The organism is Amycolatopsis kentuckyensis, assembly GCF_041679295.1.
Lineage (GTDB): Bacteria > Actinomycetota > Actinomycetes > Mycobacteriales > Pseudonocardiaceae > Amycolatopsis > Amycolatopsis kentuckyensis_A.
Window position 1 is genome coordinate 56,720 of record NZ_JBGDMD010000010.1, and the last position, 113,203, is coordinate 169,922.

General features: G+C 71.1%; 110 protein-coding genes, 1 tRNA gene and 1 riboswitch (2 of these 112 cut by a window edge). Of the genes, 80 read left to right on the forward strand and 31 right to left on the reverse strand.

Translation table 11 applies throughout. The features are described 5' to 3' along the window. Positions 1-2,023, reverse strand: the 5' portion of a protein-coding gene (locus ACERZO_RS36575) for a HelD family protein (protein WP_372670470.1). It extends 92 nt beyond the left edge of the window; 2,023 of the gene's 2,115 nt are visible here — the first part of the coding sequence; its start codon is at positions 2,021-2,023; the stop codon falls past the left edge of the window. A gap of 123 nt (positions 2,024-2,146) precedes the next feature. Here ACERZO_RS36575 and rsmD point away from each other — a divergent pair, with 123 nt between their 5' ends. From rsmD to ACERZO_RS36635, 12 genes are all read left to right on the forward strand, one after another. After that, complete coding sequence (rsmD, locus tag ACERZO_RS36580; RefSeq protein ID WP_372670471.1) at positions 2,147-2,707, forward strand: 16S rRNA (guanine(966)-N(2))-methyltransferase RsmD; 561 nt, start codon at positions 2,147-2,149, stop codon at positions 2,705-2,707. 43 nt (positions 2,708-2,750) lie between these two features. Further along, the gene (gene coaD / locus ACERZO_RS36585) at positions 2,751-3,236 is read left to right on the forward strand and encodes a pantetheine-phosphate adenylyltransferase (protein WP_372670472.1); all 486 of its coding nucleotides are present in this window, start codon (positions 2,751-2,753) and stop codon (positions 3,234-3,236) included. A gap of 94 nt (positions 3,237-3,330) precedes the next feature. Continuing rightward, positions 3,331-4,032: a ribonuclease domain-containing protein gene (locus tag ACERZO_RS36590; RefSeq protein ID WP_372670473.1), complete on the forward strand. Its 702-nt coding sequence runs from the start codon at positions 3,331-3,333 to the stop codon at positions 4,030-4,032. 65 nt (positions 4,033-4,097) lie between these two features. Then, the gene (locus ACERZO_RS36595) at positions 4,098-4,601 is read left to right on the forward strand and encodes a SigE family RNA polymerase sigma factor (protein WP_372670474.1); all 504 of its coding nucleotides are present in this window, start codon (positions 4,098-4,100) and stop codon (positions 4,599-4,601) included. After that, entirely contained in the window at positions 4,598-5,275 is a 678-nt protein-coding gene (locus tag ACERZO_RS36600; protein WP_372670475.1) for a hypothetical protein, read from the forward strand. The genes ACERZO_RS36595 and ACERZO_RS36600 overlap by 4 nt, the downstream gene beginning before the upstream one ends. Before the next feature lie 113 nt (positions 5,276-5,388). Beyond that, a complete protein-coding gene (locus ACERZO_RS36605) occupies positions 5,389-6,117 on the forward strand; it encodes a DivIVA domain-containing protein (protein ID WP_372670476.1) in 729 nt (242 codons plus the stop codon). A gap of 1,012 nt (positions 6,118-7,129) precedes the next feature. Beyond that, entirely contained in the window at positions 7,130-7,717 is a 588-nt protein-coding gene (locus tag ACERZO_RS36610) for a YceD family protein (protein ID WP_372670477.1), read from the forward strand. An 89-nt stretch (positions 7,718-7,806) separates the two neighbouring features. Beyond that, on the forward strand, positions 7,807-7,989 hold the full coding sequence (gene rpmF, locus ACERZO_RS36615) for a 50S ribosomal protein L32 (RefSeq protein ID WP_013223689.1): 183 nt from the start codon (positions 7,807-7,809) through the stop codon (positions 7,987-7,989). 13 nt (positions 7,990-8,002) lie between these two features. Next, on the forward strand, positions 8,003-8,752 hold the full coding sequence (gene rnc, locus ACERZO_RS36620) for a ribonuclease III (RefSeq protein WP_372670478.1): 750 nt from the start codon (positions 8,003-8,005) through the stop codon (positions 8,750-8,752). 89 nt (positions 8,753-8,841) lie between these two features. Beyond that, a complete protein-coding gene (locus ACERZO_RS36625) occupies positions 8,842-10,197 on the forward strand; it encodes a chondroitinase-B domain-containing protein (protein WP_372670479.1) in 1,356 nt (451 codons plus the stop codon). Positions 10,198-10,228: 31 nt separating this feature from the next. Beyond that, positions 10,229-11,098, forward strand: a complete 870-nt coding sequence (gene mutM / locus ACERZO_RS36630; RefSeq protein ID WP_372670480.1) for a bifunctional DNA-formamidopyrimidine glycosylase/DNA-(apurinic or apyrimidinic site) lyase — start codon at positions 10,229-10,231, stop codon at positions 11,096-11,098. 58 nt (positions 11,099-11,156) lie between these two features. Continuing rightward, the gene (locus tag ACERZO_RS36635; RefSeq protein WP_372670481.1) at positions 11,157-11,591 is read left to right on the forward strand and encodes a helix-turn-helix domain-containing protein; all 435 of its coding nucleotides are present in this window, start codon (positions 11,157-11,159) and stop codon (positions 11,589-11,591) included. 210 nt (positions 11,592-11,801) lie between these two features. On the opposite strand, the gene ACERZO_RS36640 is transcribed toward ACERZO_RS36635, so the two are convergent. Beyond that, positions 11,802-11,936 (reverse strand): hypothetical protein, encoded by a 135-nt coding sequence (locus ACERZO_RS36640; protein ID WP_372670482.1) that lies wholly within the window; start codon positions 11,934-11,936, stop codon positions 11,802-11,804. Between the two features lie 149 nt (positions 11,937-12,085). Between ACERZO_RS36640 and ACERZO_RS36645 the strand changes: the two genes are divergently transcribed. Together ACERZO_RS36645 and ACERZO_RS36650 are read left to right on the forward strand one after the other, a co-directional pair. Then, positions 12,086-12,616, forward strand: a complete 531-nt coding sequence (locus tag ACERZO_RS36645; RefSeq protein ID WP_372670896.1) for a hypothetical protein — start codon at positions 12,086-12,088, stop codon at positions 12,614-12,616. Continuing rightward, positions 12,613-13,773: an MAB_1171c family putative transporter gene (locus tag ACERZO_RS36650; protein ID WP_372670483.1), complete on the forward strand. Its 1,161-nt coding sequence runs from the start codon at positions 12,613-12,615 to the stop codon at positions 13,771-13,773. The genes ACERZO_RS36645 and ACERZO_RS36650 overlap by 4 nt, the downstream gene beginning before the upstream one ends. 15 nt (positions 13,774-13,788) lie before the next feature. Here ACERZO_RS36650 and ACERZO_RS36655 read toward each other — a convergent pair whose 3' ends face one another. After that, entirely contained in the window at positions 13,789-14,691 is a 903-nt protein-coding gene (locus ACERZO_RS36655; protein WP_372670484.1) for an SMP-30/gluconolactonase/LRE family protein, read from the reverse strand. A gap of 62 nt (positions 14,692-14,753) precedes the next feature. On the opposite strand from ACERZO_RS36655, the gene ACERZO_RS36660 reads away from it, so the two are divergent. The 4 genes from ACERZO_RS36660 to ACERZO_RS36675 all read left to right on the forward strand — a co-directional run bounded on the left by ACERZO_RS36660 (position 14,754) and on the right by ACERZO_RS36675 (position 17,972). After that, positions 14,754-15,200 carry an Lrp/AsnC family transcriptional regulator gene (locus tag ACERZO_RS36660; RefSeq protein WP_372670485.1) on the forward strand — a complete coding sequence of 149 codons (447 nt, stop codon included), beginning with the start codon at positions 14,754-14,756 and terminating at the stop codon, positions 15,198-15,200. A gap of 86 nt (positions 15,201-15,286) precedes the next feature. Then, a complete protein-coding gene (locus tag ACERZO_RS36665; RefSeq protein WP_372670486.1) occupies positions 15,287-15,610 on the forward strand; it encodes a PadR family transcriptional regulator in 324 nt (107 codons plus the stop codon). Next, positions 15,607-16,848, forward strand: coding sequence for a DUF1700 domain-containing protein (locus ACERZO_RS36670; protein ID WP_372670487.1), 1,242 nt, complete (start codon positions 15,607-15,609; stop codon positions 16,846-16,848). The genes ACERZO_RS36665 and ACERZO_RS36670 overlap by 4 nt, the downstream gene beginning before the upstream one ends. A 218-nt stretch (positions 16,849-17,066) precedes the next feature. Then, positions 17,067-17,972, forward strand: a complete 906-nt coding sequence (locus ACERZO_RS36675; RefSeq protein ID WP_372670897.1) for an alpha/beta fold hydrolase — start codon at positions 17,067-17,069, stop codon at positions 17,970-17,972. A 235-nt stretch (positions 17,973-18,207) separates the two neighbouring features. On the opposite strand, the gene ACERZO_RS36680 is transcribed toward ACERZO_RS36675, so the two are convergent. Beyond that, a complete protein-coding gene (locus ACERZO_RS36680) occupies positions 18,208-18,732 on the reverse strand; it encodes a general stress protein (RefSeq protein ID WP_372670488.1) in 525 nt (174 codons plus the stop codon). A 253-nt stretch (positions 18,733-18,985) separates the two neighbouring features. Here ACERZO_RS36680 and ACERZO_RS36685 point away from each other — a divergent pair, with 253 nt between their 5' ends. From ACERZO_RS36685 to ACERZO_RS36700, 4 genes are read left to right on the forward strand one after another with little or no spacing between them, the layout of a single operon-like run. After that, positions 18,986-20,332, forward strand: coding sequence for a glutamine synthetase family protein (locus ACERZO_RS36685; protein ID WP_372670898.1), 1,347 nt, complete (start codon positions 18,986-18,988; stop codon positions 20,330-20,332). Then, positions 20,313-21,023 (forward strand): gamma-glutamyl-gamma-aminobutyrate hydrolase family protein, encoded by a 711-nt coding sequence (locus ACERZO_RS36690; protein ID WP_372670489.1) that lies wholly within the window; start codon positions 20,313-20,315, stop codon positions 21,021-21,023. The genes ACERZO_RS36685 and ACERZO_RS36690 overlap by 20 nt, the downstream gene beginning before the upstream one ends. Further along, positions 21,020-22,387 (forward strand): aldehyde dehydrogenase family protein, encoded by a 1,368-nt coding sequence (locus ACERZO_RS36695; RefSeq protein WP_372670490.1) that lies wholly within the window; start codon positions 21,020-21,022, stop codon positions 22,385-22,387. Before ACERZO_RS36690 ends, ACERZO_RS36695 begins: the two co-directional genes overlap by 4 nt. Next, the gene (locus tag ACERZO_RS36700) at positions 22,387-23,154 is read left to right on the forward strand and encodes a 3-oxoacyl-ACP reductase (RefSeq protein ID WP_372670491.1); all 768 of its coding nucleotides are present in this window, start codon (positions 22,387-22,389) and stop codon (positions 23,152-23,154) included. Before ACERZO_RS36695 ends, ACERZO_RS36700 begins: the two co-directional genes overlap by 1 nt. Here ACERZO_RS36700 and ACERZO_RS36705 read toward each other — a convergent pair. Beyond that, positions 23,151-23,348, reverse strand: a complete 198-nt coding sequence (locus ACERZO_RS36705; protein ID WP_372670492.1) for a hypothetical protein — start codon at positions 23,346-23,348, stop codon at positions 23,151-23,153. The two genes, ACERZO_RS36700 and ACERZO_RS36705, sit on opposite strands and share 4 nt — an antisense overlap. Before the next feature lie 72 nt (positions 23,349-23,420). On the opposite strand from ACERZO_RS36705, the gene ACERZO_RS36710 reads away from it, so the two are divergent. The 7 genes from ACERZO_RS36710 to ACERZO_RS36740 all read left to right on the forward strand — a co-directional run bounded on the left by ACERZO_RS36710 (position 23,421) and on the right by ACERZO_RS36740 (position 33,063). Next, complete coding sequence (locus tag ACERZO_RS36710; protein WP_372670493.1) at positions 23,421-24,713, forward strand: helix-turn-helix domain-containing protein; 1,293 nt, start codon at positions 23,421-23,423, stop codon at positions 24,711-24,713. A 147-nt stretch (positions 24,714-24,860) separates the two neighbouring features. Continuing rightward, a riboswitch (glycine riboswitch) is annotated at positions 24,861-24,954 on the forward strand. A gap of 136 nt (positions 24,955-25,090) precedes the next feature. Then, positions 25,091-27,922: an aminomethyl-transferring glycine dehydrogenase gene (gcvP, locus tag ACERZO_RS36715; RefSeq protein ID WP_444843244.1), complete on the forward strand. Its 2,832-nt coding sequence runs from the start codon at positions 25,091-25,093 to the stop codon at positions 27,920-27,922. A 4-nt stretch (positions 27,923-27,926) separates the two neighbouring features. After that, the gene (gcvT, locus tag ACERZO_RS36720; protein ID WP_372670495.1) at positions 27,927-29,018 is read left to right on the forward strand and encodes a glycine cleavage system aminomethyltransferase GcvT; all 1,092 of its coding nucleotides are present in this window, start codon (positions 27,927-27,929) and stop codon (positions 29,016-29,018) included. Between the two features lie 13 nt (positions 29,019-29,031). Next, positions 29,032-29,409 (forward strand): glycine cleavage system protein GcvH, encoded by a 378-nt coding sequence (gcvH, locus tag ACERZO_RS36725; RefSeq protein WP_372670496.1) that lies wholly within the window; start codon positions 29,032-29,034, stop codon positions 29,407-29,409. Further along, positions 29,409-30,683, forward strand: coding sequence for a serine hydroxymethyltransferase (gene glyA / locus ACERZO_RS36730; RefSeq protein ID WP_372670497.1), 1,275 nt, complete (start codon positions 29,409-29,411; stop codon positions 30,681-30,683). The genes gcvH and glyA overlap by 1 nt, the downstream gene beginning before the upstream one ends. After that, positions 30,680-31,681: a lipoyl synthase gene (gene lipA, locus ACERZO_RS36735; RefSeq protein WP_372670498.1), complete on the forward strand. Its 1,002-nt coding sequence runs from the start codon at positions 30,680-30,682 to the stop codon at positions 31,679-31,681. The genes glyA and lipA overlap by 4 nt, the downstream gene beginning before the upstream one ends. A gap of 14 nt (positions 31,682-31,695) precedes the next feature. Next, positions 31,696-33,063: an L-serine ammonia-lyase gene (locus ACERZO_RS36740; protein WP_372670499.1), complete on the forward strand. Its 1,368-nt coding sequence runs from the start codon at positions 31,696-31,698 to the stop codon at positions 33,061-33,063. A 34-nt stretch (positions 33,064-33,097) separates the two neighbouring features. On the opposite strand, the gene ACERZO_RS36745 is transcribed toward ACERZO_RS36740, so the two are convergent. Continuing rightward, the gene (locus ACERZO_RS36745) at positions 33,098-33,328 is read right to left on the reverse strand and encodes a hypothetical protein (protein ID WP_372670500.1); all 231 of its coding nucleotides are present in this window, start codon (positions 33,326-33,328) and stop codon (positions 33,098-33,100) included. A gap of 113 nt (positions 33,329-33,441) precedes the next feature. Here ACERZO_RS36745 and ACERZO_RS36750 point away from each other — a divergent pair, with 113 nt between their 5' ends. Next, positions 33,442-34,161 carry a FadR/GntR family transcriptional regulator gene (locus ACERZO_RS36750; protein WP_372670501.1) on the forward strand — a complete coding sequence of 240 codons (720 nt, stop codon included), beginning with the start codon at positions 33,442-33,444 and terminating at the stop codon, positions 34,159-34,161. 86 nt (positions 34,162-34,247) lie between these two features. Further along, positions 34,248-36,161 (forward strand): transglycosylase domain-containing protein, encoded by a 1,914-nt coding sequence (locus tag ACERZO_RS36755; protein ID WP_372670502.1) that lies wholly within the window; start codon positions 34,248-34,250, stop codon positions 36,159-36,161. On the opposite strand, the gene ACERZO_RS36760 is transcribed toward ACERZO_RS36755, so the two are convergent. Further along, a complete protein-coding gene (locus tag ACERZO_RS36760) occupies positions 36,162-36,818 on the reverse strand; it encodes an O-methyltransferase (protein WP_372670503.1) in 657 nt (218 codons plus the stop codon). Between the two features lie 68 nt (positions 36,819-36,886). Between ACERZO_RS36760 and ACERZO_RS36765 the strand changes: the two genes are divergently transcribed. After that, complete coding sequence (locus ACERZO_RS36765; RefSeq protein WP_372670504.1) at positions 36,887-38,209, forward strand: aminotransferase-like domain-containing protein; 1,323 nt, start codon at positions 36,887-36,889, stop codon at positions 38,207-38,209. A 94-nt stretch (positions 38,210-38,303) separates the two neighbouring features. Beyond that, positions 38,304-39,428: an FAD-dependent oxidoreductase gene (locus ACERZO_RS36770; protein WP_372670505.1), complete on the forward strand. Its 1,125-nt coding sequence runs from the start codon at positions 38,304-38,306 to the stop codon at positions 39,426-39,428. On the opposite strand, the gene ACERZO_RS36775 is transcribed toward ACERZO_RS36770, so the two are convergent. The 3 genes from ACERZO_RS36775 to ACERZO_RS36785 all read right to left on the reverse strand — a co-directional run bounded on the left by ACERZO_RS36775 (position 39,425) and on the right by ACERZO_RS36785 (position 43,865). Beyond that, positions 39,425-41,206 carry a hypothetical protein gene (locus tag ACERZO_RS36775; protein ID WP_372670506.1) on the reverse strand — a complete coding sequence of 594 codons (1,782 nt, stop codon included), beginning with the start codon at positions 41,204-41,206 and terminating at the stop codon, positions 39,425-39,427. The two genes, ACERZO_RS36770 and ACERZO_RS36775, sit on opposite strands and share 4 nt — an antisense overlap. A 428-nt stretch (positions 41,207-41,634) precedes the next feature. Beyond that, a complete protein-coding gene (locus ACERZO_RS36780; RefSeq protein ID WP_372670507.1) occupies positions 41,635-43,602 on the reverse strand; it encodes an SDR family oxidoreductase in 1,968 nt (655 codons plus the stop codon). A gap of 59 nt (positions 43,603-43,661) precedes the next feature. Next, positions 43,662-43,865 carry a hypothetical protein gene (locus tag ACERZO_RS36785; protein ID WP_372670508.1) on the reverse strand — a complete coding sequence of 68 codons (204 nt, stop codon included), beginning with the start codon at positions 43,863-43,865 and terminating at the stop codon, positions 43,662-43,664. 206 nt (positions 43,866-44,071) lie between these two features. On the opposite strand from ACERZO_RS36785, the gene ACERZO_RS36790 reads away from it, so the two are divergent. Further along, entirely contained in the window at positions 44,072-45,295 is a 1,224-nt protein-coding gene (locus ACERZO_RS36790) for an NAD(P)/FAD-dependent oxidoreductase (protein WP_372670509.1), read from the forward strand. Here ACERZO_RS36790 and ACERZO_RS36795 read toward each other — a convergent pair. After that, positions 45,264-46,007, reverse strand: coding sequence for a MerR family transcriptional regulator (locus ACERZO_RS36795; protein ID WP_372670510.1), 744 nt, complete (start codon positions 46,005-46,007; stop codon positions 45,264-45,266). The genes ACERZO_RS36790 and ACERZO_RS36795 overlap by 32 nt on opposite strands. Before the next feature lie 46 nt (positions 46,008-46,053). Here ACERZO_RS36795 and ACERZO_RS36800 point away from each other — a divergent pair, with 46 nt between their 5' ends. Beyond that, complete coding sequence (locus tag ACERZO_RS36800; RefSeq protein ID WP_372670511.1) at positions 46,054-46,317, forward strand: hypothetical protein; 264 nt, start codon at positions 46,054-46,056, stop codon at positions 46,315-46,317. Here ACERZO_RS36800 and ACERZO_RS36805 read toward each other — a convergent pair. After that, positions 46,307-47,503: a multidrug effflux MFS transporter gene (locus ACERZO_RS36805; RefSeq protein WP_372670512.1), complete on the reverse strand. Its 1,197-nt coding sequence runs from the start codon at positions 47,501-47,503 to the stop codon at positions 46,307-46,309. The genes ACERZO_RS36800 and ACERZO_RS36805 overlap by 11 nt on opposite strands. 205 nt (positions 47,504-47,708) lie before the next feature. Between ACERZO_RS36805 and ACERZO_RS36810 the strand changes: the two genes are divergently transcribed. From ACERZO_RS36810 to ACERZO_RS36835, 6 genes are read left to right on the forward strand one after another with little or no spacing between them, the layout of a single operon-like run. Next, positions 47,709-48,560, forward strand: a complete 852-nt coding sequence (locus tag ACERZO_RS36810; RefSeq protein ID WP_372670513.1) for a fumarylacetoacetate hydrolase family protein — start codon at positions 47,709-47,711, stop codon at positions 48,558-48,560. A 2-nt stretch (positions 48,561-48,562) separates the two neighbouring features. Then, positions 48,563-49,867: an enolase C-terminal domain-like protein gene (locus ACERZO_RS36815; RefSeq protein ID WP_372670514.1), complete on the forward strand. Its 1,305-nt coding sequence runs from the start codon at positions 48,563-48,565 to the stop codon at positions 49,865-49,867. Further along, on the forward strand, positions 49,860-50,606 hold the full coding sequence (locus ACERZO_RS36820; RefSeq protein WP_372670515.1) for an SDR family NAD(P)-dependent oxidoreductase: 747 nt from the start codon (positions 49,860-49,862) through the stop codon (positions 50,604-50,606). Before ACERZO_RS36815 ends, ACERZO_RS36820 begins: the two co-directional genes overlap by 8 nt. Before the next feature lie 48 nt (positions 50,607-50,654). Continuing rightward, positions 50,655-51,686, forward strand: coding sequence for a sugar ABC transporter substrate-binding protein (locus tag ACERZO_RS36825; RefSeq protein WP_372670899.1), 1,032 nt, complete (start codon positions 50,655-50,657; stop codon positions 51,684-51,686). Then, positions 51,683-53,206 carry a sugar ABC transporter ATP-binding protein gene (locus ACERZO_RS36830; RefSeq protein WP_372670516.1) on the forward strand — a complete coding sequence of 508 codons (1,524 nt, stop codon included), beginning with the start codon at positions 51,683-51,685 and terminating at the stop codon, positions 53,204-53,206. Before ACERZO_RS36825 ends, ACERZO_RS36830 begins: the two co-directional genes overlap by 4 nt. Beyond that, positions 53,203-54,216, forward strand: a complete 1,014-nt coding sequence (locus tag ACERZO_RS36835; RefSeq protein WP_372670517.1) for an ABC transporter permease — start codon at positions 53,203-53,205, stop codon at positions 54,214-54,216. The genes ACERZO_RS36830 and ACERZO_RS36835 overlap by 4 nt, the downstream gene beginning before the upstream one ends. A gap of 28 nt (positions 54,217-54,244) precedes the next feature. Here ACERZO_RS36835 and ACERZO_RS36840 read toward each other — a convergent pair whose 3' ends face one another. Beyond that, complete coding sequence (locus ACERZO_RS36840) at positions 54,245-54,976, reverse strand: FadR/GntR family transcriptional regulator (protein WP_364450769.1); 732 nt, start codon at positions 54,974-54,976, stop codon at positions 54,245-54,247. An 80-nt stretch (positions 54,977-55,056) separates the two neighbouring features. Here ACERZO_RS36840 and ACERZO_RS36845 point away from each other — a divergent pair, with 80 nt between their 5' ends. The 3 genes from ACERZO_RS36845 to ACERZO_RS36855 are packed head-to-tail and all read left to right on the forward strand — an operon-like array spanning position 55,057 to position 57,217. Then, positions 55,057-55,395, forward strand: a complete 339-nt coding sequence (locus tag ACERZO_RS36845) for an L-rhamnose mutarotase (RefSeq protein WP_372670518.1) — start codon at positions 55,057-55,059, stop codon at positions 55,393-55,395. A gap of 5 nt (positions 55,396-55,400) precedes the next feature. Next, on the forward strand, positions 55,401-56,369 hold the full coding sequence (locus ACERZO_RS36850; protein WP_372670519.1) for an aldo/keto reductase: 969 nt from the start codon (positions 55,401-55,403) through the stop codon (positions 56,367-56,369). Further along, positions 56,366-57,217: an amidohydrolase family protein gene (locus tag ACERZO_RS36855; protein ID WP_372670520.1), complete on the forward strand. Its 852-nt coding sequence runs from the start codon at positions 56,366-56,368 to the stop codon at positions 57,215-57,217. The genes ACERZO_RS36850 and ACERZO_RS36855 overlap by 4 nt, the downstream gene beginning before the upstream one ends. A gap of 43 nt (positions 57,218-57,260) precedes the next feature. On the opposite strand, the gene shbA is transcribed toward ACERZO_RS36855, so the two are convergent. The 4 genes from shbA to ACERZO_RS36875 form a co-directional block, all read right to left on the reverse strand. Beyond that, a complete protein-coding gene (shbA, locus tag ACERZO_RS36860) occupies positions 57,261-57,917 on the reverse strand; it encodes an RNA polymerase sigma factor ShbA (protein WP_372670521.1) in 657 nt (218 codons plus the stop codon). Positions 57,918-58,171: 254 nt separating this feature from the next. Further along, positions 58,172-58,468 (reverse strand): DUF202 domain-containing protein, encoded by a 297-nt coding sequence (locus ACERZO_RS36865; protein ID WP_372670522.1) that lies wholly within the window; start codon positions 58,466-58,468, stop codon positions 58,172-58,174. A gap of 430 nt (positions 58,469-58,898) precedes the next feature. Beyond that, on the reverse strand, positions 58,899-59,252 hold the full coding sequence (locus ACERZO_RS36870; protein ID WP_372670523.1) for a YidH family protein: 354 nt from the start codon (positions 59,250-59,252) through the stop codon (positions 58,899-58,901). Positions 59,253-59,263: 11 nt separating this feature from the next. After that, the gene (locus tag ACERZO_RS36875) at positions 59,264-59,743 is read right to left on the reverse strand and encodes a GtrA family protein (RefSeq protein WP_372670524.1); all 480 of its coding nucleotides are present in this window, start codon (positions 59,741-59,743) and stop codon (positions 59,264-59,266) included. A gap of 151 nt (positions 59,744-59,894) precedes the next feature. Between ACERZO_RS36875 and ACERZO_RS36880 the strand changes: the two genes are divergently transcribed. Together ACERZO_RS36880 and ACERZO_RS36885 are read left to right on the forward strand one after the other, a co-directional pair. Further along, positions 59,895-60,305, forward strand: a complete 411-nt coding sequence (locus ACERZO_RS36880; protein WP_372670525.1) for a hypothetical protein — start codon at positions 59,895-59,897, stop codon at positions 60,303-60,305. 83 nt (positions 60,306-60,388) lie between these two features. Then, positions 60,389-60,682, forward strand: a complete 294-nt coding sequence (locus ACERZO_RS36885) for an iron-sulfur cluster biosynthesis family protein (RefSeq protein ID WP_372670526.1) — start codon at positions 60,389-60,391, stop codon at positions 60,680-60,682. A gap of 116 nt (positions 60,683-60,798) precedes the next feature. Here ACERZO_RS36885 and ACERZO_RS36890 read toward each other — a convergent pair whose 3' ends face one another. The 4 genes from ACERZO_RS36890 to ACERZO_RS36905 all read right to left on the reverse strand — a co-directional run bounded on the left by ACERZO_RS36890 (position 60,799) and on the right by ACERZO_RS36905 (position 65,958). Then, positions 60,799-61,914: a glycerate kinase gene (locus ACERZO_RS36890; protein ID WP_372670527.1), complete on the reverse strand. Its 1,116-nt coding sequence runs from the start codon at positions 61,912-61,914 to the stop codon at positions 60,799-60,801. Further along, on the reverse strand, positions 61,911-62,855 hold the full coding sequence (locus ACERZO_RS36895) for a 2-hydroxyacid dehydrogenase (RefSeq protein ID WP_372670528.1): 945 nt from the start codon (positions 62,853-62,855) through the stop codon (positions 61,911-61,913). The genes ACERZO_RS36890 and ACERZO_RS36895 overlap by 4 nt, the downstream gene beginning before the upstream one ends. Before the next feature lie 30 nt (positions 62,856-62,885). Continuing rightward, entirely contained in the window at positions 62,886-63,773 is an 888-nt protein-coding gene (locus ACERZO_RS36900) for an SGNH/GDSL hydrolase family protein (protein WP_372670529.1), read from the reverse strand. Between the two features lie 106 nt (positions 63,774-63,879). Continuing rightward, positions 63,880-65,958, reverse strand: a complete 2,079-nt coding sequence (locus ACERZO_RS36905; protein WP_372670530.1) for an alpha-galactosidase — start codon at positions 65,956-65,958, stop codon at positions 63,880-63,882. 76 nt (positions 65,959-66,034) lie between these two features. Between ACERZO_RS36905 and ACERZO_RS36910 the strand changes: the two genes are divergently transcribed. From ACERZO_RS36910 to ACERZO_RS37040, 27 genes are all read left to right on the forward strand, one after another. Further along, complete coding sequence (locus ACERZO_RS36910) at positions 66,035-67,225, forward strand: ROK family protein (RefSeq protein WP_372670531.1); 1,191 nt, start codon at positions 66,035-66,037, stop codon at positions 67,223-67,225. Between the two features lie 18 nt (positions 67,226-67,243). After that, positions 67,244-68,512 carry an ABC transporter substrate-binding protein gene (locus tag ACERZO_RS36915; protein WP_372670532.1) on the forward strand — a complete coding sequence of 423 codons (1,269 nt, stop codon included), beginning with the start codon at positions 67,244-67,246 and terminating at the stop codon, positions 68,510-68,512. Next, positions 68,509-69,459, forward strand: coding sequence for a carbohydrate ABC transporter permease (locus ACERZO_RS36920; RefSeq protein ID WP_372670533.1), 951 nt, complete (start codon positions 68,509-68,511; stop codon positions 69,457-69,459). The genes ACERZO_RS36915 and ACERZO_RS36920 overlap by 4 nt, the downstream gene beginning before the upstream one ends. Next, complete coding sequence (locus ACERZO_RS36925; protein ID WP_372670534.1) at positions 69,459-70,292, forward strand: carbohydrate ABC transporter permease; 834 nt, start codon at positions 69,459-69,461, stop codon at positions 70,290-70,292. The genes ACERZO_RS36920 and ACERZO_RS36925 overlap by 1 nt, the downstream gene beginning before the upstream one ends. Before the next feature lie 23 nt (positions 70,293-70,315). Then, positions 70,316-71,617 carry a glycoside hydrolase family 27 protein gene (locus ACERZO_RS36930; protein ID WP_372670535.1) on the forward strand — a complete coding sequence of 434 codons (1,302 nt, stop codon included), beginning with the start codon at positions 70,316-70,318 and terminating at the stop codon, positions 71,615-71,617. Between the two features lie 167 nt (positions 71,618-71,784). Next, on the forward strand, positions 71,785-72,594 hold the full coding sequence (locus ACERZO_RS36935; protein ID WP_372670536.1) for a CoA transferase subunit A: 810 nt from the start codon (positions 71,785-71,787) through the stop codon (positions 72,592-72,594). Positions 72,595-72,772: 178 nt separating this feature from the next. Then, positions 72,773-73,498, forward strand: a complete 726-nt coding sequence (locus ACERZO_RS36940) for a CoA-transferase subunit beta (RefSeq protein ID WP_372670900.1) — start codon at positions 72,773-72,775, stop codon at positions 73,496-73,498. Between the two features lie 402 nt (positions 73,499-73,900). Then, positions 73,901-75,082, forward strand: a complete 1,182-nt coding sequence (locus ACERZO_RS36945; protein WP_372670537.1) for a thiolase family protein — start codon at positions 73,901-73,903, stop codon at positions 75,080-75,082. An 11-nt stretch (positions 75,083-75,093) separates the two neighbouring features. After that, positions 75,094-75,831, forward strand: coding sequence for a protocatechuate 3,4-dioxygenase subunit beta (pcaH, locus tag ACERZO_RS36950; protein ID WP_372670538.1), 738 nt, complete (start codon positions 75,094-75,096; stop codon positions 75,829-75,831). Next, a complete protein-coding gene (gene pcaG, locus ACERZO_RS36955; RefSeq protein ID WP_372670539.1) occupies positions 75,828-76,382 on the forward strand; it encodes a protocatechuate 3,4-dioxygenase subunit alpha in 555 nt (184 codons plus the stop codon). The genes pcaH and pcaG overlap by 4 nt, the downstream gene beginning before the upstream one ends. Continuing rightward, the gene (gene pcaD, locus ACERZO_RS36960) at positions 76,379-77,173 is read left to right on the forward strand and encodes a 3-oxoadipate enol-lactonase (RefSeq protein ID WP_372670540.1); all 795 of its coding nucleotides are present in this window, start codon (positions 76,379-76,381) and stop codon (positions 77,171-77,173) included. Before pcaG ends, pcaD begins: the two co-directional genes overlap by 4 nt. Next, positions 77,170-77,571 carry a 4-carboxymuconolactone decarboxylase gene (gene pcaC / locus ACERZO_RS36965; RefSeq protein ID WP_372670541.1) on the forward strand — a complete coding sequence of 134 codons (402 nt, stop codon included), beginning with the start codon at positions 77,170-77,172 and terminating at the stop codon, positions 77,569-77,571. The genes pcaD and pcaC overlap by 4 nt, the downstream gene beginning before the upstream one ends. 9 nt (positions 77,572-77,580) lie before the next feature. Further along, positions 77,581-78,417, forward strand: coding sequence for an IclR family transcriptional regulator domain-containing protein (locus ACERZO_RS36970; RefSeq protein WP_372670542.1), 837 nt, complete (start codon positions 77,581-77,583; stop codon positions 78,415-78,417). A gap of 118 nt (positions 78,418-78,535) precedes the next feature. Further along, on the forward strand, positions 78,536-79,123 hold the full coding sequence (locus ACERZO_RS36975; protein ID WP_372670543.1) for a nucleotidyltransferase family protein: 588 nt from the start codon (positions 78,536-78,538) through the stop codon (positions 79,121-79,123). Between the two features lie 26 nt (positions 79,124-79,149). After that, on the forward strand, positions 79,150-80,019 hold the full coding sequence (locus ACERZO_RS36980; RefSeq protein ID WP_372670544.1) for an AAA family ATPase: 870 nt from the start codon (positions 79,150-79,152) through the stop codon (positions 80,017-80,019). Between the two features lie 256 nt (positions 80,020-80,275). Further along, a tRNA-Arg gene (locus ACERZO_RS36985) sits at positions 80,276-80,352 on the forward strand. Between the two features lie 390 nt (positions 80,353-80,742). Next, entirely contained in the window at positions 80,743-81,855 is a 1,113-nt protein-coding gene (locus tag ACERZO_RS36990) for a vWA domain-containing protein (RefSeq protein ID WP_372670545.1), read from the forward strand. Beyond that, positions 81,848-82,960, forward strand: a complete 1,113-nt coding sequence (locus ACERZO_RS36995; protein ID WP_372670546.1) for an XdhC family protein — start codon at positions 81,848-81,850, stop codon at positions 82,958-82,960. Before ACERZO_RS36990 ends, ACERZO_RS36995 begins: the two co-directional genes overlap by 8 nt. A gap of 205 nt (positions 82,961-83,165) precedes the next feature. Further along, positions 83,166-83,690, forward strand: coding sequence for a (2Fe-2S)-binding protein (locus ACERZO_RS37000; RefSeq protein WP_372670547.1), 525 nt, complete (start codon positions 83,166-83,168; stop codon positions 83,688-83,690). Then, positions 83,690-86,131 (forward strand): xanthine dehydrogenase family protein molybdopterin-binding subunit, encoded by a 2,442-nt coding sequence (locus ACERZO_RS37005; protein ID WP_372670548.1) that lies wholly within the window; start codon positions 83,690-83,692, stop codon positions 86,129-86,131. Before ACERZO_RS37000 ends, ACERZO_RS37005 begins: the two co-directional genes overlap by 1 nt. Beyond that, positions 86,128-86,982 carry an FAD binding domain-containing protein gene (locus ACERZO_RS37010; protein WP_372670549.1) on the forward strand — a complete coding sequence of 285 codons (855 nt, stop codon included), beginning with the start codon at positions 86,128-86,130 and terminating at the stop codon, positions 86,980-86,982. The genes ACERZO_RS37005 and ACERZO_RS37010 overlap by 4 nt, the downstream gene beginning before the upstream one ends. Before the next feature lie 78 nt (positions 86,983-87,060). Next, positions 87,061-87,813, forward strand: a complete 753-nt coding sequence (locus tag ACERZO_RS37015) for an SRPBCC family protein (protein ID WP_372670550.1) — start codon at positions 87,061-87,063, stop codon at positions 87,811-87,813. 549 nt (positions 87,814-88,362) lie between these two features. Beyond that, complete coding sequence (locus ACERZO_RS37020; RefSeq protein WP_372670901.1) at positions 88,363-89,589, forward strand: GGDEF domain-containing protein; 1,227 nt, start codon at positions 88,363-88,365, stop codon at positions 89,587-89,589. A gap of 491 nt (positions 89,590-90,080) precedes the next feature. After that, positions 90,081-91,148: an NAD(P)-binding domain-containing protein gene (locus tag ACERZO_RS37025; protein ID WP_372670551.1), complete on the forward strand. Its 1,068-nt coding sequence runs from the start codon at positions 90,081-90,083 to the stop codon at positions 91,146-91,148. 403 nt (positions 91,149-91,551) lie between these two features. Further along, on the forward strand, positions 91,552-93,153 hold the full coding sequence (locus tag ACERZO_RS37030) for a discoidin domain-containing protein (protein WP_372670552.1): 1,602 nt from the start codon (positions 91,552-91,554) through the stop codon (positions 93,151-93,153). 10 nt (positions 93,154-93,163) lie between these two features. Beyond that, entirely contained in the window at positions 93,164-94,393 is a 1,230-nt protein-coding gene (locus ACERZO_RS37035) for an MFS transporter (protein WP_372670553.1), read from the forward strand. Continuing rightward, positions 94,390-95,319, forward strand: a complete 930-nt coding sequence (locus ACERZO_RS37040; RefSeq protein WP_372670554.1) for a hypothetical protein — start codon at positions 94,390-94,392, stop codon at positions 95,317-95,319. The genes ACERZO_RS37035 and ACERZO_RS37040 overlap by 4 nt, the downstream gene beginning before the upstream one ends. On the opposite strand, the gene ACERZO_RS37045 is transcribed toward ACERZO_RS37040, so the two are convergent. Beyond that, positions 95,309-95,881 (reverse strand): TetR/AcrR family transcriptional regulator, encoded by a 573-nt coding sequence (locus tag ACERZO_RS37045; protein ID WP_372670555.1) that lies wholly within the window; start codon positions 95,879-95,881, stop codon positions 95,309-95,311. The two genes, ACERZO_RS37040 and ACERZO_RS37045, sit on opposite strands and share 11 nt — an antisense overlap. Before the next feature lie 79 nt (positions 95,882-95,960). Between ACERZO_RS37045 and ACERZO_RS37050 the strand changes: the two genes are divergently transcribed. After that, entirely contained in the window at positions 95,961-97,337 is a 1,377-nt protein-coding gene (locus tag ACERZO_RS37050) for a cytochrome P450 (RefSeq protein ID WP_372670556.1), read from the forward strand. Between the two features lie 62 nt (positions 97,338-97,399). On the opposite strand, the gene iolD is transcribed toward ACERZO_RS37050, so the two are convergent. Genes iolD through ACERZO_RS37085 form a run of 7 tightly spaced genes read right to left on the reverse strand, consistent with a single transcriptional unit; the run spans position 97,400 to position 104,770 of the window. Next, positions 97,400-99,235, reverse strand: a complete 1,836-nt coding sequence (gene iolD, locus ACERZO_RS37055) for a 3D-(3,5/4)-trihydroxycyclohexane-1,2-dione acylhydrolase (decyclizing) (protein ID WP_372670557.1) — start codon at positions 99,233-99,235, stop codon at positions 97,400-97,402. After that, the gene (gene iolB, locus ACERZO_RS37060) at positions 99,232-100,122 is read right to left on the reverse strand and encodes a 5-deoxy-glucuronate isomerase (protein WP_372670558.1); all 891 of its coding nucleotides are present in this window, start codon (positions 100,120-100,122) and stop codon (positions 99,232-99,234) included. The genes iolD and iolB overlap by 4 nt, the downstream gene beginning before the upstream one ends. Further along, the gene (gene iolC / locus ACERZO_RS37065; RefSeq protein ID WP_372670559.1) at positions 100,119-101,060 is read right to left on the reverse strand and encodes a 5-dehydro-2-deoxygluconokinase; all 942 of its coding nucleotides are present in this window, start codon (positions 101,058-101,060) and stop codon (positions 100,119-100,121) included. Before iolC ends, iolB begins: the two co-directional genes overlap by 4 nt. Beyond that, entirely contained in the window at positions 101,057-101,836 is a 780-nt protein-coding gene (locus ACERZO_RS37070; RefSeq protein ID WP_372670560.1) for an ATP-binding cassette domain-containing protein, read from the reverse strand. The genes iolC and ACERZO_RS37070 overlap by 4 nt, the downstream gene beginning before the upstream one ends. Further along, complete coding sequence (locus tag ACERZO_RS37075; protein WP_372670561.1) at positions 101,833-102,876, reverse strand: ABC transporter permease; 1,044 nt, start codon at positions 102,874-102,876, stop codon at positions 101,833-101,835. Before ACERZO_RS37075 ends, ACERZO_RS37070 begins: the two co-directional genes overlap by 4 nt. Further along, a complete protein-coding gene (locus ACERZO_RS37080) occupies positions 102,873-103,868 on the reverse strand; it encodes a sugar ABC transporter substrate-binding protein (protein WP_372670562.1) in 996 nt (331 codons plus the stop codon). Before ACERZO_RS37080 ends, ACERZO_RS37075 begins: the two co-directional genes overlap by 4 nt. 23 nt (positions 103,869-103,891) lie before the next feature. Next, the gene (locus ACERZO_RS37085; RefSeq protein WP_372670563.1) at positions 103,892-104,770 is read right to left on the reverse strand and encodes a TIM barrel protein; all 879 of its coding nucleotides are present in this window, start codon (positions 104,768-104,770) and stop codon (positions 103,892-103,894) included. A gap of 114 nt (positions 104,771-104,884) precedes the next feature. Between ACERZO_RS37085 and ACERZO_RS37090 the strand changes: the two genes are divergently transcribed. The 3 genes from ACERZO_RS37090 to ACERZO_RS37100 are packed head-to-tail and all read left to right on the forward strand — an operon-like array spanning position 104,885 to position 107,369. Beyond that, positions 104,885-105,904 carry a LacI family DNA-binding transcriptional regulator gene (locus ACERZO_RS37090; protein ID WP_372670564.1) on the forward strand — a complete coding sequence of 340 codons (1,020 nt, stop codon included), beginning with the start codon at positions 104,885-104,887 and terminating at the stop codon, positions 105,902-105,904. Continuing rightward, on the forward strand, positions 105,901-106,899 hold the full coding sequence (locus ACERZO_RS37095; protein ID WP_372670565.1) for a Gfo/Idh/MocA family protein: 999 nt from the start codon (positions 105,901-105,903) through the stop codon (positions 106,897-106,899). The genes ACERZO_RS37090 and ACERZO_RS37095 overlap by 4 nt, the downstream gene beginning before the upstream one ends. Beyond that, the gene (locus ACERZO_RS37100; RefSeq protein ID WP_372670566.1) at positions 106,842-107,369 is read left to right on the forward strand and encodes a GNAT family N-acetyltransferase; all 528 of its coding nucleotides are present in this window, start codon (positions 106,842-106,844) and stop codon (positions 107,367-107,369) included. The genes ACERZO_RS37095 and ACERZO_RS37100 overlap by 58 nt, the downstream gene beginning before the upstream one ends. Here ACERZO_RS37100 and ACERZO_RS37105 read toward each other — a convergent pair. Together ACERZO_RS37105 and asnB are read right to left on the reverse strand one after the other, a co-directional pair. After that, positions 107,355-107,657, reverse strand: coding sequence for a hypothetical protein (locus tag ACERZO_RS37105; RefSeq protein ID WP_372670567.1), 303 nt, complete (start codon positions 107,655-107,657; stop codon positions 107,355-107,357). The two genes, ACERZO_RS37100 and ACERZO_RS37105, sit on opposite strands and share 15 nt — an antisense overlap. A gap of 34 nt (positions 107,658-107,691) precedes the next feature. Then, positions 107,692-109,533, reverse strand: a complete 1,842-nt coding sequence (gene asnB, locus ACERZO_RS37110) for an asparagine synthase (glutamine-hydrolyzing) (RefSeq protein ID WP_372670568.1) — start codon at positions 109,531-109,533, stop codon at positions 107,692-107,694. 402 nt (positions 109,534-109,935) lie between these two features. On the opposite strand from asnB, the gene kdpF reads away from it, so the two are divergent. The 3 genes in view from kdpF to kdpB are tightly spaced (each overlapping or abutting the next) and all read left to right on the forward strand, a layout consistent with a single transcriptional unit that may run on beyond the window. Then, positions 109,936-110,037, forward strand: a complete 102-nt coding sequence (gene kdpF / locus ACERZO_RS37115; protein WP_155545259.1) for a K(+)-transporting ATPase subunit F — start codon at positions 109,936-109,938, stop codon at positions 110,035-110,037. Beyond that, positions 110,037-111,698, forward strand: coding sequence for a potassium-transporting ATPase subunit KdpA (gene kdpA, locus ACERZO_RS37120; protein WP_372670569.1), 1,662 nt, complete (start codon positions 110,037-110,039; stop codon positions 111,696-111,698). Before kdpF ends, kdpA begins: the two co-directional genes overlap by 1 nt. Further along, positions 111,695-113,203, forward strand: partial view of a potassium-transporting ATPase subunit KdpB gene (gene kdpB, locus ACERZO_RS37125; protein WP_372670570.1) — the 5' portion only. It continues 543 nt past the right edge of the window; only the first 1,509 of its 2,052 coding nucleotides appear in the window; its start codon is at positions 111,695-111,697; its stop codon lies off the right edge, out of view. The genes kdpA and kdpB overlap by 4 nt, the downstream gene beginning before the upstream one ends.

The window sequence follows — 113,203 nt, forward strand, 5'->3', positions numbered from 1 at the left end:
TCGTCGACTCGACGATCAGGTCGTTCGGCTCCACGAGCACCACCGCGTCGTATTCCAGGCCCTTCGAATCGAGACTGCCGACGACCTTGAGCCGCTCGTCCGCCTGACCCGACACCCAGCCCGCGACCTCCGGCACCCGGTCCATCGCCGTGATGACGCCGACCGTGCCCTCGACCGCGCCCAGCAGCTCCTTCACCGCCGCCTGCGTCGCCGCCGCCAGGCCCGCCGCCTCGACCGGGCGGACCTCCGGCTCGACGCCCGTCTTGCGCACGGCCACCGGCAGCTCGCCCGCCTCCGCGTGGCCGGCCACCACCTTGGCCGCGAGGTCGAAGATCTCCGCCGAGTTCCGGTAGTTCGTCCGCAGCGTGAAGCGCCGCCGGGCCGTCTTGACGCCGAACGCCTGGTCACGCGCGGAAGCCGCCTCCGCCGGGTCCGGCCACGAGCTCTGCACCGGGTCGCCGACGACGGTCCAGCTCGCGTACTTGCCGCGCCGCCCGACCATCCGCCACTGCATCGGCGACAGGTCCTGCGACTCGTCGACGACGACGTGCGAGTACTCGTCGTAGTGCTCCGGGCGCGTCGGCGCCCCGCCGGAGCGCTCCGGCTCGACCTCGAGCACCTGGCGGCGCTTGCGCTTCGGCGGCGGCCCGATCAGCACGCGCAGCTCGTCGAGCAGCGCGACGTCCGCGATCGACCAGCCCCGCGAACGGTCCGCGAGGTCCGCCGCGAGCAGCGAGATCTCCTGCCGGTTCAGGACGCCCTTCGCGACCGACGCCAGCCGCTTCTCCTCGCCCAGCCACTTGAGGATCTGCGCCGGGTAGAGCACCGGCCACCACACGACCAGGAACCGGTGGAAGTCGATCCGCTCGCCGAGGTCGGTGATCAGCTCCGCGCGGTCGATCTGCTTCCCGTCGGCCTTCGCGTACTCCTCGGCCTTCGCCGCCAGCGCGTCGAGCAGCAGCTCCGCCGCCCGGATCCGCGACCGGTTCGGCGGCGCGCCCTGCGTGTGGGCCTTCCGGCGCACCTTCTCCAGCTCCCGCGCGGTCAGCTTGAGGACCTCGCCGCGGTAGACGATCCGCATCTCCTCCGGCGCGCCCGGCGGCGTGTCGCGCAGCGCCCGCAGCAGGATCTTGCGCATCCGCAGCGAGCCCTTGATCGCGGCCAGCGGCGCCGCGTCCTGCCGGGCCGCCTCCAGGCCGTCGAGGACCTCGCCGAGCGCGCGCAGTTCGACGTTCGTCTCACCCATCGAGGGGAGGACGCGCGAGATGTAGCTGGTGAACACGCCCGACGGCCCGATCACGAGCACGCCCGCCCCGCCCAGCTGACGTCGGTAGCGGTACAGCAGGTAGGCCGCGCGGTGCAGCGCGACGGCGGTCTTGCCGGTGCCCGGGCCGCCGGTGATCTCGGTGACCCCGCGCCACGGCGCCCGGATGACCTCGTCCTGCTCCTTCTGGATGGTGGCGACGATGTCGCGCATCTTCTCGCCGCGCGAGCGCCCCAGCGCGGCCATCAGCGCGCCTTCGCCGACGATCTGCATGTCCTCGGGGACGGCGTCGGCGATCAGGACGTCGTCGTCGACGTCGAGGACGTTCTGGCCCGAGCAGCGGATCACGCGCCGCCGCACGACGTCCATCGGCTCCTCGGCGGTGGCCTGGTAGAACGCGGCCGCGGCCGGCGCGCGCCAGTCCGTGACGAGGTTGTCGAACTCGGCGTCGCGGATGCCGAGCCGCCCGACGTAGGTGCGTTCGCCCTCGCGGTCGTCGAGGCGGCCGAAGACGAGCCCTTCGTACTCGGCGTCGAGCGACTGGAGCGTCTGGTTCGCGTGGTAGACCATCATGTCGCGCTCGAACAGCATCGACGCCTGCTCGAAGATCGCCTCGCGCTGCGCGCCCTGGCCGATCTCGTAGCCCTTCGTGCGCATCGCCTCGGCTTGGGTGCGCAGTTCGTCCAGACGGGTGTACACGCGATCGACGTGGGCTTGTTCGATGGCGATCTCGGCCCGTCTGACCCGAGGTTCCGACACGCATGGCTCCTTGACAGCTCTGGATCGCCTCCGAGGGCGAAGAACGACTCTACGCGTTGGCTCCGGCGGGCACACCGATGTCCCGGTTCTGAGTGCCGCGCGTCATCGGCTCACAATCAAGGGGTGACCAGGATCGTGGCCGGGACGGCGGGCGGGCGGCGGCTGAAGGTGCCGCCCAAGGGCACGCGGCCGACGTCGGAGCGCGTGCGGGAAGCCCTGTTCAACGCCCTCGAGACGGCGGGGGAGATCGACGGCGCCCACGTGCTCGACCTCTACGCCGGCTCCGGCGCGCTCGGCCTCGAAGCGCTCTCCCGCGGCGCGGCGGACGCCCTGTTCGTGGAGGCCGACCGGCGCGCGGTGGACGTCCTGCGCGGCAACGTCGCGGCGCTGGGCCTGGGCGGCACGATCCGGGCCGGGCAGGTCGAGACGGTCGTCGCGGCGCCGGCCCCGTCTTCGTACGACCTGGTCCTGGCGGACCCGCCGTACGCCGTCGACGCGGCCGCGCTGGGCAAGGTGCTGGCCTCGCTGGCCGCGGGCGGCTGGCTCGGGTCGTCGGCGCTGGTGGTGATCGAACGCGCCGCGCGCGACGGCGAGCCGGACTGGCCGCCGGGCTTCGAAGCGACGCGCGCGAAGAAGTACGGCGACACCGCGGTCTTCTGGGCCGAATACACGCCTGTGGCGTGAGCCACGCGGCGGAGACCGGGTGCGGCACGGTAGCGTCCGCGCCATGCGGCGTGCGGTCTGTCCCGGTTCCTACGACCCGGCCACCAACGGCCACCTCGACATCATCGAACGCGCGAGCGTGCTGTTCGACGAGGTCGTCGTCGCGGTCGGGGTGAACAAGAGCAAGAAGGGCCTCTTCGAGGTCGAAGAGCGCCTGGAGATGCTGCGCGAGATCACCGCGAAGCTGCCGAACGTGCGCGTCGACTCGTGGGAGGGCCTGCTGGTCGACTACTGCCGCGAGAACGACATCGCGGCGGTCGCCAAGGGCCTGCGCTCGGTCAGCGACTTCGACTACGAGCTGCAGATGGCCCAGATGAACCGCGAGCTGACCGGCGTCGAGACGCTGCTGATGGCGAACAACCCGGCGTACGGGTTCGTGTCCAGCTCGCTGGTGAAGGAGGTCGCGGCCCTCGGCGGCGACATCGAGCACCTCGTGCCGGCCGTGGTCTACGAGCGCCTTTCGGAGAAGTTCCCGAAGCTCGGGCGCTGACCGGCCCCCTACGTTCGTCGGGACTTGCGGCCGTTGCGGCCCGAGTTCACGTTCTCGTCTCCCGACGATCATTCGATCGAGTTACGGTCCGAAAATGACCAACAACCGATCACGCCTGGTCGCGGTCCTCTTCGCGCTCCTGGCCACGTTGTCCATGGGGGTCACCGCCGCCGAAGCGGTGACGAACTCACCCGCGGTCGCCGCGCAGAACGCGTGCGGCAACCTCTCCGGGTTCTCGCACACGACGCTCTCAGCCCTGCCCGCCGAGGCGACGACGACGTACAACCTGATCCAGAAGGGCGGCCCCTTCCCGTACCCGCAGAACGACGGCGTCGTCTTCGACAACCGCGAAGGCATCCTCCCGTCCTGCGCGTCGGGCTACTACCACGAGTACACGGTGCCGACGCCCGGCTCGAGCAACCGCGGCACGCGCCGCATCGTGACCGGCTCGGGCGGCGAGTACTTCTACACCGGCGACCACTACGCGACGTTCAAGGTCATCGACATCTCCGGCGGCGGCACGACACACGCCTGCGGCGACCTGTCCGGGCTGACCAAGATCGGCTACTCGCAGCTCTCGTCGGCCGCCCGCACGGTGGTCGACAACGTCCGCGGCGGGGCGACCAGCAGCACGACGTACGAGAACCGCGAAGGCGTCCTCCCGGCCTGCGCGTCCGGCTACTACAAGCTCTTCACCGTCGGCACGAACGACCGCGTGATCTCCGGCAAGGCGGGCGAGCTGGCCTACACGCCCGACCACTACGTGACGTTCAAGCGGATCGACCTGAATTCCTGAGTCCCGTGCAACGCACCGCGCCCCCTCGTCCGTGAGGTACACCGGGACCAGGACGAGGAGGCGCGATGCGGGCAGCGGACGAGACGGACTTCCGCGAGTTCGCCCGTGCCCGGGCGGTCGCGCTGAGACGGACGGCCTACCTGCTGTGCGGCGATTGGCACCTGGCGGAGGACCTCGTCCAGAACGCGCTGCTGAAGCTGTACCGGGTCTGGCCGAAGATCACCCGGCGCGGACCGGTCGACAACTACGCCCGGCAGGTCCTGCTGCGTTGCTGGCTCGACGAGTCCCGGCGGCCGTGGCGCCGCCGCGAACGCCGTGACGGCGTCGTGCCGGACCAGCCTTCCTCCGCATCCGAGACCGGGATCTCCGGTCCGCTCCTGCGCGCCCTCGCCGAAGTCCCGCCGAAGCAGCGCGCGGCCGTCGTCCTCCGCTACTGCGCCGACCTGCCGGCGGCGGAGGTCGCGGAAGTGCTGCGCTGCTCGGAAGGGACCGTCCGGAGCCAGGCGGCCCGCGGGCTCGAGACCCTCCGGGGCGTGCTCGAGCACAGCGCGGAGAGGAGCGCGGGATGAACGACCTCGAAACCCGCCTGCGCGAGGTGGACATTGCGGAACCACCGCTGGGCTTCGACCCCGACGAGGTCGCCGATCGCGCGGCCCGGCACGTCCGGCGACGGTCCGCCGCGGTGGTCTTCGCCGCCGTCGCGGTCTTCGCGGCCGCGTTGTCCCTGTTCCCGTCGCAAGAGCCGGTGGTGCCCGCGGGCGCACCGGCGCCGCCGTCGGTGGCCGAGCAGTCCCGGATCCGGCAGGCGCTCCACGAGGCGGTCACGCGGGCGCTGCCCGGCGTCCACGACCTGACCTTGGGCCGGTCACCGGCCGACAGCATCGGGCCGGACCGGATGGGAGTGACGGCCGAGTTCGTCGACGCGAGCGGACGGCCGGGCAACTTCCAGCTGGTCGTGCGCGGGGCGTCGGCCGCGCACGAGGTCGTCCCGCGCGACCGGCTCTGCTCCGCGTCCGGCGTGGATTCGCACTGCGTCCGGCTCCCGCAGCCCGGCGGCGGCCTCCTCGTGCTGTCCGAACTCGTCTACCAGGACGAGAACGGCCAACCGGTGCGGGTGGGCAACACCGGGTTCCTGTACCACCCCGACGGCTCGACGGTGCTCGTGATCGGCGGCCTCGGCTACCCGCTGACCGAGGAGCAGCTCACGCGGCTGATCACCGACCCGGCGTTCGTGCTGCCGTAGGGGGAGCCGGCACCGGGCGTGGTCCAGGGGGACACGCCCGGTGCCGGTGGCGTTCACCGGTTCGGCCGCGGAAACGGGCAGACTGGTCCCAGCGACAGGGGATTGGAGTTGCCGTGTACCGGGTTTTCGAGGCGCTCGACGAGCTCGTCACCATCGTCGAGGAGGCGCGCGGCGTCCCGATGACGTCCAGCTGCGTGGTGCCCCGCGGCGACGTGCTCGAACTCCTCGACGACGTCCGCGACGCGCTCCCCGCGGAGGTCGACGACGCCCAGGACGTCCTCGACAAGCGCGACGACCTGATCCACGCCGCCCGCAAGGAGGCGGGGGAGACGGTCGCGGGGGCGAACGCCGAGGCCGAGCGCGCGATCGCGGAGGCGACGGACGAGGCGGAGCGCATCCTGGCCGACGCGCGGGCGCGGGCCGAGCAGATGCTCGCCGACGCGCACGACCAGGCCGACCGCACGGTGGCGGCGGGCCAGGCGGAGTACCAGAACCTCACGGACCGCTCCCGGGCGGAGTCCGAGCGCATGATCCAGGCCGGCCGCGACGCGTACGACCGAGCGATCGAGGACGGCCGCGCCGAGCAGGCGCGGATGGTGGCCCAGACGGAGGTCGTCCAGGCGGCCCACGCGGAGTCGGCCCGCATCGTGGACGAAGCCCACGCGGAGGCCGACCGCCAGCGCGCGGACTGCGACGCGTACGTGGACGGGAAGCTGGCGGAGTTCTCGGAACTGCTGGCGACGACGCTGCGGACGGTCGATTCGGGACGCAACCACCTGCGGTCGCCGGCGAACCTGCCGAGTTCGGGCGGGCGGCCGACGCTGTACGACTACCAGGTGTGACGAGCCTCTCAGCCCGCGTGCTGTGCGTCTGACCGCCTGCCCGGGTTCGAGCGTCGTGAATGTCGCATTCGGGGCGTCGGAGACACCCGGCCCGGACCCGCCACCGCCGGCGCGAGCGTTCTTCCTCACCGCGTTGTCCCCAGGGTGGGCCGGTTGTGGACAACCGGCCCGCGGCGGTGCCTTTCCCGGCTTTTCGTCGGCCGGCGCCGGTAGACTGGCCCAGGGACGCCCCCCTGGGAGTGGTGGGGTCCCGGCAAAGTCGGGCGGGGTGATGCTCCGCCCGGCACCATCGCCCGCGGGGCGCTGGGCCGAAGAGGCGCTTCGGCGGGATGCCGAGTTTCGGTGGTCATGAACGACTCGTTCATGCCAACTGCCACCTGAACGACTGCCCACCGTCTCGCCTCGCCCCAAAGGCCGACGCGAAAGGCGAGAGGCCCCGAGAACGTGCACCGACGAGAACCCAGACTCCCCCGCACCCCGATCCGAAGCCAGAACACGGCCGGCCGTAGTCACCATGACAGCTTCGGGGTGCCGGAAGGCGCTTTGACAGAACAGCTGCCCCCACCCCACCTCACGCGACCCGAATGCACGTCCCCAAGCCCCGCCCCAAACGCCATGAATGACCCATTCACGTCACCTGACGCCAAGGCTCCACCAGCCGGGCGGGGCGATGCTCCGCCCGGCACCACCGCCCGCGGAACGCCGGACCGAATAGGCGCTTCGGCAGGATGCCGAGCGTCGATGGTCATCAACGACTCGTTCATCGCATCCGGCGAGATGAAAGACTCGTTCATGACGTCACCGGCCGCCGGACCGGCCGCACCGATCCGACTTTGCCGGCCTCCCCTCCACGCACAAACGTCTTGAATGAGTCATTCAGGACCTCCTAGGTCCTGAATGACTCATTCAAGACCCGCCGGCCCGCGCCCGCCTCCGCGCCGCCCAGCTCAAGCCGCCCAGCTCAAGCCGCCCAGCTCAAAAGGGGTGGCGACCAGTGCGTACCCTGGACTGGATGTCCGAGAACAAGACCCCCCAGCTCGACGACCGCAGCCCCTGGGTGATCGACACCCGTGAGCTCGGCCGTCACGCCGGCCTCAGCCGCGCCCTCACGCGCAGCGTGCCGGTGGAGACGCCGCTCGGCGTCCCCGATGTCATCACCATCGAAGCCGGCTCCGAGCTGGAACTCGACCTGCTCCTCGAGTCCGTCGTCGAAGGCGTCCTCGTCAGCGGCACCGCGAAGGCCACGGCCAAGGGCACCTGCGCCCGCTGCCTCGACCCCCTCACCGAAGAGGTCGAGGTCGAGGTCCAGGAGCTGTTCGCCTACCCGGGCTCGGCCACCGAGGAGACCACCGAGGAGGACGAGATCCCCCGGCTGGTCGACGACCGGATCGACCTCGAATCCATCGTGCGCGACGCGATCGTGCTGGCCCTCCCGCTGGCGCCGCTGTGCACCGAAGACTGCGCCGGGCTCTGCACGGAGTGCGGCGTCAAGTGGGCCGATCTCGAGCCCGGACACGGGCATGAGAAGATAGACCCTCGGTGGGCCGCACTGGTCGAGCGCTTCGACGAGAACGCGGGCGAAAAGCCCGGGCCCAGCTGAAGAAGCAAACCTGACGAGCGCCCCAGCTCGATCCGGTGAGAAAGTTCGCTCGCACGACCGCGAGCAGACCGTCTTAAGGAGATCTACTCGTGGCCGTCCCGAAGCGGAAGATGTCGCGATCCAACACGCGCTCCCGCCGCAGCCAGTGGAAGGCGGCTCCGGTGCAGCTGGTGCCCTGCTCCAACCGCGCCTGCAAGCAGCCGAAGCTCCAGCACATCGCGTGCCCGTCGTGCGGCCAGCACAACGGTCGCCAGGTCGTCGAGCCCGCCTGATCGGGTAGCCGACATGGGGGGCAAGACGCCCGGGGGACCACCCGCCGATCCGGCGCCGTTGCTCGAAGCGCTCGGGGTCACACTCGACCCCGAGCTGCTCCGGCTGTCGCTGACCCACCGTTCGTACGCGTACGAAAACGGGGGTCTGCCGCCGAACGAGCGGCTCGAGTTCCTCGGTGACGCGGTGCTCGGCCTGGTCGTCACCGACCACCTCTACACCACGCACCCCGACCTGCCCGAAGGTCAGCTCGCGAAGCTCCGCGCCAGCGTCGTCAACATGCACGCGCTGGCGCGGGTCGCCCGCGGGCTCGGCGAGGGCGGGCTCGGGGCGCACCTGCTGCTCGGCAAGGGCGAAGAGCTCACCGGCGGCCGGGACAAGGCGAGCATCCTCGCCGACGGGCTGGAGGCGGTCATCGGTGCCGTCTACCTCGAGCACGGCATCGAGATCGCGCGCAAGCTCGTGCACCACCTCTTCGACGGCCTGCTCGCCGAAGCGCCGCTGCGCGGTGCCGGTCTCGACTGGAAGACCAGCCTGCAGGAGCTGACGGCGTCGGCCGGCCTCGGCGTGCCCGAGTACAAGGTCGAGGACACCGGGCCGGACCACCGCAAGGAGTTCACGGCCACGGTGCTCGTCGCCGGCCGTCCCCTCGGCCACGGCACCGGTTCGACGAAGAAGGAAGCCGAGCAGAAGGCCGCCGAGACGGCGTGGCGCTCGCTGTCCGCCGAGCTCGAGGCCGAGAAGAAAGACGACGCGGAGTCCTGATCACCGGGAACCTCCGTTGACGATTTCCCGAACCGCTCAGTAGCGTGTGGCGATCCGCCGCGCTCGTACTGACTGAGAGGTTTGGCGGAATGCGTCTGTTCTTCGTCCCCTTGCTCGCGGCGGCGCTCATCGTCGTGCCCGGATCGGTGGCTTCGGCCGCGCAGATCCGCGTCACGTCGCTTTCGGCGCTGCAGTCCGCCATGGACAAAGCGAACCCCGGCGACACGATCGTGCTCGCCGACGGCTCCTACTCCGCGGGCTCGACGCTCTCGATCAAGCGGTCCGGCACGAGCGCCGCGCCGGTGACCGTCGCCGCGGAGCACACCGGCCAGGCCACGATCACCGGCTCGAAGACGTTCGCCTTCGCGAGCGGCGTCTCGAACGTCGTGCTGCGGGGGTTCAAGTTCCGGGGCAGCGCGAAGCTGAGCGTCCCGGCCGGAGCGCCGGGCAACCGCTTGACCCGCAACGACTTCCAGCTCACGACCGACGGCAACTGGGTGACGGTCAGCGGCGACGACACCGTCGTCGACCGCAACGTCTTCCAGAACCGCACCACCCAGGGCGTGTTCCTGCAGATCCTCGGGCCGTCCGGCGCGATGGCCAAGCACGTCCACGTGCACCACAACTACTTCTACAACCACCAGTTCAGCGGCTCGAACGGCGGCGAGTCGATCCGGCTGGGCCTCAGCGACCACCAGTCGTACACGGCCAACGCGCTGATCGAGAACAACCTGTTCGAGAAGGCGGACGGCGACAGCGAGGCGATCTCCGTCAAGTCGTCGGACAACGTGGTGCGCTACAACACGATCCGCGACAGCAGGGGCTACATCGTGCTGCGCCACGGCAACCGCAGCACCGTCGAGGGCAATGTCCTCTTCGGTTCGGGGATCCGCTTCCACGGCAACGACCACAAGATCGTCAACAATTACGTGGCGAATTCCGGCGACCGCGCGATCGTGTTCGGGTCCGGCGACGAAGCCGACAGCGGGCCGACGAGCAAGCTGCACGACCGCCCGGACCGCGTCACGGTCGCGTACAACACGGTGCTCGGCAGCAACAGCGTGATCGACGGCGACGGCGGCGACTTCAAGCCGAAGGACTGCGTGGTCGCGGACAACATCGTCAAGGGCACGTCGGGAACGCTCGTGACGTTGCCGAGCGGGTCGACAGTCAAGTACGAAGGCAACATCACGTTCGGCGGCACCGCCGGGATCCCGTCGCGGTCGGTGGACCCGAAGCTGGTCAAGGACGCCGCCGGGCTGTACCGGCTGGCTTCCGGCAGCCCGGCGATCGACGCCGGGGTGGGGTCGTACCCGTTCGCGGCGAAGGACTTCGACCTGCAGGCCCGCAGCGGTGCGTACGACGTCGGCGCGGACGAGTACTTCGCGTCCGGCACGACCCGCGTCCCGCTGACGAAGGCCGACGTCGGACCGTCCGCGCCGTAAAACTGTCAGACCCCCCGGGCACAATGGTCGTATGCCCGAACTCCCCGAGGTCGAAGTCGTCCGCCTCGGCCTGCAGACGCACGTCGCGGGCCGGACCATCCGCGAGGCGGAGGTCCTGCACCCGCGCGCCATCCGCCGGCACGCGCTCGGCGCGGAGGACTTCACGAAGCGGCTGATCGGCAGCCGCGTCGAGGCGGCGCGGCGCCGCGGCAAGTACCTGTGGCTCGAGCTGTCCGACAAGGAGGCGCTGCTGGCGCACCTCGGGATGAGCGGGCAGATGCTCGTCCAGCCCGAGGGCGCGCCGGACGAGAAGCACCTGCGGGTGCGGCTGCGCTTCGCCGACGACGGGCCGGAGCTGCGGTTCGTCGACCAGCGGACGTTCGGCGGCCTGGCGCTCGACGACGTCCACGACGTCGGCGACGACGTGCTGCTCCCGGACACGATCGCGCACATCGCGCGCGACCCGATGGACCCGGCGTTCGACCTGGACACTGCGGTGCGCGCGCTGCGGTCGCGGCGCACGGAGGTCAAGCGGGCGCTGCTGGACCAGACGCTGGTGTCGGGCATCGGCAACATCTACGCGGACGAAGCGCTGTGGCGCGCGCGCCTGCACTGGGCCCGGTCGACGGAGAAGCTGACGGTCGCGAAGGGGCGCGAGCTGCTGTCGGCGGCGTCGGACGTGATGAACGCGGCCCTGGGCGCGGGCGGCACGTCGTTCGACGCGCTGTACGTGAACGTGAACGGGCAATCGGGGTACTTCGACCGGTCGCTGGACGCGTACGGCCAGGAGGGGATGCCCTGCCACCGCTGCGGCACGGCGATCCGGCGGGAGCCGTTCATGAACCGGTCGTCGTTCTCGTGCCCGCGGTGCCAGCCGCGGCCGCGCGCAAACTTGCGTTGATAAATGGTGTTCAGCTTTCAGCTAGGATGAATGTGCCTGGTAGCTGAGGGAGTGCATCGTGGTCAAGGAGCCCGGAAAGTCGACGCTGGCCGACAAGATCGACCGGCTGTTCCACGTGGTCCGCAGGCCCGATCGGGAGCCGTACAGCAACGAAGAGGTCGCGAAGGCGTGCCGCGAGGCAACGGGCGAGAGCTTCTCGACGACGTACTTGTGGCAGCTGCGCACGGGCCGCCGCGACAACCCGACGAAGCGTCATTTGGAGGCGCTGGCCCAGTTCTTCGGAGTCCCTCCGGCATACTTCTTCGACGACGAGCAGAGCACGAAGATCGCGGAAGAGCTGGCCTTGCTGGGAGCGCTGAGAGACGCGGGGGTCCGGGATCTGGCGCTGAGAGCGGTGACGCTGTCGTCGGACGGGTTGGACACGATCAGCGACATGATCGACGCGATAGCCCGGAGGGAGGCAGGCCGCGGCGCACCGAAGAGGGAGGGCTGAGGTGACGGCAGTGGCCAGGCCCGGCCGACAGCCGGGGGTTCGGGTGGCTCGCCGGCCAAGCGCCGACTCGCCTCCGAACCAGCGCCGCCGCCCAGGCGGCCGCCGGCCGAGCGCCGCCGTGAGCCATCAGCCGGGCTCCGGGTTCTGCCGCCGGACCAGCGCCGGATCGGTCAGCGGCTCGGGCCGCCGGCCGAGCGCCGCCGTGAGCCATCAGCCGGGCTCCGGGTTCTGCTGCCGGACCAGCGCCGGATCGGCCAGCGTCTCCGGCCGCCTGCTGGGCGCCGACTTGCGGGCGAGCGAGCGCCGCCAACCAATCGCTGCCCCGAGCCGCCGCCCGCGAGCCATCCCGCTACCTCGGCCGAAACTCGCGTCTGCGATCTTCCTCCCCTCGCGTATCCCCGCCGCCACCTTCGCGTTGAACCGGCCGAGGCCGTGGGGGCGCGGCATGAGGGAGGGCTGACGTGACGCAACCTTCGCGGCGCGCGGGGCGCGCTCTGTGGAAGCGGGCTCGGGAAGTCGCCGATTCCGTTGCCCTTCCCGAACCCTTCGATGCCGAGGCCTTCGTCGCAAGCCTCGCCGCGAACCGGCGGCGTCCGATCGAGCTCATGCCCGTCAGCGCTCCCGAAGGCGCTCCCTGCGGGCTGCTCATGAGCACCGAACGCGCCGACTACATCCTCTACCCCACCAACACCACCGCCCTGCACCGGCGGCACATCCTGCTCCACGAGGTCGGCCACCTGCTCTGCGGTCACACCGGCCCCGACGGTGGCGCGGACGGCGTCGCCATCGACGCCGCCGCCGGGCGGCAGCTCATGCCGAACCTTTCGCCCGAACTCGTCCGGCGCGTGCTCGGCCGCACCACCTACACCGAGGTCGAAGAACGCGAAGCCGAGCTCGTCGCGAGCCTGCTCGCGCAACGCGCCGTGCGGCCCGAAGAGCCGCGGGAACTCGCCGCCGACGTCCCGGACGGCGTGCGGCGCTTCGACTCCCTCTTCGGCGGCCGGTCCCGCCGCCGGGCGCCGTGATCGAGACCCTCGCCTACTACCTCTGCCTGGTCGGCTTCGCCGGGTTCGGCTACAAGCTCGTCGAGGCGCGCCACAGCCAGCCGGTGCGCACCATGTGGTTGCTCGCCGGCTTCGGGATCTGCATCGCCACCGGCATCGTCGTGCTGACGCCCGCGATGGCCGCCCTCGCCGGACCCGGCCCGGTCGCCGAGTGGGTGCTGAGCCTGGCCGGCGACGAGCTCAAGCTGGGCGCGATCGGGTTCGCCGTCGCGTTCACGCAGTCCGTGTGGCGCGGCGAAGGCGCCCGCCTCACCCCGCACGCGCTGTTCACCGGCGCCACCATGGTGCTGCTCGCCGTCTGCTTCGTGCTCTCCGAGCCGCAACGCGTCGGCGACGACACGGTCTTCTCCGCCGACGGCCTGCCCTTCGCCCTGGCGGACAAAGTCGTTTTCCTGGTCTACAGCCTGATCAGCCTCGGCCTGCTGATCGCCGTCTTCGCCCGCAGCGCGTGGCACGCCGAGCCCGGTCCGCTGCGCACCGGGCTGTGGCTGCTGCTGGTCGGCGTGGTGGCGGCGTTCGCGTGGACGTTCTGGGACGTCGACGACGTCCGCCGGCTCGCCCAGACCGCGCGGATCGGCGCGCGCGAAGACCTGCCGTCATCGGTGCTCGCCGCCGCGACGATCGGGTTCGTCGCCGCCGGCGCGACGCTCTCCGCGTGGTCGCCGGCGGTGTCGTCGGTGATCGGCCGGGTGCGGGCGTACCGCGCGTACCGCCGCATCGAGCCACTGTGGACGGCGTTGCGCACGGCGGTGCCCGGCATCGCGCTCGACCCGGGCCGCGAGCTGGCGGGTGGCGCCGAATTCGCGTTGTACCGCCGGGTGATCGAGATCCGCGACGGCCATCTGGCGCTCCGGGCCCACTTCGACCCGGAGCTCCCGGCCCGCGCGGAGACGGCCGCCCGCCGCGCGGGAGTCCGCGAAGCCGACCTCGCCGCGACGGTCGAGGCGGTGACGCTGGCCGCGGCGATCGAGGCGGGCCGCGAGGGCCGCCGCTTCGAGACGGCGCGACGCGAGCCCGGCGACCTGCGGGAAGCGGACGCGGACGTCGAAGCCGAAGCGGCCTGGCTCGTCCGCGTCAGCCGGGCCTGGCAGCGGGTCGTGAGTGGGAAACAGGGTTAGCACACTGTTTCTCACTCACGACGGGTAACGCGCCCCGTTGACCGTCACCCGCAGCGTGTAGACCGAGCTCGACGCCGTGATGAACAGCTCGTTGCCCCTCGCTCCGCCGAACGTGAAGTTGGCGCAGATCTCCGGCACCCGCAGCTTGCCGATCAGCGTGCCGTCCGCGGCGAAGCAGTGCAGGCCGTCGTGGGCCGCCGCCCAGACCTGGCCTTCGCTGTCCACGCGGACGCCGTCGAACACGCCGTCGTCGCACGTCCCGAAGATCTCGCCACCCGAGAGCTTTCCGCCGGAACCCACGCCGAACACCCGGATGTGGCTCGGCTGCCGCCGGGTGTCCACTATGTACAGCAGCGACTCGTCGGCCGAGAACGCCAGCCCGTTCGGCCGTGAGAAGTCGTCCGCGACGATCCGCACGTCGCCCGACGGGTCGATGCGGTACACGTGGCACGCGCCGATCTCACTCTCCGCCCGGTACCCCTCGTAGTCGCTGTCGATGCCGTAACTCGGGTCGGTGAACCAGATCGACCCGTCCGAGTGCTCGACGACGTCGTTCGGGCTGTTGAACCGCTTCCCCTCGAACTCCGCCGCCAGCACGGTGATCGAGCCGTCGTGCTCGGTGCGCGTGACGCGGCGAGTGCCCTGCTCGCAGCTGATCAGCCGTCCGTGGCGGTCGACAGTGTGCCCGTTCGAGTACTGCGACGGCTGCCGGAAGACGCCGACCCGGCCGGTCGTCTCGTCCCAGCGCAGCGTCCGGTCGTTCGGGATGTCGCTGAACACGAGGTAGCGCCCGGCCGGGAAGTACGCCGGCCCCTCGGTCCAGCGGCAGCCGGTGTGCAGGCGCTGCATCCACTCGTCACCGTTGACGCGCGCGAAGCGCTCGTCGAGCACCTCGAAGTCCGTCTTGACCAGATCCATCCACTCACCCCTAATGAGATTCTGCGAACAGCATGGATCGCCGAACCTGGTATGGTCAAGTAGTGGACGAAGTGGATCGCATGCTGCTCGCCGAACTCCAGCAGGACGCGACGCAGGCCTACGCCGCGCTCGGCAAGGCGGTCGGCCTTTCCGCCGGTGCGGCCCACGAGCGGGTCCGGAAGCTGCGCGAGCAGGGCGTGATCCGCCGGACCACTGTGGACGTCGATCCTGCTGCGGTCGGCCGCGGCGTCGCGGCGTACGTCCTCGTCGAGGCGAACGCCTGGATGGGGGACGAGCCGGTGCGCGCGGCGCTCGACGCGCTGCCCGAGGTGGTGGAGGCGCACGTCATCGCCGGACCGGCGTCGCTGCTGGTCAAGGTGCGCACGCCGACGACCGAGCAGCTCCAGGCGTCGCTGCGCCGGCTCTTCGCGATCGACGGCGTCACCGGTACGCAGACGATCGTGGTCCTCGAATCCTTCTTCGAACGCCCGGTGGACCCCACCGCCTGAAGCTGCCGACACGCCGTTCGGCCCTCCGCCGTGCGCACTACTGTGCAATGCGTGGTACCTTTCCAAGCGTAAGACTGGAGGGTGCAGTGGAGATCAGTCAGCTGCTCAAAGGGGTGCTCGATCTCGCCGTGCTCGCGGTGCTCCGCGAGGAAGACGGCTACGGGTACGACGTCCTGCGAAGACTCAGGAGCGCCGGCCTGGACGAGGTGGGGGACGCGTCGGTGTACGGGACGTTGCGCAGGCTCTACAAAGCCGGCCTGCTCACCTCGTACGTGGTGCCCAGCGAAGAGGGGCCGCACCGCAAGTACTACAGCCTGAACGAGCCGGGCCGGGTCCGCCTCGCGGAGTCGGGCAAGACCTGGCAGAGCTTCGCATCGACGATGAACGTGCTTTTGGGAGAGGCAGCATGAGCGAGAAGCCGACCGCCGTGCGGGTGTATCTGGCGCGGGTCCGCACCGCGCTCGCCGACCTGCCCGCGAGCGAGATCGAAGAAATCCTCGAGGACGTCCGCCCGCACCTGGCGGAGCTCGAAGCCGAGCTGGGGGAGGGTGCCCGCGTCGAGGCCCTGATCGAACGGCTCGGCACGCCCGAAAGCTACGCCGCCGAGTTGCGCGCGTCCGGTGGGTACCCGGCGCCGGCCGAAGGGGCGACGCAGGTGCTCGCCACCGCGAAGAGCCCGAGTCTCGCGAAGCCGCGCATCGCGTTCTGGGGCCTGGTGCTCAGTGCCCTCGCGCTCGCGCTGTTCGCGTTCGCCGCCGCTGTGCGCGTCGACCCGGACGGGCTGCTCGGCGCCGTGCTCTTCCTGCCCGTGTTCCTCATCAGCCTCTTCCTGCTGCTGCGCGGCGGGGTCGAGCCGGTGCTGGCGCTGCCGGAAGTGGTGTGGGTGCGCCAGGCGCTCGCCAAGGGGCGCGAGCAGGAGGACTCCGGGAAGGCGATCAGCTACCTCGCGTCGCTGAAGCCGGCGTGGTGGATCGTGTGCGCCGTCGTGCTGGTCGCGTTCGGGCTGCTGCTCATGCTGCGGTCGCGCAGTGCGGTGCTGCTGCTGCCGTTCCTGCTCGTCGCGGGCGGCGCGGCCGTGTGGGCGGGCCCGCGGTTGCGCGGTGACCGGCGGCTGCTGTGGGTCGCGGTGCCGATCTCGGCGTTCGTCATCGGCGGCATCCTGGGCGGCTTCGGCGCGGCGGTGGACCTCATCTCGCACCGGAACTCCTACTCGAGCTCGCCGTCGTACTACCCGTCGTCGTCCGACCGGTACGGCAACGAGCAGCTGACCTACGGCGGCAGCGAGGTGGAGAACGTCTACGCGTTCGACGCCGAGGGCAAGCCGCTCACGGAGGTCTACCTCTACGACGAGGAGGGCCGCCCGCTGACGCTGACCCGCTACGGCTGCGAGCGCTCGAGCGGGACCAAGGAGAAGATCGGGGCGGACAACCGGTTCCCGCGGCCGCGGGTCGAGCAGGGCGTGACCGACGACCAGGGCAACTACAACGGCTACAACGGGTACCGCTCGGCCTGTCGCGAGGACGCTGGGGTGCCGTTCAGCGCGGCGATCCCGAAGGTGACGGCCCCGCCGACGACCTCGGCTCCGACGACGTCCGCCACGGCGACGCCGACGCCGACTCCGCCTCCGGCGACGACACCGACGCGGTAGAGCTTTCAGGAGCGGAGGTCGGGGCCGCTCCTGATGCGACGAAGGCCGCCTCCGGAACACCGGGGGCGGCCTTCGGCCTGTTCACCCGATCCCAACGTGGGCGAAACGTCTCGCGAACGCGGGCGTGCTGAGCTGGGTTCGTGCCACTCACGGAGGTCGGGGCGGACACCTTCGCCCCGCGCACACGGGTCGTCCACGGATACGAGCGCGCCTACCGGATGGCGGGGCGCGGGCCGGCCCTGCTGTTCCTGCACGGGATCGGCGACGACTCGGCGACGTGGCTGGAGCTGCTGGCGTCGCTGTCGGCCGACCACACGGTGATCGCGCCCGACCTGCTCGGCCACGGCGCTTCGGCCAAGCCGCGCGCGGACTACTCCGTCGCGGCGTACGCGTGCGGCATGCGCGACCTGCTGACCACCCTCGACGTCGACCGGGTGACCGTGGTCGGGCACTCGCTCGGCGGCGGTGTGGCGATGCAGTTCGCCTACCAGTTCCCGGAACGCTGCGAACGGCTCGTCCTGGTCGGCTCGGGCGGCGTCGGGGCGAGCGTGCACCCGCTGCTGCGGCTGGCCGCGGCGCCAGGTGCCGGGCTGGTGCTGCCGCTGCTGGGCAGCCGGCCGGCGCTGACGGCGCTGCGCGGGTTCGCCGAGCTGCTGCGGGTGTCCGAAGGGCTGGGGCTGGGCCCGGACCTCGATTACGTGCTGACTCGCTACGTCCGGCTGCTCGAGCCGAGCACACGTTCGGCGTTCCTGCGCACCCTGCGTTCGGTCGTCGACTGGCGCGGCCAGGTGGTCAACATGCTCGACCGCTGCTACCTGACCGAGGGGATCCCGACCCTGCTGGTGTGGGGTACCGACGACCGGGTGATCCCGAGCGGCCACGCGCTGCGCGCGCACCGGGCGATGCCGGGCAGCAGGCTGGTGCTCTTCGAAGGCGCGGGCCACTTCCCGCACCGGTCCGACCCGAAGCGGTTCCTGGAGATCCTGCGCGAATTCCTGGCGCAGGCGCCGCCGGCGACCTACGACCGCGGCCGCTGGGGCGACCTGCTGCGCGCGGGCCGGCCGGCGGGTTCGCCCGACCCGGCGGAGGCCGGCGACGTGCCGGCGGTTTCCTCGGGGACGTGAGCAGCCCCCGTTTTCCACGCTACCGGCGGGCACCGACAGTTCCGGGCGCCGAGGTCGGCGGTGTGGACGACTTGGGCGCCGGCTCGGCATTGTGGACAACCCGGGGCGCGTTCGCCGAGGGCGCCGGGAATTGTCGGCCCTCTCCGGTAGCGTGGAAAACGGGGGACCCCCTCAGGCCCGGAAGCGACGAAGGCCGCCTCCGGAACACCGGGGGCGGCCTTCGATCTTCAGCGGGTCAGTGGCCGAAAGCGCTGCGCGCGGCGAGGTCCGCCAGCAGCGCACGGCCCTTCTCGGCGTTGCGCGGCTGGGAAAGGACGTCGTAGCGGCGGGCGACCAGCTGGCTCTGCGAGATGAACCCGCGCTTGTTGCGGTTCACCGCGTAGCCCAGCGCGCCGAAGAGCAGGTTGAACCCGAGACCGGCGACCAGGCCGATCACGATCGGGACCAGGCCCGCGCCCGGGTTCAGCAGGCTGAGCACCAGGCCGAGGAACAGGCCGAACATCGCGCCGGAGGTCGCCGCGCTGCCCAGCACCTTGCCCCAGGACATCTTGCCGGCGACGCGCTCGACGAGCATCGGCTCCACGCCCACGATCGTGACGTCGGTGACCGGGAAGTCCGTGCCCGCGAGGTGGTCGACCGCGCGCTGCGCCTGCTCGTAGGACTCGTAGGAACCGATCGGCCAGCCGGTGGGCATGGTGGGCAGCTGCGGCCGCGCCTGCTGCTGTCCGATCGCGTTCTGCTGCGTGAATGCTGTGGTCATCGATCTCACCTCTCCTGCCCCGTTCAACGTGGGAGTACCCGGAATTCCTCCCGCCGGGACGAATTCACAGACTCTTCTCAGCCGGGCAAACCGCGCATACCGTCGGCGGCCGTGGCGCCGGTCGAGCCCCTCCAGTCAATGGGTCAAGAAAATACCTTTGTTCCGGTTGACCGCGCCGACGCGACCGGGTAGGAAGGAGCCGCAAAGGATTCGCATCAAACCTTTGGGGCGGCTGATGGCACGCAGGCGAGGCATGCTCACCCTCGACGAGCTCCGGGCGCGGGTGGACGCGGGCACGATCGACACCGTGCTCGTCGCGATCACGGACATGCAGGGCAGGCTCCAGGGCAAGCGCTGCTCGGCGGAGTACTTCCTGGACGAGGTCGTCGGCCACGCCACCGAGGCCTGCAACTACCTCCTGGCCGTGGACGTCGACATGAACACCGTCGACGGCTACGCGCTCTCCTCCTGGGACAGCGGCTACGGCGACTTCGTGCTGCGTCCCGATCTCGAGACGCTGCGCGAAATCCCGTGGCACGAAAGCACCGCGCTGGTCCTCGCCGACGTCGAGCGCGTCGAAGGCGGTCCCGTTCCGATGTCGCCGCGGCAGATCCTGCGCCGGCAGCTCGACCGGCTCGCCGAGCGGGGCCTCGCCGCCTACGTCGGCACCGAACTCGAGTTCATCGTCTTCGACGACACCTACGAAGCCGCGTGGGACAAGCGCTACCACGGGCTCAAGCCCGCCAACCAGTACAACGTCGACTACTCGATGCTCGGCACCGCGCGCCTCGAGCCGCTGCTGCGCCGCATCCGCAACGACATGGCCGGCGCCGGGCTCTACCCGGAGTCCGCCAAGGGCGAGTGCAACCCCGGGCAGCAGGAGATCGCCTTCCGCTACACCGACGCGCTCAGCACTTGCGACAACCACAGCGTCTACAAGAACGGCGCCAAGGAAATCGCCGCGCAGGAGGGCAAGAGCCTCACCTTCATGGCGAAGTACAACGAGCGCGAAGGCAACTCCTGCCACATCCACATCAGCCTGCGCTCCACCGAAGGCCGGGCCGTCCTGTCGGGCGACCACGACCACGGCTTCTCGACGCTCATGGAGCAGTTCCTCGCCGGCCAGCTCGCCGCGCTGCACGAGCTGACCTACTTCTTCGCGCCGAACATCAACTCCTACAAGCGGTTCGTGCCCGGCAGCTTCGCGCCGACCGTGATCGCCTGGGGCACCGACAACCGGACGTGCGCGCTGCGCGTCGTCGGGCACGGCGAGTCGCTGCGCGTCGAAAACCGCGTGCCGGGCGGGGACGTCAACCCGTACCTCGCCGTCGCCGCGCTCATCGCCGCCGGCCTGCACGGCATCGAGAACGAGCTGGAACTGGAAGAACCCTTCACCGGCAACGCCTACCACTCCGACCGCGGCACCGTGCCGACGACGCTGCCCGAAGCCGCCGAGGCCCTCGCGGGGAGCGACCTGGCGCGGGAGGCGTTCGGCGACGACGTCGTCGACCACTACCTGAACGCGGCGAAGATCGAGATCGACGCCTACAACGCCGCCGTCACCGACTGGGAGCTCGTCCGTGGCTTCGAGCGACTCTAAGCCCGTCATCGGCCTCACCGGCTACCTCGAACCCGCGAAGTTCCTGGTGTGGGAAACCGAAGCCGTGCTGCTGCACCGGGTCTACGTCGACTGCGTCGTCGCGGCCGGCGGCATCCCGGTGCTGCTCCCGCCGGTGTCCGACGCCCACGACCGGCTGGTGTCCACTGTGGACGGCCTGGTGCTCACCGGCGGCGCCGACGTCGAACCGGAGCGCTACGGCCAGGAGCCGCATCCCGCGACCTACACGCGGCCGGAGCGGGACGCGTTCGAGTTCGGCCTGTTCGCGGCCGCGCGCAAGGCAGGCAAGCCGGTGCTCGGCGTGTGCCGCGGCCTGCAGGTGATGAGCGTCGCCCTCGGCGGCACGCTCACCCAGCACCTGCCGGAGGCGACGGAGTCCACCGAGCACCAGCCCGCGCCGGCGACGTTCGGCCGGGGGACCGTCACCCTGGCCGAAGGCAGCCGCGCGGCGGCGATCCTGGGACCGGAGACCAAGACCCTCTGCTACCACCACCAGGCGATCGACCGGCTCGGCGCCGGCCTGGAACCGGTCGGCTGGGCCGCCGACGGCACGATCGAGGCCGCGGAAATCCCGGGTGAGTTCGCCCTGGGCGTCCAGTGGCACCCCGAGCAGGACAGCGACGACGTCCGGCTGTTCCAGGCTCTCGTCGACGCGAGCAAGGAGACCCGATGACCACCAGTTTCGACGTCCGGAACCCGGCCACCGAGGAGGTGGTGCGGACCGTCCCCCTGACCAGCGCCGAGGAGACCGACGCGGCGATCGCTCGCGCGCAGGCGGCGTTCCCGGCGTGGCGCGACGTCACCCCCGGCGACCGCGCGCGGCTCCTGCGCCGCTTCGCCGACGCCGTCGAGGCCGACATCGAGAACCTCGCGCGGCTCGAGGTCGAGAACTCCGGGCACACCATCGGCAACGCGCGCTGGGAAGCCGGCAACGTCCGCGACGTCCTCAACTACTACTCCGCGGCCCCGGAACGCCTGATCGGCAAGCAGATCCCGGTGCCGGGCGGCGTCAACGTCACCTTCCAGGAGCCCCTGGGCGTGGTCGGCGTGATCGTGCCGTGGAACTTCCCGATGCCGATCGCCGGCTGGGGCTTCGCGCCCGCGCTCGCCGCTGGCAACACCGTCGTCCTCAAGCCCGCCGAGCTGACGCCGCTGACCGCGATCCGGCTGGCCGAGCTGGCGCGCGAGGCGGGCATCCCGGAGGACGTCTTCCAGGTGCTGCCCGGCAAGGGATCCGTTGTCGGGCAACGGTTCGTCGAGCACCCGGGCGTGCGCAAGGTCGTCTTCACCGGCTCCACCGAGGTCGGCAAGCAGATCATGGCCGGCTGCTCGGCCCAGGTGAAACGCGTGACGCTGGAGCTGGGCGGCAAGAACGCGAACATCGTCTTCGCCGACTCCGACCTGGAGAAGGCCGCCGCGACCGCGCCCTACGGTGTCTTCGACAACGCCGGCCAGGACTGCTGCGCGCGGTCGCTGATCCTGGTGCAGGCGAGCGCGTACGACCGCTTCATGGAACTCCTGGAGCCCGCGGTACACGGCGTCGTCGTCGGCGACCCCGGCGACGAGAAGACCGAGATGGGGCCGCTGATCTCGGCCGCGCACCGGGAAAAGGTGGCGTCGTACGTGCCGGACGACGCGCCCGTCGCGTTCCGCGGCAGCGCGCCCGCCGGTCCCGGCTACTGGTTCCCGCCGACCGTCCTCACCCCGCCCGACCTGCGGCACCCCGCCGTGGCGGAGGAGGTGTTCGGCCCGGTCGTCGCCGTCGTGCCGTTCGCGGAGGAGGCCGACGCGATCCGGATGGCCAACGCGACCGAGTACGGCCTGTCCGGGTCGATCTGGACCCGCGACGCCGGCCGCGCGTTCCGCGTGGCGCGCGGCGTCGAAGCCGGCAACCTGTCGGTGAACTCGCACTCTTCGGTGCGCTACTGGACGCCGTTCGGCGGGTTCAAGCAGTCCGGCCTCGGCCGCGAGCTGGGCCCCGACGCCGCGGCGGCGTTCACCGAAACCAAAAACGTCTTTCTCAGCACGGAGGAGTAATGGTCCAGCGTTTCGAAGGCCGCGTCGCGGTCATCACCGGCGGCGCGAGCGGCATCGGGCTCGCGTCGGCCCGCCGCCTGGCGAGCGAAGGCGCGAAGGTCGTCATCGCGGACCTGACCCCGGCCGAGGGCAAGGCGGTCGCCGACGAGATCGGCGGCGCGTTCATCCAGACCGACGTCACCGACGCCGAACAGGTCGAGAACCTGTTCCACAGCACGGTCGAGCAGTTCGGCTCGGTCGACGTGGCGTTCAACAACGCGGGCATCTCCCCGCCCGAGGACGACTCCATCCTGACCACCGGCATCGACGCCTGGGAGCGGGTGCAGCGCGTCAACCTGACGTCGGTGTACCACTGCTGCAAGGCCGTCCTGCCGCACATGCAGCGGCAGGGACGCGGTTCCATCATCAACACGGCGTCGTTCGTCGCGGTGATGGGCGCGGCGACGTCGCAGATCTCCTACACCGCGTCCAAGGGCGGGGTGCTCGCGATGAGCCGCGAGCTGGGCGTGCAGTTCGCGCGGGAGAACATCCGCGTCAACGCGCTGTGCCCGGGGCCGGTGAACACGCCGCTGTTGAAGGAGCTGTTCGCGAAGGACCCGGAACGCGCGGCGCGGCGGCTGGTGCACGTGCCGGTCGGCCGGTTCGCCGAGCCGTCGGAGATCGCGGCCGCGGTGGCGTTCCTGGCCAGCGACGACGCCAGCTTCATCACGGCGTCCCAGTTCCTGGTCGACGGCGGCATCTCCGGCGCGTACGTCACCCCGCTCTAACGCTTGGTCGGTTTTTTGACGCCGTAGACCTCCCGCAGGTAGTTCCAGGCGGCGTTGAGCTTCTTGCGCTCCTCGGAGACGAGCTTTTCGCGACGGCGAAGCACGCGGACGGCGATCTCGGAGGCGAGGAAGGCACCGGCGGCGAAGGTCAGCACGCCGACGATGAGCGTGAGGGCGATGATGGTGGTGGTCATGGTGACCAGCGTCGACGCCGGATGGGCGATTCGTCCCTGCGCAAAGCTAGCGGGTTTCGTTAGCTTTGTGAGGTGACGCACTGGCGCGCCGACGAGTGGGCGGAAGCGGTCCGGACCGGCATCCGCGCGAGGGGCCTCTCCCTGGACGAGGCCGCGAGACGCATCGGCGTTCCGACGTCCACCCTGCGCAGCTGGATCGAACACCGGCACGCGCCGAAGGTGACCGTCTTCGACCACTGGGCGCAGCTCGCCGAGGTCACCGGGCTGGGGGAGGCCGAGCTGCTGCGCGTCGCCGGCGTGCTGCCGGACTCGCTCGCCAGCCCGGTGCACGTCGCCCAGGCGGCGAAGTCGCTGCGGGAGGGCATCGACCAGGCCGGGCAGTTCCTCCGGCAGGCCACCGCGCTCGTCTACTCCTCGCCCGGCACGCAGGTGGCCAACGCGATCGCGGCGTCGCCGATCGACTGGGAGATGCGGATCCGCTCCGCCACCCGCGGCGACGAGGTCCGCGTCACCTACCACCACTACGTCGGGATCGTGCCGCCGCGGGACTTCCCGCACGACGACGCCGAGGTCCGCCGCATCATCGAGCACGAGATCCTCGGCGAGCTGTGGCGGCCGCTCGGGCTCTACTGGCGGGTCGCCGAGGTGCACGACTGGCACGAGCCGCCGCGGCTGGTCATCCAGGTGCCCGAGCAGGAGGCGACGCGCCCGCCCGCGCCGTCGCCGGTGGTCACCGCGCCGCCGGTCGTCGTGCTGTCGCCGATCTGGGGGTACGGCGAGCTGCTGGCGTCGCTGGTCGCCGACGGGCTCGGGTTCGGCAACGTCGACTTCCGCTACTTCGGCCTCCCGGACGCGATGGCCGACCGTGTCCGCATCACCGCCCGCGAGCTGGCCGAACCGGCGCCGCGGCTGGTGCACTCGGTGCCACCGATCATGCTGCTGCACGGGCTGGCCGTGCCGGACCTGACCGGCCGCCTCCCGGTCGTCGTCCGCTACGGCCCCCGGATGCGGGCCCGCGCGTCGCGGATCTACCGGTCGGCGCTGCTCGAGGCGGGGTTCGAAGACCCGCTGGAGGGAGCGCGGGCGATCGAGGCGGCAATCTCGGTCCCGCCGGGCTGCGCGTACTTCGAGGTGACGCTCGCCGACGAGGACGTCTTCGACGGCGACCACCCCTCGCTGGACCGGCTCAACGACACCGTGGCGTGGCTCGCCGAGCAGATCGTCGAGCAGGTGCTGCTGGGTGCCGGGCACCCGCCGGTGCCGGTCGGCGGGCCGCTCAAACGCCTGGTCCTGCCCTCGGGGAGAGTCCGCCGCCCGCCGGTTTTGGCCGGCCAGGTGGTCCGCCGGGTCGCCGAAACGACGTGAATGACTCATTCCTGTCGTCTGGTGACAGGAATGAGTCATTCACGTCGTCGAGGGCCGGTCGAGGATCACTGTGGCGTTGCCCGGGTGAAGTAGACGGACCTCGAACCCGGCAGGTACCGTGACCGTCACAACTGCAGATCGGGCCGTAGAGCCGAGGCGGGAGAGCCCCCACGAAGCCGGTGGGGCACCGAAGGAGCAAACTCCCCAGAATCTCTCAGGTACCTGTTACCGCTTCGCGCGAGGCCACTCTGGAAAGCAGGCGCACCCGCGCCTCACCCAAGGTGAAAGCCGTGTCTCCCACGGTGAAACTCTCAGGTGCCATGACAGAGGGGGAGTTCCCAGCGCACCGTTGTGTGCCCAGGCCCGAGGAGCTCCCCATCACTTCAACGCAGTTCGACGCCCGCCACATCGGCCCGTCCGAGGCCGAACGCGCGAAGATGCTGGCCGAGTGCGGCTACGGCAGCCTGGACGCCCTCGTCGGCGCCGCCGTCCCGACCGCGATCCGCGCGACGAAGGAACTCACCCTCCCGCCCGCCGCGTCCGAAGAGGACGCCACCGCGGAGCTGCGCGCCCTCGCCGCGCGCAACCGGCCGATGACGCAGATGATCGGCCTCGGCTACTCCGACACCGTGACGCCCGGCGTGATCCGCCGCAACGTCCTCGAGAACCCGGCCTGGTACACCGCGTACACGCCCTACCAGCCGGAAATCTCGCAGGGCCGGCTCGAAGCGCTGCTCAACTTCCAGACGATGGTCGCCGACCTGACCGGCCTGGCCACCGCGAACGCGTCGCTGCTGGACGAGTCGACCGCCGTCGCCGAGGCCGTCACGCTGATGCGCCGCGCCTCGAAGTCCAAGTCCAACAAGGTCGTCCTGGACGCCGAGTGCCTGCCGCAGACGATCGCCGTCGTGCGCACCCGCGTCGAGGCGCTGGGCATCGAGGTCGAGGTCCGCGACCTGCTCACCGGGCTGCCCGAGGACTTCTTCGGCGTCGTCGTCCAGTACCCCGGCGCGTCCGGTGTGCTGCGCGGCCGCGGCTTCTACCAGGCGATCTCCGAGTCGGCGAAGGCCGCGGGCGCGCTGTTCACCGTCGCCGCCGACCTCCTCGCACTCACCCTGATCACCGCGCCCGGCGACTTCGGCGCCGACGTCGCCGCGGGCTCGACCCAGCGCTTCGGCGTCCCGCTCGGCTACGGCGGCCCGCACGCCGGGTACATGTCCGTCCGTGCCGGCCTCGAGCGCTCGCTGCCCGGGCGCCTGGTCGGCGTCTCGGTCGACGTCGACGGCAACTCCGCCTACCGCCTCGCGCTGCAGACGCGTGAGCAGCACATCCGCCGTGAGAAGGCGACGTCGAACATCTGCACCGCGCAGGTCCTGCCGGCCGTGCTGGCCGCGATGTACGCGGTCTACCACGGTCCGGACGGCCTGAAGAAGATCGCCCAGCGCGTCCACGGCCTCGCCGCGGGCTTCGCCGAGGCCCTGCGTCAGAACGACGTCGAGGTCGTGCACGAGTCCTTCTTCGACACGGTCGTCGCGCGCGTCCCGGGCCGGGCCGCCGAGGTCCACGCGGCCGCCCGTGAGGCCGGGATCAACCTCGGTCACGTCGACGCCGACCACGTCCGCGTCGCGTTCGACGAGGTCAGCACGCCCGCGATCACCGCGAAGGTGCTCAACGCGTTCAAGGTCGACGCGGACGTCAACGACGGCGTCGCGCTGCCGAACGGCCTGGCCCGCGAGAGCGGCTTCATGGGCCACGAGGTCTTCGGCACGCACCGCTCCGAGACGGCGATGCTGCGTTACCTGCGCAAGCTGTCCGACCTGGACTACGCGCTCGACCGCGGCATGATCCCGCTCGGCTCCTGCACGATGAAGCTCAACGCCACCACCGAGATGGAGCCGATCAGCTGGCGCGAGTTCGCCGGCATCCACCCGTTCGCCCCGGCCGAAGACGCCGAGGGCTACCACGTCCTCGTGGCGCAGCTGGCGGAGTGGCTGGCGGAGGTCACCGGCTACGACAAGGTGTCGCTGCAGCCGAACGCGGGCAGCCAGGGCGAGCTCGCCGGCCTCCTCGCGATCCGCGCGTACCACCGCGCCAACGGCGACGAGGCTCGTGACGTCTGCCTGATCCCGTCGTCCGCGCACGGCACAAACGCCGCTTCCGCGGTGCTCGCCGGGATGCGCGTGGTCGTCGTCAAGTGCACCGACGAGGGCAACGTCGACCTGGCCGACCTGCGGTCCAAGGTGGACGCCCACAAGGACACCCTCGCCGCGATCATGGTCACCTACCCGTCGACGCACGGCGTGTACGAGCACGACATCGACGAGCTCGCGAAGATCGTCCACGACGGCGGCGGCCAGGTCTACGTCGACGGCGCGAACCTCAACGCGCTGCTCGGCCTGGCCAAGCCGGGCGAGTTCGGCGGCGACGTCTCGCACCTGAACCTGCACAAGACCTTCTGCATCCCGCACGGCGGTGGCGGCCCCGGCGTCGGCCCGGTCGCGGTGCGCGCGCACCTCGCGCCGTACCTGCCGAACCACCCGCTGCTCGACGCCGCCGGTCCCGAGACCGGCGTCGGCCCGATCAGCGGCGCGCCGTACGGCTCGGCGTCGATCCTGCCGATCTCCTGGGCCTACGTCCGGATGATGGGCGCGCCCGGCCTGACCGCGGCCACGAAGGTCGCCGTGCTCGCCGCCAACTACGTCGCTTCGCGCCTGGCGCCGCACTACCCGGTGCTCTACACGGGCCAGGACGGCCTGGTCGCGCACGAGTGCATCCTCGACCTGCGCCAGATCACCAAGGAGACCGGCGTGACGGTCGACGACGTCGCCAAGCGGCTCATCGACTACGGCTTCCACGCGCCGACCATGTCGTTCCCGGTCGCCGGCACGCTGATGGTCGAGCCGACCGAGTCCGAGGACCTGGGCGAGATCGACCGGTTCTGCGACGCGATGATCGCCATCCGCGCCGAGATCGACGAGGTCGCCAACGGCAAGTGGAGCGCCGAGGAGTCGCCGCTGCGGGGTGCCCCGCACACCGCGGAGACGCTGGTCGGCGAGTGGGACAAGGCCTACGACCGCGAGCTGGCCGTGTACCCGGCGGGTGTTTCGCGGAAGAACAAGTACTGGCCCCCGGTGCGTCGCATCGACGGGGCCCGCGGCGACCGTAACCTCGTGTGCTCCTGCCCGCCCCTCAACGCTTACGAAGGCTGAACCCGTGTCTCGCGAAACCTCTCTGCACGGAGTCCACAAGGGACTCGGTGCGTTGTTCACCGACTTCGCCGGCTGGTCCATGCCGGTCCGCTACGCCAGTGAACTGGCCGAGCACAAGGCCGTCCGCGAGGCGGCCGGGCTGTTCGACCTGTCGCACATGGCCGAAATCCACGTCACCGGCAAGCAGGCGGCCGACGTCCTGGACTTCGCGCTGGTCGGCAACCTCACCGGGGTCAAGCCGGGCCGGGCGCGGTACACGATGATCTGCAACGCCGACGGCGGCGTCCTGGACGACCTGGTCGTCTACCGCCTGGCCGACGAGCACTACCTGGTCGTCGCGAACGCGGGCAACGCGCAGGTCGTCGCGGATGCGCTGGCCGAGCGGGTCGCGGGCTTCGATGCGGTGGTCGACGACAAGTCCGAGACCACCGCGCTGATCGCGGTCCAAGGCCCGAACGCCGCGGCGATCCTGGGTTCGGTCACCGACGCCGACCTGGACGCGCTGAAGTACTACGCCAGCGTCCCGGCGTCGGTGAAGGGCCACGACGTCCTGCTCGCCCGCACCGGCTACACCGGCGAGGATGGCTTCGAGCTGTTCGTCGACGCCGACGAGGCGCCGGCGCTGTGGCGCCTGCTGCTGGAGGCCGGCGAGCCGCACGGCCTGGTCCCGGCGGGCCTCGCCTGCCGCGACACGCTGCGGCTGGAAGCCGGGATGCCGTTGTACGGCAACGAGCTCACCGTCGAGCAGAGCCCGTTCGAGGCCGGGCTCGGGCGGGTGGTCAAGTTCGAGAAGCCGGGTGACTTCGTCGGCCGCGCCGCCCTCGAAGAGCGGTCGAAGCAGGACGTCCCGCGCGTGCGTGTCGGGCTCAAAGGCGCCGGTCGGCGCGCCCCGCGTCACGGCTACAAGCTGCTGGTGGACGGCACCGAGGTCGGCGAGGTCACCAGTGGCGCGCTGTCGCCCACGCTGGGTTACCCGATCGCCATGGCGTACGTCGATCGGGCGTACGCCGAGCCCGGCACCGAGCTCTCCGTCGACATCCGGGGCAGGATCGAGCCCGTCGAGGTCGTCGCCCTGCCCTTCTACTCCCGCGCGTAAGGACTGTTGAACCGTGAGCATCCCCGAGAACCTGCAGTACACGAAGGAACACGAGTGGCTGAAGGTCGAGGACGGCGTCGCCACCGTCGGCATCACCGCCTTCGCCGCCGAGTCGCTCGGTGACATCGTGTTCGTCCAGCTGCCCGACGCGGGCTCGACGATCACCGCCGGCGAGGTGTTCGGCGAGGTCGAGTCGACCAAGTCGGTCAGCGAGCTGTACGCGCCGGTCTCCGGCGAGGTCGTCGAGGTGAACGGCACCACATCGGACACCCCCGAGGTCATCAACTCCGACCCGTACACCGAAGGATGGCTCCTGAAGGTGCGTCTGACCGGGGACGTGCCGGACCTGCTCGACGCCGCCGCGTACGCCGCGCACACCCAGGAGAACTGATGACGACCTTCGACGCGCACCTGTCCGAAGTCGACCCCGAGGTCGCCGCGGCCGTCGCGGCCGAGCTCACCCGCCAGCAGTCGACCCTGGAGATGATCGCCTCCGAGAACTTCGCCCCGGTGGGCGTGCTCGAGGCGCAGGGCTCGGTGCTGACCAACAAGTACGCCGAGGGCTACCCGGGCCGCCGCTACTACGGCGGCTGCGAGCACGTCGACGTCGTCGAGCAGCTCGCCATCGACCGCGCGAAGGCCCTCTTCGGCGCCGAGCACGCCAACGTCCAGCCGCACTCGGGCGCCCAGGCCAACGCGGCCGCGATGTTCGCGGTGCTCAAGCCGGGCGACACGATCCTCGGCCTCGACCTGGCGCACGGCGGTCACCTGACGCACGGGATGAAGATCAACTTCTCGGGCAAGCTGTACAACGTCGTCGCCTACCACGTCGACAAGGAGACCGGGATCGTCGACCTCGCGGAGATCGAGCGTCTGGCCGTCGAGCACCAGCCGAAGCTGATCATCGCCGGCTGGTCCGCCTACCCGCGTCAGCTCGACTTCGCCGAGTTCCGCCGCATCGCAGACCTCGTCGGCGCTCGCCTGATGGTCGACATGGCGCACTTCGCCGGGCTGGTCGCGGCCGGGCTGCACCCGTCGCCGGTGCCGCACGCCGACATCGTCACCACGACCACGCACAAGACCCTCGGCGGCCCGCGCGGCGGCCTGATCCTGTCGCGCGAGGAACTGGCGAAGAAGATCAACTCGGCCGTGTTCCCCGGTCAGCAGGGCGGCCCGCTGGAGCACGTCATCGCGGCCAAGGCCGTCGCGCTGAAGATCGCGGCGAGCGACGAGTTCCGCGAGCGTCAGGAGCGGACCCTCGAAGGCTCGCGAATCCTGGCGTCGCGCTTGTCGCAGGACGACTGCGCTTCGGCGGGGGTCCGGGTGCTGACCGGCGGCACCGACGTCCACCTGGTGCTCGTCGACCTCGTCCAGTCCACTCTGGACGGTCAGCAGGCCGAGGACCGGCTGCACGAAGTCGGCATCACGGTGAACCGCAACGCCGTCCCGTTCGACCCGCGCCCGCCGATGATCACGTCCGGCCTGCGCATCGGCACGCCGGCGCTGGCCACCCGCGGGTTCCAGGCCGAGGACTTCACCGAGGTCGCCGACGTCATCGCCGAGGCCCTCAAACCGGACTTCGACGACGCCCTGCGGTCCAAGCTGCGCGACCGCGTCGAGACGCTGGCCAAGAAGCACCCGCTGTACGCGGACCTTTCGCGATGAGCGCGTCGCCCGAGGGCCGGAAGCTGCTGCGTCTGGAAGTCCGCAACAGTGAGACGCCGATCGAGAAGAAGCCGTCGTGGATCAAGACGCGGGTGAGGATGGGGCCGGAGTTCACCGAACTCAAGGGTCTTGTGCGTCGCGAGGGTTTGCACACGGTGTGTGAAGAGGCCGGTTGTCCCAATATCTATGAGTGCTGGGAAGACCGCGAGGCCACGTTCCTCATCGGCGGGGATCAGTGCACCCGTCGGTGTGACTTCTGCCAGATCGACACCGGTAAGCCGGCCGAGCTGGACCGTACTGAGCCGCGGAAGGTCGCGGAGTCGGTGCAGGCGATGGGGTTGCGGTATTCGACGGTCACCGGTGTTGCGCGTGATGACCTTCCCGATGGTGGGGCTTGGCTGTACGCGGAGACCGTTCGTCAGATCCACGACTTGAACCCCGGTACGGGTGTTGAGCTGTTGATTCCGGACTTCAACGCTGACCCTGAGCAGCTGGCCGAGGTGTTCGGGTCGCGTCCGGAAGTCCTTGCCCACAACGTGGAGACGGTGCCGCGGATCTTCAAGCGCATTCGCCCCGGATTCCGGTATGCGCGGTCGCTGGAGGTCATCACGAAGGCGCGTGAGGCCGGGCTGGTGACGAAGTCGAACTTGATCCTGGGCATGGGTGAGACCCCGGACGAGGTGGCGCCGGCGATGCAGGATTTGGTTGATGCGGGGTGCGAGATCCTGACGATCACGCAGTACCTGCGTCCGTCGCCGCGGCATCATCCGGTGGATCGGTGGGTGAAGCCGGAGGAGTTCGTCGAGCACTCGAAGGCTGCGGAGGCGATGGGTTTCGCGGGGGTGATGGCGGGTCCGCTGGTGCGGTCGTCGTACCGCGCGGGACGGCTCTACGCCCAGACCAAGGGTTACCGTGGAGAGGAGCTGCCGGAAAACCTGCAGCACCTCGCCGACCAGGGCCCGGCCGCGCAAGAAGCCAGCTCCCTGCTGGCGCGATAGGAAGGGGCGGATCAATGGCGATCAGCGTCTTCGACCTGTTTTCCATCGGCATCGGCCCGTCGAGCTCCCACACCGTCGGGCCGATGCGGGCGGCACGGACCTTTGTGGACGGACTCAGCGACGACCTCGCCTCGGTGTCCCGCGTCCAGGCCGAGCTGTTCGGCTCGCTGGGCGCGACCGGGTTCGGGCACGGCAGCGACAAAGCCGTCCTGCTCGGGCTTTCCGGCTCGCGGCCGGAGGAGATCGACACCGACACGGTGCCCGCGCGCATCGCGGCGATCCGTGAGTCCGGACGGCTGCTGCTGGCCGGCACGCACGAGATCGCGTTCGACGAGGACACCGACCTCACCATGCACCGGCGCAAGTCGTTGCCGGCCCACCCGAACGGCATGGTGTTCCGCGCGTTCGACGCGTCGGGCTCGCTGGTGCGCGAACGCACGTACTACTCGGTCGGCGGCGGGTTCGTCCGCGACGAGTCGTACGAGACGGACACGGTGTTCGTCGAGGACTCGACCCCGGTGCCGTACCCGTTCCGCACCGGCGCGGATCTGCTGGGCCACTGCGCGGCCACCGGGAAGCCGATCAGCGAAATCATGCTGGCGAACGAGCTTTCCTGGCGTACCGCTGAGGAGGTGCGGTCCGGGCTGCTGGCCATCTGGGCGGTCATGGCGGAGTGCGTCCGCAACGGCTGCACCCACGAAGGTGTCCTGCCGGGCGGGCTGAAGGTGCCGCGGCGCGCGCGTTCGCTGCACGAGAAGCTCCTGGCCGAAGACGGCGCGGACGACCCGTTGTACGCGATGGACTGGGTGAGCCTGTACGCATTGGCGGTCAACGAGGAGAACGCGGCGGGCGGACGCGTGGTGACGGCCCCGACCAACGGCGCGGCGGGCATCATCCCGGCGGTGCTCCACTACTACCAGCGGTTCATCCGGCACTCGACCGACGACGGAATCGTGACGTTCCTGCTGACGGCGGGCGCGATCGGCTCGATCCTCAAGCAGACGGGCTCGATCTCGGGCGCGGAAGTCGGCTGCCAGGGTGAAGTGGGGTCGGCGTCGGCGATGGCGGCGGCGGGCCTCACAGAGGTCCTCGGCGGCTCGCCGGCCCAGGTGGAGAACGCGGCGGAGATCGGGGTGGAGCACCACCTCGGGCTCACGTGCGACCCGGTCGGCGGCCTGGTCCAGATCCCGTGCATCGAGCGCAACGCGGTGGGAGCGTCGAAGGCGATCCACGCGGCCCGGATGGCGATGCGCGGCGACGGAAGCCACGTGGTGACGCTGGACAAGGCGATCAAGACGATGCGCGAGACGGGCGCGGACATGAGCGTGAAGTACAAGGAAACCGCCCGCGGCGGCTTGGCGGTCAACGTCATCGAGTGCTGAGGCCGACACCTTCACGTGAAAGTGCCGGCGCGGCTCAGTTGCGCCGGTCCTCCGGCTCCACCGCCAGCCGCAGGCCGACCTCCACCAAGCGCCAGCCCAGCTGCTGTTTCCGCGTTCCCGGGCTGCGGCTCGGGGCCGCCCGGCCCGGAGGCCGGTTGCGGACGCCGTGGCGCAGCTCGTCCTCTCGCTCGTGGACCAGGTCCTCCGCCATCAGGAAGTGCACCGGATCGCCCCCTGCGTCGATGTTCGGTGTCGGTGGTGCCATCGTCGCCGACCGTGGCCGTCCGGTTCCACTGGTTTTCCGCACCGCGAACACAGTGTGACCGCCGCGAGAGCCCGAAGCCACTCCGATCATGCCCAGCGGCCTAAACTCTCAGGATGGAACCGACCTCGGTGGCGAATGCCGGTGAAGCGCTGTTCCGGCCGGTCCGCGCGGGCAACGCCTTCGAGGAGACCGTCGAACGGCTGCTGCAGGCCATCCGCCTCGGCGTGGTCGGCGCGGGGGAGCGGCTGCCGTCGGAACGCGAGCTCGCCGAACGTCTCGGGGTCAGCCGCGTCACGCTCCGCGAAGCCATCCGCGCCCTCTCCGACGCCGGTTACGTCGAGTCACGGCGGGGGCGCTACGGCGGCACGTTCGTGAACGACACCCTGCCCGGGCCGCCCGCCCCCGACGGCAAGATCGACGCCGTCGGCCTGGAGGACGCGTTGTGCCTCCGGTACGTCCTCGAGACCGGCGCCGCGGAGATGGCGGCCGCCCGGTCGCTGAGCCCGGCCGACCGCCGTCACCTCACCGGCACCCTGGCCGAAGCCGCCGGCGCGGACCTCGACGACTACCGCCGCAAGGATTCCCGCCTGCACCTGGCGATCGCGGAGGTGACGGCGTCCGGCTCCCTGACCACGGCGATGGCCGACGCCCGCACCCGCGTCAACCAGCTGCTCGACCGCATCCCGCTGCTCCCGCCCAACCTCGAGCACTCGAACGCCCAGCACGAGGCGATCGTCGACGCGATCCTGGCCGGCGACGCCCCGGCCGCCCGCCAGGCGATGGCCGAGCACATCGAAGGCACGGCGTCCCTGCTGCGCGCCTTCCTGTCCTGACGACACCGAACCCGTCTTCACAGAATTCGAACAACTCTCGGTAGTTCTCCACAGAACCTCCTCACTCGTTCGGCCGTCATCCATTCGTGACCTTGGCGATCGAGGAACCAGAGGAAGAAGCCGCGAAGCCGGACACCCCGCGCCGTCGCCGATGGCGGCGCTTCCGGCGGATCGCCTACTGGACCGTGGGCACGCTCGTCGGCGGTCCGCTGATCGCCTTCTGGGTCGCCTACCTCGTGCTCGACGTCCGCAGCCCGCAAGAGGTCCTCGCCGGGCTCGACAAGACCGTCGTGCTCACCTACTCCGACGGCTCGGAGCTGCTCAAGGTCGTCCCCGCCGACGGTGACCGCACCTTCGTGCCCTACCCGCAGGTGCCCGCGAAGCTGCGCGACGCCATCATCGCCACCGAGGACCCGACCTTCTGGGACAACCAGGGCTTCGACCCGACCGGCATCGGCCGCGCGTTCCTCACCGGCGTCGGCGGCGGGTCCGGGATCACCCAGCAGTACATCAAGAAGTCCACCGGCGACGACGACGCCACCCTCGGCCGCAAGTTCGCCGAGCTCGTGCTGGCCACGAAGATCACCCAGGAGCAGAGCAAAGAGCAGATCTTCGAAAGCTACGTCAACATCATCTCCTTCGGCCGCGGCACGTTCGGCCCCGCCGCGGCGATGAACGCCTACTTCGGCAAGAAGCTCGACGACTCGATGACGTGGAGCGAAGCCGCTTTCCTCGCCGGGATGATCCAATCGCCGTCGGTGCACGACCCGGCCGCGTCCGGCGACGCGCACGCCGCCCGGCGCTGGCAGTACGTGCACGACAAGCTCGTGGACCGCGGGTACGTGAAGCCGGGCGAACCCATGGCCTACCCCGGCGCCGAGATCCAGTCGCCGTCCGAGACCCGCGCCGGGCGCCTCACCTACGACCAGTTCCACGTCAAGCAGCAGGTCCTCGCCGAACTGGAAGAAGACGGTTTCCCGCTCGGCCGGCTGCAGCAGGGAAACATGACAGTCGAGACGACGCTGGACCGCGGCCTGCAGGACGCCGCGAAGAAGACGTTGCAGGACAGGCTGAAGGGCGAGCCGAAGGAGTTCCGCGGCGCGCTGGTGTCCGTCGACCCGAAGACCGGCGCCGTCCGCGCCTACCAGGGCGGCGACCAGGGCGTCCGCGACTACGCGAGCACCCCGCACGCGGCCGGCTCGGCGTTCCACCCGTTCACGCTCGCCGCGGCACTGCGCCGCGGCTACGGTCCGGACGTGCCGGTCCCGGCGCCCGCGGAACAGGAGTTCCTCGGCGAGAAGTTCAAGTACCCGGACCTCTGCGACCCCGTGTGCACGCCGCGCACCGCGATGCAGCTGCACGCCCGGAGCCCGTTCATCGCGCTGGCGAAGAAACTCGGGCCGGACGCGCTGAGCGAGACCGCCCGGCAGGCCGGCATCCCCGAAACCGTCGACGGCACGCCGACGATGCGGGAGAAGGACGGTTTCCTCATCGGCCCGGGCATCGCGATCGGCCGGTACCCGCTGCGGCCGCTCGACATGGCGGGCGCCTACGCGACGTTCGCCGCGGACGGCCGCCGCACCACGCCGCACCTGGTGGCGAAGGTGCGCGACGAGAGCGGCGCGGTCGTCTGGGAGCACACCGACACCGCGCGGCCCGCGTTCGACGACGACGGCGCCGAGAGCCGCCGCATCGCCCGGGACGTCACCGGCGTCCTGACCGACGGCAGCGGGGTCGCGCTGCGCACCGGCGAGGCCGAGCACGGCAACGGGCAGGGCAACCAGGACGCCTGGGCCGTCGGCTACACCCCGCAGCTGGCGACGGCGGTGTGGGTCGGCTCCGACGACGAGCGCAAGCTGAAGGACGCGAACGGGGTGAAGCTCATCGGCGACGTCGTCCCGGCCGACGTCTGGCGCGCGTACACGGCGGCGGCCACGGCCGGGCAGCAGGCCCGGCCGGTCGCCGGGAGCCCGCCGCCGGTGGTGCGGCCGCCGCGCTGATCAGCGGACCAGCGCGAGCACGAACCCGTCGTGCCCCTTGGCGCCGACGGTCTGCACGGCGGTCGCGTCCAGCCGCGGCTCGGCGGCGAGGACTTCGAACATCTCCCGCGCGCCCAGGACGTTCGGGTCGGTGCTCTCGGCGTCGGCCACCCCGCCCTGGCGGACGACGTTGTCGACGACGATCGTCGTCCCCGGCCGCGACAGCTCCAGCGACGCGCGCACGTAGTTCGCGAGGTTGCTCTTGTCGGCGTCGACGAAGATGAAGTCGAACGGCCCGGTCAGCGTCGGCAGCGTGTCGAGCGCGGCGCCGACGCGGATGTCGACGACGTCCTCGCCGAAGCCCGCGCGCGCCAGGTTCGCCCGCGCGACTTCGGCGTGCCGCGGCTCGTATTCGCAGGTCACCAGCTTGCCGCCGGGCGGCAGCGCGCGGGCCAGCCAGATCGTGCTGTACCCGCCGAGCGTGCCGATCTCCAGGATTGAACGGGCGCCGGCTTGGCGCGCCAGCAGGTTCAGCAGCTTCCCCTGGTTGGGCGCGACGGCGATCTGCGGCAGCCCGGCGGCGGCCGAGCCGGAAAGCGCCGCGTCGAGCACGGGGTCGGCCGGGAGCAGCGCCCCGGTGAGGTAGTCGTCGACTTCGGCCCAGGTCTTGTCGGTCATGGCACCTCCACCGCCAACCTAGCGGGCTGGGATCATGCTGAGGAGTGCTCGAAGGCGGGAAGGTGGACATGGACGACTACCGCGTCGTCGCGGATGCCCTGGCCGCCGACATCGAAGCCGGCCGGCTGCGGCCGGGGGACCGCCTCCCGCCGCAGCGCCGGTTCGCGCGGCAGCGGGGGATCGCCGGCTCCACCGCCGCCCGCGTCTACGGCGAGCTCGTGCGACGCGGCCTGGCCGTCGGCGAGGTCGGCCGCGGCACCTTCGTGCGGGCCGCGAAACCGCCGCCCGAACCCGCGCTCGCCGAACCCGGGGACGCGCGGGTCGACCTCGAACTCAACTTCGCCGTCCTGCCCGAAGAGTCCGCGAAGCTCGCCCAGGCCCTGCGACCGCTCCTGCGCGACGACGTCCTCACCGCCGCCCTGCACCCGATCGGCGCCGCGGGCACGCCGGCCGCCCGGCAGGCCGCCGCCACGCTGCTCACCCGCGGCGACTGGCGGCCGGACCCGGCGACCGTGCTCTTCACCGGCAGCGGGCGGCAGGCCATCGCGGCCGCCGTCGCCGCGTTCGTGCCGGTGGGTGCGCGGCTCGCCGTCGAATCCCTGACCTACCCGGTGGTGAAGGGCCTCGCCGCCCGCCTCGGCGTCGAGCTGGTACCGATCGAGACCGACGAGCATGGGCTGGTCCCGGCCGCGCTGGCCGCGGCCGAGCCGGTCCGCGCGCTGTACGTCCAGCCGACGCTGCACAACCCGCTCGGCACGACCATGCCCGCGCGCCGCCGCGAGGAACTCGCGGACGTCGTGCAACGCCTGGACCTGCCGGTGATCGAGGACGGCATCTACACGTTCCTGCGCGACGACGTCCGGCCGTTCGCCGCGTACGCGCCGGAGCGGACCGTGTTCGTCGACAGCCTTTCCAAGCGCGTCGCCCCGGGCCTGACGGCGGGGTTCCTCGTGACGCCACCGGCGTGGACTGCCCGGCTGGCGTCGTCGGTGCGGTCGGGTGCGTGGGCCGCGTCGCGCTTCGCCGTCGAAGCGGCGACGCAGTGGATCATGACCGGCACCCTCGCCGAAGTCGAAGCCGCGAAACGCCGGGACGCCGCCGCCCGGGCCGTGGTGGTTCAGGAGAAGCTGCCCGGCCTGCGCGGCGACGCCGCGTCCTACCACCGCTGGTGGGAGCTGCCGGAGCGGTGGCGGGCGGACACGTTCGTCGCGGCGGCCGCCCGGCGCGGCATCGCGCTGCTGCCCGCCGCGGCGTTCGCGGTCCTGCCGGGCCACGCGCCGAACGCCGTGCGCATCGCCGTGTCCGCCCCGCCGGTCGCGACCCTGGAAGCCGCCCTCGACGTCCTGGCGACCCTGGTCAGCGGCAGTCCCGACGACCTGCTGGCCGACTGACAGCGGGTGCCAGCGGCGTGCCAGTGCGGTGTGCGGCCCGCACCAGGGCGTCGCGCCACTCTTCGGTCATCGAGAACGAACCGAAGGAGCACCCATGACCGTCACGATCGTCGGCGCCGGCCTCGGCGGCCTCACCCTGGCCCGGGTCCTGCACGTCCACGGCGTCCCCGTCACCGTCTACGAGGCCGACGCGTCCCCGATGGCACGCCTGCAGGGCGGGATGCTCGACATCCACGACTACAACGGGCAGCTCGCCGTCGAAGCCGCCCGCCTGGAGGCCGAATTCCGCGGCCTCGTCCTGGACGGCCGCCAGGCGATGCGGATCCTCGACCGGGACGGGAACCTGCTGTTCGAGAAGGCCGACGACGGCACCGGCGGCCGGCCCGAGGTCCAGCGCGGCGAGCTGCGGCAGATGCTGCTCGACGCGCTCCCCGAAGGCACTGTCCACTGGGGACACAAGGTCGACGCGGTCCGCGCGCTCGACGGCGGCGGCCACGAAGTGACCTTCGCCGACGGCTCGACGGTCGTCGCGAGCCTCCTGGTCGGCGCCGACGGCGCCTGGTCGAAGGTCCGGCCGCTGCTCACCGGCGCCACGCCCGAGTACGTCGGCGAAGCGTTCGTCGAGACCTACCTGTTCGACGTCGAGACGAAGCACCCGGCCACCGCGGCGGCGGTCGGCATGGGGTCGATGGTCGCCCACGGCGGCACGCCCGACGACGCGATCAACGCCCACCGCGAGAGCGGCGAGACCGTGCACGCCTACGTCGTGCTCCCCCGGCCGCTGGACTGGTTCGCCGCGATCGACTTCGCCGACCCCGCCGCGGCCGCGGCCCGGATCGCGGCGGAGTTCGACGGCTGGGCTCCGGAGCTGACGGCGCTGATCACCGACGCCGACACCGCCCCGGTGCTGCGCCCGCACTACGCGCTGCCGGTCGGGCTCCGGTGGGACCGCGTGCCGGGCGTGACCCTCGTCGGCGACGCAGCGCACCTCGCGCCCCCGAACGGCGAAGGCGCCAACCTGGCCATGCTCGACGGCGCGGAGCTCGGCCAGGCCCTGGCCGCGCACCCGGACGACGTCGAAGCGGCCATCGCGCAGTACGAGGAAGCCATGTTCGTCCGCGCCGCGACGCCGGTCGACGACGCCGTCCTCATGGAGAGCCTGTTCGGCGACGACGTTCCGGAAAGCCTGCTGGAGCTGGTCCGCGGCGAGCAGGACTAGGGGGCGTACTTCCCGACGAAGCTGCCGCACGTGACGGCGCGGCCCGTGAGCCGGGCCTGGATCGCCTTCTCCAGGCCGAGGTAGTCGAACACCGGCGTGTCGACCGGGATCGACTCCGGCACCGGGCCGCCCGTCGCGAGCTGGCGGATCGAGTCCGTCTCGAACAGCACCAGGTAGCCGCCTTCGCGGTTGAGCTCGTCCGCCCGCGCGAGCATGCGCTCGGGCGCGTCGCCGACGATCTCCAGCGGCAGCGGCCATTCGAGCGGGAACGGGTTGCGCAGGCCGAACGCGGGATAGGCGAACGGGCTGTCCGGCAGGATCGCCGTCTTCGCGGCCGGGAACCGGTCCAGGCAGTCGCGGATCTGGCGGACGAAGGTGTGCGTCGAGGGGTTGGTGCGGATGCCGGCCATCGCCGGGGTGACGTCGCCGAGGTCGGCGGTCAGCCGGTCGTGCCCGAGGTCGAGGTAGGCGGCCTGGTCGTGGCGGGCGACGACGACCCAGCCGCACACCGCCACCGCGGTCAGGCCCGCCGTCGCGGTCACCCAGCGGCGGGCGAGCCGCGGCCGCGGCGGAACGACGTGGCTCAACAGCAGCAACGCCGTCAGGGCGAGGGTGCCGGTGAGCAGCGTCGGCGTGTCGTTGCCCCACGACAGGCTGGTCATGAACCCGGTCGCGAGCACGAGGAGCCCGGCCCAGGGCACCTTGCGCGTGACGGCCGCGTTGACCGGCACGCTCACCGCGACGATCCACCAGAGGACGTCCGCCCAGCGCGAGGAGCCGGTGAAGCGGCCGTCGACGACCGTCCAGACGACCGCGGCGGCGCCGGCGAGCACCAGCACCCAGGACGCGATCCGCCCGGCCGCGCCGAGCCGGTCACCCGGCAGCCGGACGGCCAGCAGCACGACGGCGATCGCGGCGAAGAAGGCCAGCTCCCGCACGGGCGCCCGGGTCAGCGCTTCGGGATCTTCCAGCCAGAGCCCGAGCAGGCGTTCGCCGTACGCGGGGACGCCGCCGGTCAGCTGCTCGACCATCTCGGCGAACCCGCCGCCGAGGCTGACCCACGCGACGTACAGCAGCCCGGGCGTGCCGAGCGCGAGGAGGTCCAGCACGAACCGGAGCACGCGGCGGGAGCCGGTCCGGGTGGCCGGGTGCAGCAGCAGCCACACCACCCCGATCACCGCGGCGAGCACGAAGCTCTGCTTGACGAACACCGCGCAGCCGAGCAGCACGAGCCCGCCGCGGCGGGCGAGCGCGCGGTTCTTGCCGAGCCCGGTGTCGAGGGCCCAGGCGCCGCACGCGGTGAGCGCGATGCCGTCGACGGTGTGCCAGGCCATCAGCGGGAAGGCGTTGAGGTTGATCAATGACGCCGCGGCGACCATCGCCGTCATGCCCGGGCCCCACTCCAGGACGCGGCGGCGCGTGACGAGCGCGGCGAAGGCGATGGTGGCGACGATGATCTCGATCATCGACAGGAAACTGGACCCGAAGAACAACGGCATCGGCAGCGCGAAGTCGGCGACGTGCAGCACGGCGGACCCGAGCGGGCGCGCGGAGATGATGTCGGCGTGCGGGACTTCGCCGTGCAGCACGCGCCACGCCTGGGCGAGGATGAAGCCCTGGTCGGAGGGGTGGAACCCGAAGCGGCCGACGCGCAGTTCGGTGGCCAGGGCGAGCACGAGGACCCAGCCGGCGTGGACGCCCCAGCGCAGCAGCGGCCGCGTGGCCTTGGCGGACAGGGGTTCCGGCGCGGCGGCGCGCGCAGGACTCGCCACGTCCACGCCTGCCCGCCTTCCGCTCCCCGATCACGCCCGGAAAGCGATGGTAGCGGCCGGGCCCGGCCCCGGCATGCACAGCACCACCGGGCCCTGGTTCAAGCGCCCCAATGTGGCCTTCGGTGCGTCTGACGCACCGAAGGCCGCCTTGGGTGCTCCTCCCATGCCCCCACCGCCACCCTCAACGGAGGCGCTTCGCGCCGCGGAGCTTGGTCAGACGCAACCAAGGCCACATTGGGGCGCTTTGGCTCAGCCGAGGGTGTGCCTGGCCGTGCCGATCGCGGCCGTCTCGTCAGCCGCGGCGAATCGTTCCCCAGTGGTGATTTCCGGCATTTCGAACTCCCCAGTTCACGCCCGTACCGGTGTACGGGACTCGCGCGAGGGTAGAAGTACCGTCGTCTTCAGATCCAGGGTTTCGGCGGAATTCGCGGGGATCAGGCACGACGGCGCCAGATCAGGCGGGTGATCGCCGCCGCGACCGCCGCCGGCGCGGGCCGGCGGGGCAGGCCGCGGGCCTCGGGCGCGGACTCCCGCATCGCCGAGTACGCCAGGTGCGCGGCGAACCGCGCCACCCGCGGCGCGGTCAGCGTCGCCAGCTCGGCGGCCCGGCCCTCGGGCAGGCTCAGGATCTCCGGCCGCTCCTCCAGAGCCTTCACGACGAGCGCCGCCGCCCGCTCGGGGCTGCTCGACGGGAGTCCGCGGTAGCCGGTCGGCGCGATCATCGGCGTCCGCACCAGCGGCATCCGCACGGAGGTGAACGTGACGCCGTCCGAGAGCGTCTCGCGCCCGGCCGTCAGCCCGAACTCCTCCAGCGCCGCCTTCGACGCCAGGTACGCCGAAAAGCGCGGGGTGTCGGTCTGCAGGCCCTGGGTCGTCACGTTGACGACGTGCCCGAACCGGCGCGCGGCCATCGACGGCAGGAAGCCGAGGATCAGCCGCACCGGCCCGAAGTAGTTGATGGCCATGGTGCGCTCGAAGTCGTGGAAGCGTTCGGTGGACAGCGCGACCGAGCGCCGGATCGACCGGCCGGCGTTGTTCACCAGCATGTCGACCGCGCCGTGCTCGCCGAGGACGTCCTTGACCAGCGCGTCGACGGCGTCGCCGTCGGTGAGGTCGCACGGGTACGCGGCCGCCACGCCGCCGGCCGCGGTGATCTCGTCCCGGACTTCGGCCAGTTCCGATTCCCGCCGCGCCACGAGGATGACCTTCGCGCCCTTGCGCGCCACGGCCAGCGCCGACGCCCGGCCGATCCCGGACGACGCGCCGGTGATCAGCACCGTCCGCCCGGCGAGTCCGTGCTGCCGCCGGGCGCGGTCGGGATCGAGGTGGGCCTGCCAGTACCGGTAGAGCGGCCCGGCGTAGTCCCGCAGCTCCGGCAGCTCGATCCCGCTGCCGAACAGCGCGGTCGTCGTCCGCGCGGTGTCGAACTCGACGTCCATGCTCAGGTGCGGCAGCACGTCGAGGGGAACGCCCAGCTCCTCCAGCACGGCCGCGCGGGTGGCCCGGCCGCCGGGCACGCGGTCGACGCCGTTCGCCGCCGCGTGCGCGAGCCGGGTGCCCACCCGCCGCACCACGCCGGGCAGCTGGGCCCGGACCGTCGGCCCGCCGGCAGCGCGCGCGAAGGCGTTGTAGACGGAGTTGAGCGACTGCGGCCGCGCGGCGGCGAGGTGGTAGGTCGCCCCGGACGGCGCGTCCCGGTGCATCAGGAAGTCCATCGCCTCGACGACGTAGTCGACCGGCACCAGGTTCGTCGCGCCGAGATCCGGCGCGGCCAAGGGAAGCCGCGCGGGCAGGGAAGCCAGCCGCGAGATGGCGGGCAGGAAGAAGTACGGGCCGTCGACCTTGGCCATCTCGCCGGTGCGCGAGTCGCCGACGACGGCCGAGGGCCGGTAGACGCGGAACGGCAGCGACTGCTCGCGGACGAGCTTCTCGGCCTGGAACTTCGTCGCGTGGTACGGCGAGGAGAAGCGCTGCCCGAGGTCGAAGTCGGCCTCGGTGAACCGCCCGGCGTGGTCGCCCGCGACGGCGATCGAGGACACGTGGTGCACCAGGCCCGCCCCGGCCGCGGCGGCGAAGGCGAGCAGGTGCCGGGTGCCGTCGACGTTGGCGCGCCGGTTGGCCTCCTCGTCCGCGGTCAGGTCGTAGATCGCGCCGAGGTGGACGACGTGGTCGAGCTGGTCCAGCTCGGCGGGGTCGGTGCCGAGCCGCGGTTCGGCGAGGTCGCCGACCACCGGGTGCAGCTTCTCCGCGCCGGGCCAGGCCGCGGCCAAGGCGGTCAGGCGCTCGCGGGAGGTTTCGCGGACCAAGGCGTACACGGCGGACGTCTCCGGCCGCCGCAGCAGGCGGGCGACCAGGCGTTTCCCGATGAAGCCCGTCGCGCCCGTCACGAAGTAGGTCGTCATGGCCGGTCCCTTCGGTAGGGGGCCGACTCTAACCTACTGGAAAGTAGGAACGGTAGTTGTCAGGTTTCCAGCTGGTCGTCGGCGGTCGCCACGACGGCGTCACGCAGGGCGGCGCGCAGCCGTCCGACGTCGAGCGGGCCCAGTACGGCCGCCTCACCCGGCGGCGCGACCAGCACCACCTTGTCGTTGCTGACGAACACCGTCACGTCCCTGCGCCTGCCGGCCAGATCCCGGCAGCCGACCGACCATTCGCCCCGACTCATGGTCGCCGCCCTCCGTTTCCTCTTCGTGGTCGTGCTCATTGCGAAGGGGGGAGCGCCACGCCGAGGCGCTATGACGCCGGTTCACCCGATCTGCCTACTCGCGAGTTTTCTCTTGCGCTTCGCGGATTTCCGGCGTATCTCCCGGTCGTGGCGACGCCCGTTCGGGAGTACCGTCCGCACCGTCTCGTCGACGTGGGAGGTCACTGATGTCGGAGCCGCGGAAGATCGTCATCGTCGGAGCGGGCCTGGGCGGGGCGTCCGCCGCGGGCGCGTTGCGCGAACGCGGATACACCGGCGAAGTCCTGCTGATGGGGTCGGACCCGCACCGGCCGTACGAGCTGCCGGCGCTGTCGAAGGGCGTGCTGCTCGGCAACGGCGACGAACCCGACTGGGTGCACGAAGAGAAGTTCTACGCGGAGAAGGACATCCGGTTCACCCCCGGCGTCACGGCGACCCGCATCGAACTGGGCGCCCGCCTGGTGCTGGACGACGCGGGCGGCGAGCACCGCTACGACCGCCTGGTCCTGGCGACCGGCTCGCGGCCGCGCTCGCTCCCGGTCCCGGGCGGCGACCTGCCTGGGCTGTACACGCTGCGCAGCCTCGACGACTCGCTCAAGCTGCGCTCGGCGTTCGCCGAAGCGGAGCGCGTGGTGATCGTCGGCGCCGGCTGGATCGGCTCGGAGGCCGCGGCGGCGGCGCGGACGCACAACGCGGACGTGACGGTCGTGGACCCGGTACCGGTCCCGCTGGCGAACGTCGTCGGCGAGACGGTCGGCGGGGTGTTCCGCGACCTGCACGTCTCCAACGGCGTGCACTACCGCCTGGGCGAGCAGGTCGCGGAGATCACCGGCGGCCCGGACGGCGTCCGCGGGGTCCGGCTCGCCAGTGGCGACGAGATCACGGCGGACGTGGTCCTGATCGCGGTCGGCGCGGCACCCCGGGTCGAGCTGGCCCACGCGGCGGGCCTGGAACTGTCCGACGACGGCGGGGTGTGCGTGGACGCGGGCCTGCGCACGGCGGCCCCGGACGTGTACGCGGTGGGCGACATCGCGGCGCACTTCCACCCGCGCTACGGCCGCCGCATCCGCGTCGAGCACTGGGCGAACGCGAAGGACCAGGGGACGCACGTGGCGCAGAACCTGCTGGGGGAGAACGAGCCGTTCCTCGGGTCACCGTACTTCTTCACCGACCAGTACGACCTGGGGTGCGAGTACCGCGGTCTCGCGGACCCGGTTTCGGACGAGCTGGTCGTCCGCGGCGACCTGGCTTCCCGCGAGTTCACGGCGTTCTGGCTGCGCGACGGCGAAGTGGCGGCGGCGATGAACGTGAACATGTGGGACGACGGAGACGCGCTGGGCGCCTTGGTCGACGGCCGCGCGAAGGTGACGGCGGAGCAGCTCAAGACGGCTGATCTGGCGTCGCTCGGCTGAGGCGGTCGCGCATCAGCGTGTCGAGCCGCCGCCAAGCGGGGGACGACGCGTTGACCGCGCCCTGTACCAGTGCCGGGATCGCGGAACCCCGTTCGTACGAAGGGAGTTCCGCGCCGTACCGCGCTCGGGTGGCGGCGACGAGCCGCTCGGCCAGTGCGTCGACGCTCGGGTCGTGCGGGTCGAGGTCGTGCACCCGGTCGTACTCGAGGACCAGCTCCAGCAACGCCGGATCGGCCAGCATCGCCGACTGGTCGAGGAAGTTCTCGCGCGCCGTCTTCGGGTGGGTCGCGAACACCAGCAGCCACAAGTCGTTCTGCAGTGCGACCCAGCGTTCGCTGAACCCGAGACCGCGCAAGCCCGCGAGGTGGGCCACGACGTCGGCGGGCAACGCGGACAGGTGCCCGTCAGCCAGCTGCCGGAGCCGTTTCCGGGTGTCCTGCAGGCCGCGGATGCGGGCGGCGAGGTCGTCGTCGATCTGCCTGAGGGCCGGCAGGAGGCCGCCGCCCGACCGGAGCTCGCGGATGCGCGCCAGCGGGACGCCCGCCTCGGCCAGCGTGCGGATCTTGATCAGCTCGACGGCGTCGGCGGCGCTGTAGCGGCGGTAGCCGGACGCGTCGCGCGGCGGCTCCGGGAGGAGCCCCTTGGCGTGGTAGACGCGGATCGTCTTGGCCGTCACCCCGACGTACCCGGCGAGCTGTCCGATGGTGAGCACCCCGCCATCGTCGCACTTGACCTTGCCCCGGGGGCAAGGTCGCAGGATGACCGGCATGGCGGACTACGAGACCCTGCGCGCGCTGGCCGACGAGGGCAACGAGACGGCGCTCGACCGGCTCGCCGACCTCGCCGACGCCCGCGGCGACGTCGAAGAGCTGAGCGAGCTGCTGGACGAAGGCTGCGACCACGCCGGCGCGCTGCTGACCCGCCGCGCGGTCGCCGCGGGCAACCTCCTGGAGCTGCAACGGATCGCCGACGCCGGCCACGAACCGGCCGGTGAAGAGCTGGAGCGCCTGCTCAGGAAGTGACTTCGCGCGTCAGGGCCAGGTAGGCCAGCAGGGCCAGCAGCGCGAACCCCGCCATGGTCGCGGCCATCGGCACCGCCGTCCCCGGCCCGCCGAGCCCGACCAGCGGCGTCGCCACCGCGCCCACCACGAACTGCAGCACCCCCAGCAACGCCGACGCCGCGCCCGCCGACCGCGCGTGGGACGCCAGCGCCAGCGAACTGGCGTTCGGCATCACCAGCCCGATGCTCGACACCAGCAGGAACAACGACACCAAGAGGAAGGCCAGGGGAGCCCGGGTCAACGCGGCCACCAGGACCAGAGCCCCGCCGAGAACGCCCAGCAGCAGCCCGGAAAGCAGCAGGGCGCGCTCGCGCACCCGGCCCACCAGCCGCCCGTTGAGCTGGCCCGCCAGCACGATGCCGACGCCGTTGGCCCCGAACACCACGCTGTACGCCTGCGGGCTCAGCCCGTAGACGCCCTGCAGCGCGAACGACGACCCCGAGATGTAGGCGAACATCGCCGCGAACAGCAGCCCGGACGCCAGCGCGTAACCGGCGAACGACCGGTCCAGTGCCAGCCGCCCGTAGGTCCGCATCACCTGGCCGAGCCGCGCGGGCGACCGCGACGAAGACGGCTCCGGCAGGAAGAACGCCACCACGGCCAGCAGCAGCGCCCCGAACGCCGTCAGCACCACGAACACCCCGCGCCACGACGTCCAGTTCAGCAGCTGCCCGCCGATCAGCGGCGCCAGGATCGGGGCCAGCCCGCTGACCAGCATCAGCGTCGAGAAGAACTTCGTCATCGCGGTGCCGGAGAACAAGTCGCGCACGGTGGCTCGGGCGATCACGATGCCGGCCGCCGCGCCGACGGCCTGCACGAGCCGCGCGGCGACCAGCAGCCACGCGTCCGGGCTCACCGCGCACAGCCCCGACCCCACGATGTACAGCACGAGCCCCGCCAGCAGCGGGCGGCGGCGGCCGAGGGCGTCCGACAGCGGGCCGATCACCAGCTGGCCCAGCGCGAGGCCGACGATGAACGCGCTGAGCGTGAACTGGACCGTCGTGTCCGCCGCGTGCAGGTCGGCCGCCATCCGCGGCAGCGCGGGCAGGTACATGTCGATCGAGAGCGGCCCGAACGCCGAGAGGCCGCCCAGGATGAGGACGAACTTCAGCCGCGACCGCGCGGTACGTTCCGCCGTGGTGGTCATGCGCCTCCTGCCCGTTCCGATTTCGACCAGCGACGCGCTGACCTGCGCTATTCCGGCCTGTGATCGGTGACACGCCGTGCTCGTCCGGGCACTGAACCGGTACTGATCCGATCAATTTTCCGACCGATTGGGCGTCAGCTCTGGATCGAGCGAACCGGCTGCGATATACATCGGATGTCTGGTCGGGCGGGTGAAGGGAAAATCCGTGCAGCTTGTGCGCCTCGGGGAGCCGGGAAGTGAGCGTCCGTTCGTGCGTGCCGACGACGGCACGACCTACGAGCTGGGCGGGCTGACCGCCGACATCGACGGCGGTTTCCTCGCCGCGGACGGCATCGCCCGCGTGGCCGCCGCGCTCGCCGCCGGGGAACTGCCCGCCGCTTCCGAGGCCGGCCTCCGTGTCGGCTCGCCCATCGCCCAGCCGGGCAAGGTCGTCTGCATCGGCATGAACTACCGCCGGCACGCCGAGGAGACCGGTGCGACGCCGCCGACCGAGCCGGTCGTCTTCATGAAGGCGCCGGACGTCGTGGTCGGCCCCGGCGACGACGTGCTGATCCCGCGCGGGTCGGTCAGCACCGACTGGGAGGTCGAGCTCGGCGTCGTCGTCGGCAAGACCGCCCGCTACCTCGACAGCGTCGAGGAAGCCCTGGAGTACATCGCCGGTTACGTCGTCTCGAACGACGTCTCCGAGCGCGCACTGCAGTTCCGCACCGCCCAGTGGGACAAGGGCAAGTCGTGCGAGAACTTCAACCCGCTCGGCCCGGCGCTGGTCCCGGCGAGCGAGGTGCCCGACCCGCAGGACCTCGGCCTGCGGCTGTGGATCAACGGCGAGAAGAAGCAGGACTCGTCCACCAAGGACATGATCTTCAGCGTCGCCGAGATCGTGCACCACCTCAGCCAGGTGATGGTGCTGCGGCCCGGTGACCTGATCAACACCGGCACGCCCGAAGGCGTCGCGCTCGGGCAGCCCGACCCCAAGCCCTACCTGCGCGACGGCGACGTCATCGAGCTCGAGATCGACGGGCTCGGCCGGCAGCGCCAGGTCGCGAGGCAGGCCTGACCATGGCGAAGATCACCGGCATGGAGGTCCTCGACGTCCGGTTCCCGACTTCCCGGGAGCTGGACGGCTCGGACGCGATGAACCCCGACCCGGACTACTCGGCCGCCTACGTCGTGCTGCACACCGACGGCGGCCCGGACGGCTACGGCCTCGCGTTCACCATCGGCCGCGGCAACGACGTCCAGGCCGCCGCGATCCGCGCGCTCGCCCCGCACGTCGTCGGCCGGGACGTCCCGGAGGACGCGGCCGCGCTCGGCGACCTGTCCCGCACGCTCGTCGGCGACTCGCAGTTCCGCTGGCTGGGTCCGGAAAAAGGCGTCGCGCACATGGCCGTCGGCGCGATCGTCAACGCCGCCTGGGACCTCGCCGCCCGCCGCGCGAACCTCCCGGTCTGGCGGTTCGCGGCGCGCATGACCCCCGAAGAACTGGTGTCCCTGGTCGACTTCCGCTACCTGTCCGACGCGCTCACCGAAGCCGAAGCCCTGGAGATCCTGCGCCGCGCGGAACCCGGCCGAGCCGAACGCGCGAAGCAGCTCGAGGCGAACGGCTACCGCGCCTACAGCACGTCTCCCGGCTGGCTCGGGTACGCCGACGCGAAGCTCGTGCGGCTCGCCGAACAGGCCGTCGCGGACGGCTTCGAGATGATCAAGCTGAAGGTCGGCGGCAACCTCGAGGACGACGTCCGCCGCATGAAGCTGGCGCGCGAGACCGTCGGCCCGGACGTCCGGATCGCCGTGGACGCCAACCAGCGCTGGGACGTCCGAGCCGCGGTCGACTGGATGACCGAACTCGCGCCCTACGACCCGTACTGGATCGAAGAACCGACGTCCCCGGACGACGTCCTCGGCCACGCGGCCATCGCGAAAGCGCTTGCGCCCATCCGCGTCGCGACCGGTGAGCACGTCCAGAACCGCGTGGTCTTCAAGCAGCTGCTGCAGGCGGACGCGATCTCCGTCCTGCAGCTGGACGCCGCCCGCGTCGGCGGGTTCAACGAGAACCTGGCGATCCTGTTGCTGGCCGCCAAGTTCGGCGTCCCGGTGTGCCCGCACGCCGGCGGTGTCGGGCTCTGCGAGCTCGTCCGGCACCTGTCGATGTTCGACTTCGTGGCGGTGTCCGGCACCGACGCGGACCGCTCGATCGAGTGGGTCGACCACCTGCACGAGCACTTCACCGACCCGGCCGTCGTCGAGCGCGGCCGGTACCTCGCCCCGACCGCCCCCGGGTTCTCCGCGCGCATGCACGACGCGACGCTGCGCCGGTTCCGCTTCCCGGACGGTCCCGAGTGGACGGAGACCGCAAGTGAGTGAATTCGAGGGCCTGGTGGCCGCCGTCACCGGAGGCGCCTCGGGCATCGGCAAGGCGGCCGCGGACCTGCTGGCCGAGCGCGGCGCCCGGGTGGCCGTCCTCGACTTGAAGCCAGACGACGACGGCTTTCGCTGCGATGTCGGCTCCGACCAGGAGGTCCGCACGGCGATCGACGCCGTCGTGGAACGCTTCGGGCGCCTCGACATCCTCGTCAACAACGCCGGGATCGGCGCGCAGGGCGACGTCACGGGCAACGACGACGACGAGTGGCACCGCGTGTTCGACGTCAACGTCGTCGGCATGGTCCGCGTGGCGCGCGCCGCGCTGCCGCACCTCAAGAACTCGCCGTCCGCGGCGATCGTGAACACCTGTTCCATCGCGGCCTGGGCCGGCCTGCCCAACCGCGCGCTCTACTCGGCCACCAAGGGTGCGGTGCTCTCGCTGACCCTGGCCATGGCGACCGACCACCTGCCCGACCGGATCCGCGTCAACTGCGTGTGCCCGGGCACGGCGGACACCCCCTGGGTGGGCCGGCTGCTCGACGCCGCCGACGACCCGGCGGCCGAACGCGCGGCCCTCGCCGCGCGCCAGCCGATGGGCCGGCTGGTCACCGCCGACGAGGTCGCGAACGCCATCGCCTACCTCGCGAGTCCCCTCTCCGCTTCGACCACCGGCACCGCCCTCGCGGTCGACGGCGGCATGTACGGCCTGCGTCCTCGCGGTCCCGTGCACCACGACTAGAAGACTTGATTCCCCGCCGTCATCAAGGAGGATGCTGTGCGCACGAGGGTGATCCAGGTGGCCGCCACGGCCGCCGTCTGCGGCCTGGTACTGGCCGCCTGCGGGTCCACCAAGGACAATGCGGCCGCCCCGGCGGCGGGCGGTGGCGCCGGCGGAAAGGTCGGGGCCACGCTGCCCCTGCTGACCTCGCCGTTCTGGCAGGCCTACAACAACTACGTGCCGAAGATGGCCACGGAGGAGGGCGTCGACGTCCTCCCGACCGTCAACGCCGACAGCGACCCCGCGAAGCTGATCACCGACATCGGCACCTTCCTCAACCAGGGCGTCAAGGGCCTGGTCGTGACGCCGCTGGACTCGGCCGCGATCGTCGCCGGGCTCAAGCAGGCCGAGAACAAGGGCGTGCCGGTCGTCGCCGTCGACGTCGCCCCCGAGAGCGGCAAGGTCGCCATGGTCGTGCGGGCCGACAACAAGGCCTACGGCACCAAGGCGTGCGACGCGATCGGGGAGAAGGTCAAGTCCGGCAAGGTCGTGCAGATCATGGGCGACCTCGCGTCGGTCAACGGCCGCGACCGCTCGGAAGCCTTCCGCGACTGCATGAAGTCCAAGTACCCCGGCGTCCAGGTGCTGGAGATCCCGGCCGAGTGGAAGGCCGACAAGGCGTCCTCCGGGCTGGACAGCATGCTGACCGCGAACCCGGACATCAAGGGCGTCTACATGCAGGCCGGTGGCGTCTACCTGGCCCCGACCGAGCAGGCGCTCAAGCGCAAGAACCTGTTCTTCCCGGTCGGCGACCCGAAGCACATCGTGCTCGTCTCCAACGACGGCATCCCGCAGGAGCTGGCCGCGATCCGCGCCGGCGAGCTGGACGCCACGGTGTCCCAGCCGGCCGACGCGTACGCGAAGTACGGCCTGTACTGGCTGAAGAAGGCCATGGCCGGCGAGACGTTCAAGCCGGGCCCGACCGACCACGGCAGCACCATCGTCGAGATCAGCCCCGGCATCCTCGAGGACCAGCTGCCCGCACCCGTGATCACCAAGGCGAACGTGGACGACAAGGCCCTCTGGGGGAACAACCTGTGACCGCGCTGCCCGCCGGCGAACCCGCCGTCCCGGTGGTCAGCGCCGTAGGTGTCGGAAAGCGCTACGGCCCGACCGTGGCGCTGCACGACGTCAGCCTCACCGTGCACCCCGGCGAGTCGCACGCGCTCGTCGGGCGCAACGGGGCCGGCAAGTCGACGCTCGTCTCCATCCTCACCGGCCTGTCCGCCACGGACACCGGGCACGTCGAGTTCGGCGGCGAGCCGGCCCCGCCACTGTCCAAACAGGACGACTGGAAGGCGCGCGTCGCCTGCGTGTACCAGCACGCGATGGTCGTCCCGCAGCTCACCGTCGCCGAGAACCTGTTCCTCAACCGGCAGGCGGGCGGCGGGTTCTCGATCGGCTGGAAGTCGTTGCGGCGCCAGGCACGCGAGCTGCTCGACTCGTGGGACGTGCACGTCGACGTCGACACCCCGGCCGGCGAGCTGTCGGTCGAGGACCGGCAGTTCGTCGAGATCGCCCGCGCGCTGTCCTACGGCGCCCGGTTCATCGTCCTCGACGAGCCGACCGCGCAGCTCGACAGCCAGGCCATCGAGCGGCTCTTCGAGCGGATGCGCCAGATGCAGGCGGGCGGGGTGACGTTCCTGTTCATCTCGCACCACCTGCACGAGGTGTACGAGGTCTGCCAGGCGGTGACCGTGCTGCGCGACGCGAAGCACGTCCTCACCGCGCCGGTGGCCGAGGTCGGCAAGGCCCAGCTGGTCGACGCGATGACCGGCGAACCCGGCGGTCTCTCGGTCCGTGACGCCGCTTCTCGCGAGTCGCTCGAAGACGACGCCGCGGAGATGCTGAGCGTCGACGGGCTGTCCGGCGACGGCTTCCGGGACGTCTCCTTCCGGCTGCGCCGCGGCGAAGTCGTCGGGCTCGCGGGCAGCAACGCCAGCGGGAAGCACCAGGTCGCCGAGACGGTCTACGGCCTGCGGACGCCGTCCGCGGGCACGATCCGCGTCGACGGCGCGCCGCTGCGGCCGGGGGACATCCCGGCGGCGATCCGGGCGGGCATCGGGTGCGTGCCGCGCGACCGCCACCACGAAGGCCTGGTGCTGGAGCACTCGATCGCCGACAACGCCACTTTGTCCATTTTGGACAAGCTGGGCCGCGGCGGGATCGCCTCGCCGCGCACCCGGTTCGCGCGGGCGTCGCAGGCCCTCGCCGACTACGACATCGTGGCCGCGAGCGCCGAGCAGCCCGTGTCGGACCTGTCCGGCGGCAACCAGCAGAAGGTCGTGCTGGCCCGGGCCCTGATCGGCGACCCGCGGGTCGTGGTGCTGATCAACCCGACGGCCGGGGTGGACGTGAAGTCGAAGGAGGCGCTGCTCGCGGTCGTCGACCGGGTGCGCGCCGAGGGCAAGGCGGTGCTGATCGTCAGCGACGAGCTGGACGACCTGCGCCTGAGCGACCGGGTCCTGGTGCTGCGCGCCGGGGCCGTGGTCGCCGAACACCAGGCCGGGTGGTCCGACGGCGACCTCGTGGCCGACATCGAAGGAGTCGAGCTTTCGTGACCGACGTGATGACCTCTCCGCAGACGGAGCTGCCCGCGCCCCCGCGGCGCCGCAAAGCCGTCTGGCTGCGTGAACTCGCGCTGCTGCCCGCGCTGGTCGTGGTGTTCGTCATCGGCGGCCTGGTCGACGACACGTTCGTCGGCTGGAGCAACATCGTCAGCATCCTGACCGCGTCGGCGGCGCTGTCGCTGGTCGTGCTGGGCGAGTCGCTGGTGCTGATCACCGGGAAGTTCGACCTGTCGCTGGAATCGACGATGGGCCTGGCACCCGCGCTGGGCGCGATGGTCGTCATCCCGGCAGCATCGGCGGGCTTCGGCGTCGAGCTGCCGGCCGCGATCGGGCTCCTGGTGATCCCGCTGTGCGGGGCGCTCGTCGGGTTCGTCAACGGCTTCCTGATCGTGAAGCTGAAGCTGAACGCCTTCATCGTGACGCTGGCGATGCTGACCGTGCTGCGTGGTGTCCAGGTCGGCTCGACCAAGGGCAAGACGCTGTTCAACCTGCCGGACTCGTTCACCAACCTGGCGACGACGACGTTCGCCGGGCTGCCGATGTCGGTGTGGCTGGCGGCGCTGCTGTTCGCCGTGGCCGGCTGGGTGCTGCGCTACCACCGCGTCGGCCGCGCGCTGTACGCGATCGGCGGCAACCGCGAAGCCGCGCGGGCCGCCGGGGTGCGCGTCGACCGGATCGCGTGGGCGGTGTTCGTCGTCGCCGGGATCCTGGCCGCGATCGGCGGGCTCGCGTACACGGGCTATGTCGGCGCATTGGGCGCGAACCAGGGGTCGGGCATGATCCTGCAGGTGTTCGCGGCGGCGGTGATCGGCGGCGTCTCGCTCGACGGCGGCAAGGGCACCCTGGTCGGCGCCCTGACCGGCGTCCTGCTGCTGTCGTCGGTGTCGAGCCTGCTCAACTACGCGCACGTGACGGCGGAGTGGCAGGGCGCGATCTACGGCGCCATCATCCTGGTCGCGCTGATCATCGCCCGGTACGCGGGCGGGAAGCCCCAGACCTGATGGTCAGCCTGTGATCATCGGATCACTGTCAGGAAGCTTCCGCGGCCGGCCCGTCGTCCGAATCGGGCACTGTCGGGTCGTCCGCGGTGCCGAGGGCGTTGCGCAGCCACTGTTCGACGCCCGCGACGTGCACGGTCGCCCACGAGCGCGCCAGCTCCGGTTCGCGCGCCGCGATGGCCTCGTAGATCGCCGTGTGCTGCTCGCGCGTCTTCGCGACCGCGCCCTCCTGGGTGAGGCCGCGCCAGATCCGAGCTCGGGCGGTCGGCCCCGACAGGCTGTCGAGAAGCGAGCACAGCACCGGGTTGCCGGAGCCGTCGGCGATCTTGCGGTGGAACTGCAGGTCGTTCGCGACGAGCGCCTCCACCGTCGGCGAGTCCTCCAGCTCGCCGAGCAGCTGGCCCAGCTCGGTGATGTCGTCGTCGCTCATGTGCAACGCGGCCAGCGCGGTCGCGGCCGGCTCGAGGATCCGCCGCACGGCGAGGAAGTCGAGCACGGTGTCGTCGCGGTGGAAGTCCACGACGAACGTCATGGCGTCGAGCAGCAGGTTCGGCTCGAGGCTGGTGACGTACGTGCCGTCGCCCTGCCGGACGTCGAGCACCCTGATCAGGCACAACGCCTTGACGGCCTCCCGCAGGGAGCTGCGCGAGAGCCCGAGCCGCTGGGCCAGCTCGGCCTCCTTCGGCAGCCGGTCGCCCGGCGCCAGCTCGCCGGAGATGATCATGTCCTTGATCTTGTCGATCGCGACATCGGTGACGGGCATCGCGTCCGCCCTCCCTGCAACAGACCTCGGATGTTTCGGTGTTCGACACCAGCGTGCCATGACCCGGCCAAGGAGTGGTGATGACCCACCAGCCCGCACCTCAAAGAGTGGCGCTCCATACCCGCCTGAAGCCGGGGAAGGAGGCCGAGTACGAGTCCGTCCACGCCGTGATCCCGCCCGAGCTGGACACCGCGCTGCGCGAAGCCGGCGTGCGCACTTGGCGGATCTGGCGTAACGGTCTCGACCTCTTCCACGTCGTCGAAGTCGACGACTACGCGGCGATGCGGGCGGCCCTGCGGGACCACCCCGCGAACGTCCCCTGGCAGGCCCGGATGGCCGAGCTGCTGGCCGTCGAAGACGACTACTCCGGCGGCGACACCGGCATCGGGCTGGTCTGGGAACTGCCGGAAAAGGAGTGACGGCGTTGGAACTCACCCTGTCCCCGCTGGGGCTCGGCTGCGCGCAGCTGGGCAACCTCTACCACGCGATCAGCGACGAGACGGCGGCCGCGACCGTCCGCCGCGCGTGGGACGAGGGCGTCCGGTACTTCGACACGGCACCGCACTACGGCCTCGGCCTCTCCGAGACCCGCCTCGGCGCGGCACTGCGGTCGTTCCCCCGCGACGAGTACGTGCTGTCCACGAAGGTCGGCCGTGTGCTCGAGCCGAACCCGGACGGCGCGGGCACGCAAGACGACCAGGGCTTCGCGGTCCCGGCCGCGTACAAGCGGCGCTGGGACTTCAGCCGCGACGGCGTCCTGCGCTCCTTCGAGGACAGCTTGACGCGGCTCGGGCTCGACCGCGTCGACATCGTCTACGTCCACGACCCCGACGACCACTTCGAGGACGCTCTGCGCGGCGCGTTCCCGGCGTTGCGCGAACTGCGCGAGCAGGGCGTGATCGGCGCGTTCGGCGCCGGCATGAACCAGGCGCCGATGCTCGCGGAGTTCGTCCGCCGGACCGATCTCGACGTGCTGCTGGTGGCCGGGCGTTACACGCTGCTCGACCAGCCGGCGCTCGACGAGCTGCTGCCGCTCTGCCTCGACCGCGGCGTCTCCGTCGTCGCCGGCGGCGCGTTCAACGCCGGCATCCTGGCGACTGCGGAGCCGGGCGGCGTCTACGACTACGCGGAAGCCCCGCCGGAGCTGGTCGAGCGGGCCCGGCGGATTGCCGAGGTGTGCGCGCGCCACGGCGTCGAGCTGCCGGAAGCCGCGCTGGCGCTGCCGATGGCCCACCCGGCGGTGGCGTCGGTCGTCGTCGGCGCGCATGATCCTTCGCAGGTCAGCGTGAACGCGCGGCGCGCGCGGGCCGTGGTGCCGCCCGAGCTGTGGACCGAGCTGGTCGACGCGGGCCTGCTGCGTGCCGACGTCGTCCTCGCCGAAGGAGTCTCATGATCGACGCGCACCACCACCTGTGGGACCCGGCGCGGCGCGAGTACCCGTGGATGGCGGGGGCGGCCCTGGACCCGATCCGCCGTCCGTACACGGTGGACGACCTGCGCGCGGTGACCAAGGCGGCCGGCGTGCACGCGACCGTGCTGGTCCAGACGGTGTCGTCTGCCGAAGAGACCGCGGAGTTCCTGTCGATCGCCGCCGCGGAGCCGGAGATCGCGGGTGTCGTCGGCTGGGTGGACCTGGCGGCCCCGGACGTCGTCGACCGGCTGGCTTCCCTGGACGGCCCGTTGGTGGGGATCCGGCACCAGGTCGAGACCGAGCCCGACGACGACTGGCTGCTGCGTCCGGAGATCGTCGCCGGGTTGAGCGCGGTGGCGGCGGCGGGCCTGGCGTACGACCTGCTGGTCCGCCCGGCGCAGCTGCCCGCGGCGGCCGAGGTCGCGTTGCGGCTGCCGCAGCTGCGGCTGGTGCTGGACCACGCGGCGAAACCGCCGATCGCGGCGCGGGAGTGGGAGCCGTGGGCTTCGGGCGTCGCGGCGCTGGCCGCGCACGAGAACGTGGTGTGCAAGCTCTCCGGGCTGGTCACGGAGGCGGACTGGACGGGCTGGGAGGTCGGGCACCTGCGCCGGTACGTCGACCACGTGCTGGACGTCTTCGGCCCGTCGCGGCTGCTGTTCGGCTCGGACTGGCCGGTCTGCGAGCTGGCGGCGTCCTACGAGGTGGTCCTGGACGCGGCGATCGCGCTGACCGGCTCGCTGTCGGACGCCGAGCGGCTGGGCGTGTTCGAGCACAACGCCCGCCGCGTCTACGGCTTGGATGCGAGCGGGGAAACCTCTTCCAGGGGGTAAAAGAGGTTCCCCCGCCCGCCGCTGGGGTGGCTGCCGGGTCGGCTCAGAACTCTTCGTCGCTGATCATGCCGCGCAGCCGGGTCAGGGCGCGGTGCTGCGTCACGCGGACGTTGCCGGCGGAGATGCCGAGCGCTTCGGCGGTCTCCTGCGCGGAGAAGCCGACCGCGATGCGCAGGGTCAGGATTTCCTGCTGGACGCGCGGCAGCGAGGCGAGCAGCCGGCCGAGGCGGGCGCCGAGGTCGAGGTGCAGCGCGTGGGACTCGGGCTCGTTGCCGGCGACGAGCGGGCGCTCCGGGAGCTCGGGGACGGGCTCGGAGCGGTCGCGGGCGACGGCGCGGTAGGCGTCGGCGACCTTGTTGGCCGCGATCGCGTGGACGAGGTAGAGGAACGAGCCGCCGCGGTCCTGGTAATCCGGAAGGGCCTTCAGGACGGCGAGGCAGACCTCCTGGGCGACGTCGTCGGCCGAGAGGTAGGAGAGGTCGCGGCCGCCCATCCGCGCGCGGCAGTACCGCACGACGACCGGCTCGATCATCTGGAGCAGGTTGTGGATGGCGGCGGGGTTGCCCTCGCCGGCGTCCTTCACCAGAGGGTCGAGATCCTCCTTCGTCAGGCGTCCGCTCGGCCTGGGAGATGACTCCAAGGTGCGATAATCGCGAACGTCGGAAGCGGATTGCTCGGTGGTCCTCGGCGGTGCTGTCATGGTCGTCTCCCCGGCCGACCCTCGACCGTCGCTGCCGGGGGTTCCACTCTCCGTGACTTTTCGATTGCAGATCTTCTCGGGCTCCCCCGCTTGACCTGCGCTCTGTGCGACGCTCGGTAATCGTAAGCACCTCTCGGGCCATCAGTCCAGATTTCAACGACCAATACCCCGTTAGCAGCAGCGACCGTGATGTTCCCGCGACCCAGCCGCGCACATTGCGATTAATCGGTTTCAGGATGTGCCGACTTCACCCGTCAGTGGAGAACCGCCACGGAAGCGGCAGTCACGGTCACGGCGAGCGACGCGGCCGCGGGCAGGATCGGCCCCATGGCGGCGGGCTGCCCGGCCCGCAGAGCACGTTCCCGCCGCACGCCCACGCCCGCGAGCAGCGCCGATGTGGCGGCAGCGAGCAGGACGGGGACCAGGGCGACACCCCAATGGCGCTGGGAGGCGGAGTGCAGGAGCAGTACGGTGCAGGCGGCGGAGGCGAGAGCGGTCCGCCGCCAGGCGAGCCCCGTCCGCTCGGCTTGAGCACCGCCGGGGCTGGTCACGCGGGGGTCCAAGGGTTGATGACGGTACTTCTGACGTCGCGATAATCGCGAGGAAGCGGTATTCGGGCGGCGCGATGGAATGAAGCGCGGTTGAGCCGAATGGCCGGAGAGGCGTTCTTCGCGGCTTGGGTCACCCGATCGGGTGGGGTCCGTGTGAGTGCGGTCCGTGGTCGCGGCCCCGGCCGCGGCTCGGGTCCCGCACTCCCGGGTCGCGCGGTTCGCCCGATTCGGTGCGGTCGGTTGCGATGGTCCTTCGCGGCGGTTGGGGCTTGCGCGGTGGGGGGTCGCTCGGCCGGTTCGTCGTGCCGCGCGCTGGCGGTGGGCTCGATCCGCTCGGGCTCGGCCGGCTCGCCGTGCCGCGCCCTCGAGGCCGGCTCGACCAGGAGCGGCCCGGTCGATCCACCGAGCGCCCGAACCCTGCCCGCCTTGCTCACGACACGACCAGCAACACGGCCGCCGCCACGGTCAGCGCCAGCAGGCCGCCGGTCAGCACCAGGATCATCCGGCTCCGCGGCAACGGCTCCCCGGCCCGCATGGCGATCTGCACCCGCCTCCAGCGCGGATAAGCCGTCGCCGCCAGCGCCGCCGCCAGCACCACGCACAACCCCGCCAATACCGCGCTCGCCGCTTCCGGGGCCGGGATCAGCTGGTGGACCGCCACCCCGCCCGCCAGCAACCCCAGCGCCGTCCGCAACCACGCGAGGAACGTCCGCTCGTTGGCCAACGTGAAGCGGTAGTCGGGTTCGCTGCCACCCGTGTGGGGCGTGATGTCGTCCGAGGTCACGCCCCCAGACGCTAGCCGGTGTGGGCCGCCACGGCGCCCTCGGTGCGGTGCGCGAACACCCACCAGCGCAGCACCGCGAAGCGCACGAACCCGCCGACCAGACTGGCCAGCAGCAGCGTGCCCGTCTCCTCCCACGACGTCGGCCGCTCGACGACCGCGTCCAGGATCGCCAGCACCGCCGAGCCGTACCCGGCGTAGAACGCGAACGTCAGCAGGTCCTGCAAGTGCCGCTTCCCGGCGTTGCTCTGCCGCCCGGAGAACGTCACGCGGCGGTGGAACTCCGTGTTCCCGACCGTCGTCAGCGCGATCGCGACCAGGTTCGCCACCTGGGAGCCGAGCTCGTCGCGCAGCAGGAGGAACAGCACCGCCTGGACACCGGTCGTCACCACGCCGGCCACGACGTACCACGCCGCGTGCGTGCCGAGCTCATGGTGGCGTTCGGGGTCGGTGGCGAGGAGCCGGTGCTCCGGCGCGCACCTGGTGGTGGCCATGATCCCAACCTACCCCGCGTTCACAAACTTGTGAATGTGTTAAACCGGTTGAAGAAATGTGATCCCGGCGACACCGCCGGAGTTTCGGCCCCCTGCACCCCGGGTAGGCCATCACCGATGATGCCCATTGCCTACGCGCCGGGAGAGACCAGTGAGTGACCGTGACGCGGCCGAACCGGAAAGCTTGGCCCCCAGCGAAGCGCTGGACGAGGACGAGCTGCGCGTGGACCCGCTCGAAGAAGGCGTCGAGCCGCCCGAGCACTGGAGCGCCGCCAACCGCTTCGGCACGACGCCCCGCGAAATCCGCGAGGGCGAGCCGATGGACCAGCGCCTCGCCGAAGAGGTGCCCGACACCGAGCCGGAACCCGTCCCGGAGCGCCCGCTCGCGGTGACCCCGGCGGACCAGCTCGACGAGTCCGTCGAGGACGCGCCGCCGGACTTCGAGCCGGTGGCCCCGGAGGACGAGGTGCCGCGCCGGCACGCCGACCCCGATCCGCGCGAGCAGGCGGACTACGCGGGCGGGTCCGTGGCGGATGCCATCCGCGAGGCGCGCCAGGGCTGACCCGCTCAGACTGCGCGTCCGAACGGACGCCCCTAGCGTGGGGGCTTCCAGTGCATCGGACCGCGACGAAGGGAAGGCCGTAGATGCTGACCGTGACCGAAGCCGCCGCCGAGGCGATCACCGCACTGACCAGCCAGGGGGAGGGCGACGCCGGGCTCCGCCTGGCGGTGCAGAACGCCGACGGCGAGAGTGCGCAGCTCGCGCTGTCCGTCGCCCCCGAACCCGCGGAGGGCGACAGCGTGCTCGGCGCCGAGGAAGGCCCGAAGGTCTTCCTCGAGCCGCAGGCCGCGGTGTTGCTCGACGACAAGGTGCTCGACGTCCAGGAGGACGAAGCCGGCGGAGTCGCCTTCGCCGTGCTGCCGCAGCACACGAGCTGACCTCGGCGGACGGGCCTTTCGCGGCGTGGCGGGAGGTCCGTTCGCCGGTGGCCGACGACGTGAACGACTCTTTCCTGTCGTCGGACGAGGTGAACGAGTCGTTCATGCCATCTCCGTCAGCCGGCTCGCCAGGCGCGCACCACCTCCTCCGCGCGAGCCCGCAGCAACTCCGCGGCGTGCGCCCGTGCGTACTCCAAGGACGGCGCGTGGTCGATCAACGCGCTGCTCCCCACCACGCCCAGCCGCGCCAGCCCGGCGGAATCGAGCTGGATCCGCCCGGCGAGCACCAGCAGGGGAATCCCCCTGGCCCGGTCCGCGATCCCGGCCGGCGCCTTGCCGTTCAGGCTCTGCTCGTCGAGCGACCCCTCCCCGGTGATCACGAGATCGGCGCCGTCCAGGGCCTGGTCGACCCCGGTCAGCCCGGCGATGAGGTCGAACCCGGATTCGACGCTCGCCCCGAGCGCGATCGCGGCCGCGGCCACCCCGCCGCCGGCTCCCGCCCCCGGGACACGCGAGACGTCCGGGGCACCACCCACTTGCAACGCGTGCGCCCACCGGCTGAGCGCTTCGTCGAGCAACGCGACCTCCGACGGCCCCGCGCCCTTCTGCGGCCCGAACACCGCCGCCGCGCCTGACGGCCCCAGCAACGGGTTCGTGACGTCGGTCGCGACCGCGACGCTCACCCCGTCCAGCCGCTCCCGCACCGGCGCCAGCTCGGCCGACGCGACGCGCCCCAGCGTCCCGCCGCCCAAGCCGACCGGCGCGCCGAACGCGTCCAGCACGCCCGCGCCGAGGGCACCGAGCATCCCGGCACCGCCGTCGGTGCTGGCCGTGCCGCCGACGGTCAGGACGAGCCGGCGGGCGCCGTGCATCAGCGCGTCCATGAGCAGCTCACCGACGCCCCAGGTGTGCGCGGCCAGCGACGTTTCCGGGCTGGGCTCGACGAACTCGATCCCGCACGCCCGCGCCGACTCGATGTACGCCGTGCCGTCCAGGACCGCGTAAGAAGCCTTGACCGGCTCCTCCAGCGGACCGCGGACCGTCAGCCGGACGATCCGCGCGCCCGCCGCTTCGAGGACGTCGAGGGTGCCTTCGCCGCCGTCGGCGACCGGGCACGTGACGATTTCGGCGTCCGGCAAGGCATCGCGCACGCCGAGCGCGATCGCGTCCGCGGCCTCGACCGCGGTGAGACTGCCCTTGAACTTGTCGGGCGCGATGACGACCCGGGTCACGGCTTCACCTCCGTCAGCGGGGCACGCCCGCCCAGCACTTCGACGACGTTGCGGGCCGCCAGCACGGCCATCTCCGTCCGCGTTTCCACGGTGGCGGACCCGAGGTGCGGGCTCAGCACGACGTCGTCACGGCCCAACAGCCGCGGTTCGACGTCGGGCTCCTTTTCGAACACGTCCAGCGCCGCGCCGGCGATCTCCCCGGCTTCGAGGGCGTCCGCCAGCGCGGCTTCGTCGACGACCGGGCCGCGTGTGGTGTTCACCAGGTAGGCGCCGGGTTTCATGGCGCGCAACGCGGCCGCGTCGATGAGGTGCCGGGTCTCGGGCGTCAACGGGCAGTGCAGCGAAACGACGTCCGACCGCGCCAGGAGTTCCTCGAAGGACACGTACTCCGCGTCGAAGTCCTGCTTCGACCGTCCTGAGTAGACGATCGACATCCCGAACGCCTGCGCCCGGCGGGCCATCGCGCGGCCGATCTGGCCGAGCCCGACGATGCCGAGCGTCTTGCCCTGCAGGCCCGAGCCGAGCAGGAAGCCGAGGTGGAACGACCACGGCGTGCGCGAGCGCAGCAGCCGTTCCCCTTCGCCGATCCGCCGCGTGACGGCGAGCAGCAGGCCGAACGCGAGGTCGGCGGTCGCGTCGGTCAGCACCCCCGGCGTGTTCGTGACGACGACCCCGCGGGAAGCCAGCGCCGGGACGTCGACGTTGTCGTACCCGACGGCGACGTTCGCGACCACCTTCAACCCGGGCCCGGCGGCGTCGGCCAGCGCGCCGTCGAGCCGGTCGTGCAGCATCCCGACGACGGCCGAAGCGCCGGAGACGAACTCGTGCAGTTCGCCCGGCGCCAACGGCCGATCGGCGGGCGACACTTCCACGTCGCCCGCCTCGGCGAGGAGCTTCACCGCGTCGTCGGGAATCCATCGGGTCACCACGATCTTGGCCACGCCGACAGCCTAGTTCACGGCACCGACAATTCAGCCGCGCTGAACCGCGTCCAGGACGATCTCCGACTGCGCGGCGGCCCCGGCTCCGTTGGGGTGGAAGGGGAACGCGAGCAGCAGCGGGTTGCTCGTCGAGATCGGGATCAGGCCCTCCACGTACCGCACGGCAGGCGCCTGGCACGCGTCGTGGCCGAGCGTGGGGGAGTAGGTGTCGACGAGTTCGACGCCGTTGGCCGCGGCTACCCGCACCAGCATGGCGTTCATCGAGAGGAACTTCGCCTGCAGGTAGGCGACGTCGCCATCGGCGATCGGGATGACCGGCCAGCAGCCCTTCCCGCTCGCGGGCAGGCCGGCGAGGTAGTTCACCAGCAGGATCCGCGCCTGCGGCGAACGCTCCTTGATCGCCCGCAGCGATGCGGCGATCTTCGGTTCCGTCGCCGTGACAGCGTTTTCCAACTGGTCGACGCCGCCCGCGGTGAACTTCGCCTTGCACGTGCTCACCGGCAGCGAGTTGAGGCACTTCGTCACGGCGGACGCGAGCCCGATGTCGTTGCCGCCGATCCCGACGGTGACCAGGTCCGTGGTGGCCGTGAGCCGGTCGAACTGCGGCGGGTTCGTCCCGCTCAGCGGCAGCTTCTGCGGCTGCGTGAAGTCGGTCGTCGTCGCGCCGCCGCAGCTCGCGTCGCGGAACGTCTCGACACCCAGCGCGCCGGCCAGCTCGTGCGGATAGTCCGAAGTGGACTGCGCGCAGTCGAGCGGGGTGAACTCCGTGCTGGGCGGCAAGGTGACGAACACGTCGGCGGTCCACGAATCGCCCAGGGCGACGTACTCGTGGTAGGCCGTGCTCGCCGACGCCGGAGCGGCGAAGGCGAGCACGGCGAGCGCGGGGATCGTGAGCAGGGCGGACAGGCGCCGGCGCATGCTGCCTCCGTTGGCGAGCAGGGTGAAGGACTTTCACATTCAGCTCGCGTCCGGTGAAAAGTCAATGCGAGTCACCCGCCCCGGTCACGCCGATCGGCGTGGGTAATCAGACCCTGGTCAGCCGGACGACCGTGCTCGCGTAACCGCTCCCCGGCAGGTCGACGTCGAGGCCGTGGCTCAGCAGCACCGCCCCGTCGTGCACGACGCCGCCGGAGTCGCGGTACCGCGCGGACGGCTCCAGCCCCGCGAGCCGCGGCGGCGTGACCGGCCGCGCGAACTCCGTGGGCCGCCGCCAGAAGAACACGACGACTTCGCCGCCCAGGACGTACTGGACGGCGGTCAGCGCCGACGTCGCCGGGTCCGCCAGCCGGTACAGCTCGCCGTGCTGCACGACCGGCCGGATCTCCTTGTACAGCGCCACGAGTTCCGCCGCTTCGGCGAGTTCGGCGGCGGACCAGCGGGGCAGGTCGCCGCCGAGCCCGAGCACGCCGGCCATCGCGACGTGGAAGCGGAAGCTCAGCGGCGCTTCGCGGCCGGTCGTCGGGTTCGGGCTGTCGGTGACCCAGGCCGACATCGTGCCCGCCGGGTAGAGCTGGCCGTAGCCGTGCTGGATGGTGATCCGGTCGGCGGCGTCGGTGTTGTCGGAGGCCCAGATCTCGTCGGTGCGCGCGAGGATCCCGAGGTCGGTGCGCCCGCCGCCGCCCGCGCAGCCCTGGATCCGCAGGGCCGGGTGGTCGGCGCGCAGCCGGTCCAGGATGGTGTGCACCGCGCGGACGTGGTCCACCCACACGCGCCCGGCTTCGCCGCCCGGCCAGCCGGCTTCGGTGAACGCGCGGTTCATGTCCCACTTGAGGTAGTCGATGCCGTGCTCGCCGACGAGCCGGTCGAGCCACTTGTGCGCCCAGTCCGCGACGTCCGCGCGCGCGAAGTTCAGCACGAGCTGGTTGCGCAACGTCGTTCGCGACCGGTTGGCCATGTGCAGCACCCAGTCCGGGTGCGCGCGATAAAGATCGCTGTCCGGGTTGACCATCTCCGGCTCGACCCACAGCCCGAACTGCATGCCGTGTGCGTGGACGGCGTCGACCAGGGGTTTCAGTCCGGCCGGGAAGCGCTCCGGATTGGCGGTCCAGTCGCCGAGGCCGGCGGCGTCGCCGGTGCGGGCGCCGAACCAGCCGTCGTCCATGACGAACAGCTCCGCGCCGAGCCTCGCGGCCGCCGCGGCCAGCTCGGTTTCGGTCCGCTCGTCGACGTCCCAGCCGGTCGCCTCCCAGGAGTTGTAGACGATCGGCCGCAGCTCCCCGGGATGCGGCTGGACGAACTCGCGGACGTAGGCGTGCCACCGCCGGCTCGTCCCGCCGAAGCCGTCGGCCGCGTAGAGCCCGGCGAACACCGGCGTCTCCCAGGTTTCGCCGGGGTTCAGGCGCCAGGCGACGTTCTCGTGGCCGAAGCCGCCGGTCCACGTGACGCGCCCGGTGTGCGTGTGCTCGACGGTGATCCGCCAGCTCCCGCTCCAGGCCAGCGCGGTCGACCACACTTCGCCGGCCGTCTCGGTGGCGTCGCCCGCGTCCAGCATCACCCACGGGTTGACCTGGTGGCTGGACACGCCACGGCGGCTGGTCAACGTCGTCTCGCCGACCGGCAGCGGTTCGCGCAGCACGCCGTACTCGGCGCTCCACGCGCCGGACGTCCGGGTCAGCCGCGCGCCGTCGCGCCGGGGGAGCGTCCAGGACGCGGAATCCGTGCGCAGCAGGGAAACCGGCTCGTTCGCGCGGAGCGACGTCCAGCGTTCGACGACGTCGCCGCGAAGGCGGTAGTGCAGCGAGACTTCCAGGGGGTAGTGCCGGTCGACCAGCCGCACGACGAGCGCGTCGTCCTCGATCGCGAAGCCGTCGTAACGCCATTCGAGCGCCGACGTCCCGTCCTCGTACCGCACGGCCAGGGCCGCGACCCCGAAGAACGCACCGCCCTCGGCCGGGAGTTCCTGCCGCTCGTCGCCCGGTTCGTCGAAGCTGCTGTCGGCCGGGTTGCGGCGCGCGGCGACCTGCGTGGCCTGGGCCAACGTCAGCGGCGGGCCCCAGTGGACGTGCCGCGGCCGGTCGTCGGCGTCGAGGCGGAACGCGTAGGAGCTGTCGGGGGTGCGCAGCAGCCAGAGCCGGTGCGCGGGGTCGTGTTCGACGAGCGACATGATCCCGAGCGTAGGCATGACCAGCGAAAAAATAAATTCTTGACGAAGTTAATTAATACTGCCTACCCTTCCGGCCATGCCTCGCAGTGCAGCGGCAAGGGCGCCGATCACCAGTCCCGCGGCAGCGACCGTGTTCACCACGGTCCTGACCGAAGGGCCCGTCTCCCGCGTCGACGTCGCCCGGCGCACGGGTCTGTCGTCGGCCGCGGTCACCAAGGCGGCCCGGCCGTTCATCGAAGCCGGTTACCTCGAAGAACTCGCCTCCGAAGGCCGCACCACGCCCGGTGCCGGCCGCCCCGCGAACCCCCTCGCCATCCGCCCGGACCGCGAGTACTTCGTCGGCGTCAAGATCACCGGCGACGACCTGATCGGCGTGGTCACCGACCTGCGTGCCGACGTCCGGGCCAGCGCCCACCACGCGCTGAAGAGCCACGATGTCGACCACGTCGTGCGGGCGTTGGCCGACCTGGTCGGCGAGCTGCTCGCCGGCCCGACCCCGGACGGCACCACCAACCTCCGCGAACGCGCCTACTGCCTGGGTGTCGCCGTGTCCGGTGACGTCGACCGCGCTTCGGGCGTCGTCCGGTACTCGCCGTTCCTCGGCTGGCGGGACGTTCCTTTGGCATCACTTCTGGAGGACGCCACCGGGCTCACGGCCACCTTGGAGAACGACGTCAAGGCCCTCGCCGTCGCCGAGCAGTGGTTCGGGGAAGGGGTCGGCGCGTCGTCGTTCGCGCTGGTCACGGTGGGAACCGGGATCGGCAGCGCGCTCGTCGTGAACGGCGACCTGGTCCGCGGCGCGCACGGCGTCGCCGGCGAAATCGGGCACGTCCCGGTCGCCGACGGCGGCCCGGCCTGCCACTGCGGCGGCCAGGGCTGCGTCGAGGCGATCGCGTCCACCGAAGCGATCCTCGCGCGAGCGCGGGTCGTGACCGGTGATCCGGCGCTGACCATGGAAGACGCCGTGACCCGCGCCCGTGGCGGCGACGAACCGCTGCGCGGGGTGTTCGCCGGAGCCGGGCACGCGATCGGGCTCGGCCTGGCCGCGCTGGTCAACCTGTTCGGCCCGGAGCGGGTGGTCGTCTCCGGGGAAGGTGTCGCCACCTACGACCTGTTCGAAGACCAGATCCGCCGGACCTTCGCGGTCCAGGCGTTCGGCAGTGCCGCCCGCTGCGGCCTGGTGATCCGGCCGCTGCCGTTCGAGGAGTGGGCGCGGGGCGCGGCCGCCGTCGCCATCCAAAGTCTTTTCGTCGCCGAGAGCGTCTAAGGAGTCCCTGTGAGCCCCATGAACCGTAGAAGCTTCCTGGTCGGTTCCGTCCTCTTCGCCGGTGGTGCGGCCCTCGCGGGCTGCACTTCGGACCCGTTGAACAAGAACGCGGGCGCCGCTTCCGGCGCGAAAGTGACGCTGCAGCAGTGGTACCACGCGTACGGCGAATCCGGGACGCAGCAGGCCGTCCAGCGGTACGCCCAGGAGTTCACCAAGGCCAACCCGGACATCGCGATCAACGTCAGCTGGATCGCCGGTGACTACGAGACCAAGCTGAACTCGGCGATGCTCACCGCGCAGGCGCCGGACCTGTTCGAGCTGGGCGACTTCCGGTACCAGAACGTCAAGAACGGCCTGCTCGCGCCGCTCGACGACATCGTCGGCCCGGTCAAGGGCGACTTCAGCGCCGCTGCCTTGGACACGGTGACGGTCGACGGCAAGATCTACGGCGTCAAGATGATCGACGACGTCATGATGCTGTACTACCGCAAAAGCGCGCTGCGGGCCGCGGGCGTCCAGCCCCCGCAGACGTTCGCCGAGCTCCTCGAAGCGACGCGGAAGCTGAACACCGGCAAGCAGAAGGGCCTGTACGTCGGCACCGACGGCGTCGGCGAAGCGGCGACGCTCCTGCTCTGGTCGTCCGGCGGCGACTTCTTCGACTCGAGCGGCAAGAAGGTCGCGTTCGCGTCGCCCGAGGCGATCGCCGCGATCGGCGGGCTCAAGCAGCTGCACGACACCGGCGGCCTGCTCCAGGGCTACCCGACGGACTGGTCCGACCCCGGAGCGTTCGCGAACGGCGCCACCGCGATGCAGTGGGGCGGCCTGTGGTCGCTGCCGGACATCAAGAAGGCGCTCGGGGACGACTTCGGCGTCGTCGCGTGGCCGAAGTTCGGCGACGCCGGCAAGCAGGTCGCCCGCGTCGGCGGCTGGTACCAGCTGGCCAACGCGAAGTCCCAGAACCTCGACGCCGTCAAGAAGTTCATCGACTGGCTGTGGATCAAGAACGCCGACCTGCAGAAGGACTGGTGCGTCAAGTACGGCTTCCACATCCCGGCCCGCAAGGAGGTCGCGGCGCAGACGACCGAGTTCTCCAGCGGTCCGGCGAAGGACGCCGTGACGATCTCGCAGCAGAACGGCAAGTCCTACTCGGGGCTGTGGAACAAGGCGTCGGCGACACTGTTCCTGCAGGCCGCGACGAAGATCGCGAACGGCCAGGCCGACCCGGCCGCCGAACTCGGCGACGCGGCGAAGAAGGCGCAGGCCGAAGTCGACAAGCAGCTGGCATGACGGCCTTGATGGAGGCTCCGGCGGTCCCGGCGGCGGCGAAGAGACGTCGCCGCCGGGACTGGCGGGCGATCGGCGCGTTCGTCGTGCTGACCGGGCCCGTCGTGATCGGGCTGGGGCTGTTCAAGTACGTCGCGATCGCGTGGAGCTTCCTGCTCAGCTTCAACGACGCCCGCGGCACGATCTCGCTCGGGCACTGGATCGGCTTCGACAACTACGCGTTCCTGCTCGGCGACGACGCCTTCCTGACGTCGTTGACGACGATCGCGATCTTCACCGTCTTCATCGTGCCGATCACCTTCGTCGCGTCGCTCGGCCTGGCGGTGCTGATCAACAGCATCCGCCGGGGCAAGGCGTTCTTCCGGACGGTGTTCCTCATCCCGGCGGCCGTGTCGTACGTCGTCGCGGCGCTGGTGTGGAAGATGGCGCTGTTCAACGGCCTGCCGTCCGGCGTCGCGAACGTCGTCGGCGGGCTGTTCGGCGCCGACCCGGTGCCGTGGCTGTCGACGACGAGCCCGCCGGTGTACTGGGTCGCGGTCGTGACGCTGCGGCTGTGGCTGCAGGTCGGGCTGTACATGATCCTGTTCCTGGCCGGGCTGCAGGCGATCTCGCCGTCGCTGTACGAGGCCGGCGAGCTGGACGGCACGACGAAGTGGCAGGCCTTCCGCTACATCACGCTGCCGCAGCTGCGGAACACCTCGGTGGCGGTCCTGCTGCTCATCCTCATCGCGGCGTTCCAGGCGTTCGACGAGTTCTACAACCTGTTCGGCACCGGGCTTTCCGGTACGGCGACCGCGCCGGTGAAGCCGCCGCTCGTCTACCTGTACGACTCCGCGCTCGGCGACCAGAACTACGGCGTCGGCTCGGCGGGCGCGTTCCTGCTGACGGTGATCATCATCGTGATCACGCTGCTGCAGGGCCGGTTCGTCGGCTTCGGGAAGAAGGACTGATGGCCGTCCTCACCGCACCCCGGCGAGCGCCGAAGTACGTCCTGGCGTCGGTGCTGTCGCTGATCTTCCTGCTGCCCTTCTACATCATGGTCCGCAACGCGCTGATGACGCGGCAGCAAGTCAGCTCGCCGGACTGGTCGTGGCTGCCGGACCCGCTGTCGTGGGTGAACTTCGGCGACCTGTTCGCCGACACGTCGGTGCCGATGGCGCACTCGTTGTGGAACTCGTTCCTGGTCGCGATCGTCACCGCGCCGGTCGGCACGCTGTTCGGCTCGATGGCGGGGTACGCGCTGGCCCGGATCAACGTCCCCGGGCGACGCTTTGTCTTCACATATGTGCTGGTCACGCTGATGATCCCGCAGTCGGTGACGTTCGTGCCGACGTTCGTCGTCGTCGGCTCGCTGGGCGGGGTCAACACCGAGTGGGGCATCATCGCGCCGAACCTGTTCAGCGCGTTCACCGTGATCCTGTTCCGCAACTTCTACCTGCGGTTCCCCGTCGAGCTCGAAGAAGCCGGCCGGCTCGACGGGCTGGGCTACCTCGGCGTCTACCGGCGGCTCGTCCTGCCGAACTCCGGGAGCATGATCGCGTCGCTCGGCGCGCTGATGTTCATCGAAAGCTGGAACGCGTTCCTGTGGCCCCTCGTCATCGGGCAGGACCCGTCGTCGTGGACCGCGCAGATCGCGCTCTCGACGTTCCTGACCGCGCAGTCGGTCAACCTGCCGGCGCTGTTCGCCGGCGCGCTCGTCACCATCGCGCCGCTGGTCGCGATGTTCCTGGTCGCCCAGCGGTTCATCGTCCGCGGGATCGCGGCGAGCGGGCTCAAGGAGTAGGTCCCCCTATCGAGGAGTGTTCAGTGAAGCGCCTCCTTTCCGTTTTCCTCGCTGTGCTCGGGCTTTTCTCGCTGGTCGTCCCATCGGCCGACGCGCGGACGCCGTTCGTCAAGCCGTTCATGGGCTGGAGCAGCTGGAGCCTCGAGTCGTCGACCCGCGCGGGTTACGGCACTTCGTGGCTGAACGAGTCGCACATCCGCGACGCGGCTTCGGCCATGGCTTCGAAGCTCAAGTCCGCCGGCTACACCTACGTGAACATCGACTCGGGCTGGAACGCTTCGCAGTCCTGGGTCTTCCACACCGACGCCAACGGCATTCCCGACCCCGATCCCACGCGGTTCCCGTCCGGGATCCCCGCGTTGGCCTCTTACGTGCACTCGCTCGGGCTCAAGCTCGGCCTGTACGCGGTCACCGGCCTCGAGAAGGAGGTCTACGACAAGAACGCGCCCATCCTCGGGACGTCGTGCCACGCGCAGGACATCGCGTACCGGCCGCTGACCCCGTCGAACGGCTGGGGCGGCAACTGGAAGGTCGACTTCACCAACCCGTGCGCGCAGAAGTACTACGACTCGATCGTCGCGAAGTTCGCTTCGTGGGGCGTCGACTTCGTCAAGGTCGACGGAACCACTGCGGACAACGTGCCCGACATCGCGGCGTGGTCCCGGGCGATCGACCACGCGCGGCGGCCGATGTGGCTGACGGCGAGCGCGTGGCCGGTGCCGCGGTCCATCGGTTCCTCGCTGGCGCCCTACGCGAACGGCGTGCGCGTCGACACCGACGTCGAGTGCTACTGCGAGACCGTGTCCACCTGGGACAGTTCGGTGAAGGCGCGGTGGGCGGACCTGCCTTCGTGGCTGGGCGTGTTCGGGCCCCAGTACCGGCCGGATCTGGATTCGATGCCGATCAGCAACAACACCGGCTCCGGGATCCAGGACGGGATCTCCGACGTCGAGCGGCAGAGCGTGATGACGTTCTGGTCCATGGCGTCCTCGCCGTTGTACGTCGGGGGAGACATCTACTTCCTGGACGCGTCCGCGGTGTCGATCCTGACGAACCCCGAGGTCATCGGGGTCGACCACGCCGGCACCTACCCGACGCGGGTGACCGGCGGCGACCACCAGGTGTGGACGAAGCGCGCGCCGGACGGCCGGACGTACGCGGCCGTCTACAACCTGGGTTCCACGCCCGCGGACATCACGGTGGACCTCCCTGGGGCGCGACCGGTGCGTGACCTCGTGGCACGCAAGGACCTCGGGCGGTTCCGCGGTTCCTGGACGGCGTCCGCGGTGCCTCCGCACGGCTCCCGGCTGGTCCGGATCGGCTGAGCGTTCTCCCGCCAAGGGGACTTTCCTCGCTGCTTCCGCGAGGAAAGTCCCCTTCGTCGTGCGTGCGTCATCCATTGGGTGGAAGACGTCTGGTCGGCGCCCTCCGGAGCGTGCTATGTTCGGTGGCAGAACGAGTGTGCGTGATGCGAACAGATTCGGAGCGTGGGATGGCGGAGCTGCTGTCACTGGAGGAGGCCGTGGGCCGGCTGGTGCACGACGGCGACACCGTCGCGCTCGAAGGGTTCACGCACCTCATCCCGGTCGCGGCCGGGCAGGAGATCATCCGGCAGGGCAGGCGCGGCCTGACGCTGGTGCGGATGACCCCGGACATCGTGTATGACCAGCTGATCGGCGCGGGCTGCGCTGCCAAACTGGTGTTCTCCTGGGGTGGCAACCCCGGAGTCGGTTCGCTGCACCGGTTCCGCGACGCGGTTCAGCACGACTGGCCGGTCCCGCTGGAGATCGAGGAGCACAGCCACGCGGGTATGGCGAACCGGTACGTGGCCGGCGCGTCCGGCCTGCCGTTCGCGGTGCTGCGTGGCTACACGGGCACGGACCTCCCGGCCCAGACGGACACGATCAAGCCGATCACGTGCCCGTTCACCGGCGAACGGCTCACGGCGGTCCCAGCGCTGAACCCGGACGTGACGATCGTCCACGCCCAGCGCGCGGACCGCGCCGGCAACGTCCAGATGTGGGGCATCACGGGTGTCCAGAAGGAAGCGGTCCTGGCGGCGAAGCGCTCGATCGTGACGGTCGAGGAGATCGTCGACGAGCTGGAGCCCCGCCCGGGAGCGGTGGTCCTCCCGGCCTGGGTGGTCACCGCGGTGGCCGAAGTCCCCGGCGGCGCGAAGCCGTCGTACGCGGCGGGGTACTACGAGCGCGACAACTCGGCGTACCAGGCCTGGGACGAGGTGGGCCGGGATCGTGAGGCGTTCACGAAGTGGCTGAACGAGCTGACGGGGGTTTCGGCATGAGCACCAGCCTGTCTGTCCGGCCGACCCGCCGACGCGGGTTTGTCCAGCCGGGCCCCCTCGCCCTGGTTCCCGGCCGCGCCTGCGAAGCCATCCGTCCCGACCCGACCCACCGCCCGCGTCCCGCAGCGGCCGACTCCGCGGAGGTCCCAGCGTGAGCACCGACTACACCGCCGACGAAATGATGAGCATCGCGGCGGCCCGCGCCCTCGCCGACGGCACCTCCTGCTTCGTCGGCATCGGCCTCCCGAGCAAGGCGGCCAACCTCGCCCGCCGCGCCCACGCCCCGAACCTCACCCTGATCTACGAATCCGGCTGCCTCGGCGCCAAGCCGTCCCACCTGCCGCTGTCCATCGGCGACGGCGAGCTGGCCGACACCGCCGACGCCGTGGTCAGCGTCCCCGAGGTGTTCAACTACTGGCTCCAGCCGGGCCGCATCGACGTCGGCTTCCTCGGCGCCGCCCAGCTCGACAAGTTCGGCAACATCAACACCACGGTCATCGGCTCCGACTACCACGACCCGAAGGTCCGCCTCCCCGGCGCGGGCGGCGCCCCCGAGATCGCGGCCTCCTGCGGCGAGGTGTTCATCGTCCTCCGCCAGAGCCCCCGCGCATTCGTCGAGAAGGTCGACTTCGTGACGTCCTTCGGCCACGGCACGGGCAAGGGCGACCGCGAGAAGCTCGGCCTGCCCGGCAAGGGCCCGACCCTGGTGGTCACCGACCTCGGCCTGATGCGCCCCGACCCGGAGACCGCCGAGCTGACCCTCACCGAGCTCCACCCGGGCGTCGAGCTCGACCAGGCGATCAAGGCCACCGGGTGGAAACTGAAGGTCGCGGACGACCTGAAGGTCACCCCCGCCCCGACCGAGCAGGAGCTGACGGTGCTCCGAGACCTGGAGAAGGCATGACCGACGTGCTCCTCCCCACAGCGTCGAACTCCATCCCCACCGCGCCGAGCACCTCCGCGGCGTTCTCAGCCCGGCCAGGCAAGCGCATGACCCCCACGCGCGCCCACCCGGCAGCGCCGACCGGCACCTCGGCTTCCGCGTCCAGCCCGGCCGGCCCCGCCGTGGCAGGCTCGGCGGCACTCCGGAAGGCGAGCGCATGACCGACGTGCTTCATCTCCCCGCGGCGTCGAACTCCATCCCTGCCGCCCCGAGCACCTCCGTGGCGTTCTCGGCCCAGCCGAGCGCCCGGCCAGGCAAGCGCATGACCCCCACGCGCACCGCCGCTCCCGCGTCCAGCCCGGCCGGTCCCGCCGTGGCAGGCTCGGTCCACCCGACCACCCCGGCACTCCGGAAGGCGAGCGCATGACCGACGTCTACGTCCTCGACGCGATCCGCACCCCGTTCGGCCGCTACGGCGGCGCGCTGGCCGGCGTCCGCCCGGACGATCTGGCCGCCGGCGTCCTCAAGGCACTCCAGGCCCGCAACGACCTCGACCCGTCCACAGTGGACGAAGTGACCCTCGGCGACGCGAACGGCGCGGGCGAGGACAACCGCAACGTCGCCCGCATGGCCGCCCTCCTCGCCGGCTGGCCGACGAGCGTCCCCGGCAACACCGTCAACCGCCTCTGCGGCTCCGGTCTGGACGCGGTGATGCAGGCCAGCCGCGCGATCCAGGTCGGCGACGCGTCCCTGGTCGTCGCCGGCGGCGTCGAGTCGATGACCCGCTCGCCGCTCGTCATGCCCAAGCCGGAGAAGGCCTTCCCCGCCGGCAACCAGACCCTCTACAACACCGCGCTCGGCTGGCGCATGGTCAACCCGGCGATGCCGTCGCAGTGGACGGTCTCCCTCGGCGAGTCCACCGAACTGCTCGCCGAGCGCTACGGCATCGGCCGCGACGAGCAGGACGCCTTCGCCGCCCGCAGCCACGTCAACGCCGCCAAGGCATGGGACGACGGCTTCTACGACGACCTGGTCGTCCCGGTCGAGGGCGTCGACCTGGCCCGCGACGAAGGCATCCGCCCGGACTCCAGCCCGGAGAAGCTCGCCAAGCTGAAGCCCGTCTTCCGCAAGGAGAACGGCACCGTCACGGCCGGCAACGCCTCCCCGCTGAACGACGGCGCCTCGGCGCTCCTCCTCGGCGACGAGGCGACCGCGAACCGCCTGAACAAGACCCCGCTCGCAAGGATCGCCGGCCGTGGTGCGGCGGGCGTCGACCCGGACGTCTTCGGCATCGGCCCGGTCCGCGCGGCGGAGATCGCCCTCGAGCGGGCCGGCATCGGCTGGGACGACCTGGCCGCGGTGGAGCTCAACGAAGCCTTCGCCGCGCAGTCCCTGGCCTGCCTGCGCGACTGGAAGAAGCTCGACCCGGAGATCGTCAACACCCACGGCGGCGCGATCGCCATCGGCCACCCGCTCGGCGCGTCCGGTGGCCGCATCCTCGGCACCCTGGCCCACGACCTGCACCGCCGCGGCGGTGGCTGGGGCCTGGCCGCCATCTGCATCGGTGTCGGCCAGGGCCTGGCCGTCGTCCTCGAAGGCCGGTAAGGAGAGAAACCGTGAGCACTCCGACCGAACTCAGGCTGCCGCGCTACGGGCAGGACCCCGAAGGCACGCACCCGCCACTGGGCTTCACCGGCTACCGCTCGACGGCACTGCGGCACCCGAAGCAGGACCTCGTGCTGCTGCCGCAGATGCTGACCGAGGTCACCGGCCCGCTGCTCGGCCCCGGCCGTCTCGGCGAGCTCGACAACGACCTCACCCGCCAGCACGACGGCGAACCGCAGGGCCAGCGGATCATCGTCACCGGCCGCCTGCTCGACGGCGACGGCCGGCCGGTGCGCGACTCGCTCATCGAGATCTGGCAGGCGAACGCGGGCGGCCGCTACCGCCACACCGGTGACCGCTGGCCGTCGCCGCTGGACCCGAACTTCGACGGCGTCGGGCGCACCCTGACCGACAGCGACGGCCGCTACACGTTCACCACCATCAAGCCCGGCGCGTACCCGTGGAAGAACCACGACAACGCCTGGCGCCCCGCGCACATCCACTTCTCGGTGTTCGGCTCGGCGTTCACCCAGCGGCTGGTCACCCAGATGTACTTCCCGGACGACCCGCTCTTCTACCAGGACCCGATCTTCAACTCGATCCCCGACGAGAAGGCCCGGCAGCGCATGGTTTCGCGCTACGACCACGAGATCACGCAGGCCGAGTGGGCGCTGGGGTTCCAGTTCGACATCGTGCTGCGCGGGCGCGACGCGTCGGTGTTCGAAGAGGAAGAGGACGAGGACGAATGACCGAGCTGCTGCCCACCCCGTCGCAGACCGTCGGCCCGTACCTGTCGATCGGGCTGCCGTGGCCGGACGGCCCGCACGTCGTGCCCGAGGGCACGCCCGGCGCGTTCTGGATCCGCGGCACCGTCCGGGACGGCAACGGCGACCCGGTCCCGGACGCCATGATCGAGACGTGGCAGGCCGACCCGGACGGCGGCTTCCGCCACCCCGACGACCCGCGCGGCGAAGCGTCCGGCGACTTCCGCGGCTTCGGCCGCTGCCCGACGGAAACCGACGGCACGTACGGGATCCTGACGCTGCTGCCGGGCCCGGTGCCGGGCGAGCACGGCACCACGCAGGCCCGCCACATCGACGTCTCGGTGTTCGCGCGCGGCCTGCTCAACCGGGTCGTCACCCGGATCTACTTCGAGGACCAGGACAACGCCGCGGACCCGGTGCTGGCGACGGTGCCGGAGGAGCGGCGCGGCACGCTGATCGCGACGAAGACGGACGACGGCTACCGCTTCGACGTGCGGCTGCAGGGCGAAGGAGAGACGGTGTTCTTCGCCGTATGAACGGAGGTGGCAACGTGGGCGCCGTGCGGGTGCACCGGGTGGTGGAAGGCCCCGAGGACGGGCCGGTGGTGGTGTTCGGCGGGTCGCTCGGCAGCGACGTCCGGATGTGGGAGCCGCAGGTCGTGCCGCTGCTCGAGCGCGGCTTCCGGGTGGTCCGCTACGACACGCGCGGACACGGCGCCTCGCCGGTGCCGCCCGGTCCGTACGAAATCGAGGACCTGGGCGCCGACGTCCTCGCGCTGCTCGACGAGCTCGAGGTCACGCGAGCGCACCTCGTCGGCCTGTCACTGGGCGCGATGACCGGTATGTGGCTCGGCGCCCACGCGCCCGACCGCGTCGCAAGCCTGGTGCTGTGCTGCACGTCCGCGAAGCTCGGGCCGCCGCAGATGTGGGCCGATCGGGCCCGCACGGTCCGCGCCGAGGGCACCGCCGCCGTCGCCGAGGCGGGGGTCGCCCGCTGGCTGACCCCGGCGTACGCCGAGCGGCACCCGGACCGCGCCGCGTTCCTGCGTTCGATGATCGCCGCGGTCCCGGCGGAGGGGTACGCGGCCTGCTGCGGCGCGATCGAGCGGATGGACCAGCTCGACGCGCTGCCGAAGATCACCGCCCCGACGCTGGTCATCGCAGGCGCCGAAGACCCGGCCACCCCACCGGAGGGCCACGCCGACCTGATCGCGGCGGGCATCCCCGGCGCGCGCCTGGAAGTCGTCGCGGACGCGGCGCACTTGGGCAGCTACGAGCGGCCCGAAGAGTTCACCCGGCTGATCCTGGACCACTTGGAGCGAGCGTGACCGACCGCCACGAGCAGGGCATGAAGGTGCGGCGCGAGGTGCTCGGCGACGAGCACGTCGACCGCGCGGTCGCGGGCACGACGGACTTCAGCAGGCCGTTCCAGGACTACATCACCGAAGGCGCGTGGGGCTCGGTCTGGGCCCGCGACGGCCTGGACCGCCGGACGCGCAGCTGCGTCACCCTCGCGGCACTGACGGCGCTGCAGGCGCACAACGAGCTGGCGATGCACGTCCGGGCCGCGGTCCGCAACGGCTTGACGGCGGCGGAGATCAGCGAGGTCCTGCTGCACACGGCGGTCTACGCGGGCGCCCCGGCGGCGAACGCGGCGTTCGCCATCGCGCAGCGCACCCTGGCCGAGCTCGGCGAGCCCACGGCCCGCCCCGCCGACGCCGGATAAGGTGCGGTCATGGACGTGGGGAGGCACCTCGAAGGCGAGTTCACGGTCGACACCGAACCGGCGCACCGCGGCGCCCACCACGTGCAGTCGCTGGAGCGCGGCCTGGCCGTGATCAAGGCCTTCCACGCGGACGCGGCCGAGCTGACCCTCAGCGACGTGGCCCGGTCGACGGGCCTGACCCGAGCCGCGGCCCGCCGGTTCCTGCTGACCCTGGCCGACCTGGGTTACGTCCGCACGGACGGCAAGTACTTCTCCCTCACGGCCCGAGTGCTGGAGCTGGGGTACTCGTACCTGTCGAGCATGACGCTGCCGGAGGTGGCGCAGCCGCACCTGGAGCACCTGTCGGCGAGCGTGCACGAGTCCAGTTCGGTGTCGGTCCTGGAGGGAACGGACATCGTCTACGTGGCCCGGGTGGCGGTCTCCCGCATCATGACGGTGAGCATCAACGTAGGGACCCGCTTCCCGGCATACGCGACCTCGATGGGGCACGTCCTGCTGGCCGGCTTGAGCAAGGCGGAGCTGGAGGCGTACTTCGTGGTGGCCAAGCTCGACCGCTTGACGGACCGCACGGTCACCGCGCCCGACCGCCTCCGCGAGGAGCTGGCCAAGGTGACGGCCCAGGGCTGGGCAATGGTCGACCAGGAACTGGAGGAAGGCCTCCGCTCAGTGGCGGCCCCCATCCACGACCGCCGAGGCCGAGTGGCAGCGGCGGTGAACCTGTCGACGCACGCAAGCCGCACAACGGCAGAGTCGGTGGAGAGGGACCTGGTACCCCCACTGCTGGAGACGGCCCGAGCAATAGAGGCCGACTTGGCAATCGGCGCCCCCGGCCGAGCCCATGGCTGAGAACACGGGCCGGGCGGTCGGAGCCGAGGACCGGGCGGGGACGCCCACCGGCGGTCGGTGCACCGATGCCCCTGCCCGTCGCCGGCCTTCTGCTCGCGGCTGGGAAGCTGGCGTGCCGATGACCCCGGCCACCCCACCCGTCGCCGGGCTGCTGCTCGCCGCCGGGGCCGGGCGCCGGTTCGGCGGCCCCAAAGCCCTCGCCGAACTCGACGGGCAACCCCTCGTCCTCCGCGCGCTCTCCACCCTCTCCGCCGCCGGCTGCCACCCCATCCGAGTCGTCATCGGCGCCGCAGCCGAGCAAGTGCGCGCCCTCCTCCCGGAACCTGACCAAGCCGTCTACGCCGAGGGCTGGGAATCCGGCATGGGCGCCTCCCTCAAAGCCGGTCTGGCCGCGCTCTCCGACGACCCGACCCCAGTCGCCGCCCTGGTCCACCTGGTCGACCTGCCGTGGGTCGGCGCCGACATCCTCACCCGCGTCACCGCGGACGTCACCACCGAAACCGTCGCCCGCGCGTCCTACGACGGCACCCCCGGCCACCCCGTCCTCCTCGGCCGCCGCTGGTGGTCCGAGATCGCCGGCTCCGCCCAGGGCGACCGCGGCGCCCGGGACTGGCTGTCGACCCGCGCCGACCTGAAGCTCGTCGAGTGCGGCGACCTCGGCAGCGGCCGCGACGTCGACCGCCGGGCCGATCTGCCCGGCCGGTGACCGGCGCGCCGCCTACGATCGACACCGTGACGGACTCGCCTGAAGAACTCGCCGCCGCGCTGGACGCGACCGGTTACCTCGCCGACGACGGGCTCGCCACCGCCGGCTTCCTCGCCCTCCGGATGGGCCGCCCCCTCTTCTGCGAAGGCGAACCGGGCACCGGCAAGACGTCGCTCGCCATCGCGCTGGCCGCCGCGCTCGACCGCCCGCTCGTGCGCCTCCAGTGCCACGAAGGCATCGACGCCGCCCAGGCCCTCTACGAGTGGGACTTCCCGCGCCAGCTCCTGCACCTGCGCGCCCTCGAGGCCGCCGGCGACGGGCGCGTCGACGTCGAGACCGCGGAGCGTTCGCTCTACACCGAACGCTTCCTGCTCGCCCGCCCCCTGCTGCAGGCCCTCATCAGCGCGCCGTGCGTCCTGCTCGTCGACGAGATCGACCGCGCCGACGACGAGTTCGAAGCCTTCCTCCTCCAGCTGCTCGACGAGCACGCCGTCACGATCCCCGAATACGGCGAAGTCCGCGCCGAACAGCCGCCCCTGGTGGTGCTGACCTCGAACCGGACGCGCGAGGTGCACGATGCCCTCAAGCGCCGCTGCCTGTACCACTGGCTGGAACACCCCGAACTGGCACGCGAGGTCACCATCCTGCGCCGGCGGATCCCCGAGATCGGTGAGGTCCTGGCCCGGCAGATCGCGGAAGCAGTGCACCGCCTCCGCGAGATGGACCTGCTCAAACCACCGGGGGTGGCGGAGTCACTCGACTGGGCGCGGGCCTTGCTGGCGCTGAACCGCGACGAACTGGACGCGGCATCGGCGGCCCGGACGCTCGGAGCCGTCCTGAAGTACAGCGAGGACCTCGACCGGGTCCGGGCGAAACTCGACGCGCTGTTCGCCTGACAGTCCACAAAGGACGGAAATTAAATGCGTTGCCCGGCACGCCGGGCTCCGGCATGCTTTTTCCAGCACAGCAAGGACCGCCACCGAGAGGAGGAGATCGTGAACCGGCAAGCGAACCGATGCGGCACGATCTCCCGTGCCGTTCGCTGAATCTTCCTGAAGGCTCTTCGCGCCCACCCCTCGCTACCTCGGGTCGGCCGCGGCGAAGAGCGCGGTCTGCGCCCGCCCGGGGAGGGGCGTGCGCGCAGACCGCCCCGTCCCGGTAGCTCAGCAGGACAGAGCGCGGCGCTACGAACGCCGAGGTCCGAGGTTCGACTCCTCGCCGGGACGCCAGAACCGCCACCCCGACCGGCCCGCGAGTGCGCGCCCCACAGCACAGCAGCGCCGAAGCGGTCATTCCGACCGGCCCGCGAGTGCGCGCGCCGCGGCACAACTGCGCCGATACGGCCACTCCGACCGACCTGCGAGTGCGCGCGCCGCAGCACAGCAGCGCCGAGGCGGTCACCCTGACCGGCCCGCGTGTGCGCGCGCCATGGCACAGCAGCGCCGATACGGCCACTCCGACCGGCCCGCGAGCGCACGCGCCACCGCACGACAACGCCAAAACCGCGGTCGGCAGGCCCCCGTTTTCCACGTTACCCGAGGGCACCGACAATCCCCGGTGCTCTCCGCCGCCTTGTCCACAGGCGAGCCCTCCTCGTCGGTCGAGCGCACAATGGAGTCATGACCACCGCCGCCGATCCCGTCGCCGGGTACGCCGGGTTCGCCGCCGCCCTGCGGGATGCCGGTGTTGCCTGCGATGCCCGGCGCGTGCAGGCCTACCTCGCCGCCGTTGCCGAGGTCGATGTCGCCGAACCCACCCAGCTCTACTGGGCCGGCCGGCTCACCCTCTGCTCCAGCCCCGATGACCTCCCCTGCTACGAAGAAGCCTTCAGCCAGTGGTTCGCCATCGAACCGACCACCCCGCAACGCGCGAAAGCCGCCGCGCCCAAGCAGGCCCGGATCGCGCCGCTCGTCGACGGCGATGGTGGGCAGACCACCCGGGAAGACGCTCCTGACCAGCTCAAAGTCGCCGCCAGCGCCCAAGAAGTCCTGCGTCACCGGGATCTCGCCGCCCTCACCACCGCCGAACGCGAACACCTCCGCGAACTGCTCGCCACCCTGAAGCCCGTCCCGCCGAAACGGCCGGCCGCGCGCCAAACCCCGTCGCACCGCGGGCGGCTCGATCCCTCGAGGACCCTGCGCGCCATGCTCGCCAGCGGCGGCGAACCCGTGAAGCTCGCCCACGTCCGCCGCGGCAGCCGGCCGCGGCGGGTCGTGCTGCTCATCGACGTCTCGGGCTCGATGTCGCCCTACGCCGACGCCCTGCTGCGGTTCGCCCACGTCCTGACGCGGTCCGCGCCCCAGTCCGTCGAGGTCTTCACGCTCGGCACGCGCCTCACGCGGGTCTCGCGCCAGCTGCGGCAACGCGATCCCGAACGCGCCATGCTCGCCGCCGGCTCGGCGGTGCCGGACTTCGCCGGCGGCACCCGGCTCGGCGAGACGCTGCAGGCCTTCCTCGACCGCTGGGGCCAGCGCGGGGTCGCGCGCCGCGCCGTGGTCACCGTCTTCTCCGACGGCTGGGAACGCGGCGACACCGGGCTGCTCGGCGACCAGCTCGCCCGCCTGCGCCGGCTCGCGCACGCCGTATTCTGGGTGAATCCGCACGCCGGCCGTGCGGGGTACGCTCCGGTCCAGTCGGGCATCGTCGCCGCGCTGCCCCACATCGACCGGCTCCTGGCCGGGCACACCCTGGCCACTTTGGAACGACTGCTCGGGGAGATTTCCGATGCGTGACGTACTCGACGACGTGTTCCGCCGCTGGTCCGACGGCGAGACCGTCGGACTCGGCACCGTGGTCGCCACCTTCTCGTCGGCGCCGCGCGCGCCCGGGGCCGCCATGGTCGTCGCCCCGGACGGGACCGTCGCCGGCAGCGTGTCCGGCGGCTGCGTCGAAGGCGCGGTCTACGAGCTCGCGCAGGAGGTCGTCGCCGAGCGCAAGCCCGTGCTGCAGCGCTACGGCGTCACCGACGACGACGCCTTCGCGGTCGGCCTGACCTGCGGCGGGATCATCGACATCTACGTCGAGCACGTCGACCGCGCGTCGATGCCGGAGCTCGGCGACGTCGTCGCGTCGGTGCGCGGCGGCGAGCCAGTCGCGGTCGTCACGATCATCGAGCACGAGCGGGAGGGCCTGGTCGGCGAGCACATGATCGTCTGGCCGGACCGGACCGCGGGCTCGCTGGGTTCGTCGCGGATGGACGACGCGGTCGCCGACGACGCGCGCGGCCTGCTGGCCAGCGGCCGCACCGGCACCCTGCACTACGGCCCGGACGGGCAGCGCCGCGGCGAAGGCATGGCGGTGTTCGTCAACTCCTTCGAGCCGCCGCCCCGGCTCCTGGTCTTCGGCGCGATCGACTTCGCCGCCGCGATGGCCCGCATGGGCGCCTACCTCGGCTACCAGGTCACGGTCTGCGACGCGCGGCCCGTGTTCGCCACCAGCAGCCGCTTCCCGGACGCGCACGACGTCGTCGTCGACTGGCCGCACCGCTACCTGACGGCGGAGGCCGACGCGGGCCGCATCGACCAGCGCACGGCGATCGCGGTGCTGACCCACGACCCGAAGTTCGACGTGCCGCTGCTGGAGGTCGCGCTGCGCCTCGACGTCGGCTACGTCGGCGCGATGGGCTCCCGCAAGACGCACGACGACCGCTTCGCCCGCCTGCGCGAAGCCGGGATCACCGAGGGGGAGCTGGAAAGGCTGTCGTCGCCGATCGGCCTCGACCTCGGGGCGCGCACCCCGGAGGAGACGGCCGTTTCCATCGCCGCGGAAATCATCGCGTTGCGGTGGGGTGGCGGCGGAAAACGCCTCGCGGAGCTGACGGGGCGGATCCACGGCTGACTGGTCCAGGTGGCCCACAAAAGTTCACCCATCCGGACTTCCGCAGATGCGGCCGCGAATTCCCAGAAGGTGCGCATCTGCGGAACAGGTAGTTGAACGTGTGACATCAGGACTTGTCCGCGCGAAGGTCGCGTAGCACGCTCGGGAGTCTGTGAGCCCGATCACGGTCGGGCAGGCCGCTCCCGAACCGGCTTTTGGAGGCCTGATGCGCATCACCGTCACCGTCGACGGGACGAAGTACACCGACGAAGTCGAGCCCCGCACCCTGCTCGTCCACCACCTGCGCGAAAAACTCGGCAAGGTCGGCACCGTCGTCGGCTGCGACACCAGCAACTGCGGCGCCTGCACCGTCCACCTGGACGGGCACAGCGTGAAGTCCTGCTCCGTCCTGGCCGTGCAGGCCGACGGCTGCGAGGTCACCACCATCGAAGGCCTCGCCCGCGACGGGCAGCTGCACCCCGTGCAGAAAGCCTTCAACGACAACCACGCGCTGCAGTGCGGGTTCTGCACCCCCGGCATGATCATGCAGTCGATCGACCTCCTGGCCGACAATCCGGACCCGGACGAGCAAGCCGTCCGCGAAGGCCTCGAAGGCAACCTCTGCCGCTGCACCGGCTACCAGAACATCGTCCGCGCGGTCCGCGACGCCGCGCAGCACATGAGCCCCGGCGCCGGCCCCGAAGCCGAGCGGATCGCCGAGACCAAGCACGTCGGCGTGGGTGGTGACTGATGACCGCCACGATCGAACCCGAGGTCGGCAAGTCCCGTCGCCGCAAGGAGGACGAGCGGCTGATCACCGGCCGCACCCGCTGGACCGACAACATCACGCTGCCCGGTCTGCTGCACATGGCGGTCCTGCGCAGCCCGTTCGCGCACGCCAAGATCGTCTCGATCGACACGTCCGCGGCGAAGAGCGCGTCCGGGGTCGTCGCCGTCTACACCGGCAAGGACCTCGACCCGGACGGCGCGATCGGCATGCCCTGCGCGTGGCCGATCACGCCGGACATGAAGGCGCCGCGCCGTCCCGTGCTCGCGTCCGACACGGTCAACTTCGCCGGTGAAGGCGTCGCGGTCGTCGTCGCGCGGTCGTCCGCCGAAGCGCACGACGCGCTCGAGGAGATCGACGTCGAGTACGACGAGCTGCCGGTGATCCTCGACATGGAAGCCGCGATCGCCGACGGCGCCCCGCTCGTCCACGAGGACCTGGGCACCAACACGAGCGCGGTCTGGAAGTTCGACTCGGCCGAAGCCGGCACCGGCGGCAACGTCGAGGACGCGATCAGCTCGTCGGAGGTCGTGCTCAAGCGCCGCTTCCGCCAGCAGCGGCTCGTCCCGGCGTTCATGGAGCCGCGCGCCTGCGTCGTCGACCCGACCGGCACGCAGATCACCATGTGGGCGGCCACGCAGGTGCCGCACATCCTGCGCGTGATGTCGGCGCTGACGCTCGGCATCCCCGAGCACAAGCTGCGCGTGATCGCCCCCGACGTCGGCGGCGGCTTCGGCGGCAAGATCGGCGTCCTGCCCGAAGAGATGATGTCGCTGCTCGTCGCGCAGAAGCTCGGCAAGCCGGTCAAGTGGAACGAGACGCGCTCGGAGACGATGCTCGCCGCGCACCACGGCCGCGACCAGATCCAGGACATCACCATCTCCGCGACGCGCGACGGCCAGGTCACCGGCCTCAAGGTCGAGCTGCTCGCCAACCTCGGCGCGTACAACGGCCTCGTCGGCCCGGGCGTGCCGATCCTCGGCGCGTTCATGTTCAACGCGATCTACAAGATCCCGGCGTACCACTTCGCGTGCACCAACGTGTACACGACGACGACGCTGACCGACGCCTACCGCGGCGCCGGCCGGCCCGAGGCGACGTTCGCGATCGAGCGGATCATGGACGAGCTCGCCGTCGAGCTCGGCGTCGACCCGATGGAGCTGCGCGAGAAGAACTGGATCAAGCACGAGGAGTTCCCGTTCACCACGGTGTGCGGGCTGACCTACGACTCCGGCAACTACGAGGCCGCGACCGAAAAGGCCAAGCAGCTCTTCGACTACGACGGCCTGCGCGCCGAACAGGACAAGCGTCGCAAGGCCGGCGACAAGGTCCAGCTCGGCATCGGCATCTCGACGTTCACCGAGATGTGCGGGCTCGCGCCGTCGCGGGTGCTCGGCTCGCTCGACTACGGCGCCGGCGGCTGGGAGTACGCGTCGATCCGGATGCTGCCCACCGGCAAGGTCGAGGTCACGACCGGCGCGTCCGCGCACGGCCAGGGCCACGAGACGGCGTGGAGCCAGATCGTCGCCGACCAGCTGGGTGTCGCGTTCGAGGACGTCGAGATCCTGCACGGCGACACCCAGTCGTCGCACAAGGGCATGGACACCTACGGCTCGCGGTCGCTGGTGGTCGGCGGCATCGCCGTCATCAAGGCCGCCGAGAAGGTGATCGCCAAGGCGAAGCCGATCGCGGCGCACCTGCTCGAATGCGCCGAGGACGACCTCGAGTTCGCCGGCGGCAAGTTCACCGTCAAGGGCACCGACACGGCCACGACCCTGGGCGACATCGCGCTCGCGGTCTTCGCCGCGCACAACCTGCCCGACGGGATCGAGCCGTCGCTCGACTCGGACGCCACGTTCGACCCGGAGAACTTCTCGTTCCCGCACGGCACGCACCTGTGCGCCGCCGAGGTGGACACCGAGACGGGCCGGATCAAGCTGCGTTCCTACGTCTGCGTCGACGACGTCGGCGTCGCGGTGAACCCGCTGATCGTCGAGGGCCAGGTGCACGGCGGGCTCGCGCAGGGCATCGCGCAGGCGCTGTTCGAGGGCACCGAGCACGACGACAGCGGCACGCTCACCACCGGCACGTTCGCCGACTACCTCCTGCCGTCGGCGGCCGACCTGCCGTCGTTCACCACCGACCGCACGGAGACGCCGGCGACGTCCAACCCGCTCGGCGCCAAGGGCGTCGGCGAGGCGGGCACCATCGCGTCCACCCCGGCGGTGGTCAACGCGGTGATCGACGCGGTGCGGCACTTCGGCGTGAACGACATCGAGATGCCGTTGACGCCCATGCGGGTGTGGCACGCCATCCAGCACGGCACCACCGACGCGGGCGGCCCCGGCCGCGACGAAGCCGGCGGCGGGCTGGGTTCCATCGACGCCACCGGAGGTGCGCAGTGATCCCGGCTTCCTTCGACTACGTCCGCCCGTCCACAGTGGACGAAGCGGTGCAGGCACTGGCGTCGGCGGGCGAGGACGCCAAGGTCATCGCGGGCGGGCAGAGCCTGCTGCCGGTGCTGCGGATGCGGCTGGCCGCGCCGACGACACTGGTCGACCTCGGGCGCGTCGCGGAGCTGCGCGGCGTGCGCGAGGAGGGCGACGAGCTGGTCATCGGCGCGATGACCACGCACTACGACGTCCAGCGTGACGCGCTGATCGCCGCGCACGCCTCGTTGCTCAAGGAGGCGACGGACACGGTGGCCGACCCGCAGATCCGCCACCGCGGGACGTTGGGCGGCGCGATCGCGCACGCCGACCCGGCCGGCGACCTGCTGGCGCCGGTGCTGGCGCTGGAGGCTTCGCTGGTGGTGGCCGGGCCTTCGGGGCGCCGGACGGTGCCGGCCGCGGAGTTCTTCCAGGACCTGTTCACGACGGCGCTCGCGCCGGACGAGCTGCTGGTCGAGGTCCGCGTGCCCAAGCACACCGGGTGGCGGGCGCACTACGAGAAGTTCAACCGGGTCGCCCAGGCGTGGTCGATGGTCGCGGTCGCGGTCACCGTCCGCAGCGAGGCGGGCGTCATCGAGGAGGCGCGGGTCGCGCTGACGAACATGGGCTCGACGCCGGTCCGCGCTTCGGGTGTCGAAGCGGCGCTGGTCGGAGTCCAGGCGTCGGCCGATTCGATCGCGGCGGCGGCGTCGCACGCGGCGGAGGGCACGAATCCGCCGGTGGACAGCAACGCCGACGTCGAATACCGCCGCCACCTGGCCCAGGTGCTGACGGGGCGCGCGATCGCGGCGGCCGCGGGAGCCTGACGCTCCACCCTGGCCGCCGCTCCGGCGGCGGCTAGGGTGGGGACCGGACCCCGTCGTCATCAGGAAGGAGGTCGGCCCGTGCGGCTCGACCACGAATTCACCGTCCCGGCTCCGATCGGCGAGGTCTGGCAGGCGGTCGTCGACCCCGAGCGCGTCGCCCCGTGCATGCCGGGGGCGACGTTGACGAAGGTCGAGGGCGACAAGTTCAGCGGCACGGTGAAGGTCAAGCTCGGGCCGATTTCCCTGCTGTACAAGGGCAACGGCGAGTTCCTGGAGAAGGATGACGCCGCCCACAAGGTGACGATCAAGGCATCGGGCAAGGACAGCCGCGGAGCGGGCACGGCGGCGGCAACGGTGACGCTGACGTTGACGGAGGCTGAAGGCGGAACGCACGGCGCGGTGGCGACGGACCTGTCGATCACGGGCAAGCCGGCGCAGTTCGGCCGCGGGCTGATCAGCGAGGTCGGCGGCAAGATCCTGGACACGTTCGCGGGGTGCTTGTCGGGCAAGTTGGCCCCGGCGGCTTCTCCGGCGCCGTCGCCGGTGGCAGAGGCGCCGACCCCTGAGCCGACGTCGACGCCCGAACCGGTGGCGAAGCCCGCTGTGAAGCCGGCCCCGACGACGGCGGAGATCAACACGGACCCGAAGCCGTCGGCGGCGTCGTCGTCGGACCGGCCGCCGTTGCGGAGTGTCCCGGCGGCGCCGGAGACGGAAGCGATCGACTTGCTCGACTACGCGGGGCAGTCGGTGCTGAAGCGGGTGGCACCGGTACTGCTGGGGATCGCGGCGGTGGTGGGCCTGGTGGCGATCATCCGGGCGCTGCGCAAGTAGCGGGCTGGTCGGCGCCGGTTGGCTTGCCGCCCGCGCCGCGCCGCGGAGTCGAGCCGGCGACTCGTGTTGAGTTGAGCCGGGCGGTGCTCCTGGCCGGATCTGTGCCGGCTCGCGGTGATTTGTGCCTTTCCCGGGGGATCGACAAGGTGGGATTCCCACTTCTGCGTTCCCAAGTCCGCGTTCTCACCCGCGCGTTCCCGGAGCCGCGTTCCTACCCTTGCGTTCCCGGGGCCGTGCTCCCAGGTTCGCGTTCCCGTCCCTGCGTTCTCGAGTCTGCGTTACCCGGGCGATGATCCGCTCGTGAGGCGCTGAGCTGGGTGGATCTACTTTGCGCGGGTCTTCGGGCAGGCGCGTTGCCCGCAAATCGCCCGGACTGGCGACGCACGTCGTCGGAACGGCTACGCTGGGCTACCTGGTCGGCCGAACTTCGCGCAAGGGGTACGTCACGATGCCGGTCCGTCACTTCTGTGGCTTCGGCTCTTGAGAGCCCAGGCCGCCGTGCGCCGGGAAGCGGTTTCCGCCTGGCCGGGCTGGCCCGCGCGGTGGGAAATGTGGGCCGGGGCGAAAGCCCGCTGGATCACCTACGCGCTCGGGTGTGAACTGGTCGCCGTCGTCGCCACCGGGGGCGCACTCGTCACCGGGTTCGGGGGGCCCGTGCGGCCGGTGTGGTTCGCGGTGCTCGTCGGGCTCGGCGTGGCCCAGGCCGAGATGTCGCGCCGGATCGAGCGGCTGCGGCGGTGGATGAGCGGGCAGACCCACATCAACGTCACGTCGGTCTGGTACCTCGCCGGCGTCGTCCTGCTGCCGCCGGCGTGGGTCGCGCTGCTGGCCGTCGTGCTCTACACGCACCTGTGGGTGCGCGTGTGGCGTCAGGTGCGTACGCGGCCCGCGCACCGCTTCGTCGCGAGCACGGCTTGGGCGATGCTCTCGTGCTTCGCCGCTTCGTCCGTTCTCGCGGTGTCCGGTTTGCACGGAACGCCGCTGCAGACGGGACGCGGGCTCTTCGCGCTGTGCCTGGCGGCCGCGGTGTTCGAGCTGGTGAACGTCAGCCTGGTCGCGGCCGGCATCTACCTCTACACGAGCCAGCGCTCGGCGGCCGACCTGATGGGCACCTGGGAGGACAACGCTTTCGAGCTGGCGACGCTCTGCCTCGGCGGCCTCGCCGCGCTGGCGCTGGCCGAGCAGCCGGTGCTGGTGGTGTTCGTCGTCGCGCCGCTGTTGCTGCTGCACCGCTACCTGCTGCTGAAACAGCAATTGCAGGTCGCGGCGGTGACGGACGAGAAGACGGGCCTGCTCAACACGGCGGGCTGGCACGAGTCCGCGGTACGCGAACACACCCGCGCGCAGCGGCGCGGCTCGGCGGGCGGCGGGTTCGCGGTGCTGATGATCGACCTCGACCACTTCAAGCGCATCAACGACACGTACGGCCACCTCACCGGTGACGACGTCCTGGCCGCGGTGGCGGTCGCGATCTCCGGCGCGGTGCGCCAGGGCGACACGGTCGGCCGGTTCGGCGGCGAGGAGTTCGTGGTGCTGCTGCCGGGCATCGGCCGCGCGGACGTGCTCGGCATCGCCGAACGCGTGCGGGCGGCGGTGGGCGAGCTGAACGTGGTGATCTCGACGGGCGGCGGCACGGTCCGGGTGAGCGGCCTGTCGGTATCGATCGGAGTGGCGCGCCACCCGGACGCAGGGCCGACGCTGGATGACGTGCTTCGGTCGGCTGATGCTGCGTTGTATCGGGCGAAGGAGGCCGGGCGGAACCGCGTTGCCGTGTGAGGTCGGCGCGGTTGTGTGCGGGCCGGTTGGTTGAAGAGCGGCGCCGGGTCGGGGCGGAGATCGGCCCGATCGTGATGGATGCGCGGGCCGGGCCGGTCGGCGCAGGTACCGCGCGGCGGGGCTACGTGAGGGAGCGCGGACGCGCGGGGCAGCCGGGGGCGGGAGATCGGCGCGATCATGCAGATTCGCGTGGGCTGGGCCGGCCGAGGAGCCGCGCGCGGCACGGGCGCGGTGCAAGGGGATGCACGTGCGGCAGGCTGATCGCGGGTGGGATTCGGACCCGGCGTGCCGGTAGGGGCGCAACTCGCCCGCCGCGCCTCGCCCGCCGCGATGGTGCTGACCGCGCTTGAGCCGGGCGCGATGGTCGGCCCTGGTGGCAGCGGCCGGCCTCGGCCCGCCGCAGGGATCGCGGGCCGAGGCGTCGATGCGCCACCCGTCGACGTGTGATGAACGGCGCGAAATACCCTCCTCCCACAGCCGTTGAACCTCACATGAGCCGTGCGGATCACGAGACCGATGTCGTGGTTGTCGGGGCTGGGCAGGCCGGGCTCTCGGCCGCCTATCACCTTCGGCGGGCCGGGTTTGCCAACGGTGCCGGCTTCGTCGTCCTTGACCACGGGAAACGGGCCGGGGGTGCGTGGCAGTACCGGTGGCCCTCCCTGGTGCTCGGCAAGGTGCACGGCATCTACGACCTGCCCGGCATGGCCTTCGGCAGTCCGGACGTCACGCGTCCCGCCTCCGAAGTCGTCTCGGAGTACTTCGCTCGGTTCGAAAGCGTCTATGACCTCCCGGTCTTTCGGCCCGTCGACGTCCAGTCCGTGACGCGGGCGGGGGAACGGCTCGTGGTGGCGAGCCCTGCGGAATCCTGGGCCGCGAAGGCCGTCATCAGTGCCACCGGTACCTGGGACCGGCCCTTCTGGCCGCGCTATCCCGGGCAGGACACCTTCGCCGGGCGTCAGGTGCACACGGCCGACTACACCGGGCCCGAAGACTTCCGTGGCCGGCGGGTTGTCGTCGTCGGGGGTGGTGCCTCCGCCGTTCAGCTACTCATGGAGTTCGCCCCGCTTGCCCGTGCGACGGCGTGGGTGACCCGGCGGCCACCTGTGTGGCGCGACGAGCCGTTCAGCGAAAACTGGGGACGGGACGCCGTCGCGAAGGTCGATGAACGGGTGCGTGCCGGGTTGCCTCCCGAGAGCGTGGTGAGCGTGACCGATCTGGCCGTGACGCCCGAGGTGCGCGCTGCGCGTGCCGCCGGGATCCTCGATCGGCGGCCCATGTTCGAGCGCATCACGCCCGAGGGGGTCGTCTGGGCGGACGGCTCCCGCTTCGACGCCGACGTCATCCTCTGGGCGACCGGCTTCCGGGCGGCGATCGACCACCTTGCGCCGTTGCACATCAGGGAACCCGGGGGCGGAATCCGGATGGACGGCACGCGCGTGGTGCGCGAGCCGCGGCTGCACCTCGTGGGGTACGGGCCCTCGGCGAGCACAGTCGGGGCGAATCGGGCGGGACGGGCCGCGGTCGGCGAGATCAAGAAGCTGCTGAGTTCGGACGGCTGAGGTCATACATCCGAAGCTACCCGAACACCTGAGCGAAGATCATCACTGAACCGGGTGAACCTCGGCGCGGCGAGGAAGAAGCGATTTTCCTTGTGGGAGAACGAAAGCCGATGGGCGCTGCCCCCGGTTCCCACGCTACCCGAGACCACCGACAAAACCGGAAGCCGCCGGGAAAGGTCAGACCTCGCGGTCCCGGCCCACGGTGCAGTATCCCGCTCATCGGCACGTGCCCTGAGCTGCGGAAACCGTCGAAAACTCACCCTCTTGACCGATTCAACGACAAGACAAGTCTTGTCAGCCGAAACCGGTCATCGATACAGTCCGCTTAGTTAGGAAACTTTCCTAATGGTTTAACCCGACGCCGCAGCCCACAGCCACCGCCGAGGCCCAGAAGGAGCGCGACGTGCCGTCGACCCGCCTGCGAACATTCACCCGACTCACCCCCGTACTAGCCGCGGTCACCCTGCTGCCCTCCGCGATCGTCGCCGCCCAGGCCAGCGAACAGGCCGATGTCCTGCTCTCGCAGGGAAAACCCGTCGCGACCTCGACCGTCGAGAGCTCGTCGTACGCCGGGAGCAAGGCCGTCGACGGCAGCACCACCACCCGCTGGGCCAGTGCCGAAGGCGCCGATCCGCAGTGGCTGCGGATCGACCTCGGCCAGTCCGCCGCGATCCACCGCGTCCTCCTCAACTGGGAAGCCGCCTACGCCAAGAAGTACCGCATCGAAGTCTCCGACGACGGCGCGAACTTCACCGCCGCCACGTCCGTCGACGCCGGTGACGGCAAGATCGACGACCTCACCCTCAACGCCCACGGCCGGTACGTCCGCTTCGTCGGCGTCACCCGCGCCACCAGCTACGGCTACTCCTTCTGGGAAATGCAGGTCTTCGGCAGCACGGACTCCTCGGGCGACACCCAGGCCCCGACCACCCCGGCCGGCCTCACCGCCGGCACGACCACCGCCACCAGCGCCGCCCTGACGTGGACCGCCGCCACGGACAACGTCGGCGTCGCCGGCTACGACGTCCTGCGCAACGGAACCCCCGTTGCCACCAGCACGACGACGTCCTACACCGACACCGGCCTCACGCCCGACACCAGCTACACCTACGCCGTCCGCGCCCGCGATGCCGCCGGGAACCTCTCGGGCACCAGCGCGCCCATCACCGTGAAGACCAAGACGGGCAGCGGAACCAGCTTCGTCCTCGCCGCGGCCGGCGACATCGCCGAACGCTGCACCTCGAGCAGCTCGAGCTGCGCCCACGTCAAGACCGCGAAGCTCGTCGAAACCATGAACCCCGCGGCCGTGATCACCATGGGCGACAACCAGTACGACGACGCGCACCTCTCGGACTTCAAGTCCTACTACGACAAGACGTGGGGCAAGTTCAAGAGCATCACCCACCCGATCCCGGGCAACCACGAGTCCTACGACGACACGCCGTTCAAGGGCTACGAGGACTACTTCGGCGCCATCGCCAAACCGCAGGGAAAGCGCTACTACAGCTGGGAAATGGGCAACTGGCACTTCATCGCCCTCGACTCCAACGACTTCGTCACCCACGACGACTTCGCCGAGCCGCCCCAGATCACCTGGCTCAAGCAGGACCTGGCGAACAACAAGAAGGGCTGTGTCGCCGCCTACTACCACCACCCGCGGTGGAGCTCCGGTGACCACGGCGACAACCCCGACAGCATCGAGCTGTGGAACCTCATGACCGCCAACAAGGTCGACCTCGTCCTCAACGGGCACGACCACGACTACGAGCGGTTCGTCCCGCAGAACGCCGACGGCCAGGCCGACACGAACGGTCCCGTCGAGATCGTCGGCGGCAGCGGCGGCGCGAACCTCTACACCATCCACACCGCGCACCCGACGACCGCGAAGCTGCTGAAGACCTACGGCGTCCTCAAGCTGTCGATGACGGACACCTCGTTCCAGTCGCAGCTCATCGGCGTCGACGGCAAGGTCCTCGACAGCAGCCCGACCTACACCTGTCACTAGGAGGACGGGCATGTACATCGCGGCGAGCCGTACCTCGGACCTGGCGGCGGGCAACGACCGGAAACCCGCGCTCAAAAGGGTTTCCGCCAACGTGGTGGCGCTCGGCATGGTCAGCCTCGTCACCGACGTCTCCTCGGAGATGGTGACCGCCGTCCTCCCGCTCTACCTGGTGCTCGGCCTCGGCCTGAACCCGCTGCAGTTCGGGCTGCTTGACGGGCTCTACGCCGGCGCCACCGCGCTGGTGCGGGTGCTCGGCGGCCACCTCGCCGACCGGTGGCGGCGCCTGAAGGCCGTCGCCGGGTTCGGGTACGGCTTGTCCGCGGTGTGCAAGCTCGGCCTGGTCGCGGCCGGCTCGTCGGTCGTGGCGATCGGCGTCGTCCTCGCCGCCGACCGCACCGGCAAGGGCGTGCGCACCGCCCCGCGCGACGCCCTGATCTCGCTGTCCAGCGAGCCGGACGCGCTCGGCCGGTCGTTCGGCGTGCACCGCGCGCTCGACACCGTCGGCGCGTTCCTCGGCCCGCTCGTCGCGATGGCCGTGCTGGCGCTCAGCCTCGGCAGCTACACCAGCGTGTTCTTCACCAGCTTCTGCGTCGCCGCGATCGCCGTGCTGCTGCTCGTCCTCTTCGTGCGCGACCACCCCGGCGGCGTCGACCGCGCCGCGGTGTCGCTGCGAACGGCGGCAGGTCTGCTCAAGCAGAGCGACTTCCGGCGCGTGACGCTCTGGGCCGCGCTGCTCGGCCTGGTGACGGTCGGCGACTCGTTCGTCTACCTCGTCCTGCAACGGCGGTGGGAGATCGCGGCGACGTTCTTCCCGCTGCTGCCGCTCGGCACCGCCGGGGTCTACCTGGTGCTCGCGGTGCCGCTCGGCAAGCTCGCCGACCGGGTCGGGCGCTGGCCGGTGTTCCTCGGCGGCCACGTCGCGCTCGGCCTGGCGCTGGTCCTGCTTTGCGGCCGGGCCTACGCGGCGATTCCGGTCGTCGCGCTCGGCCTGCACGGCGTGTTCTACGCGGCCACCGACGGCGTCCTCATGGCCGCCGCCGGCCCGCTCATCCCGCGTGACCTGCGGGCGACCGGGATGGCCGTCGTGCAGACCGGGCAGGCCGTGGCCCGCATGCTCTCCTCCGTCCTCTTCGGACTGGCTTGGACGCTCTGGGACCTGCGGCCCGCGGTGCTCGCCGCCGCCGGCTGCCTGGCCGTCGTCGTCCTCGCCGCCGCCCTCGCGAAACCGGTGCGCCCGTGAAGAAGATCGTCCTCGCCCTGGCCGGCACGGCCCTCCTGGTCGCCGCGGCCGCCGGCTACACCGTCAGCGCCCGCCACGACGCGGACGCCACTCCGGCCGCCCAGCTCACCCTGAGCCCCGGCCAGTTGCTGTTCCGCGACACCGCCACCGGCCGTGTCGGCGTCCTCGGCCAGGGGAAACGCCAGCTCAGCGGGGTGAAGTGTGACCGGTTCGCGGTGGCCAAGCAGACCGCGGTGTGCCTGGCCGTCCAGCCGGGGACACTCCCGGCGGTCACGGACGTCCTCGTCCTCGACGACCACCTCGCCGTCCGCCACACCGAGACCCTGCCGGGCACGCCGAGCCGCGCCCGGGTGTCCCCGGACGGAAAGCGCGTCTACTGGACGCTCTTCGTCACCGGCGACTCCTATGCGGAGACCGGGTTTTCTACACGCGCGGGACTGTACGAAGTGGACAGTGGAAGACTCGTCAAGACGATCGAAGAGCTGCCGGTGTTCTTCGGCGACAAGCGCTACTTCGCCGCCGACGTCAACTACTGGGGCATCACCTTCGCCCCCGACGGCAACCGCTTCTACGCCACGCTCGGCAGCAAGGGCAAGACGTACCTCGTCGAGGCCGACTACCAGCGCTACCGCGGGAAAACCATCAGGGAGAACGTCGAATGCCCGTCGCTGTCCCCGGACGCCACTCGGGTCGCCTTCAAGAAGAAGGTCGGCGACGGCGTCTGGCGGCTTTCGGTCCTCGACCTGAAGACGATGGCGGAAACCGAGCTGGCGGAGACCCGCAGTGTCGACGACCAGGCCCTGTGGCAGGACGACCACACCGTCCTCTACGGGCTGGACAACGCCGTCTGGGCGGTCCCGGCCGACGGTTCCGGCGCGCCGCGGAAGCTCGTCGACGGCGCCGCGTCGCCCGCTGTCACGGGGTGACGCCGACCGCCGCGAACAGCGTCCGGACGCAGAGGTCGCGCAGCTCGTCCTGGGTGACCTTCGGCTGGTCCAGCCACTCGAGGATGGTCGTCGCGACGAACGTCAGCCAGCCGCGGACGGCCAGCCGCGTCACCTCGGTGACCGGCGTCAGCACGCTCACGGCGTCGAGGATGCGGGTGGCGTTGGCGGCCATCCCGGCCTCGCGGATCTCCTGGATCTCGCGGTCGGCGCCGCTCGCGGCGCGGTGGACGATCCGGTAGCCGTCCGGGTGCGTGCGCGCGAACTCGAGGTAGACGTCGAGCCCGGCCCGCAGCTGCTCCGCCACGGGCAGCGCCGGGTCGGGCTCGCTCATCGCCAGCAGCTGATCGCGCTGCGCGCGGACGATCGACGCGAAGAAGTCCTTCTTGGTGGGGAAGTAGTGGTACAGCAGGCCGCGCGAGACCTGCGCGATCTCGGCGACCTCCTCGATCCACACCTCGTCGTACGGCCGGTTCGCGAACAGGCCGGCGCCGATCGCCAGCAGCTGCTCGCGACGCTGCTGGGTGCTCAGCCTCGTCCGCATCCCCCGAGCTTACTTGACACGGGTTCAGTAGCGGGGGATCGTGACGCTATTGGATATGGGTTCAATAGAGGGGCTTGCCGTGGACACCACCGGGATTCCGCACCGGCCGGGCCGCCTGCCGGTGATCGGCGACCTGATCGGCGCCAACCCGCGCACGCCGCTGCAGGACACCCTGCGCATCGGCCGGCGCGTCGGCCCGATCTTCACGCGCAAGATCTTCGGCTTCGAGATCGTCTTCGTCGGCGGCGTCGACCTGGTCACCGAGCTGAACGACGAGACGAAGTTCGGCAAGCACGTCGGCCTGGGCATCGAGAACCTCCGTGCGGTCGCCGGCGACGGGCTGTTCACCGCCCACACACACGAACCGAACTGGCGGCTGGCGCACGACATCCTGCAGCCCGCGTTCTCCGCCGAGGCGATGCGCCGCTACCACCCGGTGATGGTGGACGTCGCCCGCGAGCTGACCGCGGCCTGGGACGCGGCGGACGGCCCGGTCGACGTCGCCGCCGACATGACCCGGCTGACCCTGGAGACGATCGGCCGTGCCGGCTTCGGCTACCGGTTCGGCTCGTTCGAGCGCGCCGAACCGCACCCGTTCGTGACGGCGATGATCCGCGCGCTGCGGTACGCGCAGCTGCAGAACGTCAAGCTCCCGTTCGTGCGCCGCGCGTTCGCCGGGACGCCCGAGCAGAACCGGGCCGACATCGCGACCATGACGAACCTGGTCGACGAGGTCATCGAGGCCCGCGCCGGCTCGGACAACCTGCTGGAGCTGATGCTCACCGAAGGCCACCCGGTGACGGGGGAGCGGCTGGACCCGGTGAACGTCCGCAACCAGGCGATCACGTTCGTCGTCGCCGGCCACGAGACGACGTCCGGCGCGCTGTCGTTCGCGTTGTACTACCTGACGCGCCACCCGGAGCTGCTGGCGAAGGCGCGCGCCGAGGTCGACGCGGTGTGGGGCGACCGCGAGCCGGCGTTCGCGGACGTCGCAAAGCTGCGTTACGTGCGTCGCTGCCTCGACGAGGCGATGCGGCTCTGGCCGACCGCGCCCGGCTACTCGCGCGAAGCACGCGAAGACGTCGTGCTCGGCGGGAAGTACCGGATGCGCAAGGGGGACTGGGTGATCGTGCCGCTTCCCCTGGTGCACCGCGATCCCGCGGCCTGGCCGGAGCCGGAGCGGTTCGACCCGGACCGCTTCGAGCCCGCCGCGGTGAAGAAGCGGCCGGCGCAGGCGTACAAGCCGTTCGGGACGGGTGAGCGCGCTTGCATCGGCCGGCAGTTCGCGCTGCACGAGGCCGTGCTGGCGTTGGGGATGGTGTTGCAGCGCTACGACTTCGACGTCGATCCGGCGTATGAGCTGAAGATCGTCGAGTCGCTGACGCTCAAGCCGAGCGGGTTCACGCTGCGGCCGCGAGTGCGGACGGCGGCCGAAAATGTCGGTGCCCTCCGGTAATGTGGAAAACGGGGGGCGCCCCCGCGGGCGCGGCGATCAGGGGCGCCGATCAAGCACCGCGGTCAGGACCCGAGGTAACGCACCTGCCCGCCCTTCCCGCGCTCGTAGCCGTCCCGGCCGGCCAGGTGCTCCGGCACCCCGACCTCCCACCACGCGCCGGCCTCGGTCCACGTCGATGGCTGCGTCTTCACCACGACCACCGCCGGCAGCTGTTCGGCCACGGCGGCCTCGCGGGCCGACGCGTAAGCCGTCCGCAGCGAGTCCACTGTGGACGCCGTGAACACCACGCAGCCCAGTGACTCCGCGTGCTGCGCGAAGTCAACTCGCGGCGGCGTAGCGTGCGAAGTCGTGCAGTCGGCGTAGAAGTTGTTGAACGGCTTCCCGCCCTGACCCTCCTGAAGCCGCGCGATCACCGCGTAACCGTCGTTGTCGCACACCACCGCGACGAACGGGTGGCCCGCGAACGCCGCCGAGAACAGCTCCGAGTTCAGCATCAGGTACGAGCCGTCGCCCAGTAATGTCGTGACCAGCCCCGGCCACGCGATCGCCGCTCCCCAGGCGCCGGACAGCTCGTAGCCCATGCAGGAAAACCCGTACTCGACGTCCATCGACAGCGCGCCCGACCCTCGCCAGCCGCCGATCAGCTCGCCCGGCAAGCCACCCGATGCCGTCATGACGTAGTCGTCCGCCGCCGACAGGTCGTTCACCGCCCCGACGACCTGGGCATACGACGGAAGGGAGGCTGTGGAAGAGCGCAGCGAGTCGATGTGCGCGTCCCAGGCGGCCCGTTCGCCCGAAGCCCGCGAAGTCCACGACGGGTCGACGCGCCAGCTCTCCAGCTGGGCGGCCAAGTCCGTCAGGCCGGCGTCCGCGTCCCCGACCACCGACAGCGCGCCGTGCTTCACCGCGTCGAACCGGGCCGCGTTCAGCGTGACCAGGCGGACGTCGGGGGAGAACACCGTCCACGATGCCGTCGTGAAGTCCTGCAGCCGCGTGCCGACCGCCAGCACGACGTCGGCTTCGGCCGCGACGGCGTTCGCCGACGAGGAACCCGTGATGCCCAGCGGGCCCGCGTGCAGCGGATGCGCGTGCGGCACCAGCGTGCGCCCCGCGGTCGTCTCGACGAGGGGAATCCCGTGCCGCTCGGCGAAATCGAGAGCGCGCTGCCCGGCGCCGGAGTACCGGACGCCGCCGCCGAGCACCAGCAGGGGACGCCGAGAAGCGCGCAGGACGCTCGCCGCTTCGGTGACCGAACGCCGGTCCGGACGCGGGCGCAGCGGCCGGTGCGTCACCGGCTCGAACAGCGCGTCCGGGAAGTCGTACGTCTCCACCTGGACGTCCTGCGGCAGCGCCAGGACCACCGGTCCGCTCTCCGCCGGGTCCGTGAGCACTCTCGCGACCTGCGGCAACGTCGAGAGCAGCTGCTCGGGCCGGGTGATGCGATCGAAGTAGCGCGAGACCGCGCGGAAGGCGTCGTTCACCGTCGCCGTTGCGTCACCGAACGGCTCGATCTGCTGCAGCACCGGGTCCGGCGCTCGGTTGGTGAACGTGTCGCCCGGCAGCAGGAGAACCGGCAGCCGGTTCGCGTGCGCGACGCCCGCGGCGGTGACCATGTTGAGCGCGCCCGGCCCGATCGACGACGTCACGACGCCGACCTGCCGCCGGTGCGTGGCCTTCGCGTAGCCGACGGCGGCCAGCGCCATGCCCTGCTCGGTGTGCCCGCGCCAGACCGGCAGCTCATCGCGGTGTTCTTCCAACGCCGTCCCGAGACCGAGGACGTTCCCGTGGCCGAAGATCGCGAAAACGCCCGGGAAAAGCGGGACTTCGCGCCCGTCCAGGGTTTCCGAGCGCTGGGCGAGGAGCCAGCGGACCAGCGCCTGAGCCGTCGTCAGCTTCACTGAACACGCCCTTCGTGACTCGTGACGGGGCACCGTGGATCCAGCTCCTGGGACGCCCACGTGTCGCGGACCCAGCCGTGCGCGGGGTCGTCGCAGAACGCCATGGACCGCTCGTCAGCCGGTCCGGCCAGGACGTTCAGGTAGTACATCGGGTAACCCGGGGCGGCCACGCACGGCCCGTGGTAGCCGCGCGGGATGAGGAACACGTCGTGGTCGCGCACGGCGACGTCCTCGTCGAGGTCGCCGTCGGTCGTGTACGTCCGGTGCAGGCCGAAACCTTCTCGGGACGGTGTCACGCCGTCGCGGCCGGCGACGCGGAAGTAGTAGATCTCCTCGTTGACGACCTCGCACTCGGTTGCCTCGTCGTGCTTGTGCGGCGGGTACGACGACCAGTTGCCGCCCGGCGTGATCAGCTCGCACGCGTTGAGCTTGTCGGCGTGGTCCCACACCCCGGGCACGCCGAAGTTGGTCACCTGCCGCGTCGCCTGCCCGGCGCCGCGCACCTCGACCGGGACGTCCTCCGCCGGGCCGTACGCCGGCGTGAGGCGGCGGGTGCAGCGCGCCATCGGCAGCGCGACCTCCAGACCGTCCTTTGTCGACAACTCGACTTCGGCGTCGCGCGGCACGTAGGCGAAGTCCGTCACGCGCGTGAAGACCGACTCCCGGCCGCGCAGCTCGAAGACCTCCCCGTCGACCCGGACCGTCGCGGACCCGGCCAGCGGCAGCACGAACGCCTCGAACTCGCCGGTGTGCAGGACGCGGACCTCGCCGGGCGCCAGGGAGAGCACGCGCAGCCCGGTGTACGTCCAGCCCGCGCTGTCCGGGGTGAGCCGGACCGGGTCGGTGTCGTCGGACAGCGTCCCGAGTGGACGGTGCAGCTTGCTCACTTCGCGGCCTCCAGCAGTTCCTCGATCTCCCCGGCGGTCGGCATGGCGTCGGCGCAGGCCAGCCGGGACGCCACCAGCGCGCCCGCCGCGTTCGCGTACGCGGCGATCCGCACGGGGTCCCAGCCGGACAGCAGCCCGTGGATCAGCGCGCCGCCGAAGCCGTCGCCGGCCCCGAGCCCGCAGACGACCTCGACGCGTTGCGGCGGCACGGTCGACCGCCCCTCCGGCGTCGCCACCAGGACGCCCTCGGCGCCCTTCTTGATCACGGCCAGGTGCAGCCCGCGCTCCAGCAACCGGTCGGCGGCGGTGCCGGGATCCGCGGTCCCGACGGCGACCTCGACCTCGGCGCGGTTGCCGACCGCGACGGTGACGTGGTCGAGCATCCCGCCGATCTCGGCCCGGGCCTGCTCGACGGAGGGCCAGAACATCGGCCGGTAGTCGAGGTCCAGGACGGTGTGCTCCCGGCGTCGCCGGGCCTCGAGGATCTTCCGCTGGGTGGCTCGCGCGGGCTCGGCGGAGACGCCCGTGCCGGTCACCCACAACAGCGGCACCGACTCGACGACGTCCCTGGGCACGTCGTCGTCGGTGAGCGTGAGGTCGGGGGCGATCGGGGAGCGGTAGAACAGCAGCGGCGGGTCCGCGGGCGGGTTCAGCTCGCAGAACACCACCGGCGTCTGCAACTCCGGCGAAGTGCCCACGAAGGCCGGTGAGACGCCGAAGCCGTCGAGCGCCTGCCGGACGTAGTCGCCGAAGCCGTCCGGCCCGACCTTCGTCAGCACCGCCGTCGACCGGCCGAGCCGCGCGGCGGCGACCGCGACGTTGGTCGCGGTCCCGCCGAGCGACTTGGCGAAAGTGCTGACGCCGGCCAACGGGACGCCACTCTGCTCCGGGTAGAGGTCGACGCCCACCCGGCCGATCGTCAGCGCTTCGAGACTCACGCCTTCTCCACCTGCCGCAGTTCGTGTTCGAGCGCTTCGAGTTCCGCACCGCCCGCCATCTGCCGCGTCAGTTCGTTGATGTCGATCTCGGACTTCTCGTAGTGCCCGAGCGCGGCACCCCGCTTGAGCAGCAGGAACCGGTCGGCGACCGGGTAGGCGTGGTGCGGGTTGTGCGTGATCAGCACGACGCCGAGCCCGCGGTCCCGCGCCTGCGCGACGTACTTCAGCACCACCCCGGCCTGCTTGACGCCGAGTGCGGCGGTCGGCTCGTCGAGGATCAGCACCTTCGCGCCGAAGTACACCGCCCGCGCGATCGCGACGCACTGGCGTTCGCCGCCCGAGAGCGTCCCGACCGGCTGCTCGACGTCCCGCAGGTCGATGCCCATGTCGGACAACGCCTTCTTCGTCGTCTCGCGGCCCTTCTTCCGGTCGAGCATCTTGAACGGGCCGAAGCCCGTCGTCGGCTCGGAACCGAGGAAGAAGTTCCGCCAGACGCTCATCAGCGGCACCACGGCGAGGTCCTGGTACACGGTCGCGATGCCGCGGTCGAGGGCCTCGCGCGGGGACGCGAACCGCACCGGCTCACCCTCGACGAGGAATTCGCCGCGGTCGTGCTGGTGCACCCCGGCCAGGATCTTGATCAGCGTGGACTTCCCGGCGCCGTTGTCGCCGAGCACACAGGTCACTTCGCCCGCGTTGACCACAGTGGACACTTCGCGCAGCGCGATGACGCTGCCGTAGGTCTTCCCGATGTCCCTGACTTCGAGCAAGGTCATCGGCGTACCCTTTCCGCGCGGCGCCGGAAGGCGTTGTTCACCAGGACCGCGGCCAGCAGCATGACGCCGAGGAACAGCATGAACCAGTCGCTGTTCCACTGCGCGAACACGATGCCCTGGCGCGCCATGCCGAAGATCAGCGCGCCGATCGCCGCGCCCACCGCCGAGCCGAACCCGCCGGTGAGCAGGCAGCCGCCGATCACCGCCGCGATGATGTACTGGAACTCCAGCCCGATGCCCTGGTTCGCCTGCACGCTCGCGAACCGCAGGATGTTGATCGAGCCGACCAGCCACGCGCCGAGCGCGGTGCCCATGAACAGCAGGATCTTCGTGCGCACCACCGGCACGCCGACCGAGCGGGCCGACACCTGCGACCCGCCGACCGCGAAGATCCAGTTGCCGAACCGGGTCCGCACCAGCAGCCACGCGGCGATCGCCGTGACCACGACCCACCAGACGATCGACGACTGGAACTCGGTGCCGCCGATGCTGAACGTCGACGCGAACAGCCCGCCGGCGGACTCGTAGCCGCTGGTCGAGCGCATGCCCGAGACCTGGACGGTGTTGGTCACCCAGCGCGTCACGCCGAGGTTGAGCCCCTGCAGGGCGAGGAACGACCCGAGCGTGACGATGAAGCTGGGCAGGCCGGTCTTCATGACCAGCCAGCCGTTGAACGCGCCGACGCCGAGCGCGAACGCCAGCGAGACCAGCAGCGCGAGCCAGACGTTCCAGCCCGCCTGCGTCGCCAGGATGGCCGTGACCAGCGACGTCGACGCCGTCATCACGCCGGCCGACAGGTCGAACTCGCCGCCGACCATGAGCAGCGCGACCACGACGGCCATGATGCCCAGGGTCGACGAGTCGTCGAGCCAGGTCGCCACGCCCAGCGGGCTGAGGAACTGGCCGGTGACGACGGAGAAGAACACGAACACGAGGACGGCGCCGAGCAGCGCGCCGATCTCGGGCCGGACCACCAAGCGGTCGGTCAGGCTCTTCTTCGCGACGCGTTCGTCGGGTTGCGCCTGGATGGCTGCGGTCATCGCGTGCCGCGCTGCGCGTACGGGGCCACGGTGTCGATGTTGGTCTTGTCGACGAAGCCCGGGCCGGTCTGCACCGGGTGGCCGCCGCCGATGGTGTTGCCGTTCTCCTTGTACAGCTTGAGGAACACGATCGGCAGGTAGCCCTGCTCGTACTGCTGCTGGTCGACGGCGAAGAGGATCGTGCCGGCCTTGATGGCCGCGACGACGTCGGCGTTCAGGTCGAACGTCGCCACCTGCGCCTTCGAGCTCGCCTCCTTGGCGGCGTCGACCGCGCGGGCCGCGACCTGCGAGTTCAACGCCAGGACCGCGTCGATCGACGGGTCGGACTGCAGCGCGCCGCGGATCCGGGCCTGCGCGTCGGTCGGGTTCGAGATGTCGACCTGCAGCGTGGAGACGTTGCCGAAGGCCTGCTTCGCGCCGTCGCAGCGCTGGTTCTGGCCGATGTTGCCGGCCTCGTGGATGACGCACAGCAGCTTCGTCTTGCCGGCTGCCTTGAGCCGCTGGCCGGCGCCCTGGCCCGCGAGGCCCTCGCTCTGCCCGACGTGCGCGATCGCGCCGTACTGCGCGCTGAAGTCCTCGCCGGAGTTGATGGTGATGACCGGGATGCCGGCCTTGACCGCGTTCTGGATCGACGTCTGCAGGGCTTGGGGGTTCGCCATCGAGACGACCAGGCCGCCGACCTTCTGCGCGACGGCGTTGTCGATCAGCCGGGCCTGGTTGCCGGGGTCGCCGTCGGCGAAGTAGTCGACGCCGACGCCGAGGTCCTTGCCCGCCTGCTCGGCGCCGTTCTTCACGACGTTCCAGAAGGCGTCGCCGGCGCTGCCGTGCGTGACGACGGCGACCTTCAGCGGCCCGCCGGTGCTCGGCGCCGCAGCCTGGGAGCTCGGGCTGCTGCTCGACGAGTTGTCGGCGCTCGGGCCGCTGCAGGCGGACAGGACCAGCCCGGCGGCGGCGAGCGCCGCCACACCGGCCAGCTTCTTGATTGAGAACACAGTCACTCCTTTGGGACCAGGGATTACAGGGAGTCGATGATCTTCGCGAGGTGGGTCAGGCTGCGCTCGGTGTCCCGCCGGGGCAGGTCGTCGGGGCTCTCCGCGCCGAGGGCGGTGTCCTGTTCGAGGACGTACCAGCCGTCATAGCCCGCCGCCTGGACGGAGCGCACCATCGCCGCCACGTCCACGTCCCCCTCGCCGAGCGGGGTGTAGATGCCCCGCCCGACCGCGTCGGTGTAGCCGAGCCGCCCCGCGCGGACTTCCGCCGCCAGGTCTTCTCGGACGTCCTTGAGATGCACGTGCCCCACCCGTTCGGGATACCGCTGCGCCAGCTCGACCGGATCCGTCCCGCCGATCATCAGGTGCCCGGTGTCGAGGCACAAGCCGAGATCGGAATCGGCGAGGAACCGCTCGACTTCGGCCCGTTGCTCCACGTGTGTCCCGACGTGCGGGTGCAGCACCGTGCGCAGCCCGTGGGCGGCGGCGATGTCCCGGATCTCGCCCGCGGTGCCGACGAGCGTCGCCCATTCGGCGTCGGTGAGCTTCGGGCGGTCGTCGTAACCGTCGAGGCCGGTCGCGGCGGCGAGCACGAGGACGTCACCGCCGCACGCGGCGAAGAGTGCGGCCGACTCTTCGGCTTCCTTGAGCGCGTGCTCCCGGTTTTCGTGGAGGACGACGGCGAGGAAGCCGCCGACGAGCGTCAGGCCGTACTGCCCGAGCAGCTCCCGCAGCTCGGCCGGCTCGCGCGGGAGGTACCCGGGCGGGCCCAGCTCGGTCGCCTGGACGCCGAGCTCCGCCATCTCGCCGAGGACGGTCGGCGCGTCCAGCACCCGGCCCCAGCCCGGGACTTCGCAGACGCCCCAGGAGATCGGGGCGGCGGCCACGCGGAACGTCGCTGTCACAAGGGGCCTCCGTTGGTCCGTTGGAGCGCTCTATTGATTAGAGCGCTCTAATCTTGTAGCGTCCGTCACAGCAAGTCAAGGCCGAGTTTCCGGTGATCAGGGGAGGTGCGCCGCATGCGCCCGACGATGGAGGACGTCGCCGCGCGGGCGGGGGTTTCCCGCGCGCTGGTCTCCCTGGTGATGAACAATTCACCGAAGGTCTCCGACGCCCGGCGCGCGGCGGTGCTGCGCGCGGCCGAAGAACTCGGCTACCAGCCGCACGTGATGGCGCGGTCGCTGGCCAGCCGGACGTCCACGGTGCTCGGGGTGATGGTGAACGACCTGCGCAACGCCTTCTTCGCCGACGTCGTCGAAGGGCTGGACGCGGCCGCGCAGGCGGCGGGGTTCGACCTGATCCTCAACACCGGCGGCCGGAGTCCCACGCGGGAGTGGAACGCCCTGCACAACCTGCTTTCGTTCCGGCCGGCGGGGATCATCCTGCTTTCGCCGGTCGTGCCGGCCGCGTCGATCCAGACCGCGGCCAAGCAGTGCCCGGTCGTCCTGGTCTCGCGGACGATCCGTTCGTCCACAGTGGACACGGTCAATGACGACGGCGAAGCGGGTTCCGCGCTGGCCGTCGACCACCTGGTCGGGCTCGGGCACCGGCGTATCGCGCACCTCGACGGCGGGGGAGCGGCGGGCGCGGCCCAGCGCCGGCGCGGGTTCCAGGCGGCGATGCGGCGGCACGGCCTGGAGCCGATCGTGGTGCGCAGCGAGCACACCGACACCGCCGGCGAGAAGTCCGTGCGGGAGCTGCTGGCGATCTACTCACGCGCTGAGCTGCCGACGGGTTTGGTGGCGGGCAACGACTTCAACGCCGTGGGGGCCATTTCGGCGCTGGAGGAGGCCGGCCTGCGCGTCCCGGAGGACGTCTCGGTCGTCGGCTACGACAACACGTCGCTGGCCGCGCTGCGGCACCTCTCACTGACCACAGTGGACCAGCCGCGCACGGAGATGGGCCGGCTGGCCTTCGAAGCGCTGGCCGAACGCATCCGCGGGGAGCGCACGGAGCCGGTCCGGCACCTGCTGCACCCGTCACTGGTGGTCCGGGCGACCACTGCCGGGATTTCCGATACAGGAGGAGCACCACGATGAGGTTGGGACTGGCGGGCACCGGCCGGATCGGCACCGCGCACGCGGAGACGCTGAAGGGCTTCGAGGAGGTCGAGTCGGTCGTCGTGGCCGATGTCGACGCCACCCGGGCCGCTTCCGCCGCCGCGAAGCTGGGCGTCGAGACGGCTTCCCTCGGCGACCTGTTCACCGCGGGGCTCGACGGCCTGGTCGTCACGGCCGCCACGGACGCGCACCCGGGCCTGATCATCGCGGCGGTCGACGCGGGCATCCCGGTGTTCTGCGAGAAGCCGGTGGCCGCCGACATCCCCGGCACGCTGGCGGTGATCGACCGCATCGACGCCTCGGACGTCCCGGTCCAGATCGGCTTCCAGCGCCGCTTCGACGCGGGTTACGCGGCGGCGCGGGCGGCGGTGGCGTCGGGCGAGCTGGGCTGGCTGCACACGCTGCGCGCGACGACGTTCGACCCGGCACCGCCGCCGGCGGAGTACGTCGCCCACTCGGGTGGGTTGTTCCGCGACTGCGGCGTCCACGACTTCGACATCATCCGCTGGGTCAGCGGCCGCGAGGTCGAGGAGGTGTACGCGATCGGTGCCAACCGCGGCGAGCAGTTCTTCGCCGACGCGGGCGACGTCGACACGGCGGCGGCGACACTGACCTTGGACGACGGGACCCTGGCGACGGTGTCGCTGACCCGCTACAACGGCGCGGGCTACGACGTGCGCTTGGACGTGCTCGGTTCGGTCTCGGGGGTCGTGGTCGGCCTGGACGACCGGGCGCCGCTGCGCTCGGTGGAGCCGGGGGTGGCGCCGCTGCCGGGGCCGGCGTACCCGGGGTTCATGGTACGGTTCCGCCCGGCGTACACGACGGAGCTGCGGGCCTTCCTCGACGTCGTCGCGGGCCGGGCGCCGTCGCCGTGCGTCGCGGCGGACGCGTTGGAGGCGTTCTACATCGCGGAGGCGTGCGAGGTGTCGCGTCGCGAACGGCGTCCGGTGAAGCTGGCCGAGGTCCGGCGCTGATCACGCTGACCCCGCTCGACGAGCCCGCACTGGCCCGGCTGCTGGATGCTGCCGTGGCCGGCGCGGACCCGCTCGAGGTCATGCCCCCGGTCGAGGACCCACCCGGCTGGACGCCCGCGCGCCGCGCGGCGTTCCTGGCGTTCCACCGCGGCCGATCCCTGGACCCGGCGACGGCGGTCGAGCGGACCTGGGTGGTCGAGGTGGACGGGACCGCGGTGGGAGCCGGACGGCTGGAACCCCACGGTGACGGGGTGGAAGCGGGCATCTGGCTGAGCCGCGACGTCCGCGGCCGAGGCGTCGGCCGCGAGGTGACGAGGCTGCTCCTGGCCGAAGCCCGCACGTCCGGCGCGGCGAGGTTCGTCGCCTCGACGACGGCGGGCAACGCGGGAGCCAGGTCGCTGCTTTCCGGGCTGGGCGCGCATCTCACCACCGAGGGCGACGAGGTGCGGGCGAATCTACCGCTGAGCTGATCGCAGCCGCGGCAGGATCTCCGTCCGCACGTACTCCAGCGCATCCCGCGACGGCAGGATGTGCGGCCCCTGCACCCACAGCACCCCGTGCCGGACCGCGGCGGCCGTCACCCGTTCCCGCAACGGCCCCACCACCCCCGCCCCGAGCACCAGCGCGTCCACCACACCGAGCCGGGACAACACCGCCTCCTCCGAAACGACGCCGTCCGCGGCGAGACCCGCCGCGGACAGCGCCGCCGTCACCCTCGAGACCGTGGCCGGGTTGCGGCCGAACAGCAGCACCTTCATGCCGCCCAGGCTCACACCTCAAGGGCACTCGAAGTCAAGACAGTTCGAGCGCGGGGGAGTACATCTCGATCCAGTGGTACAGGTCGAGCACCCGGTCCAGGCCGATCCGCATGGCCGGGTCCATCGTCGCCGGGTCCACTTCGGACGCCCGGTGCGCCCACGTGCGGTCGACCAGGCCGAACACGTCGTGCTTCGGCTCGGCCAGCACCTCCTTGACCTGCTGCTGCAGCGCCGCCGCGTAGCCCGGGTCCTGCGTCGACGGGTACGGGCTCTTCACCCGCTGGGCCACCGACTCCGGCAGCACGTGCTTGGTCGCGTGCCGCAGCAGGCTCTTCTCCCGCCCGTCGAACGTCTTCAGCGACCACGGCGTGTTGTACACGTACTCGACCAGCCGGTGGTCGCAGAACGGCACGCGGACCTCCAGGCCCACCGCCATCGACGCGCGGTCCTTGCGGTCCAGCAGCATCCGTACGAACCGGGTCAGGTGCAGGTTGCAGATGGTCCGCATCCGCGCTTCGAGCGCGGACTCGCCGTCGAGGTGCTCGACCGCGGAAACCGCCGACGAGTACTGATCGGCGACGTAGGACTCGACGTCCAGCTTCTTCACCAGCTCCGGCGTGTACAGCGACGCCCGCTCATCCATCATCGACGTGCGGAACGCCAGCCACGGGAACGTGTCCGCGTTGACGGCCTTCTCGTCGTGGAACCAGCGGTAACCGCCGAACACCTCGTCGGCCGACTCGCCCGACAGGGCCACCGTCGACTGGCCGCGGATCGCTTTGAACAACAGGTACAGCGACGTGTCCATGTCGCCGAGGCCGGCCGGGATGTCGCGGGCCCGCAGCACCGCGCGCCGGACCTCCGGGTCGGTCAGGTCGCCCGGGTTGAGCATGACGTCTTCGTGCGCGGAGTTCACCAGCTGGGCGACATCCCGCACGAACGGCGAGTCCGCTGTGTCGCGCATCTCGTCCGGCTTGAAGTTCTCCTCCTGGCCGAAGAAGTCGACGGAGAACGTCCGCAGCTGCTCCCCTTGCGAAGCCAGCCGCGCCGCGGCCAGGCCCGTGACGGCGCTCGAGTCGAGCCCGCCCGAGAGCAGCACGCACCGCGGGACGTCGGCGACGAGCTGGCGGTTGACGATGTCCGTCATCAGCTCGCGCACGCGGGCAACCGTCGTCTCCTGGTCGTCGGTGTGCTTCTTCGCGTCCAGCTTCCAGTACGTCCGCGTCTTGATGCCCTCGCGGGACACGGTGACGATCGTGCCCGGCTGGACCTCCTCCATGTCCTTCCACAGCGACCAGCCCGGCCGCTTGGTGAAGCCGGCCAGCTCGCGGAAGCCGTCGAGGTCGACGACCTTCTTCGCCAGCGGATTCGCCAGGATGGCTTTCGGCTCGGAGCCGAACAGGACGCCGTCGCGGGTCGGGTAGTAGTAGAACGGCTTGATGCCCATCCGGTCGCGGATCATGACGAGGCGGTCGTCGCGCTCGTCCCAGATCGCGAAGGCGTACATGCCGTTGAGGTGGTCGACGACCTCGTCGCCCCACTGCAGGTAGCCGTGCAGCACGACCTCGGTGTCGCTGTCGGTCTCCCACTGGTGCCCGAGCTTCGTCAGCTCTTCCTTCAGCTCGGTGAAGTTGTAGGCCTCACCGCTGTAGACCATCGCGACGTCGCCGTTCGGCGTGCGCACCGACATCGGCTGCCGGCCGCCGGGCAGGTCGATGATGGCCAGCCGCCGGTGGCCGAGCGCGACGTTGCGGCGCACCCAGGTGCCCTCGTCGTCCGGGCCGCGGCAGGACATGGTCGCGGTCATCGCGTCGACCACTTCCTGGCGGCGGGTGAGGTCGGCGTCGTAGGAAACCCAGCCGGCGATACCGCACATAGGTGATCCCCTCTCCCAAGGATTTGCTTAGCCGATACAACTATCGGTAACACAGGTGTAACACGGGCTCTGGATCTTGTCTGCCCGAATTGCACGTTCCGCACCTGTTCGGTCACGCGTTGTGTCGCGAGTCACTAACCAACTGCATACAGTGATTAATCGGCAAACGTTTGCGTGATGGCCGCCACCTGCCATAAAGACGGCGTAAATGCGTGTCAGGAACGCATCAAGGCGCCGTCAGCCGCAGGCCGGGACGCGGTCCCCGAGCCGCACAGTGAACTGTCCGGTCACCGAACCCGGTGACCCGTCTTGAGAGGTGCCTGTGGCCGACTTGCTCTACGCCGTTCTCCTGATCGGCATTTTCGTGGTGCTCGCACTGGCGCTGCGCGGGCTGGAGAAGCTGTGAGCGGCGCGGGAACCGTGGCCAACGTCGTCGGCGGGTTGCTGGCGCTGGGCCTGCTCGTCTACCTCTTCGTCGCGCTGATCAAGCCGGAGAAATTCTGATGTCCGACACGACGGCCGGGCTCATCCAGCTCGGCCTCCTCCTCGCCGCCCTCGCCGCGGTCTACAAACCGCTCGGCGACTACCTGGCGCGCGTCTTCTCCAGCGAGAAGCACTTGAAGCTCGAGAAGGGCCTTTACAAGCTCTTCCGCGTCGACCCGGACTCCGAGCAGCGGTGGCCGACCTACGCCGCCGGCGTGCTCGGCTTCTCGTTCGTCTCGGTCGTCCTGCTCTACCTGCTGCAGCGCCTGCAGCCGCTGCTGCCGTGGAACCTCGGCCGCGGCGCGGTGAGCCCCGGCGTCGCCTTCAACACGGCGATCTCGTTCGTCACCAACACGAACTGGCAGTCCTACGTCCCCGAGACGACGATGGGCCACTTCGTGCAGATGGCCGGGCTGACCGTGCAGAACTTCCTGTCCGCCGGGGTCGGCCTGGCCGTGGCGATCGCCGTGACGCGCGGGTTCGTCCGCGCGAAGACCGACCGCCTCGGCAACTTCTGGGTGGACCTGACGCGCGGCACCGTCCGCGTCCTGCTGCCGATGGCGTTCGTGTTCGCGCTCGTGCTGATCGCGCTCGGGGTGGTGCAGAGCCTCAAGGCCGGCGTCGCCGTGACGAACCCGGACGGCAGCCACAGCACCATCGCGCTGGCCCCGGCCGCGAGCCAGGAGGCGATCAAGGAACTGGGGACCAACGGCGGCGGCATCCTCAACGCCAACTCCGCGCACCCGTTCGAGAACCCCACCGCCTGGACGAACCTGATCGAGCTGTTCCTGATCCTGGTGATCCCGGTCAGCCTGACCCGCGCGTTCGGCAAGCTGGTCGGCAAGCCGAAGCAGGGGTACGTCCTGCTCGGCGTGATGAGCCTGCTGTGGGCCGCGTCGCTGGCGATCATCTGGTTCTCCGAAGCCAATGCGAGCAACCCGGCGGCGCTGGCCGCGGGTGCGAGCATGGAAGGCAAGGAACAGCGGTTCGGCATCGGCCTGACGTCGATCTTCGCCGACACCACCACCGGCACGTCGACCGGCGCGATCAACGGCGCCCACGACAGCCTGTCCGGCCTCGGCGGCGGGGGTCCGCTGCTGAACATGCTCTACGGCGAGATCTCGCCCGGCGGCGTCGGCACCGGCCTCTACGGCATCCTCGTCATGGCGATCATCGCGATGTTCCTGGCCGGCCTGATGGTCGGGCGCACCCCGGAGTACCTGGGCAAGAAGCTCGGCAAGCGCGAGGTCACCTGCGCGGCCATCGCCATGCTGGCCATGCCGACCGTGGTGCTCCTCGGCTCCGGCATCGCCCTGCTCCTGCCGGACACCGCGGGCGCGCTCGGCAACGGTGGCGCGCACGGGCTGTCGGAAATCCTCTACGGCTACGCGTCCACCGGCAACAACAACGGCAGCGCGTTCGGCGGCCTGACCGCGACGAACGACTGGTTCCAGTCCTCGTTCGGCGTCGCCATGGCGATCGGCCGGTTCGTGCCGATCCTCGCCGTGCTCTGCCTGGCCGGTTCGCTGGCCGCCCAGCGCAGGGTGCCGGAAACCGCCGGCACCCTGCCCACCACCGGACCGCTGTTCGCCACCATGCTCACCGGCACGGTGGTGCTCGTCGCGGCCCTCACGTTCATCCCGGCGCTCGCGCTCGGGCCCATCGCGGAGGCACTCGCATGACCGTCACCGAAGAACGACCCCAGGTGACTCCCGCCACTGAGACCCCTGGACGCGTCGGCGCGGGGGTCTTCAGCCCCCGCCAGCTCTGGACGTCGCTGCCGGACGCGTTCCGGAAGCTGAACCCGAAGCACCAGCTCGGCAACCCGGTGATGTTCGTGGTGTGGGTGGGATCCGCGCTCACCACGGTCTTCGCGGTCACCGACCCGAGCGTCTTCACCATCCTGATCGCCGTCTGGCTGTGGTTCACGGTCCTGTTCGCGAACCTCGCCGAGGCCGTCGCGGAAGGCCGCGGCAAGGCGCAGGCGGAATCCCTGCGGCGGTCGAAGAAGGAGACCGTCGCGCGCCGCCTCACCGCGACCGGCTCGGAAGAGCAGGTGCCCGGCGTCGAACTGAAGGTCGGCGACCTGGTCGTCGTCGAGGCGGGCCAGGTGATCCCGGGTGACGGCGACGTCGTCGAGGGCATCGCGACCGTCGACGAGTCGGCCATCACCGGCGAGTCGGCCCCGGTCATCCGCGAGTCCGGCGGCGACCGCAGCGCGGTCACCGGCGGCACGACCGTGCTGAGCGACCGGATCGTCGTGAAGATCACGACCAGGCCCGGTGAGTCCTTTGTGGACCGCATGATCGCGTTGGTGGAAGGCGCTTCGCGGCAGAAGACGCCGAACGAGATCGCGCTGACGATCCTGCTCTCCACGTTGACGATCATCTTCCTGCTCGCCGTCGTCGCGCTGCAGCCGATGGCCCGCTACTCGGGGTCCGAGCAGTCGGTGATCGTGCTGACCGCGCTGCTGGTCTGCCTGATCCCGACGACGATCGGCGCGCTGCTGAGCGCCATCGGCATCGCGGGCATGGACCGCCTGGTGCAGCGCAACGTCCTCGCGACCAGCGGTCGCGCGGTCGAAGCCGCCGGTGACGTCTCGACGTTGCTGCTGGACAAGACCGGCACGATCACCTTCGGCAACCGCCGGGCCACCGAGCTGATCCCGGTGGGTGCGTCCACGATGGACGAACTCGCCCGCGCGGCCAGGCTGGCCAGCCTCGCCGACGAGACCCCCGAGGGCCGCAGCGTCGTCGAGCTGACGGCGGACCACGCGGACCGGGACGAGCCCGGCGAGTTCGTCCCGTTCACCGCCCAGACGCGGATGAGCGGCCTCGACGTCGGCAACCGCCGGATCCGCAAGGGCGCGGCGAGCGCCGTCCGGGCTTGGGTGCGCGAGAACGGCGGCGACTTCCCCGACGAGACCGAGCGGGTGGTCGACCGGATCAGCGCCGAGGGCGGCACGCCGCTGGTGGTCGCCGAGGACACCGTGGTGCGCGGCGTGATCCGGCTGTCCGACGTCGTCAAGCCGGGCATGAAGGAGCGCTTCGCGGAGCTGCGCTCGATGGGCATCAAGACGGTGATGATCACCGGCGACAACCCGCTCACCGCCAAGGCCATCGCGGCGGACGCCGGCGTCGACGACTTCCTGGCCGAGGCCAAGCCCGAAGACAAGATGGCGCTCATC

Bases quoted from the DNA above. Each gene is read 5' to 3' on its own strand.
- coaD (WP_372670472.1), top strand. From the start codon at position 2,751: ATGCGGCGTGCGGTCTGTCCCGGTTCCTACGACCCGGCCACCAACGGC.
- ACERZO_RS36590 (WP_372670473.1), top strand. From the start codon at position 3,331: ATGACCAACAACCGATCACGCCTGGTCGCGGTCCTCTTCGCGCTCCTG.
- ACERZO_RS36595 (WP_372670474.1), top strand. From the start codon at position 4,098: ATGCGGGCAGCGGACGAGACGGACTTCCGCGAGTTCGCCCGTGCCCGG.
- ACERZO_RS36600 (WP_372670475.1), top strand. From the start codon at position 4,598: ATGAACGACCTCGAAACCCGCCTGCGCGAGGTGGACATTGCGGAACCA.
- ACERZO_RS36610 (WP_372670477.1), top strand. From the start codon at position 7,130: ATGTCCGAGAACAAGACCCCCCAGCTCGACGACCGCAGCCCCTGGGTG.
- rnc (WP_372670478.1), top strand. From the start codon at position 8,003: ATGGGGGGCAAGACGCCCGGGGGACCACCCGCCGATCCGGCGCCGTTG.
- ACERZO_RS36625 (WP_372670479.1), top strand. From the start codon at position 8,842: ATGCGTCTGTTCTTCGTCCCCTTGCTCGCGGCGGCGCTCATCGTCGTG.
- mutM (WP_372670480.1), top strand. From the start codon at position 10,229: ATGCCCGAACTCCCCGAGGTCGAAGTCGTCCGCCTCGGCCTGCAGACG.
- ACERZO_RS36640 (WP_372670482.1), bottom strand. From the start codon at position 11,936: ATGGCTCGCGGGCGGCGGCTCGGGGCAGCGATTGGTTGGCGGCGCTCG.
- ACERZO_RS36655 (WP_372670484.1), bottom strand. From the start codon at position 14,691: ATGGATCTGGTCAAGACGGACTTCGAGGTGCTCGACGAGCGCTTCGCG.
- ACERZO_RS36670 (WP_372670487.1), top strand. From the start codon at position 15,607: ATGAGCGAGAAGCCGACCGCCGTGCGGGTGTATCTGGCGCGGGTCCGC.
- ACERZO_RS36675 (WP_372670897.1), top strand. From the start codon at position 17,067: ATGGCGGGGCGCGGGCCGGCCCTGCTGTTCCTGCACGGGATCGGCGAC.
- ACERZO_RS36680 (WP_372670488.1), bottom strand. From the start codon at position 18,732: ATGACCACAGCATTCACGCAGCAGAACGCGATCGGACAGCAGCAGGCG.
- ACERZO_RS36685 (WP_372670898.1), top strand. From the start codon at position 18,986: ATGCTCACCCTCGACGAGCTCCGGGCGCGGGTGGACGCGGGCACGATC.
- ACERZO_RS36695 (WP_372670490.1), top strand. From the start codon at position 21,020: ATGACCACCAGTTTCGACGTCCGGAACCCGGCCACCGAGGAGGTGGTG.
- ACERZO_RS36700 (WP_372670491.1), top strand. From the start codon at position 22,387: ATGGTCCAGCGTTTCGAAGGCCGCGTCGCGGTCATCACCGGCGGCGCG.
- ACERZO_RS36705 (WP_372670492.1), bottom strand. From the start codon at position 23,348: ATGACCACCACCATCATCGCCCTCACGCTCATCGTCGGCGTGCTGACC.
- glyA (WP_372670497.1), top strand. From the start codon at position 29,409: ATGACGACCTTCGACGCGCACCTGTCCGAAGTCGACCCCGAGGTCGCC.
- lipA (WP_372670498.1), top strand. From the start codon at position 30,680: ATGAGCGCGTCGCCCGAGGGCCGGAAGCTGCTGCGTCTGGAAGTCCGC.
- ACERZO_RS36740 (WP_372670499.1), top strand. From the start codon at position 31,696: ATGGCGATCAGCGTCTTCGACCTGTTTTCCATCGGCATCGGCCCGTCG.
- ACERZO_RS36745 (WP_372670500.1), bottom strand. From the start codon at position 33,328: ATGGCACCACCGACACCGAACATCGACGCAGGGGGCGATCCGGTGCAC.
- ACERZO_RS36750 (WP_372670501.1), top strand. From the start codon at position 33,442: ATGGAACCGACCTCGGTGGCGAATGCCGGTGAAGCGCTGTTCCGGCCG.
- ACERZO_RS36760 (WP_372670503.1), bottom strand. From the start codon at position 36,818: ATGACCGACAAGACCTGGGCCGAAGTCGACGACTACCTCACCGGGGCG.
- ACERZO_RS36765 (WP_372670504.1), top strand. From the start codon at position 36,887: ATGGACGACTACCGCGTCGTCGCGGATGCCCTGGCCGCCGACATCGAA.
- ACERZO_RS36770 (WP_372670505.1), top strand. From the start codon at position 38,304: ATGACCGTCACGATCGTCGGCGCCGGCCTCGGCGGCCTCACCCTGGCC.
- ACERZO_RS36780 (WP_372670507.1), bottom strand. From the start codon at position 43,602: ATGACGACCTACTTCGTGACGGGCGCGACGGGCTTCATCGGGAAACGC.
- ACERZO_RS36785 (WP_372670508.1), bottom strand. From the start codon at position 43,865: ATGAGTCGGGGCGAATGGTCGGTCGGCTGCCGGGATCTGGCCGGCAGG.
- ACERZO_RS36790 (WP_372670509.1), top strand. From the start codon at position 44,072: ATGTCGGAGCCGCGGAAGATCGTCATCGTCGGAGCGGGCCTGGGCGGG.
- ACERZO_RS36800 (WP_372670511.1), top strand. From the start codon at position 46,054: ATGACCGGCATGGCGGACTACGAGACCCTGCGCGCGCTGGCCGACGAG.
- ACERZO_RS36805 (WP_372670512.1), bottom strand. From the start codon at position 47,503: ATGACCACCACGGCGGAACGTACCGCGCGGTCGCGGCTGAAGTTCGTC.
- ACERZO_RS36815 (WP_372670514.1), top strand. From the start codon at position 48,563: ATGGCGAAGATCACCGGCATGGAGGTCCTCGACGTCCGGTTCCCGACT.
- ACERZO_RS36840 (WP_364450769.1), bottom strand. From the start codon at position 54,976: ATGCCCGTCACCGATGTCGCGATCGACAAGATCAAGGACATGATCATC.
- ACERZO_RS36845 (WP_372670518.1), top strand. From the start codon at position 55,057: ATGACCCACCAGCCCGCACCTCAAAGAGTGGCGCTCCATACCCGCCTG.
- ACERZO_RS36855 (WP_372670520.1), top strand. From the start codon at position 56,366: ATGATCGACGCGCACCACCACCTGTGGGACCCGGCGCGGCGCGAGTAC.
- shbA (WP_372670521.1), bottom strand. From the start codon at position 57,917: ATGACAGCACCGCCGAGGACCACCGAGCAATCCGCTTCCGACGTTCGC.
- ACERZO_RS36875 (WP_372670524.1), bottom strand. From the start codon at position 59,743: ATGGCCACCACCAGGTGCGCGCCGGAGCACCGGCTCCTCGCCACCGAC.
- ACERZO_RS36885 (WP_372670526.1), top strand. From the start codon at position 60,389: ATGCTGACCGTGACCGAAGCCGCCGCCGAGGCGATCACCGCACTGACC.
- ACERZO_RS36900 (WP_372670529.1), bottom strand. From the start codon at position 63,773: ATGCGCCGGCGCCTGTCCGCCCTGCTCACGATCCCCGCGCTCGCCGTG.
- ACERZO_RS36905 (WP_372670530.1), bottom strand. From the start codon at position 65,958: ATGTCGCTCGTCGAACACGACCCCGCGCACCGGCTCTGGCTGCTGCGC.
- ACERZO_RS36910 (WP_372670531.1), top strand. From the start codon at position 66,035: ATGCCTCGCAGTGCAGCGGCAAGGGCGCCGATCACCAGTCCCGCGGCA.
- ACERZO_RS36915 (WP_372670532.1), top strand. From the start codon at position 67,244: ATGAACCGTAGAAGCTTCCTGGTCGGTTCCGTCCTCTTCGCCGGTGGT.
- ACERZO_RS36920 (WP_372670533.1), top strand. From the start codon at position 68,509: ATGACGGCCTTGATGGAGGCTCCGGCGGTCCCGGCGGCGGCGAAGAGA.
- ACERZO_RS36925 (WP_372670534.1), top strand. From the start codon at position 69,459: ATGGCCGTCCTCACCGCACCCCGGCGAGCGCCGAAGTACGTCCTGGCG.
- ACERZO_RS36935 (WP_372670536.1), top strand. From the start codon at position 71,785: ATGGCGGAGCTGCTGTCACTGGAGGAGGCCGTGGGCCGGCTGGTGCAC.
- ACERZO_RS36940 (WP_372670900.1), top strand. From the start codon at position 72,773: ATGATGAGCATCGCGGCGGCCCGCGCCCTCGCCGACGGCACCTCCTGC.
- ACERZO_RS36945 (WP_372670537.1), top strand. From the start codon at position 73,901: ATGACCGACGTCTACGTCCTCGACGCGATCCGCACCCCGTTCGGCCGC.
- pcaG (WP_372670539.1), top strand. From the start codon at position 75,828: ATGACCGAGCTGCTGCCCACCCCGTCGCAGACCGTCGGCCCGTACCTG.
- pcaD (WP_372670540.1), top strand. From the start codon at position 76,379: ATGAACGGAGGTGGCAACGTGGGCGCCGTGCGGGTGCACCGGGTGGTG.
- ACERZO_RS36970 (WP_372670542.1), top strand. From the start codon at position 77,581: ATGGACGTGGGGAGGCACCTCGAAGGCGAGTTCACGGTCGACACCGAA.
- ACERZO_RS36975 (WP_372670543.1), top strand. From the start codon at position 78,536: ATGACCCCGGCCACCCCACCCGTCGCCGGGCTGCTGCTCGCCGCCGGG.
- ACERZO_RS36990 (WP_372670545.1), top strand. From the start codon at position 80,743: ATGACCACCGCCGCCGATCCCGTCGCCGGGTACGCCGGGTTCGCCGCC.
- ACERZO_RS36995 (WP_372670546.1), top strand. From the start codon at position 81,848: ATGCGTGACGTACTCGACGACGTGTTCCGCCGCTGGTCCGACGGCGAG.
- ACERZO_RS37000 (WP_372670547.1), top strand. From the start codon at position 83,166: ATGCGCATCACCGTCACCGTCGACGGGACGAAGTACACCGACGAAGTC.
- ACERZO_RS37005 (WP_372670548.1), top strand. From the start codon at position 83,690: ATGACCGCCACGATCGAACCCGAGGTCGGCAAGTCCCGTCGCCGCAAG.
- ACERZO_RS37020 (WP_372670901.1), top strand. From the start codon at position 88,363: ATGTGGGCCGGGGCGAAAGCCCGCTGGATCACCTACGCGCTCGGGTGT.
- ACERZO_RS37025 (WP_372670551.1), top strand. From the start codon at position 90,081: ATGAGCCGTGCGGATCACGAGACCGATGTCGTGGTTGTCGGGGCTGGG.
- ACERZO_RS37035 (WP_372670553.1), top strand. From the start codon at position 93,164: ATGTACATCGCGGCGAGCCGTACCTCGGACCTGGCGGCGGGCAACGAC.
- ACERZO_RS37045 (WP_372670555.1), bottom strand. From the start codon at position 95,881: ATGCGGACGAGGCTGAGCACCCAGCAGCGTCGCGAGCAGCTGCTGGCG.
- ACERZO_RS37070 (WP_372670560.1), bottom strand. From the start codon at position 101,836: ATGACCTTGCTCGAAGTCAGGGACATCGGGAAGACCTACGGCAGCGTC.
- ACERZO_RS37075 (WP_372670561.1), bottom strand. From the start codon at position 102,876: ATGACCGCAGCCATCCAGGCGCAACCCGACGAACGCGTCGCGAAGAAG.
- ACERZO_RS37090 (WP_372670564.1), top strand. From the start codon at position 104,885: ATGCGCCCGACGATGGAGGACGTCGCCGCGCGGGCGGGGGTTTCCCGC.
- ACERZO_RS37095 (WP_372670565.1), top strand. From the start codon at position 105,901: ATGAGGTTGGGACTGGCGGGCACCGGCCGGATCGGCACCGCGCACGCG.
- ACERZO_RS37105 (WP_372670567.1), bottom strand. From the start codon at position 107,657: ATGAAGGTGCTGCTGTTCGGCCGCAACCCGGCCACGGTCTCGAGGGTG.
- asnB (WP_372670568.1), bottom strand. From the start codon at position 109,533: ATGTGCGGTATCGCCGGCTGGGTTTCCTACGACGCCGACCTCACCCGC.
- kdpA (WP_372670569.1), top strand. From the start codon at position 110,037: ATGTCCGACACGACGGCCGGGCTCATCCAGCTCGGCCTCCTCCTCGCC.